The organism is Nocardia sp. NPDC019395, assembly GCF_040632335.1.
Taxonomy (GTDB): Bacteria; Actinomycetota; Actinomycetes; order Mycobacteriales; family Mycobacteriaceae; genus Nocardia.
Window position 1 is genome coordinate 339,837 of the sequence record NZ_JBEYBT010000004.1, and the last position, 115,343, is coordinate 455,179.

Below are 115,343 nucleotides of genomic sequence, written 5' to 3' on the forward strand. Positions count from 1 at the left end.
GTTGACGGTGAGAGCCAGCGGCTGCGTTTCGATTCCTGCCAGCCATTGCGCTGCCGAGCGAGCCTGAATCGTGCGCAGAAGACTGGTCTTACCCCCACCCGGTCCAGCGGTCAGCATGCACAGCGCGTCCTGCCCGAGGCAGGTGTCGGGAAGCGTGTCACTGCTCGCGGCGATCGAGAAGGGGTCGGGGGATATGGGTGGGTACTCAGGTGGAAATTCGATCGCCAACCGAGTCGTTCGGCGTCACGCTCTACGTCATGGAAGAACCACAACACAGGATCCGCGCGTTACACACGGCATCCACGGTCACCGTCTACCAGGCATACTCCTCGGCTATCGGCAGGGCTGCTGTCCGCGACGGTCGCTTTCCCGCAGCGTGGAAGCGGGATCGGATGACGTGGATCAAGCCGTCGTTCCTGTGGATGATGTATCGATGCGGCTGGGGTATGAAGCCGGATCAGGAGACCGTCCTCGCCGTCGAGATCTCGCGCAGCGGCTTCGAGTGGGCGTTGCGCCATGCGTGCCTGTCGAGCTACAAGTCCGGGCTGCATCCTGACCGCAACACCTGGCAACGTCAGCTGAAGCGCTCTCCCGCCCGCGTCCAGTGGGATCCTGAGCGTGATCTGTACCTGCGGCCCCTTCCGTATCGCTCGCTGCAACTCGGGCTCTGCGGTGAAGCCGTACGACGCTACGCGGACGAATGGACGGTCGCTATCAGCGACATGACTCCGCTCACCCGCGAGATCCACGCGCTGGTCAGCGACGGCGCCCTCGACTCTGCTGTCCGCCTGCTGCCTCAGGAGCGCCCATACCCTGCTGCGGATGAACTGCTGACGCACCTTCGTCCATGACCGCTGACTCGCACGTGCGGGTAGTCCCACATCCCGGGCACGAGCGTTCATTTTGGGCGAATGCCGCTGTCCGGCAATTGGATTGCGCGGCCTGTCACGCATTGGTGGCGGCGAGGGCGTTGTAGATCGCAGTTGTGAGCAACGAAATCAACAGCCTCGCCACTGCACCCTATGTCAAGACCGACGACCTGGGGGCTGCTGCACGGATAGGTGTCATGCCACACCAACCAGGCGCCGGCGATCTCGGCTTCCGCGGCGAGGGCGAACAGCAGGATCGACCGGACAACACTCATGGTCGGCGGGCCTACGCGACGCCGGCGCGATCGTTCGACGGGTGCAGTCTAAGGAATCCGGCGCATTCCTTAGACAAAATAGTGATTGTGTCTTACCGTTACGACATGACGGGTCAGACGTATCAGGATGAGGCGCACTTCGAGTTGTGCTCGGGGGAGACGTGGCGGTCGCCGTGGGCGATGTACGCCGGGCTGCGGGAACACGACCCGGTGCACCGGGTCGTGCCGGCCGCGCATCCGGAGAACGACTTCTGGGTCCTCACCCGGCACGAAAACGTGTACGCGGCCGCCCGGGACGTCGGGATCTTCTCCTCCGGCCAGGGCCTGACCGTCGAGTACGGCGAGCTCGAGCAGATCGGGCTCACTGCCAATCCGCCGATGGTGATGCAGGATCCGCCGCAGCACACCGACTTCCGCAAGCTCGTCGCGCGCGGATTCACCCCGCGCCAGGTGGAGGAGGTGGAACCGGTGGTCCGTCGCTTCGTGCGGGAACGGCTGGACCGGCTGGCGGAGCAGGGCGGCGGCGATATCGTGACCGACCTGTTCAAACCCCTGCCGACGATGGTGGTGGCCTATTACCTGGGCGTCCCGGAGGAGGACCGGCCGCTGTTCGACGGATGGACCGATGCCGTGGTCGCGGCCAGTACCCAGCGCACGGAGGACGCGCAGGTGGCGTCGATGCAGATGCTGGGGTACTTTGCCGAACTGATCAAGCGGCGGCGCACGGACCCCGGCGACGATACGGTGTCGCTGCTGGTGCAAGCGGGGATGGCGGCCGACGACTCCGATGTGGACGGGCTGGTGCAGATCCTGGCCTACACCTGGACCATGGTGGCCGGTGGTAACGACACCACCACCGGGCTGCTGGGTGGTGCCGTGCAGTTGCTCCAGCAGAACCCCGAGCAGCGGGCCGCGCTCGCCGCCGATCCCGAACGGATCCGGGTCGCGATCGAGGAACTCGCTCGCCTCACCTCGCCGGTCCAAGGACTCGCCCGCACCACGACCCGCGACGTGGAGCTGAACGGCCGGACGATTCCGGCGGGCCGTAAAGTGCTCCTGGTGTACGGCTCGGCGAATCGCGACGAACAGGCCTTCGGCGCCGACGCGGCGGACCTGAACATCGACCGCAATCCGCAGCGCATCATGACTTTCGGTCACGGCCCCCACCACTGTCTCGGGGCGGCCGCCGCGCGGATGCAGGCGCGGGTGGCGCTGGAGGAACTGCTCGACCGGTTCCCCGACTATCGGGTCGATATCGACGCCGTCACCTATGCCCCTGGTCCTTATGTCCGCCGGCCCACCAGTGTTCCGTTCCGGTGCACGGCGTGAGCGAGTCGGGCCCGGAGACGGCATGGTGTGGCCGTGAGTGGTGACTGGCTGGCCGCCGGGCGCACCGAATTGGCCGCGGAGCGCATTCTGGACGCGGTGCGGGCGCTGGTCATCGATAAAGGCGCCGGCTCGGTCGGGATGGCCGAGATCGCCGAGGCGGCGGGATGTTCGCGGGCGACGCTGTACCGGTATTTCGACAGCCGGCAGTCGTTGTACGTGGCCTTCGCCGGACGCGAGGCGACCCAGTTGATCGAACGGGTCTGGCGCGAGCAGCGACTGGACGGCCCGGACCCGGCCGAGAGTCTGCTGGACGGGATCACCGCCACCCTGGCCGAAACGCGCAAGACACCGCATCTGGCTGTGTGGTTCGAACCGGCCAACGCGGGGATCGTGGCGCGACTGTCGGATTCCTCGGCGGTGATCGACGCACTCGTCACCGCCTTCGTCACCCGGTTCCGGCCCGAACTGTCGCCCGCGGCGGCACAGCGGCTGGGCCGGTGGGCGGTGCGGATCATCGTCTCGTTGCTGACCCTCCCGCCCGCGGACGAGGCCGAGGAACAGGCCCTGCTGCGGGATTTCCTGCTGCCGTTCCTATTGGACTCGCGGCTGCCGATCGGCTGAAGCCGCCGCGTCAGACGAGTTCGACCTCACCGGCCAGCCAGCGGTCACCGACCCGGTCCATGGTCATGATGATGCGGTTGCGGTCGAGCCGGGGCTCCGGTGTGGTGGTGTTGGTGATCTGGGCGTCGACGAACAGCAGAACCACCACCCGGTCCCGGGACGCCGATTGGACACTCGACGCGACCACTCGGCCGCTGCTCACCGATTGTGCTTCTGCCAGAAGATGTTTGAGCTGTTCGGCGGATCGGGTGTACATATCCTTGAACTTCCCCGTCGCGCCGTCGGCGAGGGTGGCGAAGTCCGCGTCCATCCGTTTCGCGTCGATGCTGGTCAGCGCTACCGCGTACTGCTGGGCGGCGGTCAGTGCCGCGGTGGCCGCGCGGTCGACATCGCGGCTGTCCTTCCATTGCCAGCCCAGAACGGCGGCGAGACTCGTTGTGGCGATCAGCAGGAGGACCAGGACTCCGACGAGTGCGCGCACGGATCTGCTGCGCATCGGTGATTCGGCGGGGGAGTGGCCGGGATCCGCGCCGGGTTCGGCGGCGCCGGCCGGGTCTTCGGTTGTGCCTGCGGGTTCGGCCGTGCTTTTCGTATCCTTTCCGGATTCCGGGTCCGAGGTGAGTTCATCCGTTGCGGTCACTGCGGGCTCCTCAGTTGGGCGGCACATAAGTCGGCGCGTGCGGTCCGCCGTAGGGGGTCGGGATGGTGAGCGGGCCGATCGGGGTCGGATCGGCGGTGGCCGCCGGGTCCGCTCCCGGTGGCACCCCCGGCGGGCCGACACCCGGCGGTCGCGGGGCGTTGCGGGCGCCGCGCGGCAGCAGCGCGGGATCCGGGTCGGTGCAGTCGGTGTACAGGTACGGTTCCGGATAATCCGGTACCGTCCCGGGACGGCGGGGGACGTTGTAATCGCATTGTTTGCGCGGGTAGATACTCGCCATCGCCCAGACCGAGCCGTCGTGGAAGGCCGAGGCGACGGCGTCGAGCGACGAGCCGGCGCGTTGTTGCGGGAAGAAGAACTCCTCGAACGCCGGTACTCGTGAATTCGCCATATGCGCGACGGTGGTGAGATCGCCCAGTAGCCGCACCATGGTCGGTGAGTTCTGGGCCATGATGGCGTCGATCGCGGCCAGGGTTTCGGGGGTGCGTCCGACGAGTTGTTCGAAGCCTCCGCCCATGGCGGCGATACCGCCCATGGTCGCGGACAGGTCGGCGGCGGTATCGCGGAGCCCGGCACCGGAGTCGGCGAGCGTGGTGAGCAGGACCCGGCTGTTGCGCAGCAGGCTCACCGTCTGCGGCAGGACCCCGTCGAGGGTGGAGATCATGAAGAATCCACCGTCGATGATGGCCGCGAGCTTGTCCGGGCCCGCCTCGCCGACACCCAATTCATCGGAGATGGCACGTAATTGTCCGGGGTCGACCTGCGCCAGAATGCCCGACAGACCTTCGAGCATGGTGGACAGCGGAACCGGGCTGGAGGTCCGGTCGGCGGTCACCACGGCGCCGGGGGCGAGGAAGGGCCCGCTGTCGGTATCCGGCAGGAAATCCAGGTACTGTTCACCGGCCGCCGAGAGCGCCGCGGTACGCACCCGGCCGCCCATCGGGATCCTCGTCCGCTCGTCGATGGACGCGACCGCCACGACTTTGTCACCGGCCACCTCGACCGAGGCGACCCGCCCGATCCGCACACCGCGCAATGTGACGTCCTGGCCCGGTAGCAGCCCGCCGGATTCCCGCAGTTCCACCCGGACCTGGTATTTCGCGGCGAGGGGATTGATATCGAGCGCGCCGAACAGGAGATAGCCGGTGCCGATCAGGAGGACGAGCAGCAGCCCGATCAGCGATGTCGTCGCGCGATAGCGCCGGACCCGGCCGACCGTCCCGACCACGATCCGGGCCGGCCGTTCCACCAGGGCGCCACGGGTACTCATCGCGGTGGTCCGTTCAGTCGTCCGCCGAGACGCTGCAGCATGTATTGCAGCGATCCGGCGAAAGCGGTCCAGTCGGTGGCGTCCGGCAGCCGGGCGCCCGGATCGCCCGGGAAGTTGGGATCGGGTACGGCGCCGAGCGCGAGCTGTGCGACATCGATTTCGGCATGCGCCGACGACGCGTTGGTCACCTTCAACACGATGGACAGGACGCTGTTGAGGGCGTTCAGGTCGGCCTGCGGGTTCTTTGCCGCGGTATCGAGCCCCGCGGCCAGTCCGTTGATATCGACCGCCATACTGCCCTGGTTCGTGCCCTGGATCGACGGGAACCGGGCCAGCTGCTGGGTGACGGTGTGCATCCGGTCGACGAGTTCGATGATCGAATCGGTTTCGGCGCCGACCACCTGCGCCGCGGGCGCGGCCGCGGCCACCGCGTCGCCCAGGGCGGTGTGCTGTTCGGCCAGCGTCGCGCTCAGGTCGGCGGAACTCGCGAGTATCGCCTCGATCCGGCCGGAGCGGGAGGTGAGGGTTTCCAGGAGCTGCCGCGTCTGCTCGAGGATATCGGCGAGCCGTTCACCGCGCCCGTCGAGATGTTCGCCCGCCGCGGTGGCGAGTTCGGTCAGGCTCTTGATCGCTCCGCCGTTCACCAGCAGCGATGATCTGCTGAGGACTTCCTCGATCGTCGCGGCCGCGGAGGTGGATTCGATCGGGATGGTGGCGCCGTCCCGGAGGAGTCCGCCGCCCGGGGGCGGGGCCTCGGGAGCGGTGAGCGCGACGAAGACATCACCCATCGGTGTGGCTGAGCGGAGTTCGGCCGTTGTGCCCGCCGGAAGTTCCACTTCGGGCCGGATCCGCATCGTGACCACCGCGTGGTAATCGCGGGCCGACATCGACTCGACCAGGCCGATATCGACACCGTTGAACCGGACTTTCGCCTTCGTCGGCAGATTGAGCGCATTGGCGAAGGTCGCCGTGAGCGACCAGGACTCGCGCGGCATACCGGGAGCGGGTAGCGGCAGTTGGTCCAAGCTCAGCGAGCAGCCGGTGGCGGCGGTCGTACATACGACGATCGCCCCCGCCGCGAGGAATCTGGTGAATCTGCGCGCTGTCATCGTGGCTGTCCCTCCGCCAAAGCCTGCAGAATCGCGGTGAGACCGAAATCGGGTCCCATATCCCGCATGGTTCCGGTATCGCATCCGAGTTCGGTGAGGTGCAGCAGATTGCATACTTCCTTCACCATCTGCCCGTCGAGCAGGAACCGGTTCAGATCGAAGGTCACCCGCAGGGCGCCGATGTCCTGGTCGATGGCGTTGTAGACGTTGTCGACCAGCAGCGGGAAGACATCGAGGAATTCGCCGACGTTCCCCTGATAGTCGGCCAGCGCGCGGAAGATCGTATTCGAGTTGCCCGCCAGGCCGCTGAGTGTTCCCTGGTTCTGCTGGAGCAGTTCGGTGACCGTGGTGACGATCCGGTTCAGCCGGGCGCCCGTATCGCCGGTGCCCAGGCCCTGGGTGGCCAGGAAATCGCTCAGCTGATGTATCCCGGATCCGAATTCACGCAATGTCGTATCGTTGCGGGCCGCTACGGCGACCAGCGCGTCGAGGTTGTTCACCACCGCGGTGATCGCGTCGCGCGTCGCGGCGCCCTGATCGCTGCCGAGTTGCATCGCCCGGGAGAGTTCGCCGAGCGCGACGCGCATCTGTTCTCCCTGACCGGCGGTGACACCGGTGCCGAGATCCAGCAGATCGCCGACCGGCCCGTTTCCGGCGCCGTCGCCGCCGAGGGACCCCGCGAGCTTCTGCACCATGGCCAGCAGGCTGTCGAATTCCACGGGGGTCCGGGTGCGTTCGGCGCCGAGCACCGCGTCGCGCGGCAGTTCGGGGCCACCGCGGTAGACCGGGCTCAGTTCGATCCGGCGGTCGGTCAGCAGCGAATCCGAGACCGCCACCGCCAGCACATCGGCCGGGAGCCGGATCGAACCGTCGACCGTCAGTTCGATATCCACACCGGTGCCCCGCGGCCGGATCTCGCTGATCTCGCCGACCCGCATACCCAGGACCGAAACCGCGTTACCGGTGTAGAGACCGTTGGCGTTGGCGAATCGGGCGGTGATGGTGGTGTCGGAATCGCGCAGGCCGGGTGCGCTCGAGCAGCCGGTGAACGCCATACCGAACACGATGAGGGCGAGCGCGATCCGGCGGGTGAGTCGTCTCATTTGCAGTCCTCGTAGTACGGAGCCTTGCCTACCTGCGCGGCCCGCCCGCTCAGCGCGCACAGGAAGGAATCGATGAACGCACCGTCGGGAGCATTGGCGGACAGCTCCATCCCGGTGCCGGTGGCATTGGCGAACAGACGCCAGGGCACCGGCAGGATCTGCAGAATATTGCGGAGCAGAGCGTCGTTGTTCGCGATGAGCGTGGTCATCTCCCGCAGATCGTCGAGCAGGCCCTGGATCTTGCCGCGGTCACCGACGACGATCGGTTCCAGTTCCCGCACCAGCGTGGTGGTGGCGTCCATGAGCCGGCGCAGCGCCGCCTGCCGGGCGGTGATCTCCTGGAGCACGGTGCGGCCCTGGCCTACCAGCGAGGACAGATCCGCCTGCTGGTCCCGCAAGACGGTGGTGACCTGTTCGGTGCTCTGCAGCAGCGCACCGATCTGGTCGCGGCGCTGCGCGATGACCCCGGCCACCGTCTCGATATTCCGCAGGGCCTGCGGAACCAGCGGGGGCAACCCGCGTAACTGCTGTGCCAGGGTGGTCATCGACCCGGCGATCTGGTCGGCGTCGACACCGGCGAAGGTGGCCGTCGCGTCCTGCAACGCGGTTTCCAGGTCGTAGGGCACGGCGGTCCGTCCCAGCGGGATCAGCCGATCGGGCAGAGAACCGGTTCCGTCGGATTGCAATTCGACATACCGCGTACCCAGCAGCGTGGTGAGTTTGATGGCGGCCCGGGTATCGGCACCGAGCCGGATCGACCCGTCGATTTTCATCGTGACGGATACGTGGTCACCGTCGAGGCGGGTACCGCTGACCGTGCCCACCGGGACCCCGGCGTAGGTGACCGAATCGCCGGCGGCGATACCCGCGGCCTGCTGGAAATGCGCGCGATACGTCGTCTTTCCCAGGTCGAGGGAGTTGATGAAAACCGTGACGACGAGAAGCGCCGCGACCACAACGACCGCGATGATCCCGCGCCGCAGCGGCCCGGCCGTCTTGCCAGGTCCGTCGCGGCGCCGCCACCGGGTCCGTGCCCGATCCCATAGTGCCGCCGAATGTTCGGCCGCTGTGCGCAGTACCGGTTTCATCCCCATCACCTGCAGATCGCCGAATGTTCCACTTGCCCGCTGGGCGACGCGAGCGCGAGTATCTGGGCCATCAGCGGGTCGAACCCGGGCACCATGCTGAATCCGAGATCGCAGATATAGGCATCGAGATACGCTCCCTCATCGGTGATGCGCGAGAGCGATTTCAGCATCGGTGGCAGGTTCGCCCCCAGATAACCGAACTTCTGTTTGTTGTCGAGGAAGTGCCGGGCGAACCCCGGTTCGCGGGTGACGAACTGCGCCAGCGACGGCGCCGCGCCCTGTACCACCTGCGCGGCCCGGTCCAGGACCGTGGCGATCTCGGTGGTCTGGGTGAGCAAGGTATCGCGCCGGGCATGGAGCCCGTCGAAGATCTTGCGTGTCTGCGCGATCGTGGTCTGCAGTTCGCCGCTGTGCTGCGCCAGATCGGCCAGCACCCGGCCGAGGTTGTCGATGATCGAACCGAGAACCTGATCGGGGCCCGCGAACGATTCCACGAGTGAGCTGGTTTGGGTGATCAGGGCCAGCACCGCCCCGTCCTCGCCCTGCAGCGCCCGGACCAGCGCGGCGGTGATGTTGTCGACGTCCTGCGGGTCCAGCATGCTGAACAGGGGCTGGAAACCGTTGAGCAGACCGGAGATATCGAAGGAAGGTTCGGTGTGCTCGACCGGTATCACCGAACCCGGTTCGAGACGTTCGGGGCTACCGGAATCATCGGGCGCCAAGCCGAGATAGCGCTGGCCGATCAGGTTCTGGTAGGTCACCGTGGCGAGAGTGTTGCCGTACAGCGTCTGGTCCCGGGTGACCTCGAAGGTGACCCGGGCATGTGTACCGTCGACGGCGATCGTATCGACGCGCCCCACCTTCACCCCCGCCATCCGCACATCGTCACCGGAACGCAGGCCCGAGACATCGGTGAAGACCGCCGCGTAGGAATCGGTTTCGCCGGACACTCCGCGCTGCAGGGTCAGGTGGACCATCCAGGTCAGCACGAGAGCGATGACCAGGAATATCGACAGTCCGATCAGGGGTTTGCGGTAACTCATCGCGGACCCTCCGCTGCGGTAGCCGGTGTGACTGTCACGTTGTTGCCGCGTACCAGCGGTCCGAGGACAAGCGCGGACAGGTTGTCCGGTTCGTTTCCCAGGACGGCGGTGACCTGCTGACGCTCATCCGGTCCGCCGACGGCTCCGGTGCCGGAGTCCGCGCTCGCGGGGGTGAACCCACCGGGGATCACCGGCGCGGAACCGGCCGGGCCGGTGGCGCAGCTGGGACCCGCCAGATTGCCGTAGCGGGGACAATCGGCGCGGGTGTACTGCTTGTGCGGGGTGAGTTCGACAATGACCGAACCGGTGGCGCTCTGCGTATCGGCGCGCCAGAACTGGGTCCTGAATTTCGTCGCCAGGCGGGCCTGCGAGGTGGTCATCTGCACGAAGTTCCGGCTGCCCCGGGCCAGCACGTCGAGGACGGGCGCCATCGAACCGGTGATATCGGTGAGTGTTCCGGTGTGGTTGGTGAGCGCGGTTCCGATACTCGTGGTGGTGACCAGGCCCCCGGACAGCAGCGCGGCGAGCTGCCCCCGCTGCTGGGCCACGATCTGCATCGGCGCGACCGACTGGTTCACCGCCTGCAGTAGATCCGGCGCCGAGGCCTGCAGACCCGCCAGCGCCTGGGCGAGGGCATCCATCGTCGAGGGTCCGCCGTCGGGTGCGGTGACCTCGTTGAGTGCCTGCGCGATCCGTCCGAGTTGCGCCCCGGCCCGCAACATTTCCGGGCCGCGTCCGCTGGTGGCGCGCGCAACCGTGGCCAGGATGCCGACCGTCGGGTCTGTGGCGGAGCGGCCGGCGGCCTCCGCGATCCGGCTCAGGGCCGTCAGCGAGGTCTGTAGCTGGACGGTGGCCAGACTGTGGTCCTGTGCTATCTCGGCCTCGGCGCGCAGTGCGGGGGCCGGGCCGTTGTCGACCAGTTGTACGGACGGCACCGCGAAAACGTTGCTGGGTACGACGCGGGCCGTCACCGTGGCCGGGATACCCTGCGCCTGCTGCGGCCATAATTCGATCCCGACCCGGTTCGGGCCGTCACCGGTCGCGGGTGCGACCTCGGTGACCATGCCGACGATGACCCCGCGGTACTTGACATCCGATTTCACCGGAAGACCGTCGCCAACATCCGCCATCAGCGCGGTGATCCGGACCGTGGATTCGAAAGCGCCCTGTGATCGGGCGATTCCGGCAGCGACCAGCGCGGCCGCCACCAGGGCGAACGCGATACCCCGCACCAGCAGTTTCCAGTCGGCCAGATTCCGGTCGTCCGCTTCGAAAGCACTCGGCATCGCTACCCCCTATCCGCTCAGCCGCGATCCGGCGTCGAAACCCCACAGCGCCAGGGTCATCAGCAGATTCACCGAGATCATCACGGTGATACTCGCCCGCATCGCGCGCCCGGCCGCGACCCCGACGCCCTGCGGCCCGCCCGCGGCGTAATAGCCGTAGTAGCACTGCACCGTCGTGGTGATCATGACGAAGATCAGTGCTTTGAGCAGCGAGTACAGTACATCGGTGCCGCCGAGTACCAGGTCGAAATAGTGCTCGTAGGTGCCGAACGATTCTCCGCCGGCGATCCACACGAAGAACTCCACCGCCAGATAGTCGGCGGCGAGCGCGGCCAGATAGAGCGGGACCACTGCGATCATCGCCGCCAGCAGCCGGGTGGACACCAGATACGGGATCGGCCGGATCGCGACGGCGTGCAGTGCGTCGATCTCCTCGCCGATCCGCATCGCACCGAGCTGGGCGGTGAACCGGCAGCCGGCCTGGGCGGCGAAGGCGATGGAGGCCATGATGGGCGCCAGTTCGCGGGTGGCCGCGGTCGCGGCGATCATCCCTGTCGCGGGTTCCATTCCGAGCAGCTTCAACGCGCTGTAGCCCTCGATACCGACGATCGCGCCCGCGGCGGCACCCAGCACGATGATGACCCCGGCGGTTCCGCCGCCCACGACCAATGATCCGTTGCCCCAGGTGACATCCGAGAGGATTCGCATCGATTCGCGGTTGTAGTGGCGCAGCGCCGCCGGTATCGAGAGGACCGCCCGGACGAAGAAGGTGATCATATGGCCGAGCTCGAGGAACGTGCGGCCGCACGCCCGGATCGCCGCGAGCGGTAGCGCGGTTCCCGGAAACTGGTAGGTCGCGGCCATTACAGCGTCGTCCTGGGGAACAGGATCGTGTACATCTCGGTGAACCCGACGTTCACGACCATCAGGAACATGATGGAGGCGACCACCGTGGCGTTCACGGCGTCGGCCACGCCGCCCGGACCGCCTTTACTGCTCAAACCCTTCTCGCAGGCGATCACCGTCACGATCACCCCGAACACGACGGCCTTGACCATGGCCAGGTACAGATCGCTCGCGGTGGCGAACGAGGAGAAGGTCGCCATGAAACTGCCCGGAGTTCCGTCCTGTACATAGACGTTGAACAGGTAGCCGGCCAGGAATCCGATGAAACAGCTCAAACCGGTCAATGCCGTGGCGACGACGATCCCGGCGGCGAGCCGTGGCACCACCAGCCGGCGCAGCGCCGAGACGCCCATGACTTCCATGGCGTCGATCTCGTCGCGGATGGTGCGCGCGCCGAGATCCGCGCAGATCGCCGAACCGACAGCCGCGGCGAGCAGGATCGCGGTGACCATGGGCGCCGATTGCCGGATCACCGCCAGACCGCTCGCGGCGCCGGCCAGCGAGGTCGCCCCGACTTGACCGGCCAGCAGCCCGAATTGGATCGATAGCGTCGCGCTGATGGGAAGTGCGACCGCGACGGTGGGTAGCCAGGAGGTGCGAACCATGAAGGCCGCTTGGTGGACGAACTCGCCCACGGGAAACCGGCCGGTGACCAGATCGGCGAACAGGTAGCGCAATGCGAGCCGGCCCATGAGAACTTGGCGTCCGAGGGTTTCCAGCGCGGCTACCGGATGGCGTTGCAGGTAGCCGCGGAACCAAGCGGATATCTGGTCGGCTGCCGGCGTCTTGTTGTTATCGAGGATTGGTCCGATGCTCACGAAACCTCCGCCCGTCCGCTGGGTGAATCAGCCTGTGCTCAGCGGCGCTGGAGGCAGGCTAACGGATTCGGATACCCCGTGCTAGCCGATCGGCTAGAAAAAGTTGATCTGTGCGAAAGCGGGGTACAGAACGGCGTGCTGTGTGGTAGCGGCCTGTCTCGCAGCGGAAGTCGGCAAACGGGCATCGACAATTTCTGATGATCGGTTTACAGTCGACCTAGCCGATCGGCTAGGTCGACGGGGTGATGCCCGGAGCGACGCATTCGGGAGTACGCCCGGGGCCGATCCGGAGTGAATCGAGGTGCGATGCAGATTCCTGCCGAGGCGGAGGAAACCGGTTCCGCCGCAGATCTGGAGATCCAGTCGATCAGTGTATGGACCGGGCCGGCAGCGGGTGTGATCCTGCTGATCGCCTTCGTGGCATTTCCGGGATTCTTTCCACCGATGTCCCCCGAAATGCCGGCGGAACAAGTCGCTGCCTTCTATGCCGATAATCAGGCGCTGATCCGATTCAGCATGATCACGTTCAATCTCTGTGGAATCATGCTGATCCCGTTCTTCATGGTGATCGTCGCGCAGTTGAAACGGATGGCCACGCAGAGCCATGTCTTCGCGTACTGCTATCTGACCGCGACGGTGAGCGGTGCGACGATTTTCGCCCTCGCCGATATCTTCTATCTGGTCGCGGCCTTCCGGCCCGGACGCGACCCCGAACTGATCCTGCTGCTCAACGATATGGCCTGGATCGTATTCATCGCGCCGGTGGGCATTCTGGTCGCCCAGAACCTGCTGCTGGCCGCGGCCGTCTACTTCGACCGCGGGCCGCGTCCGGTGGTCCCACGCTGGGTAGCCCATTTCGCCGTCTGTACAGCGCTGGCGATGGCCCCCGCCACCGCCGCCGCGGTGGTCACCAGCGGGCCTCTGGCCTGGGACGGCATCATCTCGTTCTGGCTGCGAAACGGCGCGTTCGCCGTATTCACCGTGGTGATGTTCTTCGTCCTGCGAAACACCCTGCGGCGCCAGGCCGGAGAATCGGGCGCGGCGCGATGAGAGTTCTGCAACCCGTATTCGACAGGGCGGCAGGCCAGGACGCGCAGCGGCCCGCGAAACCTGCTGGGAAAAAGGATGTCTGGCTCTGCTTCGCGATTGTGCCGGCCTTCTACACTGCTTTCGGGCTCATCTTCGTGCTGCTCGCCCGGGTGATGCCGCCACCCCGGCCCGATACCGGCCCCGAACAGATCGCGAATTTCTTCGATGCCCACACCGTCACCATTCAGATCGGTTTCGCGATACTCCTGTTGATCGTCGGCGGCGCGGGCGTATCCAACGGCATAGTCGTCTATCACATGAAGCGGATGTCGGTGGGTTCGGTAGGTGCCTACATATATATGGGCGGTATGGCCGTCGGTGCGCTACCCGGCTGCCTGCTCGTAGCGTTCTGCTTCTTGGTCGCGGTGTACCGCCCCGGCCGAGACCCCGAAATATTGGCCCTGCTCTACGATCTCGGCCTGCTCTCGTATGTGGGCTCACTCGGCTGTTTCACGACCGCGTACTTCGGATTCGCGCTGTCGATTTTCTACGACCGCAACGAGATATTCCCGAAATGGCTCGGCTACGTGACGATCTGGCAGATCGTCACCGAAATCCTCGCCACACCCGTATTCATTTCCACGGCCGGGCCCTTCGCCTGGAACGGGTCGATATCTTTCTGGATGGGCACGGTCGTTTTCGGATTCTGGCTGATGTGTGTCATCACCTTCCTACGGAAAGCCGGGCAGCTGCAGCCCGCCGACGAACCACCACTGCCATGACCCGGCCGGGCGAACCGAGATCACATCCCTGCGAGAGGGGTTCGCGATGACCGACACCGACCGGTCCCTCACCACCACCTCCGAGGAAACGGGCGAACCGCGTCCGCCGGTCGCCGCCCGCCTTCCGCTGCCCGGCGACGGTCATATGTGGGTGATGGTGCTCGGTGATCTGCTGATCTTCGGCGCGTATTTCGTGATCTTCATGGTGCATCGCGCGATGGCGCCGCGGGAATTCCTGGCCGCGCAACAGCATCTGAACCTGGACCTCGGAACGGCGAATACCCTGATCCTGCTGACCAGCTCGTGGTTCGTCGCGCGCGGCGTGCACGCGATGCGGGCGGGCTCATACGACCGAGCGCTGCGTCTCATATATTCCGGTGCCGCGCTGGGTGTGCTGTTCATCGGCGTCAAAGCCTACGAATGGTCGGCCGGGGCGGGCGCGGGCCACACCCTGAATTCCGGCGAGTTCTTCACCTTCTACTACATGCTGACCGGTATTCACCTGTCCCACGTCGCCCTGGGGCTGCTGATTCTGGGGATAGTGGTCCGGGAGCTGCGTGATCCCCGCCGGCGGCGTATCGCGGTTGCCGAATCCGGTGCGATTTATTGGCATATGGTCGATTTGCTCTGGATCGTCATCTTCGCCCTTCTCTATGTTCTGAGGTGAACGCAGTGATCCGAACCGCTCCCGTGCAGGCGACCACCGCGGTATGGCTCCTGCTGTCCGCGATAACCCTGCTGTCCTGGGCGCTGGCGCCGGGGCACGGCGAAGCGCCGGTATCCCCGAGCACATCGATCACGGTGCTGGTCGTCGCGCTGGGTGCCGTCAAAGGGCGGCTGATCATCCGGTACTTCATGGAAGCGCGCACCGCGCCGCACTGGCTGCGGATCGCTACCGACGCGTGGCTCGTCGTGCTGTGGGGCGCGGTGCTGGGCATCTATCTCTGGTGAGCCCGCGGCGCGTTCAGTCCGGCAGGTCGAGCATTCGCTGGGTCAGCTGGATCAGGGTCGCGCGCAGGGTTTCGTCATCGAGATCGGTGACCAGGGGGTTGACCACGGCGCCGCCGATCGCCGCCGACAGCACGGCCGCCGAGACTCGAGTCAGCGTATCGTCGTTGTGCCGTTCGTCGAGCAGAACCGAGTACAGCCGGTTCATGAACAGCCGGAACGGCTCGTGCTCGGCCAGGATACGGACGATCACCGGATCGCCGGTCAAGGTGCTCACCCAGCGCCGCCGGGTCACGGCGAGATCGATAACGCTGTCCAGCAGCACCTTGCGGGCCCGGGGCAGATCCGGTTCCGCCTCGGCGGCGATCAGCGCGTCCTCCAGGATGGCCAGTTCGTGGGCGGTGACCGCGATGACGATCTCCTCCTTTGTCTTGAACTGGTAGTACACCGCCGCCTTGGTGACCCCCACCGCGTCGGCGATCATCTGCAGGGATGTCCCGCTCACCCCGTGCACCCCGATGAGGTCGAGGGCGGCCGTCATGGTCCGCCGCTGTGCCGCTGTCCAGCGGATACTGCTGAATGGCCGCTGCGGCGGACTGTCGGCGAGCATGTATGCAGGCTATCGGACCGCGCCGGAGGCGTATCGGGGCGTACAGGCGGGCGACCCGAGACAGGTGTTCCGCGCCGGAGCCGGTGCGACGGTGCGGGGGAGAGGTATGCCACCCGGCGCCGATCGATGGGTGCCGCGGGTGACGATCGGCGGTAGTTTTGCGTCATGAGCGCGCACACCGGCCTGGACTTTCCGCTTCTCCTCGCCGAGTACCAGGGGGAGTTCCTCGCCTCCATTCCCGACGCCGACCCGGCGGCCACCATCCCGGGCTGCGGCGTATGGACTGTCCGCGAGCTCGTCGAGCATCTCGCATTCACGCACCACTGGGCCGCCGCCAACGCGCGTGCGGAGAAGGCGACGCGTCTCGGGAAGGGCCCGTTCGACCTCGCCGATCACTACGCCACCTACGCGACCGAATTACGGGAAACCCTGGCCGAACTGGATCCCACGGCGACCGCACGAATTCTGGCGCACCCGGAACCGATGGGCCCCGGGACGGTCTCGTTCTGGCATCGCCGGCAGGTGCACGAAACCCTCGTCCACGGACACGACCTGCGCGCGGCGATCGCGGGCAAGGCGGCCTTCGGCCTCATGCGGGCGGTACCGGAAGTATGGGCCGATACGGTGGACGAGGTGGTGACCGTCTTCTATCCGCGCCAGGTGGGCACCGGGAGAATGGAGCCGCTGCGCACCCCGCTCGCGCTGGTGGTAACGGATCTCGAAACCGCTCCCGGATGGGTGCTCGGTGGGGTGGGAAGCGAAATCGACGACGTGCCGCTGCGTGTCTCGGGTTCCGCCGAGGGACTGGCACTGCTGCTGTGGGGCCGGATGACCCCGGACGAGGCCGGGCTGACAGTCGACGGCGACCGTGCCGAACTCGATGCGATCCTGCGACAGCCGATCGTTCCCTGAACGCCGCGGCTCGGTCGCCGGTTACGCCAGTTCCGCGAGGCTGCGGGACCATCCGGCGAGTTGGGCGGGGTCGGCCGGGGCATCCGCCGACACGTGGGTGGCGAGCACACGGTGACCCAGCCGGCGGATACGCCGATGCCGGGTCCAGTGCGCCTGGGCCCAGCCGGGTTCGTTGTGTGCGGCGTCGATCGCGCTGAGGGTCGAACCCATCAGTTCGAATTCCAGTTCCCGCCGCGCACCGGGTAACGCCGCACGCTCGTGCGGGAGCAGTGCCATCGACGGCAGTATCCGATCGATCGCTTCGACAACTCGCTGGTCGTTGCGCAACAGCACCCGCCGGTGCGCTCGGCGGTCGATCGACCACAGTGCCGCCAGACCGATCAGCACACCGATCACGCTCTCGATCAGCCGGTCCCGGACGACGGGCAGTACATTGCCGTACTGTCCGCCGCCACCCATCAGCAGCGCCAGCGGCGTGATGAACACGACCGCCAGCCCGTAGTTGCGCGCGACGAATATCTCGATCGCGAACTGCAACGCCATCAGCACCAGCACCAGGGCCCAGCCCCGCGGCTCCAGGGCGTAGAGACCGGTGAACAACACCAATCCCAGCGCGGTACCGCCGATCCGGTGCACGCCCCGATAGGTACCGCGTATCCGGTCCGGGCCCTGGTGCAGCAGCACCGTCACGGTCAGCACCGCCCAGTCGGGGCGTCCCAGCTCCAGCGCGACGGTGACGCCACCGGCCAGCAGCCCGGCGATCCCGATCCGGACCGCCGAGACCGCGGCGTGGCTGTCCGGCGACAGCGACCGCAGCATCCGGTACCGCAGCGACGGGCGCGGTGTCGGGGCGGGACGGCCGGTGTCGAACAGCAGATCCGATTCGTCGTCGTCGCTACCGGTCCGGTTCAGCGCCTCGGCGAAGTCTCGCTGGGCACCGGCAAGGGTGTCCACCAGCTCGTCCGCGCCGGACCCCGGTCGCCGGGCATCGTCGAGCAGCGCCCACGCCGTCTGTACTTTCATCGCGGTCGCGTAGCGGGCGTCGGTGCGATCGCCCGCGCCGCGGTCGAGGCCGGCGAAATCGCGGACCGCGGCGACCGCCGCGGCCACCGCCCGCTGTTCGGGTGCGTGGGCGCGGGTGAGTGCCGCCGACATTCCGACGATCAGTGCACTGACCCCGCCGATGAGTGTCCACAGGCCTACTTGAACTGGTGGCACCCCGTGGCCCGTGATCAGCGCGCCGACCCCGGCGGCGAGAACGAAGAAGAACCCGCCCGGCGGCCCCAGGCGCAATGCCGAATTGACGAAGGTGCCGGCCACCGCGACCGCCGACATCAGCACGACCAGTATCAATTGCCACCAGTGCGATCCGCCCGCGGCGAGCCGCGCTTGGATCAGCTCACCGGTGAAACCACCGGCGAACGCCGCGGCGGCCAGCGACAGCGCGGCCGCGCTGATCACCCGCCAGCGGCGCCGGTAGACCTGGCCTTCGCCGAAGATCACCGCCAGTGCGCCGGTCGCGGCCATTAGGCCCTGTTGTTCGTGCCCGAGTGCAACCGCGAGCAGCGCGGGCGCGCCGAAGGCGACGGCGGCCCGGGTCGCGCCGGGAAGCCGGCGGCCCGCGGGCGGTAATCCGAACAACACCGATCTGGCCGGTGCGGGAGACGGGATCTTCGGGCCGTCCGGGTCAACCAATCCGCCGCCTCCTCGTCCCGTTGTTCACTCCGCGGTGACGAACCCGTTCGCGACCATCCAGTCCCGCGCGACGTCCGCGGGTTCGCGGCCCTCGACATCCACCTGCCGGTTCAGTTCCGTGATCGACTCGTTGGTCAGCAGCCGGGAGATGGGCGCCATGGTCGCCACGATCTCCGGGTGCTCGTCGGCGAACGCCGCATTCATCACCAGCGCAGCATTGTACTTCGGGAAGAAAGTGCGATCGTCGTCCAGCAGCACCAGGTCGAGTGCCGGGATCCGGCCGTCGGTGGCCGCCACCGAACCGAACGAGCACTGATCGGCGTCTGCCGTCGCCTGGAAGACCACGGCGTCCTGCACGATGCGTTTGGGAACCCGGCTCTCGTCGATACCGTAGGCGCGTGCCATTCCGGGATATCCGTCCTGGCGCACATTGAACTCGGTGCCGACGCAGGTCGCCGCCGCGGCCGGATCCTTTGCGACCAGCTCGGCATAATCCGACAGCGACCGGACACCGGTCCGTTCGGCGGTGCGCCGGGCCACGGCGATGGCATAGGTGTTGTTCATCGGGGCCATCGCCTCCCACGTCATACCGTGGTCGGCGCGGTCGGCATCGCGGACCGCCTCGAACTGGCCCTGTTCGTCCGGCACCGGTTTCTCGTTGCCGAGGTAGTTGACCCAGCCGGTACCGGTGTAGTCGTAGGCGATATCGATCTGACCGTTGAGCTGGGCGTCACGCAGACTGTTCGAGCCCTGGATATTGGTCAGATCCCGCACTTCGGCACCGGCGGCGACCATCGCGAATTCGATGATGAAGCCGAGTATCTGCTGTTCGGTGAAATCCTTGGACCCGACCGTGATGGGTACGCCCTGCAACGCCGGCACCGGGCGGATACTGCCGGGACCCACCCGCAGCGGTACCGCACCACCGGATTGCAGACCGCAGCCCGCCAGCAGCAGTACACCCGCGAGCAGCAGCGGGCCGAGCACCCGTATTCGACGCAAGCCGACTCCCCGGACGGGACGCCGCATACTCATACCAGCCCCCGGGGTCCGAGCAGGCGTTCGGCGACCGCGCCCAGCCAATCCACCAGCAGTGCCAGTGCCACCGCCAGAACCGCGCCGACGACCAGGGTGACGTTATCGCGCAACTTGTATCCCGTATCGATGAGAATTCCGAGACCACCCGCGCTGACCAGGAACGACAGGGTGGCGGTGCCCACGGCCAGGACGAGCGAGGTGCGCAGCCCGGCCAGGATGTAGGGCACGGCCAACGGGAATTCGATCCGCCGCAGCACCGTCGCCGTGGACATTCCCTGGCCGCGACCGGCGTCGATGAGCAGCGGATCCACCTGCTGGTAACCGAGAATGGTGTTGCGCAGCACCGGCAGCAGCGAATAGAACGCGATCGGCGCCACGCCGATCCAGAACCCCGTGGTCCGGGTGACGAGATAGAACAGCACGATGAGGCCGATCGCGGGCGCGGCAGCACCGATATTCGCGATTCCGACGAAGAACGGCGCCAGCCTGCGGTACCCGGGCCGGGTGAGCAGAGTGCCCAGCGGGACCGCGACCACGACCACGATCAGCACCACCGCGGCGGTGATGAGCACGTGCTGCCAGGTGACGGTGGCGATATTGCTCGCGTTCAGGCTGGCCTGCTGGGTGGTGGTGAGGTCGCGTCGCAGCGCCCAGACCAGGACGCCGACGGTGAGCAGCAGGACGAGAACGGGTTGGACGAACAGCCGCAGGCCGTCGCCGCGGCGTACCGCCGCCGGTGTGCCCGTTTCGGTGGCGGGCTGCGTGGTCGCGGCCGTCATGCCGGTGCGTCCGTCGGAACCGGTTCGCCGCCGTGTTCGGCGCGCAGTGCGGACAGGTGGGCGACCAGGGTGTCGATTGTGATCAGTCCGGCGTATTCGCCGCGGGATCCGGTGACCACGCCCGTGGCGTTGCGGTCGGTGAGCAGCGCTTCCAGCCCGTCCTGCAGCGTCGATGCCATGGACAGGGTTTCGCCCAGCGGGGTCCCCGCTGTCCGCACCGACGTCGCGTGCGCCAGGTGCTCGGGGGAGATCCAGCGCAGCGGACGGCGGCGGGCGTCGAGTACCAGTGCCCACGGACCGTCTCCGACCGCCGCGCGGGCGGTTTCGAGCGAATCGTCGTCGGAGACGGTGGGGCAGCCGGCGAGTTCGACATCCCGGATACGGGTCAGCGTCAGCTGTTTGAGGGAGGCGTCGGCTCCGACGAAGCCGGCCACTGTCTCGTCGGCCGGGTCGGCCAGGATGGCGGCGGGAGTGTCGTACTGCAGGATGCGCGAGTGATCACCGAGTACCGCGATCCGGTCGCCGAGTTTCACCGCCTCGTTGAAGTCGTGGGTGACGAACACGATCGTTTTGCCGAGGTCGGCCTGCAGCCGCAGCAGTTCGTCCTGGAGCAGGCCGCGGGTGATCGGATCGACGGCGCCGAACGGCTCGTCCATCAGCAGCACCGGCGGGTCGGCGGCGAGCGCGCGCGCCACCCCGACTCGCTGCTGTTGCCCGCCGGACAGTTGCCGCGGGTAGCGCCCCCGGTAGGTACCGGGATCCAGACCCACCAGTTCCAGCATTTCGTCGGTGCGGGCGGCGATCCGCTTCCGGTCCCAGCCGATGAGCCCGGGAACGGTGGCGATATTCCGCGCGACCGTCATATGCGGGAACAACCCGGCCTGCTGGATCGAGTACCCGATCCCGCGGCGCAACCGGTCCGGGTCCATCCCGGCGGCATCGCGTCCGTCGATCGTGACCGTGCCGGAGGTGGGCTCGATGAGCCGGTTGATCATCCGCATCGTGGTGGTCTTCCCACAGCCGGACGGCCCCACCAGGACCACGATCTCACCGGCCGGAATCGTCATCGACACCGAATCGACGGCCGGCTGCTCCTGTCCCGGGTAGCGCTTGGTGACAGTGTCGAGCACGATCTCGACACCGGAGACCGCCGAGTTCCCGGTGGCGGTATCGGATTCAGTCACGGATCCCCCTCGGGATGGTGAAACGGCCGACGAGCAGGAAGATCCCGTCGAGCAGCAGAGCGAGTACGACGATGAGCACCGTGCCGGTGAGCGCCTGCGGTACGGCGTTCGGGCTGCCGAGCCGGGCCAGGCCGGAGAAGATCAGGTTGCCCAGTCCGGGGCCCTTGGCGTAGGCGGCGAGCGCGAGGATGCCCATGATCAGCTGGGTGCTGACGCGCATTCCGGTGAGGATCGCCGGCCAGGCCAGCGGTAACTCCACCGACGCGAGCACCCGCAGCCGGTTCATCCCGACCCCGCGCGCGGCGTCGACGACCGCGCTGTCCACGGCGGACAGGCCGACCAGGGTATTGCGCAGTATCGGCAGCAGCGCGTAGAGCACCAGCGCGGTCACCGTCGGCACGACACCCAGCCCGAAGATCGGGATGAGCAGGCCGAGCAGGGCGAACGACGGCACGGTGAGGATGGTGCCGGCCGCGGCCGTCGCGGCCGCGGAGCCGATCGGGCTGCGATAGACGAGGACACCGATCAGCACCGCCACCACCGTGGCGATCAGCAGGGATTGCACCACGGCCGATACATGCAGATACGAATCCACGAAAAGCTGATGCCGCCGCTCGACGACGAAGGTCCACAGCGTATCCAGGGTCAGACCTCCATTTGTCCGGTGCGGCGGGACTGTCGCGGCCTCACCGCGTCCGGACCGGGTGCCGGCGCGGCGCATCGCCGGCGAGAGCATAGGGCGGGTGCCGGCGACAGCGCGCCGCGCCCACCAGTCCCGGTGAGTAGGGTACCTCGCCGTGACCTGATCGAAACCTGACGGCGTCAGGCCGCGACGACTCGGACCGAACGCAGGCGGCGATCCGACGCGTCGGGCACATTCATTCCGTGCTCGTGACCGGTGCGCAAATACTCGAGCACGCCCGGGTCCAGGAGCTCGCCGGGAACAACGACGGGTATTCCGGGGGGATAGGGCGTGAGCTGTTCGGCCGCGATCCGGCCCGCGGCCTCGCCGATCGGCACCATCTCGGTGGGGCCGAAGAACGCGTCGCGCGGCAGCATCGCTGTATCCAGTTGCAACTCGCCCGGCTCGGGTAACCGGATCTCCCGCGGCGCCGCCGTGGGATGTGCCTGTGCCCGCCAGTCGCGCACGGCCGCGATCAAGGTGCCGGCCGTCTCGGCGTCGTCCGCGAGCGAGAGGGTCGCGAGCATTCGGCGATGATCGCTCATCCCCAGGTCGATCCGGCGATGTTCGCGCAGCCACGCCTCCGCGTCGTACCCCGTGACTCCGGTCGCCGAGATATCCATCAGTACTTGCAGCCGGTCGAGGTCGTGCGAGGCCTCCACCCCGAGCAGTTCCTCCTCCATCACCCGGATCCCGTGGATACGGTTCAGTTCGGCCCGGGCGTGCGCGGCGGTGTGTAGCGCGGAATCGAACATATCGTGCCCCCGCTGCACCATCTGCCGGCGCCAACCGTCGAGCGCGGCGTACATGAGCACGCTGGGGCTGGTCGTCATCAGCAGGTCCGCGCAGTGCCGTAGCCGCACCGGGTCGACGAGATCGCCCTGCAGATGAAAGACCGATCCCTGTTCGAAACCGGCGCCCATCTTGTGCACGCTGACCACACAGACATCCGCGCCGACATCCATCGCCCAGGTCGGCAGGCCCGGGTGGAACGGTAGATGTGCCCCCCACGCCTCATCCACGATGAGCGGTTTTCCCCGCTCATGGCATACCCGGGCGATACCTTCGATATCGGCGCAGGTTCCGTAGGGGCTGGGGCTCACGATCAGGGCACCGGCGGCGTCGGGATACTGCTCCCAGGCCCGCCGCACCTGCTCGGGTGACGGGGGATGGGAGATATGGCGTCCGGTATCCCAGCGTGGTGTTATCCAGCGCGGCAGCACCCCCGAGAAGATCAATCCCGCCACGATCGATTTATGACTGTCGCGGGCCACGAGCAGCCCCTGCCCGCTCCCGCCGGCCACGGCCATCATCGCGGCTTTGACCGACAGGGAACTCCCGCAGGTGGAGAAGAACGCATGATCCGCGCCGACCGCATCCGCCATGAGTTCTTCCGCTCGTGCCAGATACCCGCCCTGCGAGAGGCGGTCGTCGAGTCCCGGGGCAGCGAGTACATCGGCACCGAACGCGTCCCGGCCGATCACCTCCAGAACGCGTTCATCGACACCGCGCCCCTGCCGATGCCCGGGCGGGGTGAATCCGTAGCGGCCCAGCTGCCCGTAATCGCGCAGGGCCTCGAGTACGGGCGCCCGCGAATGGTCGAGATCACCCCGGTCGTCAGTGACCACGCGGCTCCCGCAGGGTCGCGCCTTCTCCCGTCTTGATCCGGCGGTGCTCGAACACCACGATCGCCACACCGGCCACCAGACATATGCCGCCGCAGATACCGGCCACGATCGCCCAGCCCTCGAAACCGTAACCGGCGGCGGTCAGGGTGAGCGCCACCAGCACTATTCCGAGCGCCGTCAGGATGATCCCCGGCCAGTTCCGGGCGTCTTCGATCGATTCCCCGGCGTGCGAACGGGTCGTCCGCGTGTCGTCGGGGAAGCTGTGCTCGTACGGTTCGTCACTGCGTTGCGGCTCGTGTCCGGCCACCATGGTCGTATCCTTCCTGTCGAGCTCGGGACCAGGGGTTTCGGCCCGAATACCCGCTGCGCGGAGGTTGAACCAGCGGGCCGGATCGGGTCCGGCGGCATGCCCCCGGGCCGCACGAAGTCAGCTCAGTCGCTGAGCGAGCAGGGCCTTGGCCTGCTCGGCGCCCTTCTGGCTCTCGTGTTGTGCGCGCCGGAAGAATTCGGCGATCTCGGAATCGCCGGCGCGTTCGGCGTCTCGGCTGTAGACCTCCATGCGCAGCGCGTTGCTCAGGCATGCCTCGGTGAACCAGATGAGGTTGTAGTCCTTGTCCTTGGTTCCGGTGAACTGGCCGGTTTCCTGCTGAATGCTCATAACGGCCTCCTTCTGCCCGTTCACGCCCGGTGTGCGGGCGTTCCTTCGTTCGACGATGTTCGATACCGTCACGGGCGCCCTACCCGGCCGCACCGGCGGTAAACCGCGGGGCAGCCCGTTGCTGGCTATGCTGCGGTCGCAGTTCTTCGCAGCACACGGACCGAAAGGCCTTCATGCCACGAATCGCCAGTGCCACCGCCGTCGACCGCGCAGCCCTGCTGGAGTTCCTGCGGACGCGCCACCGCGGCGTGCTCGTCACCACCCGATCCGACGGGTCACCGCAGATGTCCCCGGTGACCTGCGGCCTCGATCCGCAGGGCCGTATCGTCGTCTCGACCTATCCCGGCCGCGCCAAGACCCGCAATATCCGACGTGCCGCCCAGGCCTCGATCTGCGTGCTCTCCGACGATTTCAACGAGGCCTACGTGCAGGTCGACGGGCGGGCCGAGGTGCTCGATATGCCCGAAGCGCTCGACGGCCTGGTGGACTACTACCGGGGTATCGCCGGGGAACATCCGGACTGGGACGAATACCGGGCCGCGATGGCCCGGCAGAACAAATCGCTGATCCGGATCACGATCGAGCGCTGGGGTCCAGTCGCCACCGGCGGTTTCCCACCGGAGCACGATCCGGACAACTGAGTTCGCCGGCGCCTCGCCGGTATCCAGCCGGAACGGTGAGGCGCGGTTCTGCCCGGTGGCGGTAGCGGCTACCGCCGGCCGTCAGCGATACCGTTCCCCGATATACCGGCCGGCCGCATGCATGGCGGCGGCGTCGGAGGCCACGATCACCTCGGCGAACCGGGAACGATAGTCGCCGAGGTCCGCGCCGACCGAGCCCACGACCGCGTACACCGGGGTATCGCCCGAGCGAGCGAGAATCGCCGAGATGATCTTCCCGGCCCGGGTCTGATCGTCGAGACGGCCCTCGCCGACCACGACCGCGTCCGCTCGCGCGGCCGCCGCATCGAATCCGGCGGTATCCAGCACATACTCCGCGCCCGACCGCAATTCGGCGCCGTACTGTGCCCACATGCCGCCGGAGAATCCGCCGGCCGCACCGGTGGCATCGACACCGGAAGGATCCCGCGGCAGGCGGCGCGCCGTCTCGGCGAGGCGGCGCGTGAGCAGCTCCACGGTGGCCGGATCGGCACCCTTCTGCGGTCCGAAAACCCGGGCGGCGTCGAGATATCGGGTGGTGACGTCGGTGAGCACGGTGATCGCGGCCCCACGCAGTCCGCCACCGTCCGCGATGGCGGAGATGGCCCCGACGCCACCGTCGGTGGTTGCCGAACCCCCGGCCGCGACCACGATTCGCCGGGCGCCGCGCCGCACCGCCGCCGCGATCACCATGCCGGTGCCGTAGGTATCGGCCGCGACCGGGTCCCGTGGGCCGTCGTGCGGTGTGGTGATCCCACCGGCCGCGGCGATCTCGACTACGGCGATACCGTTGTCCGCGATACCGAAGTTCGCGGAACAGGCTGTGCCCCAAGGGTTGCGCGCCTCGACGGTCACCAGGCGCAGACCGAGCGGTACCATGAGTACATCCAGGGTCCCCTCGCCACCGTCGGCGACGGGAAGCCGGTTCGCCCGGCCTCCGGCCTCTTCCACGCCCTTCCCGACGGTCTCGGCGACCTCCGCCGCGGTGAAAGTGCCCTTGAAACTGTCCGGGGCGATGAGCACTGTCACAGCGGCATTCCCACGTCGAGCCGGTTGTCATCGGGAGCACGTCCCCCTGAGAAGCCCATGGCCGCGATTCTATCGATGCCGAGGTAGCGCTCGGCCCGGGTTGGAAGTACGGCCGACTTATAAAAGCTTGACCGATCGGTATAGACCGCAACTTCGCCGTAAATTGGTAGAGACCAAAATGGATTCATCGGTTACTGTCATTGACGACTCGGAGTCCGAAGATTTCGATGTTCGACGAGAAATCGTCCGCATTCCGGGGATTGGAGCCGGTGGCGAGATTGCGCCCGAGAGGGCCTTGCCGGTAAGTGGCCTAGACCATTGGTGGGTCCAGGTTATTCGTATTCGACCGACCGCCCTGACCGAACTACCCGTGTGTGGCACAATGCAATTCGTGTCTCGGTCGGTCCATGGCAACCCTGCGGTTACGGCGCCGCAAATGCAGGCGACTGCTGAGTTCGCGTGCTGCAGAATCCAGCGAGTACCCGCGCCCACCGAGGAAGCGGAGCCAGGCTGCCATACTGGCACGGACTGTGGGCGCGACCGGCAGTACCGCCCGGTGGCAGGCGCCATGCGCCACCCCCTGCCTCTCTGGAGGCGCCCACCGAGTGCTCGAAACGCTGCCGGCGACCTCCTCGGCCGACCCCCATCGAATATGCAGTAAGTCAGATCCAAAGGAGATCTTCGGTTGCAATCTCAGCAGGCCCCGCCCGACCTCGCGATCCATCCGGCCAGCACCTCCGACGGCCCCCGCGAGCCACTCTGGAGCGAGCAGTTCGCGGCGGATCCCCAAGGGGCGTACAAGCGCATGCGTCAGCGTTACGGGACGCTAGCGCCTGTCGAGATCGCGCCGGGCATCCCCGCGACACTCGTTCTCGGCTACCACACGGCGGTCAAGATCCTCAACGAGCCCGAACGATTCCCGGCCGATCCCAGGGTATGGCAGGCCACCGCCCCCGCGGACTCGCCGATCATGCCCATGGTGGAGTGGCGCCCGAACGCCGTGCGTTCCAGCGGAGCGGCCCATACCCGGTATCGCTCGGCGACCGTCTCCGCGCTCGACGGGGTCGATCTGCATGCGCTGCGCGTGATCGTCGAGAAAACCGCACGTCCGATCATCAACTCGTTCTGCGAGGACGGGATGGTCGATGTAATCGGCCAGTACGCACTGCCGTTGATGTTCGGCGTGCTCAACGGCATGCTGGGGTGTTCCCCCGACCTCGGTGCGCGAATGGTGCAGGCGATGGCCGCGATATTCGAATCGTCGGATGCCGATGCCGAAAAGGCCAATGCGATGGTCGCCGAGACAATGCTCGAGCTCATCGCGACGAAGCGCGCCGAACCCGGCGATGACGTCACCACCCGGCTGCTGCAGCATGAGACCGGGCTCACCGATGAGGAATTGATCCACCAGCTGGTCACGCTTTACGGCGCCGGCATCGAGCCGCCACAGAACCTCATTTGTAACGCGCTGCTGCTGATGCTGACCGACCCTCGATACAGCATATCGGAATCAGGTTTCCCGCCGTCTGCCCGGGCGGCTCTGGACGAAATCCTGGTGAAGGACCCGCCATTCGCGAATTACTGCATGAGCTATCCTCGGCAGCCTGTATTGATCGACGATGTCTGGCTGCCGCCGGATCAGCCGGTGCTCATCAGCATTTCCGCCTGTAATAATGATCCGGCGGTCAACAACGGTGACTATCTCAACAACCGCTGGAATCTCGCCTGGGGCGCGGGTCCACACTCCTGTCCGATGCATGCGCAGTCGTCGGCGATGCTGATCGCGGCCGATGCGATCGACCAGTTGCTGGACGCCCTGCCGGAACTCCAGCTGGCGGTCCCGGCGGAGCGGCTTACCTGGCGTCCGGGTCCGTTCCATCGCGCGCTGGCGTCGCTGCCGGTCGTCTTCCCGCCCGCCCCGAAGCTCTAGTAGCAGGTATGGCCGCCGCGAGCCCGAAACATACTGTTATCAAACATTATTGGACAAATAATGGTACAATCGTACCAATCAATCCGAATCCAGCCGCGGCGACGGGGCTGGCTCGGCTTGCTCGAGGTGGTCGTCATGGGGCAGTTCAGTAGATCAACAGCGAAGTGGCCAGACGTTGTCCCGTCCGTTGCCGGTCGGCGGACGGGACAACGGAATTGGTGCGGGCGAGGATGAGATGACGTTATCAGCAGTTTGGTCCGCACCGACCCTTGGCGAGGCCCTGGATTCCCTCGCCGCGAGTGCTGCCTCGGGCGACCGGGTTATCCGCTTCCCCGACCGAGCGGGCGGTGATGAACGGATCAGCCCAGCCGAGCTGGCAGAGGCCTCGAAGCGTTTTGCTCATGGGTTGCTTTGCGGTTCCGAACCCGGTGGTGTGGTGGGGATTCTGCTTCCGCCGAGTCCCGAGTTCCTCATCGCGTGGTTCGGCGTCATACGCGCCGGGAGCGCGGCGACCGTCCTTCCGGTGACTCCGGCCCACCCGGCAAAGCAAGCCGTACACCTCAAACAGCTCGTCGACGTGGCCGGACTGCAGACCGTGGTGACCGGGCCGGAGTACGAGTCCCTGGCGAGCGAGCTGCGGAAGGTCTGTCCGGGGCTGCGGCTCATCACTGTCGCGGAGAGCACGCCCGGCGCCGGAGCGCTGCCGGCCCTGCGGCCGGACAGTGCCGCGTTCGTGCAGTTCACATCGGGCAGCACCCGGGCGCCGCGCGGCGTCCTGCTGACTCACGCGAACATCATGGCCGGCCTGACGGGGATCGTGCGCTCAGGAGAGATGACGGCCGCTGATGTCTGGGCGCAGTGGACTCCGCTCTATCACGATATGGGCCTCTTCGGCATGATGTCCGGGCTGCTCTCCGGGATGCAGGTCAATCTCGTCGCTCCGCAGACTTTCATCCGGCGGCCGGAGCGGTTTCTGCAGGTCCTCGCCGATACCGGTGCCACTATCACCACCGGCCCGAATTTCAGCTATGACCTGATCGCCCGCGTGGCCCGTGCCAACCCCGATCTGATCGCGGGACTCGACCTTTCCCGATGGCGACTGGCCATCAACGGCGGGGAGGTGCTCTCACCGCAAACGCTCGACGACTTCGCCGCCGCGCTCGCGCCGGCGGGTGTCGGTCCGTCGGTGATGTTTCCGGCCTACGGAATGGCCGAGGCCACCCTGGCCATCACCTTCCCGCAGCCGGGCAGCCGACCGGCCACCCTGTGGGCCGACCGCAATACTCTGGCGGAAAGCGGTGTGGTGCGTACGCTTTCCGCTGGGGATCCCGCCGCTACCGGTCTCGTCTCCACCGGGCGCCCCGTGGTCGGACTGGAAGTGCGCATCACCGCGGGTGACGGCTCGCAGTGTGCTGAGGATCAACTGGGCGAGATCCAGGTTCGCGGCGCGGCAGTGACTGCCGGCTACTACCGAGATCCCGGATCCACCGCCGAACTATTCGACGGTGGCTGGCTGCGTACCGGCGATCTCGGGTTCTGGCACGAGGGGCAGCTCTACGTCGGCGGCCGGCGTAAGGAAATGGTGATCGTGAACGGCCGCAATTATTTTCCGTCCGACGCCGAACATGTTGCTCGCACGGTGCCGGGTGTTTACCGGGGCCGGGCGATAGCTTTCGCCGATACCGAACACGCCGCGGATGGCCGGGTCGGGGAATATATCGGCTTGATAGTCGAATCCGACTATCCGGAAACCGATTACCCGGTATTGATCGATCGGGTTCGCAAGCAGGTGACCGCGGAGCTCGATCTTTCCGCAGTCCGGGTGCATCCGGTTTCGCCCGGCTTTCTCACCCGCTCCACCAGCGGAAAATGGCAGCGCCTTGCGGCTGCGGCACGACTTGCCGACGGGGGGCACACCTACTCGCCGACAGGGTAATTCGCGAATTGTGCGGATGTAGACGCTCGACCAGGTTTTGCAGGAGTAGCCATAATGACAAGCACGACGGAAAAGCATGACCTCGGCATAATGACCTATTTGGCGCCGGTTGTCGCCGAGAACCTGGACCGGCATCTCAGCCTCACCAAGGAATGGTTCCCCCATCAATTCGTCCCGTGGAGCGAGGGCTCGAACTTCGACGGGCCGCTCGATGGCGACCCCTGGGAGCCGGGTCAGAGCAGGCTGTCCGAATCCGCACGAGCGGCACTGATCGTGGGGCTGCTCGGGGAAGACAACCTGCCGAGCTATTTCTTCACCCTCCTGTCCGCGTACGGAAACCACGGCGCCTGGGCTGAGTGGATACGTCAATGGAGCGCCGAGGAAGCCCGGCATTCCGTGGTGTTACGGGATTATCTGCATACCACCCGGGCGGTGGACCCTATCGCGCTGGAGCGGGCGCGGATGGCGCATATGGCGAACGGGTACGTCAACGCACACGAGGGCGATGGGGTGCTGCGCACCATCATGATGCTCAGCATGTCGGAATTACAGGCCCGTGTGATTCACCGCAATACCGGAATGCTCAGCGGCGACCCGATCTGTGACCGCATCATGGCCAGGCTGGCAGCCGACGAGAATCTGCACATGATCTTCTACCGGAATCTGGTGGAGGCCGCACTCGAAATCGATCCAGAGGACGCGATGGTCGCGCTCTGCGATGTGATCACCGTCTTCGGCGGACCGGCCCAGCAGATACCGGACTTCACCGCGCTGTCGCGTCAATTCATGAAGGCCGGCGTCTACACCAGCCGCATGCATATCGACTCGGTTATCAACCCATACGTGCGTCATCTGCGTCTGCTCGACCGGACAGACCTGGGCCCGGCCGGACGGCGAGCGCAGGACCGGATCGGTCGCTATGTCAACCGGATCGAGTTGGCGTGCCGCCGCTTCGAGGCCATGCGCCAGGACCCACAGCGCCAATCGAACTGATCGAGGGATCGACTATGCCAAACCCCACCGAAACAGCCGCCGTCGCCGTATGCGATCTGTTCGCCCAGGAACTGAAGACACCGGTGCAGCTCGATGACGTTATCGAGCAGCTGCCCAATATCGAATCGGTACGGTTCATGCGGATCCTCACCCGCATCGAAGACCACTTCGGGATCGTATTGGACGACGAAGCGGTTTTCGCGGCGGCGACCGTCGGCGAGCTGGCGCAGATCGTCGCGCAACCATCGTCGGGCACGCACGTCTGATGGGATTACTCGCTGCGATAACCGGATCCAGGCAGGCCGAACCCGCCACGCAGCCTCTTGCGAGAGTGCCGCTTTCGGTTGGGATCGCCGGGGCGACCACCTGCCTGCCGGACCGGCGCGAGACCGCGCGGGGCAGCGGTATCGACGAAGACGATGCCGAAATATGCGACCTGGAAGGCTACCGGCGGATTCCCGTCTGCGACGGGAATCCGGTGACGGATCTCGCCGTACCCGCCGCGTTGGACGCCCTTCGGCGCAGTGGTCATCAACCCTCCGATATCGATCTCGTGATCTACGCGTGGCTCGACGACCAGGGTGACGCCATGCCCATTCCGCATACCCGGCTGGCGCGGCTGATAGGTTGCCAGGACGCGGTGACGATCGGTATCCAGCAGAAATCCGGCGGCGGTGCCATCGCGCTCGAACTGGCCGCCGAATTGCTGAACAGCGGCCGGTACCGGACGGCGCTGGTGGCGACCGGCGACGTGTTCGACCACGACCCGCACACGAGGTGGGTTCGTCACGGCAGTCAGGGCATTATGCTCGGCGACGGCGCGACAGCCGCGGTACTGGACCGGCGCCCGCGCCCGTTGACGGTCCACGCCGTGGCCTCGGCGGGGCGGCCGGACACCGAATTGCAGTTCTCCCAGCCATCGGCAACATCTGGTTCGGAACCCGTGGAACGGGTCCTGAACCCTGCCGCGGTTCCCGCTATGCGGAGTGCGATATCAACCGCTGTCGCCGAGGTCCTGAGCGCCACCGGGCTCGAACCGGATGATCCCGGGATCCGTTTGGTCGCGTTCAGCAGATTGGGGCGCACCCTGCTACGCCGGGTCTACTATCCCGCACTCCCCAAGGGGCTGCCACGGCCACTCGAATTGACCAGTGAGACAGGGCATCTCGGTGCCGGCGACCTGCTCGCCAACCTGGCGCACATCCAGGACAATCGGCTGATGTCGCCCGGTGAGTACGCGTTGCTGGTCAACGTCGGCATGGGTTTCAATGTGACCGCCGTCATCGTACGGGCCGACGCCGCGGACGCGTGACCGCCGCGGCGCTGCCTTTCGACAATTGTTCGCGTACCTTGCCGGGAGTTGTCTTGTAGTAATTCACGAAGGCCTGGTGGAAGGTTGCGACGTGATTGAATCCGGACGCAGTGGCGACTTCGTGCATGTTGCGGTAGGTGTCGTCCTGTAGCCGATCCCACGCCTTTTCCAACCTGAACCTACGCAATAGTTCCGCCGGTGTTTCCTCATCGCCTTCGAGGGATTTGTACAGCTGGCTGACCGAGCACTTACAAGCGGCAGCCAGGGAGTTCAGCGAAAAATCCGCGTCATCAGAATTTTCCCATGCGACCTCGCGGATTCTTTTCGCAAGGGGGGATCTCGTATCGAATTCGAATTCCCGCTCGTCGAGCGCATATGCGAAGAGCTGGAACATGATTTCGGTGCCGCGCTTGAACTGGCGAGCTGTCATTGTGTCTGCGAAGGAGTTCATTTGCTCGATATGGGACGCGAGCATCGCCACCATGGGCTGATCGCGTTGCAGTATCGGCGGTACCTCGGCTACGAGACGACGCGCCAGCGCACCGTCCGGGACCGTCGCCATGAGGGCGACGATTCCGCTGCGGTGTTCGAGGGACATGGGGTAGTCCATACGGAAGACCCCGACCGAACCGGGAGCGAGATCCACCGTCTCATTGCGTCCGGCGGTCAGGCCCAGATGTCCCCGAATCGGGACGATCAACCTCTGGCCGGCATCTCCGTCGGAAGCTGCTTGCCGCGCAGTTCGGTCGTATTTCATGTCTGTGGAGCTGAACTGGGCGACCACCCGGTTCTGCCAGCGTTGGACCCCGCTCGATGCAGTGAAGTTATCGGTGTCTCCGAAGTGGAAGGTGAACGCGCCCTGCATCTCTGTGACATGGTCGGCCCACATACCAGGGAGGTCTTCCTGGCCGGAATCGTCGGGCTCGAACCCGGTGACCTCCAACTGCTCGTCCACAACACCCCTCGGCCGTACAAGATTTCACGGTCGATATTACAAAGTTCCATAGCTCCTGTTCCGCGATGCGGCATAGCGTCGCTTCTGCCGCAACACAGATACGACGCCGCTGGACATCCATAACCGGGAGGGGAGTGATGGATGTCGGCTCCTGTGCCCGACTGATCAGAAGCCTCTATGCCGCGGAGGCAGAAGAACCGCTCGGGGACCGCGGCCCTGAGCCGCGTGAAGCGCGCTTCACGCGGGGGCTGCAGTTCGGAGCAAGACCACGGGAAGGGGACCGCTCCGGACCGCGCCCAGCGGTTCTTCTGGTATTCGAGCCGGAGTGTGGCCGCCGGTATACCCCGGCGACCACACCGGACAACCGTCGATCAGGACTGTGCGCGGACTCCGTTCTCGATCCGGTCGCCCAGCTCCTTGTCGACATTGCGCCAGTACTCGAAGGCACGCTGGAGGACCGGCTCGCTCACACCGTCCAGGAGGTGGCCGACGATATTGTTCACCAGGCGTTCCCGCGCCGCGTCGTCGAGGACCGTGCGGACCATCGTGCCCGCCTGGCCCCAGTCGTCGTCCTCGGCGTGCAGTGTGTACGCGGACCGGACGATCTCACCGTCGGTATGCCAGCCGGCCGGTTCGCCGTAGCGGTCGGTGTCCGGCCGGACTCCGCCTTTGGAGTTCGGGGTGTACACCGGGTCCGCGACGGGGTGGATGCGCATCGCGCCGTCCTTGCTGTAACTGCGGACCGGCACATGCGGTGTGTTGACCGGTATCTGCTGGTAGTTCGCGCCCAGCCGGGCCCGGTGGGCGTCGGCGTAGGAGAAGATACGGGCCAGCAGCATCTTGTCGGGGCTCGGACCGATACCCGGCACCAGGTTGTTGGGCTGGAATGCCGCCTGTTCGATCTCGGTGTGGTTATCGGTGGGGTTGCGGTCCAGCGTCATCCGCCCGACCTCGATCAGCGGGTAGTCGCTGTGCGGCCACACCTTGGTGAGGTCGAACGGGTTGAACCGGTAGGTTTCGGCGTCGCGGAACGGCATGATCTGCATGTACAGCGTCCAGCTGGGATATTCGCCCCGGTCGATGGCCTGATACAGATCCCGCATGTGGTAGTCGCTGTCGATACCGGCGGTCCGGTCGGCCTCGTCCTGGGTGAGGAACTCGATGCCCTGGTCGGTTTTGAAATGGTATTTGACCCAGAACTTCTCACCCGCGGCGTTCACCCACATATAGGTGTGGCTGGAGTAGCCGTTCATATGACGCCAGGTTTTCGGGATACCGCGATCACCCATCAACCAGGTCACCTGATGGGCCGACTCCGGGGACAGCGTCCAGAAATCCCACTGCATATCGTGGTCGCGCAGGTTGTTGTCGGCGCGCCGCTTCTGGGAGCGGATGAAGTTCTGGAACTTCATCGGATCGCGCATGAAGAAGACCGGCGTGTTGTTGCCGACCATGTCGTAATTGCCCTCGGACGTGTAGAACTTCAGGGCGAATCCGCGGGGATCGCGCCAGGTGTCGGGGCTACCCCGTTCGCCCGCGACGGTCGAGAACCGGGCGACCATCTCTGTCTTGGTGCCGGGCTGGAATACCGCCGCCTTGGTGTAGGCGCTGACATCGCCGGTGACCTCGAAATGGCCGAACGCACCGCTGCCCTTGGCGTGCGGCTGGCGCTCCGGGATACGTTCCCGGTTGAACTGCGCCATCTGTTCGATGAGGTAGTGGTCCTGCAGCAGGATCGGTCCGTCGGGTCCGACGGTCAGTGAATGCTCGTCACTTTCGACCGGAATGCCGGCGTCGGTGGTCAGGATTTCGGGCTTTTCGCTGGTCATGCTCGCGGCCTCTCCTTCCGAGCGAATGGGCCGGCTCCGGGACTGCGGAGCCGGTGGCCTGATCGCGTGGCCGGATCGAGCGCGAGGAAGGAATCCTGCCCGGGACCGTCCACACACTAGCTCTTCCCAGAATGTCACCGGGCAATCAGGAGGGCCACATATAGGTGGATGCGTGACGTAGCCGCGACCGGCTGACGACCGCCATGAGCGTTCTGATCGCCGGCGTGAAAATGTTCGCCGAAGCGATCGCCTGGCGCCGCATTCGGGTCGCCCCTACTGTACCGGCACCTTCCCGGCGGCACTCACCTGCTGGGGCCATCCGGAAACGTTTACGTCAGGATCCACTTCGCTACCTGATTCTCCCTGGCGCCCCGGATCTCGCCGGACCATTTCTCGCCGGTGATCCGGCCGTGGGTGCTTATCTCCCTCAGCCGGTCGAGTGCTCCTTCGATGGCGTCGTCGCCCAAGCCGGTATCCCGCAGAGCAGTCCGCAGCTGGTGCGGGTCGATAGCGCGGACGCTGTCGAGGACCTCCTTGCTGAGTTCTTTGTTGTGGAATTCCCTGACGAAATCGGATCGGATCCCGTAACGGGAATCGGGTGTTGTGGGAAATGTCAGTGAGTGGTCGATCGCGACGAGTTCCCCGTCGCGGCCGGTGCGGTAGTTGCCCCAATGGCGGTCGGTGTTGCCGATGACGTAGTCGAGCACGGCCATCCGCTCGCGCTGCACCTCAGGGTATTTCTTGTTCGGACGCAGCCACTCCTCATAGATGGCGGCTCGCTCTTCTTCTGACTTCGACTCTTGCCATCTCGTAAACGAGGCTTCTCGCTCTTTACTCGGTCGCCGTAGCCACGCCACCTTCGCATGACCAGGGGACGACAAGACCCATTGCTGGTTCGACCCCGGGCCGTAGGGCCCCTTCTCGACGAGCGTGGTGGGTGGCACGAGGCCGAAACCCAAGGCCTCGTCCACCCGGTAGGTGGCATTTTCCCGAGCCGCGTGCTGCCCGTAACCACGAGGGATCCCGTAGCGCAGTGGATAGCACGCGGGATAAGCCGTCGCGGGCATCATCAAACTCTCCAGATAGGAGGGCTTGTATACGGTGCGCGCACCGCCGAGGGAGCGGCCGATGAAGCTGGCACCGAGGCCCTCGCTGATCGGGATCGGTTTTTCGGGACTCAATGTCCGCAGCGCCCGCTCCATCGTGCTCGGCCGGTAGGTGCGCTGCGCCATCTCCAACGTGCCGGGCCGGTACCCCTCCTCGATCGTGTGCGCACCGAACCGGTCGGACCTGGACAAAAGTGCCGTACTGCGGGTCGTGTGCACGAAATCGCGGTAGTTCGTCACCACAGCCCCCGCTACCCGATCGGCCAAGCCGTCGGTGATCCGGCAGAGTGCGGCGGCAATCCCGATGCTCAGACAGGCCTCCCCATGAACTGGTCGCACGATCTGCCCGAAGTATCTCACGTGCTCGCCGTACCGGTAACTCCCCAGTCGTGGCGGCGTCGGGTGGGGGACAGGCCGGAATCATGTCCGGGACCGGCAGTGGACAGTGCCGGTCCCGGACCTGTGGTCAGGCGGGCATCAGGGCCGACGCGCGGTCGGCGATCTCGGTACCGGCCTCGGCGGTGGTGGCGGTGCCGCCGAGATCGGGGGTGCGGGGTCCGCCGCTGCCGAGGACCTCGGTGACCGCCCGGTCGACCGCGGCGGCGGCGACGTGTTCACCGAGATGGTCGAGCAGCATGGCGCCGGCGAGGATCTGCGCCACCGGGTTGGCGATGCCCTGGCCGGCGATATCGGGTGCGCTGCCGTGCACGGCCTCGAACATCGACGGTGCGTCCCGTGCGGGATTGATATTGCCGGAGGGGGCCAGCCCGAGTCCGCCGGTAACCGCGGCGGCCAGGTCGGAGAGGATGTCACCGAACAGGTTCGAACCGACGATCACGTCCAGCCGGTCGGGGTGCAGCACGATCTCGGCCGCGAGCGCGTCCACGTGCATCTGCCGGGTCTGCACCGCCGGGTATTCGGCGGCGATACCGTCGAAGATCTCGTCCCAGTACGGCATGGAATGGATCAGGCCGTTCGATTTGGTCGCCGAACACAGCAGGCCCTTGCGTTCGCTCGCTCGTTCGAAGGCATAGCGGATGATCCGTTCGCAGCCGACCCGGGTGAACACCGATTCCTGCAGGACGAATTCGTCGGGGCGGCCCGGGTTGTGCCGGCCGCCGATCTCGGAATATTCGCCCTCCGAGTTCTCCCGCACGATGAGCAGGTCGAGATCGTCGGCGCCGCGGTCGCGCAGGGCCGAGGTGGTTCCGGGCAGCAGCCGGACCGGGCGGAGGTTGACGAACTGCCCGAAGGCCCGGCGCAACGGGATCAGCAGACCCCACAGCGAAATATGGTCGGGTACCCCGGGAAACCCCACGGCGCCCAGCAGGATCGCATCGAATCCGGCGAGCCGCTCCGGGCCGTCCGCGGGCATCATCGACCCGGTCCGCAGATAGTTCTCGCAGGACCAGTCGAATTCGGTCCATTCGATACCGGGCAGCACCCGGTCGAGGACCTTCACCGCTTCCACGGTCACGTCGACGCCGATGCCGTCGCCGGGGATGGTCGCGATCCGATATGAGCTCACAGGGCCACTCCGATGTATTTGATCTCGAGGAATTCGTCGATACCGACCAGGCCGCCTTCACGGCCGAGGCCCGATTCTTTCACCCCGCCGAACGGTGCGGCGGGATTGGACACCACACCCTGGTTCAAGCCGACCATGCCGGTGTCGAGGGCTTCACTCACCCGCAGCCCGCGCCGCAGATTCTCGGTGTAGATGTAGCCGACCAGGCCGTACGGCGTGTCGTTGGCCCGGTCGAGCGCTTCGTCTTCGGTATCGAAGGTGCTCAGGCAGGCGACCGGACCGAAGACTTCGGTATGGCAGATCAGTGCGTCGTCGGGTACGTCGGTGAGCACCGTGGCCGGATAGAAGTTGCCGGGGCCGTCGACGGGGTCGCCGCCCAGCAGGACTCGGGCACCGCGGGCGCGGGCGTCGGCGACCAGTTCGGTGACCTTCGCGACCGCGTCGGTGTCGATCAGCGGGCCGACGACGACGCCGGGTTCCGTGCCGGGCCCCAGCGGCAGTTGGGCCATTCGAGCGGTGAGCCGCTCGGCGAAATCGGTGGCCACGTCACGGTGGACGAAGAACCGGTTCGCCGCCGTGCACGCCTGCCCGATATTGCGCATTTTCGCGGCCAGCGCGCCGTCGACCGCCGCGTCCAGGTCGGCATCCTCGAAGACGAGGAAGGGGGCGTTGCCACCCAATTCCATAGAGGTGCGCATCACGGTGCGCGCGCACTGCTCCAGCAGCACTTTGCCGACCGCCGTCGACCCGGTGAAGGACAGTTTCCGGGAGCGGGGATCGAGAATCAGCGGGGTCATCAGACCTCCGGGATCCGAGGTCGTCACGATGTTCACCACTCCGGAAGGCGCCCCGGCCCGCTCCAGGATCTCGGCGAGCGCCAGCGTGCACAGCGGTGTCTGCTCGGCGGGTTTCACGACACAGGTGCAGCCGGCCGCGAGCGCCGGTCCGATCTTGCGGGCCCCCATGGCCATCGGGAAATTCCAGGGCGTGATGAGCAAGCTCGGACCCACGGGCTGTTTGGTGACCAGGAACCGGGAGCCGCCGCCGGGAGCGGGCATATATCCACCGTCGAGCCGTACGGCTTCCTCGGCGAACCAGCGGAAGAACTCGGCGGCATAAGTGACTTCGCCGCGGGCCTCCGCGAGGGGTTTGCCCATTTCGAGGGTGGCGATCAGCGCGAGGCGATCGGCCTCGTCGAGCATCAGGCGATGGGCGCGCATCAGGATATCGCTGCGCTCGCGTGCGGGGGTCCGTGCCCACGCCGACTGAGCTGCCGCGGCCGCATCGAGTGCGGTCAGGCCCTCCTCGGGTGTGGCGTCGGCGACGGTGCGCAGCTGTCGCCCGGAGGCCGGATCGACCACCGGCATGGTGGCCGCGGCCGGGCGCCATCGGCCCCCGATGAAGAGGCCGTCGGGTACGGACTCGACGGCAGCGCGTTCGGCGTCGGTGAGTGTCTCTTCGGTGAGCACGGCGACGGCTCCTCCCTATCGGCGCCCGGTAATACCCTGGGCTGAATTGTCGACAATCCTACAATAGAGGTTGTCTTGGCGGGGCGGGGCCGGGGGAGTGAATCGGGAATCGAACACCTGACCTTTCCGCTGAGAGGGCCGGCCGTCCGCCTCGAGCAGCGAGACGCCGCTCGGAGTCGTACTTCGTTCGCGGCGGCGACGACTTCCACGTCGTCTCGTCGCCATACCGGGGCTTGGCACGCACGGCCCTGGCCTACGGGTTCTGCCTCGAATCCGGAACCTTCTGGTGGCTGCCTGCGCGTGTCCCTCATGCTCGACGGCGGGAGTTGAGTCGTGTACGGCCGGTCGTCGCGCCGGGCGGAGCGGTACGAGCAAGGTCGCCGCGTGCCGAAGTGCGGCGGCGCGCAGCGTATGCCGGAGGTGGCGCCAAGCATATTCCCGTTCATGGGAATGAGTTGCCGATACCTTTTGTACTGTTAACTAGTCCGTTGCCGGGAGGTGACCCGGCGCTCGCGCCCGGGGCACAGAATCTCCTGGTAACGGGAACGAGAGAGTGCGGGTGTTGGATGGTCATCGGTCACGGGCTGGGTCAGAGTTCGAATCCCCACCGGGATCTGCCCGATGACAGAGGCCGCTTCGGAAGATTCGGCGGCAGATACGTTCCCGAGGGTCTCATGGCCGCACTGATCGAACTGGACTACGCCTACGAACGGGCACGTGCGGACGAGGGATTCGTCGGTGAACTGGCCGAGCTGCTGCGCGCCCGGGTCGGGCGGCCGACGCTGCTGCATCAGGTGCCGGGTTTCGCGGCGCGGCTCGGGGTGCCGGGCGTGAAGGTCTATCTCAAACGCGAGGATACGGCGCATACCGGGTCGCACAAGATCAACAATGCGCTCGGGCAGGGACTGCTGGCCAAGCGTATGGGTAAACGCCGGATCGTCGCCGAAACCGGTGCGGGGCAGCACGGGGTCGCGGTGGCTACTGTCTGCGCGATGCTCGAAATGGCCTGCACCATCTATATGGGCGCCGACGATATGGAACGGCAGCGGCACAATGTGGTGCGGATGCGGATACTGGGCGCCGAGGTCCGGGCGGTGGAAACGGGTAACCGCCGGCTCAAGGAGGCGATCAGCGAATCCGTTCGCGACTGGGTCGCGCATGTGGACAGCACCCACTATCTGTTCGGTACGGCAGCCGGGCCGGCTCCCTACCCCCGGATCGTGCGCGATTTCCAGACGATCATCGGCGTGGAAGCCCGCGCGCAGATATTGGCCGCGGAGAGTCGGCTGCCCGATTACGTACTGGCCTGTGTGGGCGGGGGAAGTAACGCTGTCGGCACATTCCACCCCTTCGCGGGAGACGCCCACGTGCGGTTGGTGGGTGTGGAAGCAGCGGGCAGCGGTATCGGAACCGGTGCGCACGCGGCCTCGCTCAGTGCGGGTTCGCCGGGCGAGATGGACGGCAGTTTCAGCTATCTCCTGCAGGACGACGACGGACAGATAGCGGTGACGCACAGTGTGGCCGCCGGTTTGGACTATCCGGGAGTCGGACCAGAGCTCAGCCACCTCAAGGAGATCGGGCGGGTGCACTACTCGGCCGCGACCGATGCACTCGCCCTGCGCGGCCTCCGGATGCTCAGTCACAGCGAAGGGATCATCCCCGCCCTCGAATCCGCCCATGCCGTGGGCTATCTCCTGGACCTGGCCGAACGCGGTGACCTCCCGGACGATTCGGTCGTCCTGCTGTGCCTCTCCGGCCGGGGAGACAAAGATCTGGAGGTGGCCGCACAGCGGCTGGGCCTCGGCTGAGAACTGTGCCGGGCACTACTCGCCCGTAGCGTCGCGATTCCTTATCCTCCCAGGCGACAACGGAGTCGGAACCGCTTTTCCCCAGACGAACAGATCGGCAGACTGTGAACGCCACGACCTCTGACTCCCTCCCCAGCCCGGCCGTTTCCGGTAGACGGTCCGAGGCGATACACCGTTTCCTGGTGAAACCCGCCGACGCCGGGATCGCGGGCACGGTCGACGGCGGCAGGCTCCTCGAATGGATCGATAAGGTCGCCTATGCCGCGGCGGCACAGTGGAGTGGGCACTACTGCGTGACGGCCTATGTCGGCAATATCCACCTGGACCGTCCGATCGCCGTCGGGGAACTCGTCGAGCTGCACGCGAATGTGGTCCATACCGGGCGCACCAGCATGCATATCCTCGTCAGCGTTTATTCGAGCGACCCCACACGGCAGAAGCCGGTGCAGTCGGCACAGTGCCTGACGATTTTCGTCGCGGTGGACGACCAGCGGGAGACGGTGGCGGTTCCGCAGTGGGAGCCGACCACAGCTCTCTCGTTGCAGTGGCATCGGCAGGCGCAATCCAGGGTTCTGGTGCGGAAGCAGATCGAGGACGCCATGGCCGCCCAGAGCTACACCGCCGCGGGCACCGCGCCGAGCGCGACCTTGCGATTCCTGGCGGCTCCGTCGGATATCAACTGGGGTGGCAAGGTCCACGGCGGACGGACGATGGGCTGGATCGACGATGCCGCCTACGTCTGCGGAGCCGATTGGGCCGGGGACCGGGTGATCACGTCCTACTTCGGGGGGATCCGGTTCTATCGGCCCATCGTAATCGGCCATATCGTCGAGGTCACCGCACGATTGATCCACACCGGGCCGCGCAGCATGCATGTCAGTGTCCACGTGACCTCGACGGATACGGTCTCCGACGAACCCGCTATGGCGGCGCACGGTCTCGCGGTGGTGGTCGCGGTGGACGAGAGCGGGAAGCCTCGTCCGGTCCCGCAGTGGACACCGGTCTCCGAGGAAGACCGGACGCTGGCGGCTCACGCCCAGCATCTCATCGAGCTGCGCTCCCGGGTGGAGCCGTTCACCGCTGCCGATGAAGTACCGGCCGACGTCGAGCCGAGTTACTTCCGCGCACCGAGCCCGCGCTGACCGGTCGCCACCCGTTTTCCCGGGTCGGCATCCGACAGTTGTCGGAACTGTCCTGCGAACGCAGGAAGGCTACCGACCTCCGGAACGCGCCGAGGTGCGGGCGATGCCTTCCTGATCGTCGGCATGACTTCGCTCACAGCCGGGAGTCGGCTCGTCAGGCGCGGACGCCGCTGAGCCGCCGTTTCCACGGCGGGCGGGGAATAGAGCGGCCGAAAATCGATTTACCTCACAGGTAGTTATAAGAAACACTGGCGCCTCACCGATGAGCCGGGTGGATCGTATCCGTCTGCTCTCGTATACGGCCCGGCCCGGTCGACGACGACCGCCCGGTGCCCGCAAGTTCGTTCACGACACCCGGAGGTAACCGATGCCCGTACTGAACTCTGTGCGCCGGGACGGTGGGGGTACCCCCGCGGTGATCCGGCTGCTGGTGTTCGCGACCTTCGTGGTGATCCTGAACGAGACCATCATGATCAACGCGATTCCGCGGCTGATGGGCGATCTCGAGGTCACCGAACGGGCCGCGCAGTGGGTGTCCACCTCCTTTATGCTCACCATGGCCGCCGTTATCCCGGTGACCGGCTGGTTCCTGCAGCGGGTCACGACCCGGCGGGCCTATGCGCTCGCGATGGGGATCTTCCTCGCCGGAACGGCACTGTCCGCGGTCGCCCCGTCGTTCGCGGTGCTGCTCATCGGGCGGATCATCCAGGCGGGCGGTACAGCGGTGATGATGCCGCTGCTGATGACCACCCTGATGACGGTGGTGCCCGAACACGATCGTGGCAGGGTCATGGGTAATGTCACGCTCGCCATCTCGGTTGCTCCCGCCATGGGTCCGGTCATCTCCGGCCTGGTATTGCAAGTGGCGTCTTGGCGGTGGCTGTTCGTGCTGGTGCTGCCGATCGCGGGGATTGTCACGTGGTTCGGTCTGCGCAGCCTGGAGAATGTCGGTGAACCTGAGGCCGGTGCGATCGACTGGTTCAGCGTGGTGTTCGCGGCACTCGGCTTCGGCAGCCTGGTCTACGGACTCAGCCGGTTCGAGGCCGGCAGTGTCACGACCCCGGCGCTGATCACCGTGGCCGGTATCGTTCTCATCGGCTTGTTCGTGGCCCGGCAGTTGTGGTTGCAGCGCAACGGGACCCCGCTGCTGGACCTGCGGGTCCTGCGGTCGGCCACCTACGCCAAGGGCCTGGTCCTCATGGCGGTCGCATTCCTCGCGATGCTCGGTTCGATGATGCTGCTGCCGCTGTACCTGCAGAATCTGCGGGAACTTTCGCCGCTGCTCACCGGCCTGCTGGTGATGCCCGGCGGGCTCGCCATGGGTCTGCTCGGCCCGGTGATCGGCCGGCTGTTCGACCGTTTCGGCGGCCGGGTCCTGGTTATCCCGGGTTCGGTCGCGATCACGGCCGCGCTGGCGGGCTTCACCCAGATCTCGATCAGCACACCGTACTGGCTGTTGCTCGCGCTGCATGTATTGCTCATGGTCGGTTTGGCCGCGGCCTTCACCCCGGTGTTCACCCTCGCGCTGGGTGCGTTGCCGGAGGATCTCTACTCGCACGGCAGTTCGATGCTGGGCACGCTGCAGCAGGTGGCCGCCGCCCTCGGTACGGCTCTGGTGGTGACCGTGATGGCGACCCGGGCCGGCACGCTGGAAGACGGCGGTGCCGATCCGGTATCGGCGCAGCTGGGCGGGATGCAGTGGGCGTTCGCGGTATCGGCCGCCCTGGCGGTGGTTGTGATCGTCACGGCTGTCCTGTTGCCGAACCGGTCGAGCGCGCCGGACGACGCCGACTCCGGCGAGAAGGCCGAGGGCGAATTGATCGAGGCCTGATCGTCCCGGTTCCCACACATTTTCGGCACCGCGTGTCATATTCTTACGGCGGTAGCCGGATCGAGTGACGGAGATGGCAATGGGGACACTGGACGGCAAAGTCGCGTTCATCACCGGGGCCGGCCGCGGCCAGGGGAGAAGTCACGCGGTGCGATTCGCCCGGGAGGGTGCCGACATCATCGCCGTCGACACCACAGCGCCCGCCAAGAGTGTGTCCTACCCCCTGGCCACCGCCGGCGATCTGGCCGAGACGGCGCGCCTGGTCGAGGCCGAGGGACGGCGGATCATCGCCCGCGACGCCGATGTCAGGAACTACGCCGCGCTGGCGGCGGCCGTCGACGAAGGTGTGAAAGCCCTCGGCCGGCTCGATATCGTGGTCGCCAATGCCGGGATCTCCGCTCCGGCGCCGACGCTGGCCATGAGCGAGGACACCTGGCAGGAGATGATCGATATCAACCTGACCGGAGTCTGGAAATCGTTGAAGGCCTCTGTGCCTCATATCGTCGAATCCGGGCACGGTGGTTCGGTGGTCATCACGAGTTCGGTGGCCGCCCTGGTCGTCAACGAGAACATCGCGCACTATTCCGCCGCCAAAGCGGGATTGGTGAGCCTGATGAAGGTGCTGGCCAAGGAACTGGCGCCGCACAGTATCCGCGTCAATACTGTTCACCCGGGCTCAGTGGGCACGGATATGGTCTACAACGAGTCCACCTACCGGCTGTTCCGGCCCGATCTGGAGAATCCGGGCCGAGCCGATTTCGAAGAGGTCGTCGGAAAGATGAACCGATTGCCGGTGAACACTCTCGAAGCCGAGGACATCACCGATACGGTGCATTTCTTGGTCTCCGATGCCGCGAAATACATCACCGGCACCACCCATGTCATCGATGCCGGAATCGCGCTGTAGGTACAGGCGGAACTACCGCTCCGGTGACGGACCCTCTTCCGGGATCAGAGGAAGCCTCCGTTCCGGTCGCCGGGCATCACCGCTGATGCGAGGATGAACGCGGCGAATTCGCTCGACCGATAATGGAGAGGCGGAAAGTTCATGATGGCAAAGGCTTTTCGGAGGTTTGCGGTGACCGCGGCATCCGGTGCGGTCGCGCTGCTCGCGGTACCGCTGCTGTCCGCGCCCGCGGCTAACGCGGCGGTGGCGCCGATCATCGAACTCGGGGTGAGCGGTAAACCGACCACAGCGTCGGCGAATACGGTGCCCACCGGATGCGGTGTCCGGCTGGAGGCGACCGTAACCCTGCCCGACGGTAAGCCGGTGGAGTACGGCACCGTGCAGTTCTTCAACCGTGTACCGGGTAACGGCGATGTGTTCCTCGGGAAAGTACCCGTGTCCTATGGCATGGCCAGTCTGACCTGGACGGCGAGCGCGGTCGGTACGAACGGGCTGAGCGCGTCCTATTCCGATGGTCTGCCCGATATCCTGCCGGTGTCGACCGGTACGGAGGTGACGGCACGACCGGGGCTCCAACTCGGCGGGCTGTGCCTGTAACCGCAGGTAATTCGGTTCGCCGGGCGCCGGGACGCCGGCTCGCGGTGGCGGCCCGGCGTCGACGGGCATCGGGCGCGGCGTAGATTCGGCGTATGTCCAGGGATGACAGTGCGGCGGCCGCGAACCATCAGCCGCTGCTGGTGCTGGTGAAGATCACCGAGATACTCGACGCTTTCTCCTTGGCGCGGCCGTCACTGACGCTGGGGGAGATCCAGCAGGCCACCGGTTTCCCGACCTCCACCGTGCAGCGGCTGGTAACGAATATGGTCGCGCAGGGTCTGCTGGACCGGGCGGGCGACCAGATCCGGATCGGGCTGCGGATGAGTTATTGGGCGGCGACGGCCGTGAAAGGCCTGGACCTGCTGTCGATCGTCGACCCGGTACTGCGCGAAATCCGCGACGAAACGGGTGAGACGGCCTGTGTGTTCCGGGCCGACCACGGTTTCCGTGTCTGTGTGGCCATCGCGGAGACGCGGCACGCGCTGCGCCGGGATATGTACGTGGGAAAGATCATTCCGCTGTATGCCGGATCGGCGGGCCGGATTCTGCTGGCCTGGAATCCGGACCTCGCCGAGCGGGTGCTGGCGGCACCGCTGGAACCGCTCACCGAGATAACGGTAACCAGTCCGGCGGAGTTGCGTGCGCTCATCGCGCAGGCGAAGGCCGACGGTTACGCGATCAGCGCCGGTGAGCGGGAGGATTCGGCGTCCGGACTGTCGGCGCCGATCTTCGATGCGGCCGGCACTGTGGCGGCCGCGCTGACGATCAGCGGCCCGACCATCCGGATGCCGCGGGAGCGGTGTGAGGAATGGGTGGACCTGCTCGTCGGTTACGCCGAACAGCTCACCCGCACGCTCGGCGGCCGGATCCCGGTCTGAGCCCCGGCGGTTCCGTTCGCCGCGCGCGTCAGCGGGCCAGCGCCTCCGGGTTGACCGGGTACGGCGGTCGTTCGCCGCGCGCCATGGCGACCGCGTTCTCCGCGCAGCGGCGGGCCATCTCGGCGCGCACCGGGACCGTCGCGCTGCCGACATGCGGCAGCAGCACGGTATTCGGCAGTTCGGCCAGCCCGGGGGCCAGCCGCGGCTCCTCCTCGTAGACATCGAGTCCGGCGCCCGCGATCGTGCCCTCCCGCAACGCCGCCACCAGAGCCTGCTCATCGACGATCGGCCCGCGCGCGGTGTTGATCAGGATCGCCGAACGTTTCATCGCGCTCAGCACGGAGGCATCGACGAGATGGCGAGTGTGGGCGTTGAGCGGGACGTGTACGGAGAGATAGTCGCTGTTCGCGACCAATTCCGGCCAGGGCACCTGGCGTACGCGGCCGGCGAATTCGCCCAGCTCCTCATCGCTCACGACGCGGTCACCGGGTGGGCGCGGGCAGAACTCGACCGTCATCCCGAACGCAAGGGCCCGCCGGGCGGTGGCCCGCGCGATCCGGCCGAATCCGGCCAGGCCGAGGGTTTTTCCGCTGACGTCGTGCCCCAGCAGTAATTCCGGTTCCCAGCCGTGGAATTTCCCGGCGCGTACGAACGTATCGGCTTCGACGGCGCGCCGCGCGACCGCCAGTATCAGCAGCAGGGCGATATCGGCGGTGGCATCGGTGAGCACACCGGGGGTGTTGCCGATGACGATGGAATTCGCGGTGGCCGCCGTAACGTCGATGTTGTTGTAGCCGACCGCGAAATTACTGATCCCGCTGATCCGGGCCTTGTCGAGCAGGGGCGCGTCGAACTCGTCCCGTAACTGCGCGACCACCACCCGGTAGTCGCCGGAGGCGCAGGCCTGCGCCAATTCGTCGCGGGACATCCGGGTTCCGGCCACCGTGACGCTTCCGGCTGACTCGAGCAGCCGCATTCCGGGGTCGGGCAGGGGCGTGGTGACGAGGAAGTCGGTGGCCGTCACGCCTGTCCGCCGATCACCCATTCGAAAGCGTGGGCTTCCGACCGCGCGCCCTGGGCGGCCTTCGAACGGTTGGGTTCGCCGAGTTCGCCGAGCATCCGCTCACTCATATCGATCATCCGTGCGAGGGTGGCCGGGGTGAGCCAGTCCGGGCGGGTGGCGAACAGAATGTCCTCGCTGGCGGTGTTACCGCTCGCACCGGGTGCGAAGGGGCAGCCGCCCAGGCCGCCCAGGCAACCGTCGACCATTCCCGCGCCCGCATCGATCGCGGCCAGGGTGTTGGCGACGCCGAGCCCCCAGGTGTCATGGCCGTGGTAGACGATGCGCCGGTCCGGGGTCGTGGTATCGACGGCCTGGATCAGCTGCCGGACCTGCGCCGGAACCGCTTGGCCGAGGGTATCGCAGATGACGATATCGGCGGCGCCGTCGGTACGCGGGTCCGTGGCGATTCCCAGCACCCGTCCGGGATCGATAACTCCCTCGAAGGGACAGGTGAACGAGGTCGCGATACAGAGCTGGATGGATCCGCCGCAGTCCCGGGTCAGCTCCACGGCCTTCGGCATGGCGGCCACACTGTCCTCGGTGGTGCGTCCGATATTGGCCTTGTTGTGCGAATCCGAGGCGGAGAAGCAGTACTGGAAATTGCGTGCGCCCGCGGCGGCCGCTTTCTCGATATGCCTGGGCGTGGCGACCCACACCCAGCATTTGGCGAGTTCCTCGGGAGTCAGCTCGGCGATCACCTCGAGGGTGTTCGCCAGCGGCGGCACCAGGTCCGGCCGGGCCATGGAACCGATCTCGAGTTCCGGTACGCCCAGTGCGAGCAGTTCGCGCGCGATCTCCACCTTGCGCTCGGTGGACAGCAGTTTCCCGGTGAGCTGCAACCCGTCGCGCAGTGTGACATCCCGCAGTTGCGCGGCCGGCGTGTACGTGAAGGTCATACCGTCACCTCGGTCTCGGAAGTGCCTGCGATGGAATCGATTTCGTCGTCGGTGAGGTGGAGCACCGACGCGAGCACCTCGCGTGTGTGTTCACCCAGATCGGGTCCGATTGTACGGATCGGCAACGAGGCCCCGCCGATCACCGGGACGATGCCCGGGAAACCGACGGTACTGGGTTCGGCCGCGCCGGTATCCACCGTGAACTGCTGGATCATGTTCCGGGCGGCGTACTGGTCGTCGTCGCAGATATCGGCGGCGGTATAGATCGGGCCCGAGGGCACGCCGGCGGCGTCGAGGATTTCCAGGGCCTCGTCCCGCGTGTGCCAGCTCGTCCAATCGGAGATCGCCGCGTCGAGTTCCTCGCGGCGGCGCCAGCGCGCGGAATTCTCGCGCAGATCGGGATCGGCCGCCAGGTCGGGGCGGCCGATGATCTCCATATAGCGCTGGAAGATCCCGTCACCGTTGCCGGCGATGATGATGCTGTAACCGTCGCTGCACGGGTAGGCGTTGGACGGCGCGATACCTTCCATCCGGCCGCCCACCCGCTTCCGCTCCACTCCGTAGGCCTGGTAGTCGGGGACCAGCGATTCCATCACCGACAGGATCGACTCGTTGAGCGCGACATCGATGATGCGCTGTTCCAGTGGGATCGCGGAGGTGCTGCGGGCCCGCTGGAACAGCGCCATCACGGTGCCGAACGCGGCATAGATCCCCGCGATGGAATCGCCGATGGAGACACCGGTGCGTACCGGCGCGCGGTCGGGATCGCCGACCAGTTCGCGCAGGCCGCCCACCGCTTCGGCCACGGCGGCGAATCCGGGTCGCGCGGATTGCGGACCGGTCTGGCCGTACGCCGAGATACGGGTGATCACCAGGTCCGGGTTGACCTGCTGTAGTTCCTCCGGTCCGAGGCCCCATTTCTCCAGCGTTCCGGGGCGGAAGTTCTCCAGCAGCACATCGCATTCGCGGACGAGATCGAGTACGAGCGCGCGCCCGGCCTCGGTTTTCAGGTCCAGCACTATGGACTTCTTATTGCGATTGATCGTGCGGTACAGCATGGAGGTGTCGCCGCCGTACAGTCGCCACCGGCGCAGTTCGTCACCGGTGACCGGGCGCTCGACCTTGATCACCTCGGCGCCGAAATCGGCGAGCATCCGGCCCGCGGTGGGCGCGGCGATGTAGTTGCCGAGTTCCAGGACGCGGATATCGGCCAGCGGACGAATTGCCTGGTTGCGCATAGCTTCCTTTTCGTTGCGGGGGTCAGAGGACCAGGCTCAGCGGCATGATGAGCAGGATCGCCACCACCGAGGCGACCGAGACACCGACCGAGCAGGATTTCAGGGTGCCGCGGGTGGTCTGTCCCATCAGCGACTGCAGGAGCCAGAAGGTGTTGCTGGTGACGTGGACGGCGAACAGCGAACCGGCGCCCGCGGCGAGGGCGATGAGCACGGGATCGATCCCGAGGGCGGGCGCGACCGGGGCGAGGATGCCCGCGGCGGTGATCGCCGAGATCGTCACCGAACCGACCGCGACGTGCAGGACGGCGGCGATCACCCACACCATCAGCAGTGGGGCTGCGCTGCTCGCGGTGAAGTATTCGCCGAGGATGTCACCGAGACCGATCGCCGAGATGGTGGCCGCGAGCGAACCGCCGACACCGGTGAGGATCAGGATCTGACCGCTCTCGCTGAAACCGGTGGCGATGGATCGCTGGATCCGTTCGATACCGACCGCGTGACGGCCGACGAAGCTGGTTCCGACGAGTCCGATCAGCAGGGCGATAACCGGGGTCGAGAGGAATTCGACGATCGGATTGTGGATCTCGGCGACGTCCAGGATCGCGCCGACGGCGATGAGCACCAGGGCGGTGCACAGCGGCGCGAACAGCAGGGGCAGCGGAGTCTCGGTGCGGGTCTCGGCCGCGGTCTTGGTGGCCACGCCGCCGGTCCCGGCATCGAGGTCGCCGTCGTCCCCGGCGGTCTCCTCGGGCGGAGCCTGCTGTTCGTCACGCTCCTCGTTCCACCAGCCGCGGTCGAACAGGAAACACATCACCGCCACCGCTATCGCCACGGTCGGGATCACCAGAACGAGCCCGAAGAGCAGCATTTTGCCCAGCGGTACGCCCAGCAGGCCGGCCAGCGCCAGTGCCCCGACACCCGGCACGGTGAGCACGATGCCACATTCCCCGCCGATCGCCAGGGCGGTCGCCATCTTGGCGGTGCCCTTCTTCCCGATCTTCGCGGCGGTGCTGCGGGCCAGCGGCGCCGAGATCACCATGAGCACGTCGAGGTAGATCGACTGCAGGAAGGTGGCGAGAGTCAGCGACATCGCATAGGGCATCCGGTTGGCGCCCAGTAACCGGATCAGTGTCCCGACCAGGCGCTGGATCGCGCCTGTTTCCTGCAGCATCGCGCCCATGAGGACACCGAATGCGACCAGCAGGCCGACCTCGGCCATGATGTCGCCGAAACCGGTGGTGATCGTGTCGACGGTTTTCTCGACTCCCAGCCCGGAGGTGAGCCCCAGGTAGGCCGCGCCGATCACCAGCGATACCGCGGGATTGAATTTGAACCGGGTGATCAGCACGACGACGGCGAGGATCGCCGCGGCCGTATTGATCATCGTTGCAAGGTCTGACATGTGCTTGTTCCCATCGAGTCGCACTCGGGTGAGTGCTGTCCCCGCAGTCGAGCGGGCAGTACGCCGTGACTCAGGCCACAGCAGGCTCATATTATGAGCAGTGACTCACAATATAAGCAATACCGTCTGCTCAGTCGGGAGTGGGTCGATAGCTGGGGCCGCGCTGCCGGACCGCCCGGAGCAGCCCGCTCTCGGCGTACTCCGGCTGAGGTTCCCCGTCCTGGGGTTCACCGATCTGACCTCGGTAGTTCAGCCGGGTACGGACCCGTGGACTCATCAGATACGCGCCGGCGAGGACGAACGTCAGCAACTGGAACCGGGCGGGTTCGGCGGCCATGAGGTGATCGCAGAACGCCCGCGGATCGTGGTCGCGGGAGCGCTGTAGCAGTTCCCGGAAGGGGGACACCAGATCCGGGCGCAGCGTGAGCACGCGGTCGAGGAACTCGGCCGAGACACCGGCCTGGTCGGCGGACAGATCGTCGCCCTGCGGCGGGATGAGTTCCTCACCGAGCAGGTAGGCCGCCTCGCGTTCGTCATCGGTCAGTTCCGGCGCGGTCATCGGTTCCGGCCCTTCGTCTCGATCAGATGTTTGCTGCTCCACAGCGCCAGCGCGGCCTGGGTGGCGGCCGGGTTCACGCCACCGCTGGTCACCCAGGTGCTCGAATCGAATACGAACAGGTTGTCGATATCGTGGGTGCGGCCGTAGCGGTCGGTGACCGAGGTACGCGGATCCGTACCCATCCGCGCGGTCCCCATCAGATGCCAGCCGCTCTCCTTGACCATCGGCCCGACGATGGTCTCCACGGCACCCGCGGCCTCGAACGATTCGGCCGCTTTGCGGGTATGCCAGTCGAGCATCGCCCGGGAGTTCTCGTCGGTGCGGTAGGTGATCTTCGGTGCGGGCAGTCCACTGGGATCGGTGAGGGTATCGGACAGGGTCACGCGGTTGTCCGCGACCGGGAGATCCTCGGCGACGATGCTCCACATCGGTGTGTGCCCGAGCCGGCTGCGCAGGGTCCGGTGGAAATCCTCGAACCACATCGGGGCATCGGACTGCGCCCACGGATAGGACCGGGTGATTCCCAGCGGACCGCCGGTCGGCTGCAGGCCCCATTTGGCGCCGCGCACGAAACCGCGTGACTCGTCGGTCTCGTAGAACTGCATGCTGTGGATCTGCTGTCCCCAGGATCCGGCGGTGGTGCCGAGGTCCTGGTCGAAGACCCCGGCCACCGCGCCGAACGGGTGCATCATCAGGTGGGTGCCCAGGAGGCCGGAGGAATTGGCCAGCCCGTCCGGATGCTCGGGGGTGGCGGACATCAGCAGCAGCCGGGGCGTGCCGAGGCCGTTTGCGCACAGCACCACCGCGTGACCGTAGACAGCATCCACGCGGCCGTCGCGATCGACGTATTCCACGCCCGCCGCCCGGCCGTTCTCCATGAGAACGCGGGTCGCGCGCGCCCCGGTGCGCAACTGCGCGCCGCGGCTGCGGGCCGCCGGCCAATGGGTGATATCGGTGGAGGCTTTGGCGCCCTCCGGGCAGCCTGACATACAGGTGCCGTGCTGGCGGCACGGTTTGAGATCGCGGTACACCCGGGTGGAGATCGCGTTCGAACCGGGCCACCAGTGCCAGCCGAGATCGTTGAGCGTATTCGCCATCAGACGTCCGGCGGCGCGGATCGGGACCGGTGGGTTGGGCGGACCCTCACCGGCCGGATAGGCCGGGTTACCGGCGAGCCCGGAGACACCCATCTGGCGTTCGGCCTCGACATAGAAGGGTTCGAGGTCCTCGTAGGTCAGCGGCCAGTCGTCGGCGACACCGTCGAGGGAGCGGACCCGGAAATCGCTGGGCGTCATCCGATGCCATTTCGCGGAGTACAGCACCGTGCCGCCGCCGACCCCGTTCCACATCAGCGGGCTGATATCGGAATCGCTGTCGTCCACGGGATAGTCCGCCGCGCTCCGGCGCTGATTGGGATTGCGACCCCAGTGCAGATCGGCGGTTACCTCGTAATCGTCGAAATCGGCGCGGGCGTTCGCGTAGTCGGGCCAGTCACCCTGTTCGAGACAGACAACGGACATCCCCGCCGCGGTGAGTTCGGCGGCCGTGATACCACCGGCCAGACCGGCACCGACAATGACCACGTCGACCGGATCGGATCGTTTCATTTGACCTGATTCACTTTCGATTCCTTCTCTCCGGCGCGGTCAGCGCGGCCAGGTGACAACCTTCTCGACCGACATTTCGCGTATCGCCGAGGCGGGTCCTTCTTTGCCGTATCCACTGCCTTTCACCCCGCCGTACGGCATGTTGTCGGCGCGGAAGTTGGAGCACTCGTTGATATGCACACCGCCGGCTTCGAGTGCGTCCGCCACGGCGGTGGCCGTCTCGATGGAGGTAGTGAAAACGCCTGCCATGAGACCGAATTCGAGCCGGTTGGCGGCGTCGATCGCCTCGTCGAGCGAATCGAACGGGTAGACGGCGACTACAGGCCCGAACGCTTCGTCACGACTGATCTCGGCGTCCTCCGAGGGGGCGAAGAGCACCGTCGGCAGCACCGCCCGGTCGCGGACGCCGCCGGTGAGCAGCGTGGCACCCCGGGCGACCGCATCGTCGATCATCGACCCGAGCCGGGCGGCGGACTCCGGTGAGATCACGTTCCCGAGTTCGGTTTCCGGGTCGTACGGATCACCGACCCGCAACTGCGCCGCATATCCGGCCATCGCCTCGGCCAGGTCCGCGGCGATCGAACGATCGGCGAAAACCCGCTGGACGGAGATGCACGACTGTCCGGAGGACACCATCGCGCCGAGCGCGCAGCGCCGGGCGGCGAGGTCGAGATCGGCGTCGGCGGTCACGATGGTCGGGGCGTTGGATCCCAGCTCCATGACGGTGCGTTTGAGCCGGGCGCCGGCCGCGGCGGCGATCGCGCCGCCGACCGCGGTGCTCCCGGTGAACGATACGAGCCTGACCACGGGGTGCTCGACCAGTGCCTTGCCGACCGCGGCGTCACCGTTGAGCACACTGATCGCGGCCGGTGGCCACCCCGCGCCGACGGCGTATCCGGCCAGGGCGATGGTCGCCAGCGGTGTCCGGTCACTGGGTTTGAGCAGGACGGGGCAGCCGGCTCCGATCGCCGCGGACAGTTTGTGTACAGCCAGCAGCAGCGGGAAATTGAATCCGCAGATGGCGGTGACCACTCCCACAGGTTCCCAGACCGTGTAGGCGTGCCGGCCACGCCCGGACGGTACGGCGTCGACCGGGATCTCCCGTCCGGTCAGGCCCGCGGCGGCATGGGCGGCGGCGCGCAGTGTCGCGACCGCGCGGTCGACTTCACCGAGTGAATCGCGTAGTGCCTTGCCGACTTCCCGGGTGATCACCCTGGCGAGAACATCACGGTCTCGGGCGATCGCGGTCGCCATGTTCTCCAGGATCAGCGCGCGCTCGCCGCGATCCAGCTCCGCGCACCGGGCACGGGCGGCGTACGCGGCGGCCGCGGCCTCCGCGACCAGGCCGGGATCGGCCACCGCGCACCGGAAGATATCCCGATCGTCGGCCGGTGAGCTGATCTCGATCTGCTCGTCCGTGCGGCGCGGTAGTCCGGCGATGACCAGCGGTGCCGGCGCGTTCGCGCCGCCGGGCGCGAAAAGTTCTGGGGAAAGCGCGTTTTCGGTGCCGGAATCGGACCGCACCTGATCGAGTTCGACGCCGGTGGTCACAGTAGCTCCTCGTTCGTGGTGGCGCGGAAGGACGGCCCGGTGGCCGGTGTGCGCTGGTCCTGGCCGGCCAGGCGATTGAGCAGGACGGACCGGGCCGCGAGAATATGGGCCTGCTGGACGCCGGCGGCCCAATCCGGGTCGCCGGCGTTGAGCGCGTCCACCAGCAGATGGTGTTCCTGCAGAGTCTTTTCCATCTCGGTGCGCGTGTAGACGAAGAAGATCCGGTGCACGAGCGGGACGTGGGTGACACTCGTCAGTGCCGCCACCAGCCGCGGACTCCCGGCGGCTTCGAAGACGAGATTGTGGAACCGCAGATTCAGTTCGCCGAGCAGATGGCGGTCGGGTTCCTCGGTCTCGCCGATCCGGGTCATTTCCGTGGCGAGATCGGCCAATACGGCGATCGGTACCTGTTCGCAGCGCTTGGCCGCACGGCGGGCGGCGAACGATTCCAGCACCGCGCGCAGCTGGTAGATCTCGTCGATCTCCTCCCACGACCACTGCGGAACCTCGAAACCGCCGGCCGGGCGGGCATCGAGGATGCCTTCGCCGCTGAGCAGCTGGAAGGCCTGCCGCACCGGGGTCCGGCTCATCCCGAGCCGCGCGGCGACATCGACCTCGCGCAGGCGTTCGCCCGGTTCGATCGCACCGTCGAGTACCCAGCGGCGGATCTCCTCGGCCGCGTTGCGGGTCAGTTCACTTGCTCGGGATGTGGGCATCTGTGGTCCTTGCTCTGAGGGAAGGCGGCGCGGCCGGTCAGTGGATCGGGTCGGGTGCCCGGGCCGGTTCCTCCGCTGTCGTGGGCGTGGCGGCCTTCTCGTCGTCGACGAGATCGTCGCCGTGTAGATCGTCGCCGGTGAGCAGGAAGGACGCGACCGCACCGCAGATCGCGGTCAGCAGCAGGTAGATCGAGGGGGAAGGGGTCCAGTCGGTCTGCTGGATCAGGAAGGTCGCCACGAACGGTGCGCTGCCGCCGAACACGGCCGCCGGAATATTGAATCCGATCGACACACCCGACGAGCGGATCGATGCGGGGAACAGTTCGGGCATGGTGGCGGCCGACGCGGACAGATAGATCGCGGTGAACACGCCCAGCAGCAGCTGGCTCAGCAGGGCGAGAGCCGGGTTGCCCAGGGTGATCGCGGAGAACACCGGGAAGACGATCACGGCGAAGCCGATCGAGCCGAACAGCAGCACCGGTCGCCGGCCGATCCGGTCGGACACGGTGGCCACCAGCGGCAGCGTCACCATTGTGGCCGCACCGGCGCACATGGTGGAGATCAGGGAGAAGGTCGAGCCGTAGTCGTTGACCGTGCCGATGTAGGTCGGCATATAGGTGAACACCGCATAGAAGCAGGTCGCGTGCATCGCGCCGATTCCGATGATCAGGGCCAGCCGGCGGCCGCGGCTGAGTACCTCCCGTGCGGGGGAGCGGCTGAGCGAGCCGGTCTCGCTCATCTCCTGGAAGTCGGGGGTTTCCTCGAGCTTCGAGCGGATGTAGAGGGCGATGGCGGCCAGCGGCGCGGCGAGCAGGAACGGGATCCGCCAGCCCCATTCGGCCATCGTGTCCTCGCCCAGGGCAGCGGTGAGCACGGTGACGACCGTGATACCCAGCATCAGCCCGGCGGTCGTGCCGAAGGTGAGCCAGCTGATCCCGAAGGCGCGGCGGTTGCGTCCCGCGTATTCGAGCAGGAAGGCGCTGCCGCTGCCGTACTCGCCGCCGGCGGAGAAGCCCTGCAGGGTTCGCAGTGCGACGAGAACGAGCGGGGCCGCGATACCCCACGAGTCGTAGCCGGGGAGCACCCCGATGCCGACCGAACAGGCCGCCATCACGGTCAGGACCAGGACGAGCACCCGTTTACGGCCGATCCGGTCGGCCAGTGGGCCGAGTACGAATCCGCCCAGCGGCCGGGCGAGAAACGCCAGCCCGAATACGGCGAAGCTGCTGAGTAGTTCGGCCGTCGGGTCGTCGGACGGAAAGAATGTCGCCCCGATATGGACGGCGAGGAAGCCGTACACCGTGAAGTCGAAGAACTCGATGGTATGGCCGACGGTGGCTCCGACGATGGCGCGTGCGCGCTTCGGCGGGCGAGCAGGTGCCCGAGTACTCATTGGTCACTCCTGACTGGCGACGGAAACCACCCGGTGGTCCGCCGGTGATGTGCCGTGATCGGCACGGTGCTGCTGATGCGGATGCGACTGGTGGGCTGCTTGTGACTGGCCGCACATCCGTCGGCATACTGTATTCATAATGTGCCGGAGATCGCAAGAATTTGGATAAAAGGCCAGGTGGATATGGATAGAGACGGAGAGATGTATACATTTTTGCGATGGCTGGCGGCGATCGCGGGGGCAGACAATCGCCCGCCCGCACACGCTTGCCCGCCCCGGCGGGCCTGGCTAGGGTTACCCGCGCACTCGCTGTGATTCCGAACGCGTCGGGCGTCCCATCTCGTGCTGGGCCGTTATCGCCGGTCAGGCCGGCTCCTGCTCTCCACTCGTGTGAACCGATGAACGGAGGACACGATATGCCGATACGTGAAACCCCCTGGCCCGCCGGCACGCCGTGCTGGGTCGATTGCCAGGTCGACGACACCGACCGCGCCCGCGTTTTCTACAGTGCGCTGCTCGGGTGGGAGATCGCCGATACCGCGCCCGAAGCCGGCGGCTACCTCATGGCGACGGTGCGGGGCCGCCCGGCCGCCGGTATCGGGCCGAAACCCACCGGACAGATCATGCAGTCGACGTGGACGACCTATCTCGCGACCGACGACGCCGACGCGACCGCGGCGGCCGTCACCGGGGCGGGCGGAACGGTACTGGCGCCACCGTTCGATGTGATGGATATCGGCCGGATGTTCGTTGCCGCGGACCCCACCGGGGCGGTGTTCGGCGTCTGGCAGGCGCGGCTGCATTCCGGCGCGGGGATCTACAACGAGCCCGGGGCCTACTGCTGGAACGAGGTGCACACCGACGGCTACGAACGCGCACAGAGTTTCTACTCGCAGGTGTTCGGCTGGAACTTCACCGAAGTGGGCGCGGGCACGGAGATGACCTACGCGACGTTCGCCCTGGAGCCGGGCGGGCCGCCGGTCGGTGGCATCGCCGATGCGACCGGTATCCCGGATTCCGGCCCGTCGCACTGGCTGGCCTGGTTCCAGGTCGCCGGCACCGACGCGACCCTCGCTTCTGCGGCCGAACTCGGCGGCGCGGTGTTGATGGGCGCCCAGGACAGCCCGTTCGGACGAATGGGTGTGCTCAGCGCCCCGCAGGGCGAAGCCTTCGGCGTGATCGAGATTTCCGAATCGGCCGAGTCGACGTCCTGACAGATATCCGGCACGGCCCGGTGCGGGACCGGACACGCGGCAGGACCGGCGGCCGCTGGTGCCGGACTCGGCCACGCCACGGCAGCCGGCCGGCCCCGAACCGAATGGGGTTCGGGGCCGGTAATCGGCTGGTCAGACTCCTACGTCCGGCGGGCGCTCGGTTCGATCCACCCGTTCGTTGATCAATTCGTCGTCGTCCGCGGGCGGTTCGGGATCGTGCCATTCCTCCGCCCGGCTGGACCGGTTGCCGCGCAGCGTGCCCTCCAGCTCATGGGCGAGCTCGTCGTCGCGGATGGGGCTGTGCTTACTGCTTCCTCGTTCCATCTCGTCCCTCCTACCTCCGGCGGCGGGGTCAGGTATAGCGCAGCAGGGCGCCGACGCCCTCGCTCGGTGCGACCCCCTCGTCGATCGGGGTGATGGTGCCGCCGCGCACGAGAACGCCCACCGGTAACGCTTCGTCGGCGCGGCAGCTCTGGGCCGACGTATCGGACAGTGCGCCGAGCGCGGCCGGATCGCGGAGCGGTTGCGGATCCAGCCGGACCGTACGGTCGCCGAGTGCTGCGGCGTTGATCAGCAGATTCTCGGTGTTCGCTGCCAGCAGCGCCGATACCGTCGCGGACAATCCGGCCACCGCCGGCCCGTCGTCACGGCCGCGGGCCTTGTCGAACCGTGCGACCGTTTCCGCGCGCAGCTCCTCGGCTTCCCCGGCGACGAGATCGCGGACCTCGGCGTCGAATTCGCCGGTATCGGCACCAGCGGCTCGGCCGCCGGATTCGAGCTCGACAACCCGGGCCCGGGTGGACCCCAGCGCCCGGCGGACCTCCGCGCGGGCGGTGACATCACCGGCCAGCACCACGATCCGCGCGCGGACCCGTTCGGTCAGGCGCTTCAGCTCGGCGGCGATATCGTCGGCATTGCGGCGGACGGTCTCCTCGACTCGCCGTTGCATCGACCGGTGCGACCAGCCGCCACCGTGCCGCACCTTGTGGATCGGATGGCCGCTGCCTTCGATCGTTTCCCCGACCACCTCGCCGTTATCGTCGACCCCGTACATTTCCGAGCCGACCTTGTCCACCACCGCCACCACGTGCGGAACTTCGGCGGTTTCGTATTCGATGAGCGGGAGCAGATACGGCAGGGGCGATACGCGGACGATCTCCGGCTGTATCGGATGCGGCAGCCGGCGGTCGATCAGCACCGCGTCGGAGTCGGCGATCAGTACGCGTCCCGCGCGTCCCGGCTCGGGCTCGCTGCCGGTGACCGCCGCGCCGAGTAGCTCGACCATATGGTCGGAAGCCCCGGCGTCGGTGAGGCGTTCGGCGAGCGTGCGCCAGCGCAGCGCACGCTGCTGTTCGGCGTCCTCCGTGTCGTGTTCGGCGTCGATATACAGCGAGGCGAACGGACCGGGTCGTTGCGCTAGTTCTCTGATATTCATGCCAGTCACGTGGGCCGCGTACCCGGCGCCGCCGGATCGAATCCGGTCATCCGGGGTCGATCTCGCCGGCGCCGGCGCCGGGTACGGAAGAACCCGGAATTCGCTCGCGGTCTCTCACGTCACGCCGGTTGCGCCATCAGCTTGCGCAGCGGTTCGTCCAGTTCGGCGCGGTAGAAGTCCATGAAACCATCGGGGTCGGGTCCGGCGTTCTGCATCACCAGGTGGTCGAACCCGGCGTCCACGAAGGGCTGCGCCACGTCGAGGTAGCGCTGCGGGTCCGGGCCGCAGGCGAACTTCTTCAGGATGTCCTCCTCGCGGACCGTGGCGGCCGCCGCCGCGAAATTCACCGGATTGGGCAGTTCACTCATCACTTTCCAGCCGGTCAGCGCCCAGCGTGAGGTGTCGTGGGCGGCCCGGGCCGCGGTGTGCTCGTCGGGCGCCCAGGCCATCGGCACTTCCGCGTAGCGGGGTCCGCTGCCCCCGGCTTCCCGGTAGTGGGTGACGAGTTCCGGTTCGGGCTGGGTGGCGAACAGGCCGTCGCCCAGTTCGCCGGCGATCCCGGCCGCCTGCGCTCCACCGGCGGCCACGGCGATCAGCGGCGGTTCGTCGGGCAGGTCGAACACGCGTGCGTCCGACAGCTTCAGGTACCGGCCGTCGTAGGACTGGTATCCGCCCTGCCACAGCAGCCGGATGATCTCCAGGGCTTCGCGCAACAACCGGTGCCGGCCGTCCACATCGACCGGGAAGCCCTCGCCGACGACGTGTTCGTTGAGGCGTTCGCCGGAGCCCACACCGAGAGTGAACCGGCCCTCGGACAGTAGTGCCAGGGTGGCGGCGGCCTGCGCGATGATCGCCGGGTGATACCGCACGGTCGGGCAGGTGACGCCGGTGGCGAGCCCGATCCGCTCGGTCTGTGCGGCGATACTGCCGAGAACGGTCCAGGCGAACGGGGAATGGCCCTGATTGTCCAGCCAGGGGTGATAGTGGTCGCTGATCTCGACGAAATCGAACCCGGCCGCTTCGGCGCGCACGGCTTGCCGGACCAGTTCGGCGGGTCCGAAGGCTTCGGCGGCCAGCTTGTACCCGATCTGCATAATTCCTCCGAAAGCTGTGGTGGCTGAATTCGCACGAAAGGTTTCGTGCCGGTCCCGGACCTGTGCGCGGTACCCGTGGGCGGGTGGGTGAAACCCGGGCGCGGGGCGTCAGGTGCCCAGGAGCGCGCGGTCCGGCGTGCGGGTCACCGTGGCGCCGGAGGCGGCGGCGATACGAGCGAAGGCGATGGCGTCGTGGACGGCCGCGCCACCGGGGTCGTTGTTGAAGTAGACGTAGATATCGTCGTCGCCGGACCAGGTCGTGGTCAGCCGCTCGACCCAGGTGTGCAGTGCTCGCCGGCCGTACCGGGGCCACGGATCGGCGCGGCCGCGGTGCAGGCGCAGATACCCCCAGCCGGTGGTCCGCCACAGCGGCGTCACCGGACGCGACCCGGCATCGGCCCAGCACAGTGCGGCATTGTTCTGTTCGAGAACAGTCCGTACCGCCGGGGTCCACCACGATTCGTGCCGGGGTTCGACCGCGACGCGGATCCGGTCCGGGAAGCAGCGCAGGCAGCCATCGAGGAGTTCGGGGTCGGCACGCAGGGTGCCCGGTAGTTGCAGCAGAACGGGGCCGAGCCGGGAGCCGAGTCCCTCGGCGTGACGCAGCAGGCGTTCCACGGGTTCGGCCGGATCCCGCAACCGTTTCATATGGGTCAGGAACCGGCTGGCCTTGACCGCGCAGACGAAATCGCCGGGCGTACGCTCCCGCCAGGACGCGAAGGTGTCCCGGCTGGGCAACCGGTAGAACGCATTGTTGTTCTCGACGGTCGCGAAGCCGGCGGCGTACCGCTCGAGCCACAGCCGCTGCGGGCAGTTGTCCGGGTACAGGATGCCGCGCCAATCCCGGTACTGCCAGCCCGAAGTTCCTACGTGCCAAGGCATCTCGATCACCTCATGCCGGGACGGCCGGGCCCGCTTCGCCGAGCGGGCGCCTGGTTCCGCTCCCCGCTGCCGGTTGGTGTCATACGCGCCGACTACCCCGGACGGCCCTGGTCATGCCATGAGGCACAGGACCCGGATAGTGACCGTCGGCCCGCTACGGTCCGGCCGGCGCAGCAGGGCTGCGCCGGTTGCCGAGGTCGTATTTCCTCCGGACCTTCGCCGGCGGGACCGGGACGAGCGTGCGCCGGTATATCCAGTGGGAGCGGATGCCCGGCGGCCGTGGGGCGTAGCGGGAAATGCCGATTCACGTCTCCGCAACCAAGCGCTTGTTAGAATTCGGCGATGATCTCGACGGTTGTCTGGGGGACCGGCAACGTGGGCCGGGCAGCGATACGCGCGGTCGACGCCCACCCCGAACTGACGTTGACGGCCGTGCTCGTACACGACCCCGCAAAAGTAGGCCGCGACGCGGGCGAACTGGCCGGCCTCGACCGGGTGCTCGGCGTACCGGCTACCTCCGACATAGACGCTGTCCTGGGGGCTACGCCCGGTGCGGTCGTGTACGCCGCCTCCGGCGAGATCCGCCCTGACGCGGCGCTGGCCGATATCGTCCGCGCCGTCGGCGCCGGTGCCGTGGTGGTGACCCCCGCGCTGTACGCGCTCTACGACCAGCGCGGCGCGCCCGCCGAGTTCCGTGAGCCCGTGCTGGCCGCTGTCGAGTCCGGCGGCGGTTCGCTGTTCGTCTCCGGTATCGACCCCGGCTGGGGCAACGATGTGCTGCCGTTGCTGATCAGCGGTTTGGGCAGTGTGGTCGATATGGTGCGCTGCCAGGAGATATTCGACTACTCGACCTACGATCAGCCCGATTCGGTGCGCTACCTGGTGGGTATGGGACAGCCGATGGATCAACTGCCCCCGATGGTGGCGCCCACGGTACCGACCATGGTGTGGGGCGGACAGGTGCGGCTCATGGCGCGAGCACTCGGGGTCGAACTGGACGAAATCCAGGAGACGGTGCAGCGGCTACCGCTGGAGACCACGATCGAGACGGCGACCATGGGGAAATTCGAGGCCGGCACCCAGGGGGCGATGCGATTCGAGGTGCAGGGCATCGTCGACGGGGTACCGCGGATCGTCATCGAACACATCACCCGCATCCACCCGTCGTGTGCACCGGAATGGCCGGCCCCGCCCAACGGTCAGGGCGCACACCGGGTGATCATCGAAGGCCGCCCGCGTATCGAGGTCACCGTCGAGGCGACCGACGAGGGCGGCAATTACGCCGCCGGTGGTAACGCCACCGCCGTCGGACGTCTCGTCGGCGCGATCAGCTGGCTGGCCGAGGCCGCGCCCGGCCTCTACGACGCACTCGACGTACCGCTACGGCCCGCGGCCGGGAAGCTGGGAAGGAACAGCCATGCGAGTTGATATCCCCGAAGGCAAGGACCCCATCGGATACGTCTGGGGTGAGATGGTGCCCGGTATCGGGATCGCCGCCTCGAAGTTCTCGCTCGCGGTCTACGAGCACACCACCCTCGGGTTGCGCGAATTCGAGGCCGCGCGGTTGCGTATCGCCCAGATCAACGGCTGTATCTTCTGCCAGGACTGGCGCACCGAACGCGACGGCCGGAAGGTGGAAGACGGCTTCGCCGACGCCGTGACCGACTGGCGCGGTAGCGAGGCGCTCGACGACCGGGCCCGGCTGGCCGCCGAGTACGCCGAACGGTACGCCCTCGACCACCACAACCTGGACGAAGACTTCTGGTCCCGGATGACAGCCCACTACAGCCAAGCCGAAATCGTGGAACTCAGCATGTGCCTGGGCTCCTGGCTCGCCTTCGGCCGGCTCAACCACGTCCTCGGCCTCGACGCGGTCTGTGTCCTGCCGGGGCACGCCGGTAGCACGCCGGCCGGCTCCTGATCCGCACCCTTTGAACTCACCCGCGCTGGGTACGCGCGGGGTATGGAGACATGCGACCGTATCGCCGAACCCTGGGGCGACCGGACCCCCTACGCCCCGGGAGACACCTGGCCGGCCCGGGTGGACACGTACCTTGCCGACGGTGTGGACCCCGACACCGTGCGCTGGGTGCCGTCGGCGTCCGTGCTGCATTCGAACGGGGACGCCCTCGATATCGCCGTGCGGGACGGCCGCATCGTCGGTGTCCGCGGCCGCGGCACCGACCGGGTGAACCGCGGCCGGCTCGGCCCCAAGGATCTGTTCGGCTGGCAGGCCAACGCCGCGCCCGACCGGCTCACCCGGCCGCTGATCCGGGTGAACGGCACCCTCGTCGAAACCGATTGGAATACCGCGATGCGGCGCGTGGTCCGGCGTAGTACCGATCTGCTCGCCGAGCACGGTCCGTCCGCGATCGGGTTCTACACTTCCGGGCAGTTGTTCCTCGAGGAGTACTACACGCTGGGCGTGATCGCGCACGGAGCCCTCGGCACCAACCATGTCGACGGCAACACTCGCCTGTGCACGGCGACGGCCGCCGCCGCGCTGAAGGAATCCTTCGGATGCGACGGCCAGCCCGGTTCCTACACCGATATCGACCACGCCGATACGATCGCTCTGTTCGGGCACAATGTCGCCGAAACCCAGACCGTGCTGTGGTCGCGCATACTCGATCGGCTCGCCGGCGACGATCCCCCCGCGCTGCTGTGCGTGGATCCGCGGCGCACCCCGGTCGCCGAACGGGCCACGGTGCACCTCGCCCCGTTGCCCGGCACCAATCTCGCGCTCATGAACGCGCTGCTGCACGAAATCATCGCCGGCGAACGGCTGGATCGGGAGTACATCGACGCGCACACGGTCGGTTTCGACGGGCTGCGCGAACAGGTCGCCGATTACCCACCGGAGGTGGCGGAACGGATATGCGAGGTCCCGGCCGCGGATATCCGGGCGGCGGCACGGTTGCTCGGTTCCGCGCGGCGCCTGCTGTCCACGGTGCTGCAGGGTTTCTACCAGTCCCATCAGGCGACGGCCGCCGCGGTGCAGGTCAACAATATTCATCTGCTGCGCGGCATGCTCGGCGAACCCGGCTGCGGAGTGTTGCAGATGAACGGCCAGCCGACCGCCCAGAACACCCGCGAATGCGGCGCCGACGGTGATATCGCCGGATTCCGGAACTGGGCCAACGAAGACCACATCGCCGACCTGGCCCGGATCTGGAACCTGGATCCCGGGCAGATCCCGCACGACGGTCCGCCGACCCATGTGATGCAGATGCTGGAGCTCGCCGAAAAGGGCAGTCTGCGGATGTTGTGGGTGAGCGCGACGAATCCGGCGGTGTCGCTGCCCGAACTCGCCCGGATCCGCGACATCCTGTCCCGGGACGGGCTGTTCCTGGTGGTGCAGGACATCTTCCGCACCGAAACCGCCGAACTGGCCGATGTCGTGCTGCCCGCTGCGGCGTGGGGTGAGAAGACCGGCACGTTCACCAATGCCGACCGCACCGTGCACCTGTCCGAGCGCGCGGTGGATCCGCCCGGCGAGGCGCGCGCCGATCTGGACATCCTGCTGGACTACGCCCGCCGGATGGATTTCCGCGACCGCGACGGCGCACCGTTACCACCGTGGCAGGACGCCGAATCCGCGTTCGATGCCTGGAAACAATGCTCGGCCGGTCGCCCGTGTGACTACTCCGGCCTGACCTACGAGAAGTTGCGCGGCGATTCGGGGATCCAGTGGCCGTGCACCGAGCCGGCCCCGGCGGGCACCGAGCGGTTGTACGCGGACGGGAAGTTCTGGAGTGCCCCGGACTACTGCGAGTCCTACGGTAAGGACTTGATCACCGGTACGCCGATGAAAGCCGAGGAATACCGGGCGCTGAACCCCGGCGGAAAGGCGATGATCAAGGCGGCTGGATACCTGCCGCCTGCCGAGCAGCCCGATGACCAGAGGCCGTTCGCGCTGATTACCGGCCGCACGCTCTACCACTTCCACACCCGGACCAAAACCGGGCGCGCACCCCAGTTACAGGCCGCGGCACCCGAGGTATGGGTGGAGATATCCGGTGCGGACGCCGAGCGCGCGGGAATCGCCGAAGGCGATGGGGTCGAGGTCGCGACCGCCCGTGGCGTGCTCCGCGGCCGAGCCCGGGTGAGTGGGGTCCGGCCCGGTGTGCTGTTCGTGCCGTTCCACTACGGGTACTGGGATATCGACGGTCAGGGGCACGAACGCGCCGCCAACGAACTCACGGTGACCGACTGGGATCCGGTATCCAAGCAGCCGCTGTTCAAGACCGCCGCGGCATCCCTGCGTCGCGTCGACCGAGCTCCCGGACCGGCCCCGGCGCCCACCACTGCGGCCTCGGCGCCGTTGGACGATACGGTGCGACGGACGACCGGGGGAGTGGACGCGCAGGTCCGCAGCGATACCCCTGCGCCGGTTCGGGACGGCCGCTGAAGTCCGGTTTCCCCGGTGAACTGTCGCCGCGGGTGCGTCCCGGTGCCGGGCGTGCCGCGGATGCTGCCGCTCTACGGTGTCCCTCAGTCCGGCCCTCGTCTACGCCTCGTCCATCGGCGCGTACTCGCCGGGTACCGGTGATACCCGGGTCGACGAGACCTGGCTCGCGGAAGGCCGGCCCGGAGCTTCCTACATGGCGTCTGCCGATGCTGGATACGGTGCGAGTCCGGACTCGGTGGCCGCGATCCGGTGGACGTATAGCTGTGTTACTCGGGCAGGACCGGGTAGCCGCAGGCCATGGCTACTATCGCTCCCTTACCGAAAGAACGTATCGGCGCGCCGCTGCGTGCCGTGGTGACCGGCTCCGATTCGGGTATCGGCCGGGCTGTCGCGGTGGCCCTGGCCGGTGGCGGCGTCGATGTGGGAATCACGTACCACACGGACGAGGCCGGGGCCGCGCATACCGCGGAGCTGGCCCGTGACCGGGGCGCCCGGGCCGCGGTGCGGCAGCTCGACCTGGACGATCTACCGACCAGCACGTCAGCCATCGATGAACTCGCCGACGAGCTGGGCGGGGTGGATGTCCTGGTGAACAGCGCCGGCACCGGTTCGTCGCAGAAGGCTATGGAGATGGACTTCGACACCTGGCGTCATGTGCTGTCGGTCGATCTCGACGGGGCGTTCCTGTGCGCCCAGCGCGCCGCCCAGCATATGATCGGCGCCGGTCACGGCGGCCGCATCATCAATATCACCAGCGTCCACGAGCATGCGCCGAAGGTCGGGGCCGCGCCGTACTGCGCTGCCAAGGCCGGCCTCGGCGCGCTGACGAAGGTGCTGGCGCTGGAACTGGCCGAGCACCACATCACGGTGAACTCCGTTGCGCCGGGAGAGATCTCGACGCCGATGACGGGCCAGGAGGATGCCGATCCCCGGGAGCATCCGAGGCCGGGTCTACCGCTGGGCCGGCCGGGCCACGCCGACGAGGTCGCCTCGGTGGTCGCGTTCCTGGCGACCCCGGCGGCCGGATATGTTACCGGCGCTTCCTACGTCGTCGACGGCGGGATGTTGCTCATGGGCCCACAGACCAGTCAGCTCGTCGCCGACGAGAGCTGGCGCCGGACGAGTCAGGAGAGCGCGAATGAATGATCCGATCACACCGGTCGTGCGGACCGCCTTCGATACCGGGGCCCGGTTCCGGCACGCCCGGCTCTTCCATCCGCGGGGCGTGCGCCTCGCCGGCCGGTTCCGCGCCGAACCCGAATTCGCCCCGCTGTTCGGCACCGGCGACCGCGCGGTGATCGCGCGACTGTCCAAGGGCACGGGAACACCCGGCGGCGTGCCGGATATCCTCGGCCTCGCCTTCCGCGTTCTCGACCGGGATGAACACCCGTGGGATTTCGCGCTGGCCACCACCGGCCGCGGGATTGCCGGCCGGTTCGTCGTCACCCCGGCACGGGGATGGTCGCACGCCCGCTACGGTTCCCTGCTGCCGTACCGCTTTCCCGATTCCGGTGTGCGCTGGGTTTTCGCCGACCCGGCCGGATCGCATCCGGAGGGCGCCTCGCTCGCGGAACTCGACGGGCACTTACGCGACCATCAGGTCGATTTCGATATCCGGGTGGCGGGGTTGCGGACGAGCGGGCAACTCGCCGGTGAGCTGGTTCTGCGCGCGGCGGATCCCGAGGAACATCGCACGGATTTCTTCGATCCGATGCTCAACCACCCCGATGATGTGGACCCGGTACCGCAGGTGGTGCAGCGGATCCGCGAGGCCGCCTACACCGGGAGCCGCCGGGGCCGGGGTGCCGAGGACCGCGACACCGGCCGTGCGATCGACCCGCAGCCCTGATCCGGTGCCGAATTCCGGGCCACCTGTTTCGACCGGGCACACGGGGCAATCCGGCGACCATGAACGGAACCGAAGATATCGGTCAGGAAACCGCCGAGGTATCCGAACGGGCGAGCGTTCCGCCGACCGAGGAACAGCTGGACGAAGACGAACTGGCCGCCGACCCCCTGGAAGAGGGGATGGATCCGCCCGACGACTGGTCCGCGGCCGACCGCTACGCGACCCCGCAGGGTGAACAGCGGGCGGGGGAGTCGCTCGACGAGCGGCTCGCCGAGGAACGACCGGATATTGTGCCGGAGGGACAGCGTTCGGGCGCGGCCCCCGACGCGGAGCGGCGCGGGGACTGATCCGCGCACACCGTCAGTGATGGGTCCAATCGGGCTGGAGGAAATCCGCGACCCTGGCCTGCGCGGGTGGTCGCCCGAGGAGCACGATCTCACGGAACTGCCAGAGCATGGCACCCGTCGGCGCGTGGATGGTCATATCCGGTGTCAGGCGCATCTGCAGTAGGCCGCCGCCCGGTACGGTCTCGGCGCCGGTTTCCCGGTGTACCCAGTGCGGGGTGTCGTCGGCGGCGAGCCGGTGCAGGTCGACGAGATGTACCGAATGCACTTCGTCCTCGCTCGGACGCAGTGCGGACATATCGCCCAGGATCGCGACGACCGGAGTGATGGCGAAGCCGGAGGCCGCGGGGAAATCGTCGAGGGCGCCGAGGATATCGGCGGGCCGCGCGGTCAGGCCGAGTTCCTCGTGCAATTCCCGGGCCGCCGCCTCCGGCACCGTCTCATCGGCCTCGACCCGTCCACCGGGCAGACCCCACTGTCCGGCATTGCGGCCCCGATAGGCCCGCTTGATGACGATCACCGCCAGGGCGCCACCGGTATCGACCACTCCCAGAACCACCGCGGCCCGGCGGATACCCGGATCGTCGGCCACCGCGATCCGCGGAAACGATGCCAACCGGGAATGAGCGAGAGCGCGGAAGTCCGCGATACTGTCCGGGACCCGCGGTCCTGCTGCGTCGGCCATGAGTTCGATCATGCCGCATCGGCGCGGCCCGCCGTCCGGCCGGTGACCGGTCAGTGGACCGGAATCGGTGCCGGTCACATCCGGCGCATCACCGAGACCACCTTGCCCATGATCACCGCGCCGTCGCCGTCGATGACGTCGTAAGCGTCATTTCGGGGTTCCAGGTACACGTGCCCGCCGCGGCGGCGGTACACCTTCACCGTCGCCTCCTCGTCCAGCAACGCGGCCACGATCTCGCCGTTCTGCGCGTCGGGTTGCTGCCGGACCACGACGATATCCCCGTCGCAGATGGCGGCGTCCACCATCGAATCACCGCGGATCCGCAGCCCGAACACCGTGCCCCGGCCTACCAGTTCCCGCGGCAGCGACAGCACATCGCCGGCGTGCTGTTCGGCGATGATCGGGCTGCCCGCGGCGATATCGCCGACAACCGGCACCGGAACAGCATCGCGCTCGGCGGTGGTCCCGGCCGCTGTGCTCAGGAACAAGCGCACATCCATCGGCCGCGATACGCCCTCGCCGCGTCGCAGAAAACCCTTCTCCTCCAGGCTTTTCAGATGTCTGGACACCGATGAGGCAGACCGCAGCCCGACAGCCTCGCCGAGCCGGCGGGTGCTCGGCGGGTACCCGTGCCGGAGGACCCACTCCTGGATCGCCGCGAGAATGCGGCGCTGTCGGACGGGCAGTGTGGCGGTGTCGAGGTGGTCGTATTCGGTCACCGGAGCATCGTATGGCCAGGTGTCTGCGGCGATTCCGTGGCGTCGTGGTGGTTTCCGCCGGTCGCTGCCCGTGGCTGCGCGGTTGCCCCGGTTCCCTGTGGTGGGAGATGTACGTTTTGTCGGCTATCTTCGGCTCGATGGTTCGTAGACTCCCTCGGGCCACGGCGGCACGGCCGGTGGGGCATTCTGCGGTTCGGCGGGAAGGACGATCACCGGGAGAGCACTGTGGGCCGGTCGCTGGAAATCGACAATGCCGGGCTCCGGGCAGCAGCAGCGGAACTTGCCCGGATGGCCGAGGACGCGTCGCTTCTCGTCGCGGAACTGAAGGCCGCGATGGACCGCAACGAATCGTGCTGGGGCCGGGACAGGCCGGGCGAGATTTTCGCCGATACCTATGTTCCCGCTGCGCGCCGAGGCTTCGACGGCCTCGAGAACCTTGCCACCGATGTCCGAAACATGCAGGGGCTCTTGGCCGATTCCGCCGACTATTTCGCCGAGCAGGACCAACTCGGTGCACGCAATCTGCGGGGAATCGATGGAACGGGTGACAGCGCACCGGTCGGCGACGGCCGCTCCGTCCATGACTGGCAGCCTGTTCGGTCACTCGCCGAACCCGGAAGCGAAGTGGCACTTCCCGCAGCGGGATCGGGCACGCGGGACATCGGTTCGCCGGCAACTACATCCGGTGGCACACCGAATATGCCCCCCGAATCGCCCCCGGCGGTACCGAACGCGCCGACCCCCGAACGGTATGCGCCCCCGCAGGGCGGACCGGCGGCGAAGCCGTACAACGCGGCGGATCCGGGGCGTTCCGCGAAGCCCCTCGGAACGGGGGCCAGCGCGGATACGGGGGCGAGGCCGGGCCCGGCGGTGGCGCCGTCGGTGGTGGACTCCGCTGCCCCGAAAACCGGCAGCCCGGCCCAGGGGCCCGTGCCCCGATCCGCGAGTACACCATGGGCGCGGCCCGGATCCGCATCCCCATGGGTGCGCGGCGCGGAATCGCGTGCCGCGCCGCGTCATCCGGACGTGGCGGCGCGTCAGCCGGAACCTGCGCCGCGCCGGCCGGCCGTCGAGGCGCGGCCCGGCGGCAACCCGCCCGCTCCAGCCACGCCGCCCCGACGATCGCCGGGCCGCCGGGAGAACGCCCCTGAGCCCGTCGCCGCCCGTGGCGAGTCGTCGGCGGCACGAATCATCCGGCAGCTGGCGCAACGGCATGATCTGGCGCTGACCGGGGTCGAAACCGTGGAGTTCGGCGTCGCGGTCGCGCGGGAGATCGCCGGGGCCGTGGACCATATCCTGGCCCGCTACCCGCTGTGCCTGCGGGGGATCGAGGTCACCGGCGGACACGCTGGGCACGTCGCGGTGTCCGGTCCCGCCGCCGGTGAGGTCGCCGACCTGACTCTGGTGCTGGGCCGAACCGGCCCCGGTACCGCCATCGGCAGTCCCGACGCCGACGCCAGCGCGTTCACGGCCGTTCTCGGTGCTTACGCCCGCGCGCTGGGCGATGTCAGCGGGCACCGGGCAAATCGGGTCGCGCACCGGGCACTCATCGCGCAGTTCCTGCCGCGATACACCGGCGACCGGCTGATTCTCGCGCGGGTGGTGGGCGCGTATCGAAGCTGGTGCGGCGAGCTGGGAGAGGATTGCTTCGAGCACGGTGCGCTGAGCCCGGACCGTGCTCTCGTCCGCGGATTCATCGATACCGAACTGCGCGGTGCGCACGCCGCGGCCCCGGCACGGGTGCTGCACGCGCTGCTCCTGGCCACCTGTTCACACTCGACCGCCCGGAACTCGGACAGGTCGCGGTGAGCTTGACCCTGCCGGCCGGGTTGCCGCCGGAAGTGCTTTCCGTGTGCGCGGGCCACTTCCCGGAGGGGGATGAGGATGATATGAGGGAGTTCGCGAGCTGCTGGACCCGGACGGGCGACGAATGTCATCGGATGGCCGACCGGCACGACGCCGAGAAGGCCGCGATACCCGCGGTGGCGACCGGCGACGCGGCCGACCGGATCGCGGAGGCCCACGCTTCGTACGCCGGCCACTGGCGCGAGCAGGGGACGTATTGCCGCAGTATGGCCGCGCAGCTGGACGAGGGCGCCACCGCTATCGAATTCGAGAAGCTTGTGGTTATCGGTACGGCGGTGATTCTCGCTGGTCAGCTACTTTTCGATGCCGTCACGTTCGCGGCCGGCGGCGGTGCCAAAATGGTCGCCGACCGGATGGTCGCTCAAACCGTGGTGCAGGGCGCGTGGCGGGTACTGCTGCAGCGGATGACCCTGATCGGCGCAGCGCAGGGCGGTTTGGTGAATGCGGCGGCGCAGGGGTTCCAAATCGCGAACGGTGACCGTGAATCGTTCGACCGGGAATCGTTCGGCATCGCGGTGTTGTCGAGCGCCGCCGGTGCTGTGGCCGGTGGGGCGGTCGGCCGCCGGCTGGCTCCGCTGGTCGGCGGGGCGGGAACGGCGGTGTCGCGGCCGGCCGCGCGGGTCGCGGCCTACATGGGTGGCACCCTGTTCCTCGGCGGTGCCGGTGGTGTGGCGGGTGGCGTCGCGGGCGCGGCGGTGTCGATAGTGGCGGCCGGTGGGGAGTTCACCCGGGAAGCGTTGGCCGAAGCGGTCATCCCCGGATTGGGCGGTGGGTTCCTGGGGGCGTTGGGCGCGGGCGCCCGTGGGGCGGCGGCAGGGTCGGTGAGCAACGGCCCGGCACCCGGCGGTGCCCCGCCCGCCGCGCGGCACCTCATCGCCTCGCCGGCACCGCATTCCGTACGGGCGGCGGCGGAACGTCCGGTCGATTCCGCACTGCCGGCAGCCGCGGCGGCCGGGTATGGAGACGACGCACCGGGAGTTCAGCCGCATATGGTGCCGTTGACTGTGCGCGACACCGACGCTCCCTACCACGCGGCATTCCGGGACCAGCAGGACGCCGCCCTGGCCGCGGTGCTGCGGAATCAGCCGCAGACCCCGAACCTCACCGGGGTGCCTGGGCGCGCAGGGCGTGACGCCCCGCCTGCGGGCGGAGATCCCGCGCCGCCGCGTGCCGCTCGGGGTGAGCAGGTCACTACAGCCGCTCGGGGTGAGCAGGTTCCGGCCGGAGCCCGGTCCGATCAGCCGGGTCCCCGGGGATCGGTTCGTGCCGGTGAGGAGAGGATGCCACCGCCGGTGGTATCCGCGGGCGCTGGTGACAGAGCTCCGGTTCCGGCGGTCGCCCGGTCGGTTGCCGAGCCACCGACGGCGGCCGGTTCGGGCCCGTTGGAACCGAGTCACCCGGTCGCACAGGCCGAACGCCCCGGGTCTCCGGCGTCCGAAGCAGGCTCGGCGCCGCCGGCCGATTCGGCATCGGGCCCGCCGCCTGTTGCCGAGGGTGCGCGTGCTCCGGGCGACGGCGCGGGGCTGCCGGGCGATTCGGCACCGAGAGCATCGGCCACTGGCGAAGGCCAGGGCGGAGCGGGCGACGGGCCGGGGCCCCCGCCCGCGCCGGGGCAGGCCGGCTACGGTGACGACGGACCGTTCGTGCGCTTCGATATCGGTGGCCCGGGAGATCGTGCGCTACCAGCGGACGCGCACACCGCGGCACTGGCCCGCGACTCCCTCGGCGCGATGTTGCACGACTGGTCGTCGCCGGACTATGTCTCCGAGGTGTCCGCCGCGGTCGGCGACGCGGTCGAGCACGGCCGGGGCACGGTGCGGATCACCGCCGAGATCACCGGCCCACCGGGTGGCGAGCGTGGCCTCACTGTCGAGGTGACCCATACCGATGCGAGTACCGTGCGCACCATCTGGCAGCTGGATCAGACACCACGCACTGTGGAGCGAGTGCCCAGGGGTCCGGAATCAACGCAACAACAGCCGCATCTCAGTGCTCGGGTCGACGGAGACGACCGCCGCACCGCGATGTGGGGCGAGGACGGGGAGCTGACGGAGCAGTCGTATCAGCAGGAGGCCGGCCGGGCGCGTCGCTTCGTCGGCGAACAATTCGGCGAGCTGTACGAGCAGTACCCGTGGCTGGCCGACCGGACCTACGACGGGAAGGTGATCGTCTCGGAGATTGCCACGAACGCTGTCACCTACTCGCCCGACCACCGGATGACACTCGACGTCACCGCATCGGAAGACGGCCGAGTGCGGGTGACTGTCGGTAACGCCCTGACGCCCGGAGATGCCGCCGAGATGGCCAGGTGGACCCCGGATCAGGTGGACAACCAGCGCGAGGGTGGACGTGGCACGCAGCTCGCGCACGCGCTCAGCGATCGCTGCGGACGGGTGCTACGGTTCGGGCCCGATCAACTGACGGCCGAGCACTGGTTCGAATTCCACCAGAACCGATCCCCGGAATCCGAAACCGGCAGTGAACCCGCAGACTCCGAATCTGCGAGTAATACCGCGAAACCCGAACTCGCCGGCGATACAGCGGAATCCGAGCCTTTCATCTATATGAGTGCTTTCGCCGACGATCTCCGGGAACTGGGATTCGACCCGGACGCCCTCACAGCGGATACGACGGTGAGCGGCCAGGGTGACTCGGCGGACACCGGTACGCCCGCGGACTCCGCCGAGTCGGGCGAAGATGGGAATCGTCCAGGGAGCACCCCGTGGTCCCGGGGCGGCGGTGAGGGGTCGAGCGGACCGGACAACGCCCGCGGGGCCGAACCGGATTCGCCCGGAAGCGACCGCGAGGGCGGCGAATAGTCCTCGGCGGCCGGCGCCCCTGCCCCGGTCCGCAGTTCGAAGTAACGTGATCGACCCGATGTGGCGCGTGGCGCCCGGCAGGAGGAGGAACGGATGGACAGCCGGCAGCGTGCGGACTTCCGCTCGGCCACCGACGAATTGCGTGATCGCGTCCACGGCATGCTGGAGGCCTTCGACCGGCAGCGGACGCAGCTGGCCGATATCCAGGCCCAGCTCGATCAGCTGTCCGTGCGAGCGGAATCGGCCGATCACGGCGTACAGGTCACCGTCGACTCGGCCGGCCGAGTCGTGGAGGTCGTCGTGACACCGGCGGCTATGCGGGTCGCGGCCGAGCAATTGAGCCGAATGCTGACCGAAACCATCCGGGCGGCAGCGGATTCGGTGCACGAGCGGCGGCAGGAGTTGCTCGCCGCGTCGCCGATGGACGCGGCCGGTATCCCCGACCTCCCCGATCTGCTGCCGGGCGCACCCAGCCTGCGCGATACCTTCGGACCGGGCCGCCACGACACATGATCACCAGGGAGCGCCGTTCACCACGGGTCCCCGGGGAGATCCCGAAGAAACGGACCGGCCTGAGCTGCCGCCCGGGCGGTGCGTAATGCGTCCGCCGTCCGCCCACCGTACGAGCTGACCGAGGAGGATGGCCGCCACGGTGCCGGTGTCGGCGACCAGTCCGCCCGCCGTGTCGGCGGCCTCGCACGCCACTCTGTTTCCTCGCGTGTGGTCGAGGTCAAGGGCCGATTCCGGACCGGTTGTGTCGATCGCGCTGCGCCGGGTATGCCGGACACGGAGGAGCCTGCCGCATCACAGAACGATTGCACGACCTCTACACTGACGCGGTTGGTGAGTTCACGTTCTAGGCTGGAATCGGACGGCTTATGCCCTGGCATTAGGGAGCACATGGATATCGCGGAGGCGCCGCAGCCGGAATACCGGCAGGCCCGGTTTGCCGACCTCGAGGACATCGCGGCTGTCGAAGCCGAAGTCTTCGCGGAACCGTACCTGTATCTGATGCTACGTCAGCTCTTCGACCTACACGGCCGCGAATGGCTCGTCGCCGAGGTCGACCGCGCCGTTATCGGATATGCGCTGACACTCGAAAAGGATAGGCGCGCATTACTTTTCACCTTCGCTGTGGCCAAGCGGTATCAGGGTGCGGGCTACGGGCGGGCGCTGTTGGACCAGATGCTGCATATGTGCCGCGAACGGGGCACGCATACGGTCCATCTCACGGTCCGGCCGGACAACCATCCGGCGAGCGGCCTGTTCAAACAGGCGGGTTTCGATTTCCGTGAACACGATGAGACCTATTTCGGCCCGGGTGAACCACGCGATCTCTACGAATATCGGTTGGCCTGAGCGTTAAAGTGGTGCCATGGAAGAGATCCCGGCGTTCGTTAAATCGACGTCGACCCGGATCGGAAGGCACGCAACGGCTTACACGGAGAAGCTCGATCAGCAGCAGCATCCCGGCCGGATGGCGCTGGGCGAGCTGGGCACCCGGGTCGAAGCCGTGCTCGACGAATACGATCCACCGATCGCACGGCGTAAACACTCCGGCGCGCTGGTGTTCCCGCACCTCTACGCCGCTGCCCGGAACCCGGCGGACGACGAGGAGGAATGGCGGGTGCCCACTGCCGTGGTCGCGGCGCTGATCGCCGCGGAGGTGGAATTCCGCGGGCCGCTGCGGCTCAGCAGCCGCCAGAACACGCTGCTGGCAGAGGAATACGAGCTGATCGGAGCCCAGCTGTCGCAGGCCCGGCTGGATACGCATGCGGCGTTGGCATACCGGCGGGCGATGGCGCTCTACCGGATCAATGAGGACGACGAGTCCCAGGATCGCTGCGGACTGCTGCTCGCCCGGGCCGAGACGCGGGCTCTTCCGCCGGGGTTGCGCCGATGGGCGGGTTTCGGGTCGGATGTGTTGTGCGGGCACGGATACCGGCCCTCCTGGCTACTGGGCTGGGTGGTCGCGCAGATCACGATTTTCACGGGGATAGCGCTGGCCTTGCCGCACGGCCGAGACCAGGACATCGGTGACATGATCCATCTGGGGGTGACGAGTTTCCTGAGCCCGCCGGGGCAGGAGGATACCGATCCGTTGGGCTCGGCCGTCGCGGAGACACTGTTCGTGGCGGAAGGGTGGATCGGCGCCGTTTCGATGTCGGTGTTCTTCGCGCTGCTGGTGCGCAAGTGGTTCCGGATGTGAAGCCGCTCGATTACCACTCGGAGACGGCGACGTTGTGCCGCAACATGTAGAGCGTCGCCACCGCGATATTGTCGCGTAACCGCCCGACCAGGGTGGTCCACTGCTTGTTGAACCCGGGCTCGTTCTGGAACTCTTTCCACAGGGCGCGCAGCGCGGGCGGGGTATGGGCGCCCGGCATCCACAAACCGGCGAGATGTTCGAGAGCCGGAGCGAGAATATCCATCCGTTCGCGGGTGTGCAGTGGGAAGCGGTCGGCTTCGTCCAGGGCGTCGGCGAGTACGGTCAGTAGCCAGTCGTGTGCCGCGAGATCCTCGCAGAACCGTTGTGCCGCAGCGATATCGGATTCGTCACGCAGGATGAGCCGGACCGATCGGACCGTATCGTCGTCCATATGCAACGAGGCCGCGGGACCGGCACTGCCGCCGATCCGCGCGGCCCAGCGCAGCCGGGTCGTACCGGCCTGCACCGGCGGATTCTGATCCAGCTGCGGGTCGGCGCGTACCCGGGTCAGCAGGCGTTCGCTGATGGAGGCCAGATCGAGATGCTCCGCGCGCGGCGGACCCGCCAGATAGCCCTCGGCGAAACCGTTTCCGGCCGTCTCGCGTTCCGGTATGCGGGTGATGACCTCCGCGACGCCCTTCCGGCTGATGTAGTGCGACCATGTCTGCCGCCGCCGTTCCTGGGCCCGGAGTATCCGGGTGTGCGCCGAGGATTGCAGCACCCGGCCGCCGGTCAGCGAAGCATTGGTGGCGACGGTGCCCACGATCCGTGCGGACCGGTCACCCAGCGGGAGGTCGCAATCGACACCCACCGCGGTGACCGGGGACACCCCGAGCGTGCCCGGGCGTTCCCGCCAGCGGACCGCCCGGCCGGGCATAAGCGCCAGCAGTTCACCGGCCTCGGCGCGAGTGAGCGCGGCGGCCGAGGGCAGCAGGCAGGTGCGCACCTCGCCGAGAACGACGAGGGGAGTGGCCGAAACCATCTCAGGACCCGTCGAGTAGTAGGTGCGACAGCCGCTCGCTGATCTTGCGCGGCACGGTCACCGGAACCGGGTCGGCGGCCCCGGTGGCGATGATCTGCTCGACCACGTCGTCGTCGAGATCCAGGTGATCGAGTACCAGCCGCACCGCGTGCTCGATACCGATATAGCGTTTCGGCAGCATCGACAGCGTCTGATAGGCCGCGAACGGCGCCGCGCCGGGTTCGAGCTGCACCACCGGTGGAACCTCGTGCCAGCGGTGCGGCCACGGTTCCCCGCGCCACGGCTGCGGAACCACCACCGGGGCGCCGTGGTAGCGCAGCATTCCCAGGCGCAGCAGATGCCACACCGCGGCCAGGAACGGACACGACCACCGGATCTCCGTGCGACCGTCCACCACCTGTTTGTTCCACAGTTGCACATCGAGAAAGATCGAATGCTCGCGCCGGCCGAATTCCTCCGGCGGCTGATAGGTGCGGTTGCGCATGGCCATCACCTGTTCGTGCTCGGACGATCGGCGGCCGTTGCACAACCAGCCCGATTCCGCGGTGGGCGGCCGTCTGCCGGTATCGGGGGGCGCGGGTTCGGCGACGATGCGGGCGGCCACCATCTCGGCGATCGGGATCTGTTCACCGGACGGCACACCGTCGGCGAACGCCGAGGTCTGCCAGCATCCGGATTCGCGGGCGAGATAGTCGATGGTCAAACCGGATTCGCCGGCCGCCTCGAGCAGTTTGCCCAGAATCTCGGCAGGGTCGGTATCGGGCTGGAAATAGTCGTCGATCAGATAACAGGTGCTGACCCGGACCTCGGGTCCGAACCGGACCCGGGCCGATTCCACGAACGCGGCCACCAGCGGGACGATGCGGCGGAATTCGGCCTTCACCCGTTCCAGCTCGCCGGTGATGTCGTTGAGATAGAAATGGCCGACCTCGATCGACAGGTGCGATAAGGGAACCGGTGCGATCCAGGGCTGTTCGGTGGCCTCACTGTAAACCTGCCTGTCCGCCATCTAGAGCCTCTCCCAGGTAGCGATATCGACGAGCCGGCGGGCCAGCTCGGTGTAGGCCAGCGCGGTCTCGGGGTTCGCGATATGAGCGTTGACATCGGTGTCGAGGATCAACTGCTCGCGCCACTGCAGGACCGGTTCCATGGGGGTGGCGCCCAGGACGGCTGTCTGGCCGAGCCCGTTCGCGGTGGCGAGACGGCGCAGGGCGACATCCTGTTCCTGTAACCAGGCTGCCTGCGCCGCCCGCTGCGCTGTGAGATGCGAATTGGCGACGGGGACGGCGGTGCGTACATAGCGGGTCGAACCGAGCAACTCCTCGGGATCGTGCCCGCATACGGCGCCGGTCTGCAGCAGTCCGTGCGGGCCGTGGACGAGCCCGGCCGCGGCCAGGATGTGCTGGCGGGTCCAGCGATGGAAGATCAGCCAGCGTGCGGTGCGGCCGCGCAGTTGCGGTAGCGCGGTGGCCTGCAGGGCGAGCTCCAGGGCGACCGATCGGCCCGCGCTGAGATCGACGAACACCACGCGGAACTCCTGCTCCAACGCGACCAGCAACTCCGCGCACCGGGTGACCACGGCGTCGTTGGAGGTGAGGAACTCGGCGCCGCCCTCGTCGCCCGGGAACAGCATCAGCCGCCCGGAGCGCGGACCGATGCGCTTGAGTTCGGCGCGGTCGGTGGCGGTGCCGACGTCGACCCGCGCGGCGGTACCGTTCTCGCCGAGCAGGTAGGAATGCACGCCGCCGTCGGCGATACCGCGTTCGACCGCGCTGATCTCGAAAAGCGCGCCGGCGGTGGGTGAACCGAAGTCGAAGTCGACGTAGGCGACGTTGCGGCCGGTCATGCACAGCCGGTACGCGAGATTACAACTGGTCACCGACCGTCCGGTGCCACCCTTGTCGGACGTGGAGAAAATCAGCACCTACGCCGTCCTCACCGCGTCGCGTCCTGGCGCGCGTACGCCAGTTCGTCGAGCTGGATCAGCGCCTGCGTCGCCAGGCTGTAGGCGGTGCCGGGGCGCTCGCGAAGCACGCTGCGGGCCCGGTCCAGGGCTTGCCGGATACGGTTGACCGCGGCTTGTTTCGGGGTCAGATCGTCGCCCTCGATCTCGAGTTCTTCCTGGTTGAGCAGGTGTTCGGCCTCGCTCATCAGGTCGATGGCGCGGTCGACCATGCTGGGCGGTGCCAGCGGCGGCTCGCGGAACGTATCGAAGGCGATCACGAGACATTCCATGATCCGTTCGGTGACGAACCACGAGGGGCCCGGAGCAGGGGCGGCCGATGGGCCGAGCAGAGCGGCCGGGTCGTCCCACAGCCCGGCGGCCGGGCCTTCGCGAAGCACCCGGCGGTCGAGATGATCCATGGCCGCTTCGGCGAGCGCCGTCAGCCGGTCGCGGGTGTCGACGTCGGTACGCAACCGGGCGGCCTGCAAACAGCGTTTGAGCATCAGCGTCACGAAATCGGGTACGTACCAGCGCAACGGGGAGCCACCGCTGACGTCCTCGCTACCGGACAGGCCCAACCGGACACCGGGGTAGTGCAGGACGGCGGCCGCGTCATCGGTGGTGAGCCGGCTGGTGATCCGGCCACGGCGGGCCAGCTGGTCGAAGACGGCGACCGTGCGGGCGAGATCCTCGGTACTGTCCCGGTAGACGAGGTCCTGGATGAGTATCGCGGTGACGGTGAGACTGAAGTAGTCCGATTCCTCACCGTCCGAGGTGCGCCACGGGATGTCCTCCAGCGGCCACCGGCCGCCGCCGAATCGGGCCACCGTGGACCAGTAGTTGCGGGCGAGTTCGAATCGCAGCTGTAGCGCGTCGGCGAGTTTGCGCTGTTCGTCGGTGAGCAGATCGAGTTCCCGGATGCGCTGCGAGGACAGGTCGATGATGCCGTCCAGCGCTACGGCCGTGAAGTACAGATAGGGGCGGGGCTCGGCGTGACCGGCCGCCCGGCCGACCCGGCCCGGGACGAATTCGATGGGTTCGGCGGTGCGGACGATACCCCAGCCCCAGCCGCATTCGAACAGCCGTTCGTCATCGGCGACATCGACCTCGGTGGTCTGACTGAGCCGGACCTCGTTCGCCGCCTGGACGCGTAACCGTTCCAGCCGGGCGGACAGCCGCTGGATCACTTCGTCCGCCGGGGCGTGGCCCTGATTGAGCACATGCAGAATTGCCTGCCCGGCATCGGATTTCGGCTCGGGCGTATGGATTACGAAGCTGCGGACCAGCCCCGCCATCGCCGCGGTGAGCCGATTACCCACGGCGTCGATCACCAGCGGTATCCGCTCGCTGAGCTGGCGCGCCTCGCGCCGGACCTCGCCGCCCACGAAGCGCTGGAAACCGCGCAGGAACCGCAGTGCCGCGATACACAGACTCAATGACATCGAATAGGAGTCGACGACCTCGAGTTCGAGCTGCTCCGCGGTGAGGGGGCGGTCATCGTCGGTGTGCAGATAGCTACCGGCCGCGAACAGCGGATCGCCCTCCGGGCCGGTATACCGGCTCAGATAGTCCTCGAGGAGGCCGACCAGGACACCACCGATCCGGGTCTCCTCGCCGAACGGCTCGAGTGCGGCCCGGGCGTCGGCGGCGATATCGTTGGGCTGGTCCAGCGCGAACGCGTCGAGTTCGGTGGCCGGATACAGCAGGCACAGCAGCTGTTCGGCGTCGCTGATGGAATTGGCGCCGTCCCGGCCGCCCCAAACCCATTTTCCGTCCCGATAGCAACTGGCCAGAACGGCCTGCCAGAGGTCCAACAGCTGTTGCCGCGGCCTGATTCTCATAGTCTGCCCTCGCCCCCGCGTCCGATCGGGCGCGTCGACCTTCAGTTACTTAAAGTGTGCCCCGGATCCGTTCGCAGAGCCAAGTAAATCGACAGTTCGTCGATTGCCACGAAATAACCTGCGGGACATGTGCTTCCGGTCTCCGAAGCGGCGCACCGAGCTATCGCCGGAGGTGTGCGCGGTGGATGCCGTGGCGGCAGTGCGGCTCGCGAGGTACCTCCCGGTGGAGGCCGCGCAGAAGCGGACAGGTTGCCGGAGTCGCGGTTCGCGGGGTATCCGCCGGCCGGATTCGGCACCGAGTGCCTCTCTCGCGTGTCCCGATTTCGATCCGCTCCGGCATTGCGCACGCCCGAAGGCGGGCACTCGCCGCAGACTGGACGGTCATGGACCAGTTGGTGCTGATGTTCGCGATCTTGTTCGCCGCGGTCCTCGCCGAGGCCGTGGGCCGCCGGATCGGCGTGGCATCCGCGGTACTGATGACACTGTTCGGTTGTGCGCTGGCCCTGCTCCCGTTCGTCCCCCAGATCCGGGTGCCACCCGATCTGATCCTCCCGCTGGTCCTGCCGCCGCTGCTGTACGCCGCCGCGCGCCGGACCTCCTGGCGGCAGTTCGCGGAGAACTGGGAACCGATCGTGTTGCGCGCGGTGGGTTTGGTGACGGTCACCGCCGCGGCGGTCGCCGCCGTATTCCACGCCTGGTATCCCGGTCTGCCGGTGGCCGCGGCGGTGGTACTCGGGGCGATCGTCGCACCACCGGATCCGGTGGCGGCGACGGCCCTGGCCGGCCGGCTCGGCCTGCCGCGGCGGCTCGTCGTCGTGCTCGGCGGAGAAGGACTGTTCAACGATGTCACCGCGATCGTGATCTACTCCGTTGCGATCGAGGCGGTGCTCACCGGGCATTTCTCCGCCGCGGGCGCGGGTCTCGAATTCGTCGTGTCCGCCGTGATGGCAGTGGGCGTCGGCCTGCTGCTCGGCATGATGGGCAGCAAACTGACCAGGCACCTCGCCGAAGCGAGCTGGCAGGTGGCGCTGAGTCTGCTGCTGCCCTTCGCGGCGTACGGACTCGCGGAAGCTTGGGGTGGGTCCGGCGTTCTGGCGGTGCTCGTATGCGCGCTCTACCTCACCGACGCCGCGACCGAATTCGGCGACCCCGAGTACCGGGTCGTGGGTGATTCCTTCTGGGATATCACCGAGCTGCTGATCAGCGGTTTCGCCTTCGGCCTGATCGGATTGGAGTTGAGTGCCGTGCTCGCGGCCACCGGGGACGAATGGCCGCAACTGGTCGCCGGCGCCGGCGCCGTACTGGCCGTGGTCGTGGGGCTGCGACTTGCCTGGCTGATGCTGACCTGGTGGCTGCGGGGTAAATGGTGGAGCGATCCGGACGCCGACGAACCGTACACCTGGCGGGAAACCGTGGTGACCTGGTGGACGGGTATGCGCGGGGTGGCGACCGTCGCGCTCGCGCTGGCCATCCCGTTGCTCACCGAGGAGGGTGCCGATTTCCCCGGCCGCACGCAGATCCTGTTCACCGCGTTCGCCGTGGTGTTGTTCACCCTGCTGGTGCAGGGGCCCACACTGCCGCTGATCGTGCGGCTCACCAGCGTGCACGCCGATACCCGGGCCGAACGCCGGTTGGAGCGGCAGTTGTGGGAACGCGTGGTCGACGCGGAGCTGGCGCGGCTGCGGGAAGTGGCCGAATCCGAGGATATTCCCGACGAGCTCTACGAACGGCTGCGGGAAGGTTTCCGCAGGCGGATGGCCCGGGCGGATCCGGAGGCGGCCGGTGAGGAGGCCCGCGCCAACGCCGAACGTGACGCGCGCATGGCCGCCTCGGTGAAACGTATCAGGGACGAAGTCGCCGAGGCCGGGCGCCGGGAGGCGCTGGCAGCACGCCGTGAACCGGGTATGCCGCCCGACCTGGTCGATCGCGTCACCCGCCGCCTCGATCTCGGCCCGGGCCGATGAGCGGCCCCAGTTCGCCGATATTCGCTACGACCGGCCCAGGGCGTCGGCGAGCTGGTCCTTGTTCATCTTGGAGCGGCCCTTGATCCCGCGTTGCCGCGCCTCGTTGTACAGCTGGTCGCGTGTCCGGCCCTTGGGACCGTCGCTGTGCGACCGCTTACCGCCGCGCCGCTGCGGTGAGATATCCCGGACCGAGGTCCGGCTCGCGGTTTTCGACTGACCGGATTGCGCGCGGTTCTTGTTGACTGTGCGGGCGGCGATCTCGGTCGCGCGCTTCGTGCCGGTGCCGCGATCCTGTGCCGAATCCTTGATGTGCTCGTACTGCCGTTCCTGTTTCGCGGTCCATTCCTTCGGCATCACACACCTCCTGTCTGCGGGCCGTATACCCACGTCGACGGGTCGTAACCAGCGGACCTACCCGGTATGAGGTGTCCTACACACGGCACATGCGAATGCCGCCGGGTGCTCGGGCCAGCGGCGGATCTACGCGTCGCCGGCCGGCTGGGTGAGGTCGGTGTGGTGCTCACGCATGGCGGTGACCACCGCGTTCAGTACTCGATGGGCGGCGAGGAGGTCGGCTGTCGGCAGCGCGGACATGGCGGAGCGGGTTCGCTGCCCGACCGGGTGGAAGAACTCACCGGCCACCGCCATCCCGTGGTCGGAATAGTGCAGGAGTACTCGCCGGCGGTCGGCGGGGTCGGTTTCGCGCTGGATATGACCCGAAGCGATCATGCGCTCGACCAGGTAGGTGATCGCGGCGGAGGACAGCCCCATGAGTTCGCGCAGCTGTCCCGCAGTGAGCGGGTCACCTTCGGCGTCGGCCGTAGCGATATGCATCAGAGCGCGAAAATCGTTGCTGCGCAGAGAGTGGGAATGGGCGAAGAGCTGGGCGATCTGTTCGGAGATCGCGGTGAGCGCGCGGATATCGGTGGCGATCTCGGTTTCGGCACGCGTACGCGCCGCGATATCGGCCGCCTCGTCTGATGGTGTCACGCTCGGTTTCCTTCCCTGTCTCCGGCGCACCGAGTGTAGAGCCCGATTGCCAGATATTTAAGTTTCTGAAATAGTTGCGGCGTGAATGCGTGGGAGCGATATGCCGCACTGGTCACCGGTCGCCGTTCCTGGTGGCTACTCATCGCCGTCGTTGCCGCCGCCTGCGGTGCGATCCTCGGCGTAGGGAGCAACGACGACGCGGGCCGGGCGCCGACCTCGCTGCCGGAATCCGCGGAATCCGCACGCGTCAAAGCCGCGGTGGCCGAATTCCCCGGCGGTGCGGAGGCGCCGGTGATCATCGTGTTCAGCCGGGCCGACGGCTCCGCGCTGACCGAGGACGACAAGGCGGCGGCCGGTGCGGTCGCCGGTCGCGTCGCGGGTGCGGGGGAGAGCGGACCGGGACTCGTCGTCGCGCCCGACGGTAAGGCGGCACTGGGGCAGGCGAGCGTTTCGGCCGACCTCAGCGGTGAAGCCCTCACCGAGGAGATCAGCCGGCTCCGCGATACCGCGGCTCAGCAGGCGCCGCCGGGGCTGACTGTCCAGATCACCGGAGGTCCCGCGTTCGGCGCCGATATCGCCGACTCCTTCGCCGGCGCGGACGTGACACTGCTGGCGGTTACCGCGCTGGTTGTCGCTCTGCTGTTGATCGTCACCTATCGTTCCCCGGTGCTGTGGCTGGTCCCGCTGCTGGTGATCGGCCTCGCCGATCGGACAGCGACGAGCACCGGAACGGCGCTCGCCCGCCTGACCGACCTGAGCTTCGACGGTTCCACCTCGGGAATCACCAGCGTCCTGGTGTTCGGTGCGGGAACCAATTACGCGCTGCTGCTGGTATCGCGCTACCGCGACGAACTGCACAGCCACAGCGACCACCGGCAGGCGCTGCGTGAGGCGGTGCGCCGTGCCGGTCCTGCGATCCTGGCCAGCAACGTCACCGTGGTTCTCGCGCTGTGCACCCTGCTGCTGGCGACCCTGCCGAACACGCGATCGCTCGGTCTGATGGCCGCCGCCGGGCTCTTGGTGGCCGTGGTGTTCGTGCTGGTGGCGCTCCCGCCGGCGCTGGCGCTGTGCGGCCGGAACGTATTCTGGCCCTTCGTTCCCCGGCTGCGCGACGACGACATCACCGAACAGGGTGTGTGGCACCGGATCGCGACCTGGGTCGTCGCGCGGCCCGTCGCTGTTTCGGCCGCGGCCATCGTGGTCCTGCTCGGATTCTCCGCGGGGCTGTCCGGTGTCACCATCGGTCTGTCGCAGACGGAGCAATTCCGGGTGGAGGCGGAATCGGTCGACGGCCTCGATACTCTGGCCGCGCATTTCCCGTCCGGTTCGGCCGATCCGACGATCGTCCTCAGCCGGGAGGGCACCGCGGACGATATGCGCCGGGCGCTCGCGACGGTGCCCTCGATCTCGGCCGTGAATCCCGCCGGCAGTCACGCGGGAATGGACCGGTGGGTGGTAACCCTGGACGCGGCGCCGGAATCCGAACAGGCTTACACCACAATCGAACAGATGCGTTCGGCGCTGGCCGGGGTACCCGGGGCGCAGGCCGCGGTGGGCGGTAGCGACGCGCAGGCCCTCGATACCCGTGATGCCGCCCGCCACGACCAACTACTGGTCATCCCGATCATTCTCGTGGTGGTGTGCGCGGTGTTGCTGATCCTGTTGCGCGCGTTACCCGCCGCGTTGCTGCTGATCGGCGTCACCGTGTTGAGTGCCCTGGCGGCCCTGGGGCTCGGCAGCCTGGTCGGCACGCAGCTGTTCGATTTCCCGGCGCTCGACACCACGACACCGCTGTTCGCGTTCCTCTTCCTGGTGGCGCTGGGCATCGACTACACCATCTTCCTCGTGACCAGAGCCCGCGAGGAGACACCGGACCACGGCACTGTCGGCGGTATGGTGCGCGCTGTCTCGGCGACGGGTGCGGTCATCACCAGTGCGGGAATCGTGCTCGCCGCGGTGTTCTGTGTCCTGGGCGTGCTGCCGTTGATAACCCTCACGCAACTCGGCATCATCGTCGGGATCGGGATCGTGCTGGATACCTTCCTGGTCCGCACGGTCGTCATACCCGCCCTGTTCACCGTGGTCGGGCCGAAGGTGTGGTGGCCGGGCCGGCTGGCCGGTAGCGCGCCGGGGGAGGGGCGTGAATCGTTCGCGGAGCAGAGCTCGTAAACGAGTTGCCCGGCCGTGGTCTCGGTGTTCACCGATTCCGCGGACCGGGCGCGGATCCGCGGGAAGTCTGCCCACCGCAGCGGCTCGATAGGCGAGGCTATCGATGATGACCGGCAGGCTGCTCCCCGGGAACCGTCGGCCGGGCCTACGAACAGACCCTGCCGGCGCCGACACACTGACGGCGCCGACGCCCTCAGTGGGCCGGCCGGACTACTGTCGGAGCGGTCCCGGGGCGTGACGCCGCAGATCGATGGATGTGTAGTGGCAACGGTTTTCCGACTCCGGCCCGGGTACGCGTTCACCGTTATCCGGTTCGGAAGGAGGGCGGACGATGGCCGCCGAAGGTGTAGAAGGTTTGCGGACAGTGGTTCTGGACTGTCCGGATCCGTGGAAGCTGTCCGAGTTCTACCTCGGTCTGCTCGGTGGGGAAGTGGTACGGGAGGAAAGCGACGACACCTGGGTGGCCATGGTCGATCCGCAGGGTCGGCGGCTCGCTTTCCAGCTGTCGCCGGAATACCGGCCCCCGCGCTTCCCCGACCCGGCCGGATCACAGCAGCTCCACCTCGATGTGCTGGTCAGTGATGTCGAAGTCGCCGACCCCGCCGTGCTCGCGCTGGGTGCGACGTTCGTCGAGTCCGCGCCGGGTTTCCGGGTGTACACCGACCCGGTCGGGCACACCTTCTGCCTGGTCTGGTTCACGTGACCGCAACCGCGGTCGCCCTGTTCACCAGGGACCTGCGGGTACGGGACAACCCGGTGCTCACCGCCGCGCACCGGGACGGCGCCGTGGTGCCGTTGTTCGTCCTCGACGAGGGGATCCTGGCGGGCGGAGGGTGCCCACCCAACCGCGCCCATTTCCTGGCGGCCGCCCTCCACGAACTCGATACCGAACTGCGCGATATCGGCGGGCGGCTCGTCATCAGGTCCGGTGATATCGCCGAACAGGTGGCTGCGGTGGCGGCGGAGACCGGAGCCGCGGTGGTTCATATCGCTGCCGACGTCAGCGACTACAGCCGGAACCGGGAAAGGCGGCTGCGTGACCGACTGGCCCGCGACCACCGCGAGCTCCGCGTACACACCGGCTCGCTCACAGTGATCGCTCCCGGCGCGGTGGTGCCCGCGAACCGGGATCACTTCGCCGTGTTCACCCCTTACTTCCGCCGCTGGGCGACTGCCGAACGCCGTCCGCCGCTACGCCTCCCACGCCACCTCGACCTCCCTCCGATCGAGCCCGGGACCCTCCCGCGACCCGAAGATCTCGGCTCCGGCGACCGATCACCCGGCCTGTCCACCGGCGGTGAGATCACCGGCCGGAAAATGCTCCGGGCCTGGCTGTCCCACGGAATCCACGATTACGCGCGCGACAGCGACGCCCTGGCCGCCGACGCGACCTCCCGGCTATCGCCCTACCTGCATTTCGGTTGCCTCTCACCCACCGAACTGGTCCGCCGCGCAGACGCCTCCACCGCCGGCGGGGCGGCGTTCGTCCGGCAGCTGGCCTGGCGAGATTTCCACCACCAGGTGCTGGCCGCACGGCCCGCGGCAGCCTGGTCCGATTACCGTGACCGCGCCATCCGCTGGCGGACGGACGAACAGGCGGTGGCGGCGTGGACCGACGGCCGGACCGGGTTCCCGATCGTCGACGCCGGAATGCGCCAACTGCGCGCAGAAGGCTGGATGCCGAACCGCGCGCGACTCATCGCCGCGAGCTTCCTCACCAAAACCCTGCGGGTGGACTGGCGGATCGGCGCCCGCCATTTCCTGTACTGGCTGGTCGACGCCGACCTGGCCGATAATCAGCTCAACTGGCAATGGGTCGCGGGCACCGGGAACGACACCCGCCCGAACCGTGTGTTGAATCCGCTACGCCAAGCCGAGCGCTACGACCCCGACGGCGTATACGTTCGCCGCTGGATTCCCGAACTCGCCGACCTGGACGGGCGGGCGGCCCACTTCCCGTGGCGGGGCGGGGCCGCGGACTATCCCGCCCCGATAGCCGAATGCCCGGGCATGTAGATATGCCCGGGCAGCTCGACTCGGTACTCAGCGCCGCTTCGCCGCGGCGGCCTGCGATTTCCGGTAGGCCTTCGCCAGCTGGGCGCGCTGCTCCTTGGTAGCCGCGCCGAGTTCGCCGCCCCGGTACTTCGAGTAGTCGGCGAGGTCTGCGGCACGGTTCTTCGCGGCCTCGGTCCACACCGGACCCCGTGCCTGGGCGCTTTCGGCGAGTTCGCTGCCGCGGTGTTTCGCGATATCGGCGAGTTCGCCGCCTCGATGCTTGGCGACATCCGCGACCTCGGCGGCCCGGTTCTTGGCCGTCTCGGCCCACACCGGCCCCCGCGCCTGGGCCGTTTCGGCCAGCTCACCGCCCCGGCTCTTGGCGATATCCGTGAGCTCGGCGGCCCGGTTCTTGGCGGTCTCGGTCCAGACAGGGCCCCGTGCTTGGGCGGTTTCGGCGAGTTCGCTGCCGCGGTGTTTCGCGACGTCCGCGAGCTCGCTGCCCCGGTGTTTCGCGACGTCTGCCCATTCGGCCCCGCGATGCTTCGCAGCCTCTGCCCAGCCCGGTCCACGTTCCCGGGTCACCTCGGCGAGCTCGGCTCCCTTACCGGCTACCGTGCCCGCGAGGTCCTGCCCGCGTGCCGCCGCATGCTGCAGCTGATGGCGCACCGTCTCACTCGTACTGCCGTGGCCCCCTGAACCCGGAAGTGCGCCGCCGACCGAATTCGCCGCCCGGCGCGCCGCCCGGCGGCCCCGCCAGCCCAGCGACGGTTTACCCGCGGTATCGGCCGCGGCGATCATCAGCCCGCCCAGCAGGCCCATATCCTTCAGGAACGCGGTCCGCTTGGCGGCTTTGCGTTCGGGGTCGGTCTCGGCCCAGAAGTTCTGCTCGGTGACCGTCGCGGGCACGACCGTCGCCGCCAGCGCCAGCGCCGCGGGGCGCGGTGCCTTCCCCAGCGCCAGCAGCGTCCCGCCCGCGATCTGGACGACCGCGGTGACCCGGACCAGCGTGGCCGGTTCGGAGGGAAGGGAGGATGCGACATTCGACGGCAGCGACTCCTGCCCCTTCGCCATCAGGTTCGACGCCTCCTGAACCCGTGATTCCGGATGCATCAGGGTTTCGACGCCGTTCGCGACGAAAGAACTCGCCAGCAGCGGGCGGGCAAGCCGACGTATCAGCATGGTGTGCATCCCTTTCCTCGGTGTATCGCGTCTGTCACGGCAGGTCACCAGAGTGGTAGCCCAGCGTACTGGCGATCTACCCCGCATTCGGTGCGGGAAACAGCGTGCGGGCTCGCGTGTCGCGACAGTCGGCCGAGCAGGGCGAGCGTCCCGTCCGAGCCGGGGTCCGCATGGCCAACATCACACAGCGGCCGGGATGCCCACGCCGGTCGGCCGAGTGAATGCGAGACCGGCGGGCGCAGTACATGATTCGCCGCCCTCTCGGCGCCGGAACGTCGTGATGCCCGGCTTTTCGGCTCACGATTCTCCATGCCCGCCGCAGCACATGTGTCTACCCTCGTAACCAGCGCATACGCCACCGGCGCGAGGTCCGCGAGTCGACCCGCCGCGGTGGCGGCGTCGTCGGGAAGGCGTGCACTCTACCGCCCGATCCCGACGACGAAATCCGGAACCCGCATGTCATCGGAAGGATGCACCACAATGCTCTCCGCGATCCCGGATCGTGAGACCATCGATATCGCACTCGGCCTCGCCGTCCGCGCGCCGTCGGTCCACAACACCCAACCGTGGCGGTGGCGGCCGACCGCCACCGGGATCCAGCTCTTCGCCGATACCGGCCGTCACCTCACCGCCACCGACCCGTTCCAGCGCTCTCTGATCATCAGCTGCGGCGCCGCACTGCACCACCTGCGCATCGGATTGGCGGCCCTCAATTGGTCCACCAGCGTGGACTACTGCCCGGACCCCACCGACCCCAGCCACCTCGCCACGGTGCACACCACCCGGCAACGGCCCTCCGACACCCAGATCGAGCAGGCCGCCGCCATCCTGCTGCGACGCACCGATCGCCGCCGCTACCTCACCCAACCCGTCCCGGCCGGGCACATCCGCTCCCTCGCCGGTCGGGTCTCCGCCTTCGGAGCCGCCGTCCGCCAGGTTCCCGACCTGCTGTTACCGCATCTCGCCGACCCCATGCGCCGCGCGGCCACACTGCACACCACCGACCGCGACTACCAAGCGGAAATCGCACGCTGGAGCGGGCCGGACCGGGCCACCGACGGCGTGCCCTCCCGGAACGCACCCGCGCCCCGCCGCGTCGGCGAAATCCCGGTGCGGAGCTTCGCCCAGCCCACCCTGATCGACACGATCGATCAACCGGACGGCGCCCAATGGCTGGTGGTGGGCACGCCCCGCGACGACCGGCGCGCACAGGTGCGCGCCGGCGAAGCCATCAGCGCACTCCTGCTGACCGCCACGGGCCTGGGCCTGGCGACCAGCCTGCAAACCGAACCACTCGGCGTCCTCGACGCACGCCAGGAGATCCGGACCCGTCTGCTGCACGATTGCGCGTACCCCCAGGCGATGGTCCGCGTCGGCTGGAGCGCCGGCCACGCGGCGCCCCTCGCCGAGACGCCGCGCCGACCGGTCCAGGAAGTCCTCGAGGTCTGACCCGCGCTGCGCGGGTCGCAAGGTAGGCAGCCACCTACTGGCCGGCGCTCATGCGGACGCGGCCGCCCGCACACCGGCCACCGCGCCACCGTCGACCAGCAGGTCGACACCGGTGACGAAGCTCGTGGCCGGATCCAGCAGAAATGCCGCCGCATGCGCGATATCGTCCGGCGTCCCCAGCCGCCCGGTCGCCGAGCCCGCCACCATGGCCCGGATCCCGGCCCCCGATTCACCGTCCAGTTCCTGCCGCCCCATCGGCGTCGAGATAACACCGGGACTGATCGAGTTGACCCGTGCCCCGCGCCGCCCCCAATACACCGCCGCCGCCTGGACTCGCGCCACATTGCCCCGCTTCGCCACCGCATAGGCGGCGCCCGGATGGACACTCCGGTCGATGAACGGCAGCCCCAGCAGCTCCGCGGCGGGAGTGGTCGCCAACGCGGCCACCTGATCATCCGGCGGCGGCGCCAGATGGCCCGCCATACTCGCGATCACCACACCGGCACCGCCCTCGGCCACGACCTCCCCGAAGGCATCCAGCACCAGCGCGGTCCCCAGCAGATCCACCTCGAACACTGTGCTCGCCGACGCCTGGGCTGGTGACACCCCCGCGGTATGCGCGATATGGGTCACCCGCCCCAACCCGGCGGCAGCTCCGGCCAGCGCCGCCACAGACCCCGCATCGGAAACATCTACCCGCTGCCCGGTCACGTCATGACCCTCACCCGTGAGCACCCCGACCACCGACTCGAGGCTGTCCTTGTCGAAATCGGCGAGCAGCAGCCGCCGCCCACCCCCGATCCGCCGGGCGACAGCCCGCCCCATACCCCCGACCCCGATCACGACGGCGACATCCTTACCCACCGGGCGCTCCTCACTGTCCACTTCTCCGCGCCACCAACCTACCCACGCCCCGGCCTCCCGATACCGGAACCCGACGCGATCACTTCGCTGCCGTGGTTTCCCCAGGTGGGACCCGCGATTTTGCCCCGGTCGCCCGATCCGATACTCTTGCTGAGCACACCGGTCCGGGTGGCGGAATGGCAGACGCGCTAGCTTGAGGTGCTAGTGCCCTTTATCGGGCGTGGGGGTTCAAGTCCCCCTCCGGACACGTACCATAACCCCACGGTTTTTCTGTGGGGTTATTTTTATGCCCGCTTCTCGTACGCGGCCCGTGGTTGCGGGGGTGGGTGTTGATGTTGACTTCGGCCTGCACGTTGCGTGTGTCGGGCTGGTAGGTGAGTTTCAAGCCGAGTCGCTGGTAGACGGCGGATTTGTCGGTGGCGTCGGCTTCGTCCAGTGCGGTGTGGATGTCACCCAGTGTTCCGAGGAATGCCCTGATCTCCTCTTCTGCCATTCGCTCGGTGTGGCTGGGTGTGGCGGGGACCCTGGTGAGTGCTTCTGCCTTTTGCGCCTGGATCTGGGTGGTCCAGGTGGCGATCATTTTCGGGTCGGCACCGGCTTCGAGGGCCGCTCGGTAGCGGGCCAGTTTGGCGTCGCATTCGGCGATGACCCGTGTGGCTTCGGTGGTGGAGGGGTTGGGGGTGATGTCGGATTGGGATTTGTAGAGGGCGCGGACGGTGGTGTCGAGCCTGCCGGGTGTGAACAGAGTCGTGAGCCAGTGGTCCACGATCGGTAGGACGTCGTGTTCGGCCAGGTAGACGTTGCGCGGGTGGTCGACTTTGTTGGCGAGCGCGTATTCGTTGGGGAATCGGCACCGGTAGTAGGGGGCGTCATGGTTCCACTGGCCTTGCATGCGGCGGTTGCAGACGCCGCAGTACATCAGGCTGCGCAGGACGTAGGTGCGGCGGACCCGGTTCCTCTCCCGGGTCTTGCGGGTGCGGCCGCCGCTGGCGAGGGTGGTGCGGGCGCGTTCGAAGGTGTCGGTGTCGATCAGAGGTTCGTGCACGACCGAAGCCGACCAGACCCAGCTGCCGGAGTCGTTCCACCGCATCTTGGTCGCATGCCCGAGCGCGACGTCGTCGACGTCGAGCAGCACCTCGTCTTTGCGCTGTTTGTTCCATACCTGGCGGCCGGTGTAACGGGGATTCGACAGGATTGTTCGCACGGCGCCTTTTGACCAGGCGATGCCGCTGCGATGCTGGTTGCGGGGGCGGTCGTGCGCCGACGGGGATTTGATCCCGTCCTGTGTCAGTGTTTCGGCGATGGCGAACAGCCCGCGGCCGTCGAGGTACTCGGTGAAGATGCGTTGCACGATGGGTGCGGTGTCCGGGTGGGGTTCGAGTGTGTGGAGTCGTTTACCGTCCGCGGCTTTGGCGGGGTTCGGGTGGGGTCCGGCGTCGGCGATTCGGTATCCGTAGGGTGGCCGTCCGCCGAGAAAGCGGCCTTCGACTTTGGCTTGTGCGGCCATCGCGGAGCGGACGCGGATCTTGATGCGGTTGCGTTCACCTTTGGACATGCCGCCGAAGACCGACATGACCAGGTCGTGCGCTTCGGATTCCGGGTCGATCTGCCCGCCGACTTCGGGGACCCAGAGCTGGACGCCGTAGTGGACGAAGACCGGGAAGGTCAGCCCGTACTGGTTGCCGTAGAACGCGCGTTGCGGTTCTCCGATCACGACCGCGTCGAATCCTCGATCGGGGTCCTTCAGTGCGTTCAGAAGGGTGTTCGCCTCTGGGCGGCGCTTCCACGGGATCGATCGGGACTGTCCGATATCGAAATGTTCGGCGACGATGTCCCCGTGGGCCTCGATCAGCGTGTGGGCGCGGGCCTTTTGCCAGTTGCGAGATGCTTCCGGGTCTTGCTGGTCTTCGGTGGATACCCGCCCGTAGAACGCGAATCGCATTGCTAGGCAGCCTTTCTGTCTTCGTCTGTGTCGTTATCGTCCGCGGCTCGTGCGTGGTGAACGTTTCGCAGCAGCTGTAGGAGCGCTCTGGCGGCGGGTGGGGTAATGATCGGTGGATCGTCGGGCAGTTCGACACTGACGGGGTCGTTGCTACGGGCCGATTCAGTGCGTTTGCTCTTCATGAAGTGCTCCAACTTCCCAGTGAAGTGACATCCCGCAGGGCTACGTCGAATGCGCCGACCGAATCGTGTGGCGGCGTCGTCGAGAGTGAAGACCATGCGGACGCGACAGCACGGGCGGTTTCGCTGCTGACCCGTTACGCCGGTCAATCAACGCTCTGGACGTATCGAGATGTCAAGCATCCGAAATGTGGTCGGCCGCCAAGTTGTGCCGGCTGCGGTAGATCGCCGGGCGGCGGTACGGGCGGTGGCACCGGCTATGGGCGTCGGTTCGGCGAATCACCTCCTCCCGGGTCAGAGGACGACCGATATCTATTACTCCGCGATTCATCCGGAAGTTTGGACACACGGCCACCGGTCCTGGAACTCGTGATCTCGACCGGGCGGTTCTACGAGTCGAGCACCTCGCAATCGGATCAACAGGCTTCTCTGAGATTCCCAGCCATACCCGGTTGCTCCGGTCGCCCGTCATCGAAGTCCGCCGCAGTATCCCGAACGTCCGCCTCACACGCGGAAGGTCGCTGGTTCGATCCCAGCTGGGACCACTGAAATGCCCCCTTATCCTCGCAGGTCAGGGGGCATTTTTGTATTTCATCGAGGATGGACGGCTGTGCGGTTTATGTCCGATTTTTACCCGTATTGACCGCTGCGTACCGGTGTTAGGGGCACGCGGGGGGCACGAAACTAGCCGGAATCGGGGGCCGGCCCAGTGGTCCTGGCCGGGTGGTTTCAGGGAGCCGAAGTATCGTTCGCACTAGGATTGCGTCTTCCGTTACTGGTGTCCCGTGCGCTCACTAGAGCGCCAGCTCTGTGGCGCCTCAGGTGATCGGTGCCCTGCGACTTCGCCCCGCATCGGTGGGAAGCAGGTGGCACCCTCACTGCCCGCAAACAGTGGTGGAAGTCCCTGATCGGGCAGACTGTTACCGCCCGCGACGATGTGAAGCACAGCCGTCGGCCGTCGCCACGTGGTCGACGATCGAGTCTCTTCGGCTTCGTCGGCGGGTCACCGGTTCTCCTGGTGCGGGCTGCTGCTGGGCCGCGGTCTTGTGCCGTCTTCGGCGGTCGGCCGTGGGTCGTCGGCCGAATGCGGCGGCGAATGCTTCGAACATATTGGGTACATCCTGCGGACGGGCACGCCGCAATGCTGTCGTGGTCACGATGATGACCACGACGGCGAGGACGAGCACAGGCAACTGAACCCAGAACACCGCCCACCCACCGGCGATAGCGCTAACCGACATGAGATTCCTTCCGAAACGACAGAGGGCACGATGAGACGAAAACAGCCCCAACAGGATGGTTCGGGGCGTGGGGCGCAGGTGTGCCCCAAGCAGGGCGGGATAAGTCCGGGCGCCGACCGTGTCAAAAGCGGTGTATCCCCGCGGGTAGATAACTATTTCCCTGTCGTGACCACGCGACGCAGAGCGGGGCGATCTCGTAACAGAGTGGATCAGTAAAGGACCGTTTGGTCCTCCTGAGAGCTGTCACTCCTATTTTCGACGGCAACGACGATCTCTCGCTGGCGACGTGACCCGCGCCAAGAACCGCATCCGCAGCCTGCTCATCGGCAAACAACCTACCCCTCGAACGAGTCATCGGACCAGGGTGGGGCACGCGTAGAGGTGCCCCCGAGTGCTTACCTGCTTGAGGTAGCCGGTGTTGGAGACATCATGGTCTTCGTCCAGTGATGGCGGAACTGGCCGACAAAAGCTCTTCCGTGCGGTTAAGCTGTTGTTGCACTGGTTATTTCGGATGGTTTGTCCGGTTCGGGGTGGGAGTTCTGAGAATGGGATCTGAGTCGTGGTTCGGCAAACTGCAGGGAGCGAGAGGCGCACACGCCGAGAGGATGCAGCGGGCCGCCGGGGTGAGCAGTGTTCAGCTGATCTGTCACGAAGACACCTGGGGCGCCATCGATGGGTTCTGGCTCATCGACCTACCGCTTCCCGACGAGCATCGGGCCCGGGTCCCGAAAGACCGCATCAAAAAACGTGGAAACGGCACCGTTGAGGTCACGCTTTCCGGGGCGAGCCTGGTAACCCTGCTCAAAGTCACCCATAGGCCGCGGTTCGGCTCGTACGAGCGGGCGATCGCCCGCCGAACGTATCAACAGCTCGCGAAGGTCATCGACGCTGTCGATCCCGACGCCAAACCCGGCCAGCCCATTCCGCCGATAGTGTTGGACGACCAACTCGGCGATCCGGCCGCGACCTGAGCACCCAGCCATGACCGCCGCGATCCTCGCCGCTGCTACGGGCATACTCGGCATCGCCATCGGTCGACTGTGGGACTCCCGGTCCGAAGCCGCTCGATGGCGTAGAGACCAGATGACGGCCAGCTACCAATCTTTCGCCGACCAGTTCGAATCGATGTATGAAGCGATCCGGGCCATCGCCCTGACCGATCTGACCGCCGAAGAACTTCCCACCGTGATCCAGGATGCTCGCACAAACAACTTCATTCCGTGGGACAGTGCGCTCGCTGCGGTGTGGCTGCATGGGTCGAAGGAGGTGGTTACCGCAGCCACACTGGTAGACCGCGCAATTCTTGATATCTTCCACGCGGCGCCGGAACGGCAGTTCACCATCGACGACTGGAACCAGGTTCGCGGTCCAGCCCGAGAAGCCTTCGAACGCTTCATTCGCGCCGCCCGCACCGAACTTCACCTGCCTGCAGTGGAAGTGACTCTCTTCCCGGAATCGCCCCCGCGCCTTGAGTTCGAAGCATCCGGGTGGGGTTTGCCCTGGCGCGGAGATAGCCGCAGACAGAACACCCCGTTGCCGCCGACGTGAGTATCCCGACTATCCCAGTCTTTGCCATGTCCAACATGGCCGGCAGCTGGGAGATCGTGAACGCCCTCGGCGCCGCTATCGGAGCTGTCGGAACTGTCAGTGCCGTCGCGGTGGCACTGGGTATCGCGATCCGAGACGGTCGCGCGATCCGCGCGGAACGCAACGACCAGTTGGCCGCACAGGCGCGCAGCGTCGTCTCCAGCGTCCCGACACCGGAAGTGGTCACGATCAGCAACCACAGCAAGGAACCAATCCTCGCCGCCCAAATCACTACGTTGACGGCAATTCTGCAACGCCCAGACGGGGCGACAGACCAGTATGGGGGCGGAGCCGATCCCGACCTCAACGGTGTCATTGCTCCTGGCAATACCTGGGAGACTTCCATCTGGCTTGTCAGTATCGACGGAAACAATCTGATGCGGCCCACACCCACCGACAGTTGGCACGTGTCTGTTACTTTCAGGGTTCTCGACTCCGACGGCTGGTGGTGGCAGCGAGTCGACAACAATGCACCCCCCGAATCCTCCACTGAGGTTCCCAGATGGCCGGTTCTATGGGCTGTGTCGGTGCCGCTGGCGACAATGCGGCGCTGGAGACCATCTTGAGCCTCCTGCAACGCAACGTGCTGGACCCGCAACGGTGGGACACCCACGAAGAACTCCGGATCGCAGATCGTGACCTGCATCGAACGGACCTAGCTCCGTCGACGCCGGCGACCTCGGCTCGGCCGGTTGACCTCGATCGGACACGAGACCATCATGACCCCAGCGGGCTCTCAAGCTGCATAATCACCCCACCTGCCGGACCCCTGGCGAATTGCCTGCTGCCACCGTCTGTAGCGATGTAGACCACAAGAGCGATGGGCCAATCATGGAAATTGAGTTGTCGGATGCGGTTGCTGCCCTGCGCAACGAATTACTTCGAGCTGCCGCGCAGGGCGCGGGATCGGGCATCGGGTTCCTCGTCGGGCCGATCGAGATGTCGTTCGAGGTCGAGCTCCGGGCCGATGCGAAAGTCAAGGGCGGGTTCAAAGCGTGGGTGGTGACCGGTGATGCAGAAGCCGGGGGATCGCGTGCCCGCAAGCACCGAGTGTCACTAACACTGACACCGCAACTGGGTAGCGGAACCGACCTCATTGTTGGCGCGGAGACCAGCGCCGAGCCCGGACCCGGTGACGTCTCAGGCTATCTCGGCCGCTGACAGAATAACCGCCCGGCGCCGGCCGCTCGACCGACAGAGAGGATGATCATCGCGTGGAGCGCGAGCAGGTTTTCGGCGTCGAAGGAACCGGGCGAGGAACGGGATATCTGCTCGCACCTCGGCTGGTCCTGACCTCGGCCCACCTCGTCGATGCCGTCGGAGACAGAGCGACCCTGTACCGGCCAGGCCGTCACGGCACCTTCACCGGGATCGTGGCATGGCGCGGCACGCCCGGCGGACGCGACGACGCCGCCCTGATCCACCTCGATGACGTCGCCTGGACACCACCCGAGCTCACTGTGACGGTGTGGGGTCGCACCGTCACCAGCATGACCGGCATCGTGTGTCGTTCCTGGGGATTGCCGGCGTTCGTGCAACGCGAGCAGCGACCCCCAGAGCTCGAACAACCTAGCGGCACCATCAACCCCGGTGACCGTGACGTTGCCGACCGGTATGTCTTCCACCTCGACACCGCGCCACCGACCTCCATCGACGGGGCCCTGTCCCCTTGGGCAGGAATGTCGGGGGCGGCAGTGTTTTCTGGGCAGTTGCTGATCGGGGTGATCGCCGTTGACGCCGCCTACCGTCAGCATGCCGGCCTTGAAGTCGTACCGGCCTATGCTCTATTGCGCGACAGCGATTTCCGGGCCACTGTTGAACAGATTGCTGGCAGCGAGTACCTACGCTGCGAGGCGGTCGAGCTACAAGACCTCATGGACCGTCAATCACCGTTGCACATTTCGCGGTCCGTACGTACCCCGGCGTCGCTGCTGACCGCCCGTCGCGCGGTTGTCGCCTTCCGCGGCCGAGCTGAACTGCTCGAACAGCTCGGCACTTGGGCACAAGAGCCTGGCCTGGGGATGTGGCTCCTACACGGTCGAGGCGGGCAGGGCAAAACCCGGGTGGCACATCACTTCGGCGAACTGTGCACCGCACAGGGATGGACGGTGCTCTGGCTCAACCCGAACGTCACCGCCAATGAGCTGACGACACTCTCAGCAGTCCGCCAGCGGTTGCTGGTCATCATTGACTATGCCGAGATCCGCTCAGGCCAGGTGAGTGAGCTGCTCACTTGCCTGGCTCCCGTATCAGCGCGAGGTCAGGTGAAGGTCATGCTGCTTGCTCGCACCGCCGGAGCATGGTGGTCGCAACTGGCCATCCAGGCCACCGACACTGTGGCTGAGATCATCGACCACACCATCGTGCACTCACTGTCGCCCCTCGACGAGACCGCTGAACAACGGCAACAGACCTATCGCGCCGCGGTACGTCAGTTCCGAAAGGCGCTGCCTTCACTGCAGAGGCGCTATCACCTCGATCCACCACTTGAGGTCCCGCTACCGGACCCATCGGTCACACTCGATGGGGGCCTCTCGGTGCTCGGTGTGCTGATGCAGGCGCTGGTCGATCTCCTCGATGCCACGACCGCCGCGCATGTCACCGGCCCCACCGGTCGAAGCCTCGAGGAGCGGGTCCTCGATCACGAGCGCCGCTATTGGACCATGTCGGCCCAGGCACGAGGACTGATACCCCAATTCCCCGACGACACGCTCGCCGACATCGTCGCCGCTACCGTCGTGCTCGCCCCGACCGACTCACTTCACGTCGCCTCCGCCATCACACGAGTACCCGACCTCGGTGACCAACCCCAACTGACGATCTCGAAGGTTCGGGACTGGCTGATGAGCCTCTACCCCGGCGAAGGTCTCGTAACCTTCGGCGGTCTAGCACCCGATCGGCTCGCCGAACACCTCGTCGGACGCCTGCTTATCGACACCGAACGTCCCTGTGTCATCGATTCTGTAGCCCCCGAAGTAGATGCCGACGAAGCCGAACACCTGCTCACCGTCTGCGTGCGTGCCGCCGCGCACCCTGCACTGGCACCCACAGCCGGAGAGCACCTCACCCAGCTGTGCGTGGGCACCGCCGCGACCCTCATGCCCGCCGCGTTGCGCGTAGCACCCACCGTTGAACACCCGGCACCGTTGGTGCGCGCGCTCGAGCTTCTCGCCACCGACTCCGACACCAGCCTCGCGCTACTGATTCAACTGAGTACTCTCCTGCCCAGAGAAACCCAGGTCCTTGCGCGTCCAGCTGCCGTCCTGTGCAGGGCCGTCCGCGACCGGCTGCGCGCTGCCGAGGACACCACCGTCGAAGGCCAGCGCACCCTCGCCGAAGCTGCCCGCGACCTGGCCACCCGGCTCATCAGCATCGGAGAACTCCTTGATGCATCGGATGCCGCGTCCGAGGCCGTCGACATCCTTCGCCGCCTCTGCGCACAACACCCAGACAGCGTTTCGCTTGTACTGGTCGACTCCCTCGTCGTGCAAGCCTCGGTACTTAATGACCTCAGACACCGTGAACAAGCTCTCAGCGCAGTGATGGAGGCTGAAGCGATCCTTCGGCAGATCCACGATACCGACGTCGATGCCCACCGGGCCCGACTCGCCTCCTGCCGCTACAACCGGGCCCGTGCAGAATACGAGCTCGGGAATCTGCCCGCAGCGTTACACGCGGCGACCGACGCGGAACAAATGTTTCGCACGATGGCTGAGCAGCAACACCCAGCTGCCTCACCCGCCTCTCTGGCAAACTGCCTGACGATCCGTTCGGCCATGCTCAGCGCCGCAGGCCACACCGAGGACGCTGTCGCTGTCGGCGCCGAGGCGGTCGCACGTTACCGCGTCCTCGCCGAACACGACCCCGACTCCTCCCGGGCCAATCTCGCGTCGTGTCTGAACAACTTCGCGTTCTGCTTGGCTAAGACGGAATTATTCGAGGATGCAGTGGCCGCGAGCGCAGAAGCAGTTGAGATTCAACGCAGCATTGCCGCCGAGAACCCCGCCGCACTGCCTCATTTGGCTTCGAGCCTCAACAACCTCGCCCGCCACCTGGACGCTGCTGGCCGGCCCGAAGAAGCACATGCCGCTGCACACGAGGTCGTGGCTACGTATCGTCGACTCGTACAACAACATCCCCAGGTCCATCTGCCCGTTCTCGCCGGGGCCCTGTACGAACTGTCGATGCGGCACGCCACCGCCGAACAGCCACGACAAGCCCTGACCACCGGTATCGAATCAGCCCAGATCGGCCTCCAAGTGACCACCGAAGACCCCGGACAGTATCTGTCTTTTCTGCCGATGCTCCTGGACAATCTGAATAGTCAACTCCACGAACTGGGCCACGAATCCGATCTGTACGCCTCGGCGGACTTGGAGCTAACCGCTATAAAACAGCGCCTGTCCGACGACACAGACGCTGCTCTCACCGATCTCGAGATCTTTCTGCACGACCTGCCATCACACGACACCGACCGCCGACCCGAGTGCAGGACTACCTGATGACTCGAGATCCGAATGCTGCACTACCCGCGGCAATCGGCGGCGAAGTCTGGCGGTCACTCCCGGGACCTTGAGGGCATCCAGGGCCTCCGCGAGGCGAAGGCCGTAATGACCTGAGCCGGAGCCCTGGTGCCTGGTGGCGACCGCTCTATCCTGTCCGCGCCGCTTGGCATACCTTGATGCGATGGCGGATGGCACGGGGATCGAATGGACAGAGGCGACGTGGAACCCGACGACCGGGTGTGACCGCATCAGCCCTGGGTGCGATAACTGCTACGCCCTAACACTGGCCAAACGCCTCAAAGCGATGGGCAACCCGAAGTACCAAGTCGACGGCGACCCACGCACCAGCGGGCCGGGCTTCGCGATCACAGAGCATCCATCCGCACTTGATATCCCGCGCCGGTGGTCTGCTCCGCGGATCATCTTCGTGAACAGCATGTCCGACTTGTTCCACGCCCGAGTTTCGTCCCCGTTCATTCGCGACGTATTCCAGGTGATGGAGGAAACCCCGCGCCACACATACCAGCTGCTGACCAAGCGGCCGAAGCGAGCGGCCCGCATGGCGGACGAGCTGCCATGGCCGGGAAATGTGTGGCTCGGGGTCAGTGTGGAGACCTCCGAGCAGTTGTGGCGTCTCGACGATCTGCGCCGTGTCCCGGCCGCCATCAGGTTCGTGTCGGCCGAACCGCTCCTGGGCTCTCTTGAAGGGCTCGACTTGAGTGGGATGCATTGGCTCATCGCCGGCGGCGAGAGCGGCCCGAAGTATCGCGAGCTCGACCCGATGTGGGTTCGGGAGCTGCGTGATGCGTGTAGCGAGCAGGACGTCGCGTTCTTCTTCAAACAGTGGGGCGGCCGTACTCCGAAGCGGAACGGCCGCGAACTCGACGGACAGCTGTGGGATCAGATGCCTGCATCTATGCGGGCCTGATCGACAGGTTCCACAGGTCTTCGGCGCCCTTCGGATCAGTCGTGGTTTTTCCGGCGAGCAGCACTTTCTTGATTGCCGCGCGGAAGTGAAGGGTGCGGGCCACGCCGCCCAGGCCGCCGAGCACGCTGGGGCGCTCGATGAGCCGGAACGGCTCGCCCTTCGCCAGTTCCTCGGTGATCCCGTTGGCGATGGTTTCGATCCATTGCGCCTTCAGGACGTTTTCCTGCTTCTTCCACTCGTCCTTCCACTCCGCTGCCGAGCCGAAGAGCGTGTCCTGCGCGGAGACCTCGGCGAGGTACTCCCGCCACCTCTGCAGCCCGAGCGAGGCGGATTCACCGAAGGTGACCATGCCGTCCATGTGCCGCGTCGCGAAAACGAGGTAGTAGACCGGCTTCAGGTCAGCACGGGGTCGCACGTCGATAATCCAGCTACCTGCAACGCCGGCGCACTTGCACAGTTCGCGGGCGTAGCCCTCCACCACCGCCTGCTCGGCCGCCATCTTGTCGTCCTCCGAGGCATCCTTGGTCGGGCATTTCTCCAGCCACGTTTCGCGCCACCAGTCCCCGCCGCACACCCCGTCCATACGCTGCAACGACCCCTCCATCGGCGTGGCGCTGTAGAGCATTCCGGCGAAACGGCGCACGTGCGCGGTCAGATTGATTAGGACTTCGGTCGCGGGTGAACCGTAGCCGCCGGGGCGCTGGAAGATGCTGGCGACCTCATCAAGCGGGATGACGAGTCCGCACGGGTCCAGATACGTGAAAAGTGGGATGCCTTCTGCGGATTGCAACAGCTCAGGGAGGTGCGTTGAGATGTCATCGTCGTAGATCGTGTAATCGACGTCCGCGCCCTCGGCAGTGGCCACCGCCTTGAGCCGGTCCACGGTCTCTGGGTCCGATTCCACGAAGTGGCACTCGATCCGGCGGGGAAAGTGGGCCATCTCTCGCGCCTTGCGCAGCAGCATCGCGCCGGACCCTTCCTCGCCGTCCTCGTAACGGCCTGGGCCGGCGTAGCCGTCGATGAACACCACACGGTTACCCGTGGACCACCGGCCGGTCTTGCTCGCGAAGGGAGTGGCATACTGGTCGAGGATCGCGTGCTTTAGCACCGCTGCTGACTTCTTGGTCTTGTGGAAGTTGTTCACGTCCTGCCCCCGGATATAGCGATCCGCTGTTGACTCTCAGGCTAACTTCTTCAAGTCTCCGCCACAGCGAGATACCGCAGGCCGGATGTTCATGATCAGATGGAACAGCTATCGGAAGCCTGTTGGTCAGTTCGAGTCCCGGGGAGCCAAGAGCGCCATAGGTACCGCGCAGCCGTCGCAACGAAACGCAACGGTCTCGTTGAAACGGGTCCTGCGGGTTCGGACCTGTGTGCAGGATGTGGGCATGGATCTGAGCAGCAGGATCGACTGGCAGTTCTTCACCGTAGACATCGAGTTGAGCGGATCGATCGTCGCTGACGCCGAACCGGATCCAGGGATCCTCATGTGTTCGGGCTCGGCCTGGTACCACGTGAGCGCCGAGGACTATGACGAAGAGGACTACCCGGAACCCGAGCAAGCCCCCCAGTGGGACGCTGCAGTTGCGAAGGGATATGCGTTCTCCTTGCGAAACCAGGATGACGACTTTGCGCAATGGCAAGTACTGACCATGTGCGGGGTGATCGTTGATCCTTACTTGGCATCGGGGTCGATCCCAGACGAACTGGACGGGATGTCTGCCGACTACGGCTCTCTTGCACGACTATTCAGTGGCAACGAGCTACATCCCGACCTACTCGACATGATCGAGGGTGCGGGCACCCGAGCTATTCTGATTGACCGTGCGAACCTGGCGGTGGCGTGGCGGGGCTTTGGAGGTGTCGGTCGACTGCTGATCAGCCGGATTTTGCGAATGGTCAGCACATTCGATACCGCTGTGGTGGCTACGATCCCTTTTCCGATCGATCTCTACAAGGAGTGCGAGAGTCCAGGCGACATCGACCAGCATCCACACTTCGACGAAGAACTCCGACGCGTACGAAGGACATGGGAATCTATCGGATTCCGCCAATACAAGGGCGAGATCTGGGTGATGGATCCCGCAAAGGTCCACCACGACGACGCTGTCCGACAGATCGAAGCTCGCCTCCCTGGGCGCCTGTGAACCGGTCCGGGCGTGAATATACAGCTCTTCAATCTAAGCGTGACGCAAACGATATCGGTGATTCGGGCGTTATCGGGGCTGCCCGCTCGGATGGCCTCATCACGGTTACTGAGGTCGTTCACGTGCTCACCACTGGGAGCGGTCTTTGGTGCGTCTTCGGCACCGACGCAGGGATCCTGCGGCTTCTCATCATCGGGGACTGTGCGCGCCGCGAGGCTGCGACCGAACTCGTGTCCAGGCATGTACCGCCCGTCGTAGCGAGACTAACGGCACCATCGTCGGAAGCTTGGGCTACATGTTGAACGTCATGGCCCACATGGTGGGTCTCTCGCCCGTTGGCAGTGCGAAGGATTCAGTGACAGTGAAGCCGAATCGGTTGTAATAGGAGACGTTGTCCGTGTGGGTACAGACGAGGTAGGCGCGGGTGGGGGTCTCGACTGTCAGGCGTTCGGTAATCAGTCGGGCTGCGTAGCCTTGCCCGCGGGACTTTCGGGTGGTGCCGATATTGACGAGGTACCAGTGCTTGGGCTTATGGGGGTGGCGCTGGTCGAGTGTGCGGCGGATAGTGATCGCCGCCGTGGCGCGGGTCCGTAGGGCGGGTAGTAGATCGGGGAGAGCGCGGATGGTGGTCGTGAGGTTGGTCTCCCACTGTCCGGGCGGATCCCAGACGGCTACCGCAGCGATCGTGTCGTCGATGCCGGTGGCAACGCGGACTCCGCCCCGGGGAATGTGAAAGTGTCGCAGGGATGCGGTGAAGTATCGGGGCAGCGCGTTGCGACGCTGTCGTTGGTCGGGCCAGATGGCTGTCATGAGTGGGTCGTCAGCAAATGCTTCGGCGAGGACGGCGGCGGCTTCGGGGACGTCGCTGCTGGTGGCGACACGGGTAGTGATCGGCACGGCGGGTCCTTCCGGTGGTTGGCACACTGGGGGGTATGAACTTGGGGCGGTGCCCGTTCACGGCGGGGATTCATGCGGTCGATGCTCTTCATGAGGATCTCCGGGTGCGTGAGCCGGGGGTGCATCAGGCGGAGCTACCGGACGGTTCGCCGGTGTGGGTGGTGACCGGGTGGCAGGCAGTGACCAGTTTATTGGCGGATCCGCGGATGTCGGCGTCGAAGTCGGACTCGACCACGGGCTTCCGGGGGCAGAACCTTCCGGCGGCGTTGGATCAGAATTTGCTCAATATCGATGGCGACCAGCATCGGCGGGTGCGGAGGCTGGCGGCGGAAGCCTTCGCGCCCGCCCATCACGCCTGGCATGAGCAAGTGGTGGTGGCTGCGGTCACGGAGCTGGTCGATGCGTTGCCGGCGACGGGGGAGATCGATGCGATGGGTGGGTTGTGCGAGCCTCTGCCTCCGCAGGTGATCGGCACATTGCTGGGCCTGCCCAACGAACAGCTGGGCGAGTTCCGGTCTGCGGCGCGGCCGATGTTTCTGATCGACACGTCCAGTGAGGGCGAGGCGATACAGAGTGCGATGGCGACGATGCTGACTTTGGTGGCAGGGGTGATCGAGGACAAGCGGCAGGAGCCGGGTGATGACCTGATCTCGGGTTGGCTCAGGGCTCGGGATGGGCAGGATCGGCTCAGTGAAGAGGAGTTGATCAGTCTTGCGTTCGCGGTGATCATCGGCGGGTTCGAGAACGTCACCTCGTTGACCTCGGCGGTTCTAGACGAATTAGTCCGCAACCACGATGAGCGTGCCCGACGGCTGCTGGGTGCGCCGCGGGAGTTCGCTGCTCTGGTGCGGGAGGTGATGGGGTTGGTGGCGCCGGTGAATTATGCGTTGCGGCGGTTTCCGGTGGTCGATATCGAGGTAAATGGGGTGCATATTCCGCGAGGTCACACGGTGTTCTTGTCGTTGCGGTCGGCGCATCTGGATCCAGCTCGTCGTGAGGGCCGGGATCTGGTGTTCGGGCATGGGCGGCATTTCTGTATCGGTGCGGCGCTGGCCGAGATGCAGGCAGCGCAGGTTGCGCGTGCTGTGCTGGAGAAGTATCCGAGGCTGGAGCCGGTCAAGCCGCGCCAGGAGTACCGGTTGCGGCCGTCCTGGCTGACCTACGCATTCGCGGAACTTCCGCTGCGAGCGGGGTGATCTGCGAGAGGCTGGACACCATTCCAGCAGGGTGTTTTATGATCGTTTAAAGGCTCGACCACGGGATAGCTGCTACCTCGGGGACTGACGCGATGCCGAAACTTGGATGGACGCTGGTCGAAACCCTGGAACCGGACCGGCTCGGTGTGGTCGCGCGTGACCACCATGCCCGGGACCGGACCTCGTTCGAGCGGGTCGTGCAGGACCATATCGGAGCCGGGAAAGCCCCGGCACGGGAAGCGGCCGACTGGCTCCAAGGGCTGATCGCCGATATGCGGCACCGCAGGGAGACCCTTGTCGCGAAGCGTGTCCTGCGCGACGGGCGTGTCATCGACGTCCGGGCTGTGCCGGTCCTCGCTCCTGACGACACCCTGCACGGCGTGCATCTGTGGCTCGGGTCCGACGATGCGACGCCCGCGCATCCGCCGGTGCCGGCGTTCGCGTTCACCTGGGATTCGCATGAACGGCTCGCGGAGATACCTGCCTCGCTGTCGGTCGGCAATCCGAGGTCGCGCCTGACGGCTCCGGAGATCTTTCGGTTCATCGATCCGGTGGACGGGCTCTCGCTGATCCGGGCGCTGTTATCGTCGCAGTCCGGTGACAGCTGGAGTGGCGCGGTAACCGTCACGGTTGGTGAGCAGGCTCGGCCGGGACATCTGGTCATGGTCGCCAGCGCATCACCCCGTGCGCCGCAGGTGTGGCGGGGGCTGCTGTTCCAGACCTCGGCGACGCCGGCCGGGATGAGCCTGGAGGCTGCCGCGCTGGCCGCGATACCTCGTGTCTCGCAGGTGCATATGGTGCTGGTCGATATTGCCAAGATGCGGCTGATCCGCTGGATCACCGACCCCATACCCGAAGTGCAGTGGAAAGGGCAGGTCGACCAGCGCGACACGCCGCATCCCGACGATGTGAAACGGGTGTTTACCGCCGCAGCCGATGTCTTCACCGGCAAGTCCGATTCGGCGGCCGTGCAGGGTGTTCGATTGCGGCGCCAGGGCGGCGGCTGGGTAATGGTCGACGGGACCGGCGCGATCGTCACGACACCGATGGGTGGCCCGGCGCTGGCGGTGCTTCAAATGCGTGTGGTGGGTTACTCCGATGAACCCGACCCGGTCGCGCCTTCAGATAACGGTCATCCAGGGCTCGATGATCCTGAATACCCGGACCCGTTGCCGTCCTGAGCATCGGTCGAGCGCCTTTCGGCGGCAAAAGCCTATTGCTAGAATGGCGGCATTCCGATTCCCGGTACCAGTCTCTGACGGACGCCGGATGACCGCTCGAGGTCGTATGCCCGAGCGTGTTCTCATCCAGGCGATAGGGGAGGTACCGATGAAAGACACGCCACCCGCCATCCGTGAAGGCTCCGGGGCGTGCGTGCCCGTCAGCACGAAAGTGAACCAGTTGTTCGCCGCGTTTCACCTGCGTGGCTGCGACGAGGAGGCCGACGCCGATGTTGCAGCCGCCGTGGGGCGTACGCTCGGCCGGCCGGTCCTCGATCGCGAGATCACGGAACTGCGCACAGGTCGGCCCGAACAGAGCCCTGCCCCAGATCTCCTTGCTGCACTGTCTGAACACTTCTGCGTGCGCGACACTCACCTGACCGGCGGGGAGGATGTCGATAATCGGCCTGTCGGTCAGACACTGCGGCTGATGGTTTCGATTCGGGATCTCGGTCCTGCCGCATATCGCCTCTGAAGACCACTGGGCAGCGCTCGCGCACTTGGTGATGGGGAAAGCGGGTGCTGATCATAAGTTGCGCTTCCGGCGACCGAAATCGGGTGCTGGTTTGGGTGTTCAGTCGTTCGCTGTCCGGTCTCTTGTCTGATATCGCTGCTCGAATGCTCGCTGCGTGGCGTTATCGAGGTCGTCGGCGCGGCCGACGAGCCACCGGCGGTAGAGCTTTTCGGTGGCGTCCGGATCGTTGGGAGACACCGGTGCAGCCAGGGCTTCGCCGAAGGCGATCTCGATGAGGGGATGGACCTGGGTGCCGCGGTTGGCTTCCAGGATGCTGGTGACGAATGGGCCGAGGATGCCGCTGATCGCCTCGTCGAGTTGTGTGATTGCTTTCGGTAGCTCGGAGATCGGTGCGGTGTGCAGGGACCGTTGCGCATCCAGTAGCGGGAGCAGCTGTTCGAGACTCATGTCGATGCTTGGCGCCCCGGGCTCCAAGGATTGGGCGCCGGTGTCGGCGGGCACTGGGGGGCGGCGCTGGTAGTAGGCGGCGCGGGCGGAGCCGGGGACCCAACCGAGCCCGGTGTCGAACTTCTGGAAAGTACTGGGTCGCACGTTGGCCGATAGCTCACCGCGCTCGGCGCGCGCCTGGGCTGGGACCGCGGGGCCACCGCGGTCGTGGACCTCGGCCATCGTGAGGTTGCCCAGCTGCTGACGCCGCTCGCGCACCACCTGGGCGAAGAACTCGTCGTGCGCTCCCATGCGCAGAACAGTACCCGGAAAGTTCACAAAAATCGTCATTACCGCCTATATCCGACACATTAGTAGATTTCTTAAAGTTTTCTTCTTGAAAAGTTGCCTACATCTACTTAGCGTGAGTGTTGTATCTCACGACTGGGTGGGAGTAGGGGCCGCCTCGGTCGTATCCGAAGCCGGAAGCGAGGGAGAGTGCCATGACGAGTTCTGTGAACAAGCGTTCGACCGCGAGGACGGTCGGTGCCGCGGTAGCGGCGGCGTCCCGGGCTGCGGCCGGGGGCCGGTGCGCGGCCGCGGGTATCTGGGTTGTCTGGATGCGGGAAACGCGCGTGGTGAGTTGTGAGTCGGTTCCCCGGCTCGACAATGCGGTGCCGGTGAACCGGCCTAACTGGGTGGATACCGCCGTGGTGGTTGCGGTCGCCCCGCCTCGCTTGTCCGAACCGGTGATCGGGCGAGCCCGAGTGATCGTCGACTACCTCGACGGGCAGGGACTCAATGTTCGCACCGCGCACGCGCGGGCGCTGCACCAGGGAGCATTGTGGACCTCGCTGCGCGGGCCGGCAGAGGCCGGCGTTGTACGACCTACGTCCTCAGCGCCAATGTCCATGCGGCGGCACCGATGGCTGCCAGGGCTCGGAGCCTGCGCTCATCCTCGGCTGGTGACCGCCGCGCTCGCGCCATTGGCCGCAGTCGTTCTCGCAGCACCGGCCGCGCAGGCTGCCCCACTCGGCCAGCCCGGGGTGATTTCCGAGCCGCAACCCGGACAAGCCGGCGTCACCGGTCGCACGGCGCCGCAAGCACCGGACTCACCCGAGCCTGTTGTTCCCGGGAACATCGAACAGGAAGAGGGGGCGGTCATTCCGGCACCAGCCCAGAATCCGGCACCCATCTCGCCTGCGCCGCAGCTGGTTCCTGAATCTGAACCCCAGGCCGTACCCGAGCAGGGAGCCGCACCAGAGCCCGAGGTAATTGCCGAGAGCCAAGTGATCCCCGAAGCCGAGATAGCCGAATCGGACATGCTGCCGGAACCACAAGCACCGGCGGTAGCGCCGCAGCCCGACATGGTGAGTGAGCCGCAGAGTGGCTTCACACCGCAACCAGCCCCGGTGGACTCGGGCGCTCCCGCGCTGATCGAGACTGCCCCGCAACCGGTGATTGCTGACAATGAGCCTGGAGTCAGCGAGGAGACAGTGCCGCTGCCGGTTGACGGGACGACCGCGAGTGAGGATCGGCTGTATTTCGGTGGAGTGAGCGTGCCGCAGCCGGAATGGATGACACCGCAAGCTGCGCAGTGGGAACGCGACTGGAACGCGGCCGTGGTCACGGAAGCTGCGGAGGCTCTGGCGCAGACGGGGAGCACCGATCCAGCCGTGGAGGCAGTGCTGGGAGTCGATACCGAGCCGATGTCGCTACCCGAAGCGGTAGCCCCTGTAGTGGAGGCGATCCCTGAACCGATGGTGGATGACGTCGAGTCGATGGTCGATCAACCGGCCGCCGAGTTGGCCGCAGTCGTCGAGCCTCCTCTCGCGCAGGTGGTCAACGAGGTCCTGCCGCAATGGCCCCCGGCCTTCGGCTGACCGATGGGAGTGCATCGACGATGGCGAACGACCCGAACGAAGAACCGGACGAGGACCGCCAGATCGTGCTCGACGAGCCGGCCCCCGCGGGGCTGGCACAGTGGCTGGCCTCGGCCGGTGCGCCGGGCTCGGTGGGTGACGGTGGGTGGTTGAGACCGCCACGGCCCTGTACATCCCGAACGGTCCGAGCGCTCTTGGGTGGTGTTGTGATGGCGGCATTGACCGCAATCACGATGGTGGTGGCCACGGTCCTCGCCGGGGCCGATCAGGCGGACTCCGTAGTTGATCCGCCTATCAGCATCACCCAGGCGCCCCCTCCCTGGCCGGGGGACGGCCGCGACCGATCACCCATTCTCACCGGGACCACCACCGCTGCCTGCGGTTCCGGCACGCTCGAAACCGCGATCGTGTTGGCCGGTACGCGCCCCTTGCGTGCGGCGACCGGAGCGCAGGCCATCGCGGTGTTCGAAGCTGCCTACTATCACGCCCGCGATGGTGTGATGGCCCGCGACGTCGTCGCGACCGAAGCCGCGGTCTCTGATGCCGCCACCATCCAAGCAGGCATCGACTCGGCGCCACCGGTCACGGCCTACTGCACCCGCATCGAACCGTTGACCCCTGGCCTGTACGCGGTCGAGATCACCGAAACCCGACCCGCCAATGCGCCGACGGTGTGGCGGCAACGAATCTCCACCACCCACCACGACGGGCACTCGGTGATCACCGCGATCGCAGCCGAATAGCTGGGCCCAACCATCCACCTTCCGTACCGAACCATCGCTCGATGATGGTTCCCGATTCTCTCCAATAAAGGAGGCGGTGACCGTGCTGATCGCACTCACCGGACTTACTTCGCAGACCGGGGTGACCACCACCGCGGTCGCCCTCACCGCCGTATGGCCCGGACCGCAACCCGCGGTCGTGGTGGAGGCCGATCCCACCGGCGGCAGCCTCGCCCAACTCGCCTGCGGCGACGCACAGCGCGGCCTGGTCAGCCTCGCCAAGGCCGCTGCCTCACCTAGCGCCAGGGTTGCTGGGCAGGTGTGGGAGCACACTCAGGTACTGGGTTCCGGGGTGCGCTTCCTCGCCGCGCCTACCGACCCCGGCGCTGTGGGGGCGGTGCTGTCGGCTCCGGTTACCGCAGCGCCCCGCCCTGCCGGGCTCGGAGCGAACGATCCGGTGGTGATCGCCGACTGCGGCGTCAGCGATCAGGCTTCGCCTGCGGCGCCGATCGTCGCCGGCGCCAACGCTACCCTCTTTGTCGTCCGTGGCGGTCTTACCGACCCCGTTCGCGCCGGTTGCCGGATCCGCGAGGTTGCTGCCGCTTGCCGGCGTTGCGCGGTCCTCCTGATCGGCTCGGATGACGGCCGCGAATTCGCCGAACATCTCGGGGTCCCGGTTCTCGGCCGCCTGCCGGTGGACCGGCGTGGCGCCGCAGCGTTGCTGACAGGTGGTCCACACGCCGCGCGAGAGACCAGCAGTCTTATGGCTGCCGCTCGCGGCGTCGTTGCCGCCATCCACGCACAACTTCAGCCGTCTCCGTCTCGAGCATGCAATCCGAGGCGCGCGTTCACACCCTGCCTTCGCCTTCCGTCCCTGCGGCGCCACCCAGGCCTCGACGTCTGCAACACGCGACGTGCTCTGCACGTGTACCGGATGCCTGCACCGTCGAGAGACGGCGATGCAGCATCGATGTCGAGGCCGAGATCAAGTGGCGCTCTCGGCCTCGAGGTTGCTGCCACCGACGAATCTACAACCGCGGCGGCCGGCGATGCGTCAGAGGGCGCGCCGGTCGCCGCCGCGGCAAACGAACCGGCTTGCAATGCACCTGTGTTGACAGTCGAGGTGTTCGGGCCGCTGCGGGTGCGCTGGCGCACCGACACGGACGATGTCGATATCACCGCACGTCTGCAACCACGTGGCCGGGAACTATTGGCTCTGCTGGCCCTGCACCCGGAAGGCATAACCCGTGAGACGCTGATCGCGGACCTGTGGGGCGAACGCTGCCCACGCAGACCGGTCAACGCTCTCAACACTGCGATCAGCAGACTCGTCGCCGTCATCAGCACAGCCACCGACGGTGCGGCCGGGAAGATTGTGACCACAGACCATTTCCGTTACCGGCTCGACCCGAGGATCACCACCGACTACCAGAGCTTCGCTCGAGCCGTACGCCGCCGCCGTCACGCCAACTGCGATACGGAACGTAGCGGTGCCTGCCGCGAGATCGTCGAGACCGCTGGCCGCGGAGTGCTTGCTGCGGACCTGAGCGCAGCCTGGGCCACAACGATCCGGGAAGCGGCCCGCCGCGACACCATCACCGCGGTCGGATCACTGGCTGCCACTGTGGTTGAGCACGACCCCCGCCGAACGCTCGATCTCCTCGAGACTGCCCTCGACCACGACCCATTCAACGAATTGTTGTGGCGCGATATTTTGCGTCTGCATGCACGCCTCGGCGAGCACAGCGCCATCGACCGAAGCATGAGCCTGCTTGCCCACAAGCTTGCCGGCATCGGAGAAAAACCCACGCAGGAAACGCAGGAACTCGCCGAAAGGCTCCGGCAGAAAGCTCCGAACTGACTTTATATTCGAGTGCATCCACATTCCAGAATGTATCCCAGAGATCCCCCGAGGGGATAGCTCAACTCGACCTTCTGGCGATGTGCCACTGTGTGGAGTGAAGAACCTAAACGAGAAGAATGTAATGGGCGGAAAAGGCTTTCCGCTGGGATTGGCGCATGAAGGACAGGTGTAGCAAATGCCGATCCAGTCGGTTGCTTGCTGTAGTTTGGGTCGGGCCTGGCCATTGCTCGATATGCAGCATAAGATGTTTCACGGCTTAAATTTCAATTATTAATCATCTAGTCAGTGGTTCGATTACCATACTTTCCGGTGCTGGTTTATTTGTTTGAGTGGATTTCATTGAATAATGGGTTCGGTGCGCGTGTATGTGCGCTGCGTCTCGTCGTGTCGGGGTGGTCGTTGCGATCGCGTGAGGGGATTTCTGCGGGATCGCTAGGTGTTTCATTAGGTGGCGCGTTGGGTGGTTCGCTGGGGGGGTCGGTCAAAACGGCATACCCACGCGCGACAAACTACCAGGTAGATGCCTATATTTTCCGCAGTGGCGCCCCCGGGATTACCCGCAGGGAACGATGAAAACACATGAGGGGCGGGCGCGCCTGCGGCAATCCGGCCGTATGGCCCGACATCTCGCCACGTGCGGTGGCCCGTCGTTCGGTAGCAGCATTCACCTCATCTGACGAATTGCATTCTAATAAGCCTGGATCTGCCGGCTCTGGTCGATTTTAATAACTAGGCTTAGGGTCGGCCGGGGTCATTTCATTCGCCTCTTGTTGTGCAATTGTTGCCGTGGTCTGCGGAAATTCGGTGAAAAACGGCAGAATCGTATTGAATTCCCGCGACGAGTCGAGATAACGTCGACCCGCACCCGGGGAAATCGAAACCCCAAACAATCCGAAATGACCACCCTGCCATCGCTGTGTCAGGATCCGCTGTAGGCGGCGTAACCCGCAATGTGCAGCGCGAAGGAGAAAACGATGACAACCACCACCGGACCCGCCAACCGGCTCGGTAACGGCGAATTGCGCCGCATGGTCGCCAAAGTCCTCGCCGACAATCCCACCGCCGAATATACGCCTCGGGAGGTCGCGAAACTCACCGGCCATTCTTCCGGGGCAATCGGTAATGCCATGAAAACCATGGCCGCCGCCGGACAGGCCGACCGGACCAGCACCAAACCACTGCGCTATCAGGCCAACACCAACACAGCGCAGGCAGCGGCCGGGGCGCCCACTCCCGCCCCGAGACCGGCCACCACCCCGGCGTCGCCTGCCGGAAAACCGGCCGCCAGCCGGGCGCGTAAAGCCCCGGCCGCGCCGACCGGCATACCAGCGGCACCGGCGCGGTCGGGGTCGGTGGTGACCCGGCCGAACGGGCAGCTGTATCACGTGCGGCAGTTGGCCGGGCGCTCGGATGTGGATGTGCTGCGCACCATGCGTCATTACGAGGTCCCGGTCCTGCTGTACGGCCCGCCCGGCACCGGCAAAACCTCGTTGATCGAGGCCGCCTACGGCGACCTGCTGACCGTGCAGGGCGACGGGGACACCACGGTCGCCGATTTCGTGGGCGAGTACACCCAGAACCCAGACGGCACCTTTGTTTTCGTGCACGGCCCGCTGGTCCGGGCCATGCGCGAGGGCTGGGTGCTGTTCATCGACGATGCGACCCTCATCCCGCCGACGGTGCTCTCGGCGGTGTACCCGGCGATGGACGGCCGCCGCGAGATCGTGATCAAAGCCCACGGCGGCGAGGTCGTGACCGCCGAGCCCGGGTTCTTCGTGGTGGCCGGACACAACCCCGGGGTCCACGGGGCGATCCTGTCCGATGCCCTCGCGTCGCGGTTCGCGTTCCAGGTGCAGGTCGGCAGCGACTACGACCTCGCCGGACAGCTCGGGGTCGACAAACGGGCGGTGAAAGTGGCGCGCAACCTGGCCGCCCGCCAGGGCAAGGGCGAGGTCGGGTGGGCACCGCAACTGCGCGAGCTGCTGGCGTTCCAGAAAATCGCCACTGCCACCGACACGAACACCGCCGCCGCGAACCTGATCGGCGCCGCCCCCGAGGACGACCGCCCCTTCGTTGCCGGTGTGGTCCGCGCGGTGTTCGGCACCCCGCTGGAACCCCTGGCCCTCGGCGCACGCCTCTGACCCACCACCCGCGACCCGCCCCATACGGAAGGACCGCCTGCGATGACCGGTCACCTGATCACTGACCCCACCACCAAACCTGCCCCGGCCCCGACCTCGGACGGTTGGGATGCCCTGTCCGCCGCGCTGACCGAGGAAGCTCCATCGATCGCCGACCGCGACGACCTCGTCGTCACCATCGCCCCCGGCGCCGCGCACGGGCACCCGGCGGTGTTCATGCCGCACCGGGCCGCGATCGAACTCGACGGCACCGGCCTCGGTATCGACCCGGCCACCGCGCGACCGGACCGCACCAGCGACCGTGCCCGGTACGCCGCCACCTGGGGTGCGTTCGTACACGAATGCGCCCACGCCCAACACTCCCGCTGGGAACCCCCGGCGCTGGCGAACCCCGCCGTAGTCGAGGTCGCCATGCTGTTGGAGGAATC

Annotated in this window: 105 protein-coding genes, 2 tRNA genes and 2 pseudogenes (2 of these 109 cut by a window edge); 55 read left to right on the forward strand and 54 right to left on the reverse strand. The window is 66.9% G+C overall.

Going from position 1 to position 115,343, the window contains the following annotated elements; all coding sequences use genetic code 11:
- On the reverse strand, positions 1-228 hold the 5' portion of the coding sequence (locus ABZ827_RS15005) for a hypothetical protein (protein ID WP_357237220.1). The gene continues 1,803 nt to the left of window position 1, outside the view; 228 of the gene's 2,031 nt are visible here — the first part of the coding sequence; the start codon lies at positions 226-228; its stop codon lies off the left edge, out of view.
- Between ABZ827_RS15005 and ABZ827_RS15010 the strand changes: the two genes are divergently transcribed.
- Positions 198-851: a DUF4291 domain-containing protein gene (locus ABZ827_RS15010; protein WP_357237222.1), complete on the forward strand. Its 654-nt coding sequence runs from the start codon at positions 198-200 to the stop codon at positions 849-851. The two genes, ABZ827_RS15005 and ABZ827_RS15010, sit on opposite strands and share 31 nt — an antisense overlap.
- Positions 852-1,069: 218 nt before the next feature.
- Here the strand turns inward: ABZ827_RS15010 and ABZ827_RS15015 are convergent.
- Positions 1,070-1,144: pseudogene (locus ABZ827_RS15015) on the reverse strand (hypothetical protein); the annotation flags it as partial.
- A 105-nt stretch (positions 1,145-1,249) separates the two neighbouring features.
- Here ABZ827_RS15015 and ABZ827_RS15020 point away from each other — a divergent pair.
- Positions 1,250-2,473: a cytochrome P450 gene (locus ABZ827_RS15020; RefSeq protein ID WP_357237224.1), complete on the forward strand. Its 1,224-nt coding sequence runs from the start codon at positions 1,250-1,252 to the stop codon at positions 2,471-2,473.
- 33 nt (positions 2,474-2,506) lie between these two features.
- Positions 2,507-3,094, forward strand: a complete 588-nt coding sequence (locus ABZ827_RS15025; RefSeq protein ID WP_357237226.1) for a TetR/AcrR family transcriptional regulator — start codon at positions 2,507-2,509, stop codon at positions 3,092-3,094.
- A 10-nt stretch (positions 3,095-3,104) separates the two neighbouring features.
- Here the strand turns inward: ABZ827_RS15025 and ABZ827_RS15030 are convergent, their stop codons facing one another.
- From ABZ827_RS15030 to ABZ827_RS15070, 9 genes are read right to left on the reverse strand one after another with little or no spacing between them, the layout of a single operon-like run.
- On the reverse strand, positions 3,105-3,734 hold the full coding sequence (locus tag ABZ827_RS15030; RefSeq protein WP_357237228.1) for a hypothetical protein: 630 nt from the start codon (positions 3,732-3,734) through the stop codon (positions 3,105-3,107).
- A 10-nt stretch (positions 3,735-3,744) separates the two neighbouring features.
- Positions 3,745-5,022, reverse strand: coding sequence for an MlaD family protein (locus ABZ827_RS15035; RefSeq protein WP_357237230.1), 1,278 nt, complete (start codon positions 5,020-5,022; stop codon positions 3,745-3,747).
- Entirely contained in the window at positions 5,019-6,131 is a 1,113-nt protein-coding gene (locus tag ABZ827_RS15040; protein WP_357237232.1) for an MCE family protein, read from the reverse strand. The genes ABZ827_RS15035 and ABZ827_RS15040 overlap by 4 nt, the downstream gene beginning before the upstream one ends.
- Positions 6,128-7,234, reverse strand: coding sequence for an MCE family protein (locus ABZ827_RS15045; protein ID WP_357237234.1), 1,107 nt, complete (start codon positions 7,232-7,234; stop codon positions 6,128-6,130). Before ABZ827_RS15045 ends, ABZ827_RS15040 begins: the two co-directional genes overlap by 4 nt.
- Entirely contained in the window at positions 7,231-8,322 is a 1,092-nt protein-coding gene (locus ABZ827_RS15050) for an MCE family protein (RefSeq protein ID WP_357237236.1), read from the reverse strand. Before ABZ827_RS15050 ends, ABZ827_RS15045 begins: the two co-directional genes overlap by 4 nt.
- 5 nt (positions 8,323-8,327) lie before the next feature.
- Positions 8,328-9,365: an MlaD family protein gene (locus ABZ827_RS15055; protein ID WP_357237238.1), complete on the reverse strand. Its 1,038-nt coding sequence runs from the start codon at positions 9,363-9,365 to the stop codon at positions 8,328-8,330.
- Complete coding sequence (locus ABZ827_RS15060; protein ID WP_357237240.1) at positions 9,362-10,651, reverse strand: MCE family protein; 1,290 nt, start codon at positions 10,649-10,651, stop codon at positions 9,362-9,364. Before ABZ827_RS15060 ends, ABZ827_RS15055 begins: the two co-directional genes overlap by 4 nt.
- Positions 10,652-10,660: 9 nt before the next feature.
- Entirely contained in the window at positions 10,661-11,515 is an 855-nt protein-coding gene (locus tag ABZ827_RS15065) for an ABC transporter permease (RefSeq protein WP_357237242.1), read from the reverse strand.
- Positions 11,515-12,375 carry an ABC transporter permease gene (locus ABZ827_RS15070; protein ID WP_357237244.1) on the reverse strand — a complete coding sequence of 287 codons (861 nt, stop codon included), beginning with the start codon at positions 12,373-12,375 and terminating at the stop codon, positions 11,515-11,517. Before ABZ827_RS15070 ends, ABZ827_RS15065 begins: the two co-directional genes overlap by 1 nt.
- 306 nt (positions 12,376-12,681) lie before the next feature.
- Between ABZ827_RS15070 and ABZ827_RS15075 the strand changes: the two genes are divergently transcribed.
- Genes ABZ827_RS15075 through ABZ827_RS15090 form a run of 4 tightly spaced genes read left to right on the forward strand, consistent with a single transcriptional unit; the run spans position 12,682 to position 15,137 of the window.
- Positions 12,682-13,425, forward strand: coding sequence for a hypothetical protein (locus ABZ827_RS15075; protein WP_357237246.1), 744 nt, complete (start codon positions 12,682-12,684; stop codon positions 13,423-13,425).
- Positions 13,422-14,186 (forward strand): hypothetical protein, encoded by a 765-nt coding sequence (locus ABZ827_RS15080; protein WP_357237247.1) that lies wholly within the window; start codon positions 13,422-13,424, stop codon positions 14,184-14,186. Before ABZ827_RS15075 ends, ABZ827_RS15080 begins: the two co-directional genes overlap by 4 nt.
- A 46-nt stretch (positions 14,187-14,232) precedes the next feature.
- Positions 14,233-14,853 (forward strand): cytochrome c oxidase subunit 3, encoded by a 621-nt coding sequence (locus tag ABZ827_RS15085; protein ID WP_357237249.1) that lies wholly within the window; start codon positions 14,233-14,235, stop codon positions 14,851-14,853.
- A 5-nt stretch (positions 14,854-14,858) separates the two neighbouring features.
- Complete coding sequence (locus tag ABZ827_RS15090; RefSeq protein WP_357237251.1) at positions 14,859-15,137, forward strand: cytochrome C oxidase subunit IV family protein; 279 nt, start codon at positions 14,859-14,861, stop codon at positions 15,135-15,137.
- Positions 15,138-15,150: 13 nt separating this feature from the next.
- Here ABZ827_RS15090 and ABZ827_RS15095 read toward each other — a convergent pair whose 3' ends face one another.
- Positions 15,151-15,744, reverse strand: coding sequence for a TetR/AcrR family transcriptional regulator (locus ABZ827_RS15095; RefSeq protein WP_357237253.1), 594 nt, complete (start codon positions 15,742-15,744; stop codon positions 15,151-15,153).
- 165 nt (positions 15,745-15,909) lie between these two features.
- On the opposite strand from ABZ827_RS15095, the gene ABZ827_RS15100 reads away from it, so the two are divergent.
- Positions 15,910-16,656: a maleylpyruvate isomerase family mycothiol-dependent enzyme gene (locus ABZ827_RS15100; RefSeq protein ID WP_357237255.1), complete on the forward strand. Its 747-nt coding sequence runs from the start codon at positions 15,910-15,912 to the stop codon at positions 16,654-16,656.
- Between the two features lie 21 nt (positions 16,657-16,677).
- Here ABZ827_RS15100 and ABZ827_RS15105 read toward each other — a convergent pair whose 3' ends face one another.
- The 8 genes from ABZ827_RS15105 to ABZ827_RS15140 form a co-directional block, all read right to left on the reverse strand.
- Complete coding sequence (locus ABZ827_RS15105; RefSeq protein WP_357237257.1) at positions 16,678-18,351, reverse strand: FUSC family protein; 1,674 nt, start codon at positions 18,349-18,351, stop codon at positions 16,678-16,680.
- A gap of 24 nt (positions 18,352-18,375) precedes the next feature.
- The gene (locus ABZ827_RS15110; RefSeq protein WP_357237259.1) at positions 18,376-19,353 is read right to left on the reverse strand and encodes a glycine betaine ABC transporter substrate-binding protein; all 978 of its coding nucleotides are present in this window, start codon (positions 19,351-19,353) and stop codon (positions 18,376-18,378) included.
- Positions 19,354-19,382: 29 nt separating this feature from the next.
- A complete protein-coding gene (locus ABZ827_RS15115) occupies positions 19,383-20,168 on the reverse strand; it encodes an ABC transporter permease (protein WP_357237261.1) in 786 nt (261 codons plus the stop codon).
- On the reverse strand, positions 20,165-21,352 hold the full coding sequence (locus ABZ827_RS15120) for an ATP-binding cassette domain-containing protein (protein WP_357237263.1): 1,188 nt from the start codon (positions 21,350-21,352) through the stop codon (positions 20,165-20,167). The genes ABZ827_RS15115 and ABZ827_RS15120 overlap by 4 nt, the downstream gene beginning before the upstream one ends.
- On the reverse strand, positions 21,345-21,995 hold the full coding sequence (locus ABZ827_RS15125; protein ID WP_357237438.1) for an ABC transporter permease: 651 nt from the start codon (positions 21,993-21,995) through the stop codon (positions 21,345-21,347). Before ABZ827_RS15125 ends, ABZ827_RS15120 begins: the two co-directional genes overlap by 8 nt.
- A gap of 179 nt (positions 21,996-22,174) precedes the next feature.
- Positions 22,175-23,662 carry an ornithine decarboxylase gene (locus ABZ827_RS15130; protein WP_357237265.1) on the reverse strand — a complete coding sequence of 496 codons (1,488 nt, stop codon included), beginning with the start codon at positions 23,660-23,662 and terminating at the stop codon, positions 22,175-22,177.
- Positions 23,652-23,972, reverse strand: coding sequence for a hypothetical protein (locus ABZ827_RS15135; RefSeq protein ID WP_357237267.1), 321 nt, complete (start codon positions 23,970-23,972; stop codon positions 23,652-23,654). The genes ABZ827_RS15130 and ABZ827_RS15135 overlap by 11 nt, the downstream gene beginning before the upstream one ends.
- Positions 23,973-24,089: 117 nt before the next feature.
- A complete protein-coding gene (locus tag ABZ827_RS15140) occupies positions 24,090-24,320 on the reverse strand; it encodes a hypothetical protein (protein ID WP_357237268.1) in 231 nt (76 codons plus the stop codon).
- A gap of 173 nt (positions 24,321-24,493) precedes the next feature.
- Between ABZ827_RS15140 and ABZ827_RS15145 the strand changes: the two genes are divergently transcribed.
- The gene (locus ABZ827_RS15145) at positions 24,494-24,961 is read left to right on the forward strand and encodes a PPOX class F420-dependent oxidoreductase (protein WP_357237270.1); all 468 of its coding nucleotides are present in this window, start codon (positions 24,494-24,496) and stop codon (positions 24,959-24,961) included.
- An 81-nt stretch (positions 24,962-25,042) separates the two neighbouring features.
- Here ABZ827_RS15145 and ABZ827_RS15150 read toward each other — a convergent pair whose 3' ends face one another.
- Positions 25,043-26,008 (reverse strand): glycerate kinase, encoded by a 966-nt coding sequence (locus ABZ827_RS15150; RefSeq protein ID WP_357237272.1) that lies wholly within the window; start codon positions 26,006-26,008, stop codon positions 25,043-25,045.
- Positions 26,009-26,693: 685 nt separating this feature from the next.
- Here ABZ827_RS15150 and ABZ827_RS15155 point away from each other — a divergent pair.
- From ABZ827_RS15155 to ABZ827_RS15175, 5 genes are all read left to right on the forward strand, one after another.
- Positions 26,694-27,938, forward strand: a complete 1,245-nt coding sequence (locus ABZ827_RS15155; protein WP_357237274.1) for a cytochrome P450 — start codon at positions 26,694-26,696, stop codon at positions 27,936-27,938.
- Between the two features lie 235 nt (positions 27,939-28,173).
- Positions 28,174-29,874 carry an AMP-binding protein gene (locus ABZ827_RS15160; protein ID WP_357237276.1) on the forward strand — a complete coding sequence of 567 codons (1,701 nt, stop codon included), beginning with the start codon at positions 28,174-28,176 and terminating at the stop codon, positions 29,872-29,874.
- A gap of 54 nt (positions 29,875-29,928) precedes the next feature.
- Complete coding sequence (locus ABZ827_RS15165; protein ID WP_357237277.1) at positions 29,929-30,867, forward strand: acyl-ACP desaturase; 939 nt, start codon at positions 29,929-29,931, stop codon at positions 30,865-30,867.
- 14 nt (positions 30,868-30,881) lie between these two features.
- Positions 30,882-31,133 (forward strand): acyl carrier protein, encoded by a 252-nt coding sequence (locus tag ABZ827_RS15170; protein WP_357237279.1) that lies wholly within the window; start codon positions 30,882-30,884, stop codon positions 31,131-31,133.
- Between the two features lie 65 nt (positions 31,134-31,198).
- Entirely contained in the window at positions 31,199-32,179 is a 981-nt protein-coding gene (locus tag ABZ827_RS15175) for a ketoacyl-ACP synthase III family protein (protein WP_357237281.1), read from the forward strand.
- Here the strand turns inward: ABZ827_RS15175 and ABZ827_RS15180 are convergent.
- The 5 genes from ABZ827_RS15180 to ABZ827_RS15200 form a co-directional block, all read right to left on the reverse strand.
- The gene (locus ABZ827_RS15180) at positions 32,148-33,134 is read right to left on the reverse strand and encodes a helix-turn-helix domain-containing protein (protein ID WP_357237283.1); all 987 of its coding nucleotides are present in this window, start codon (positions 33,132-33,134) and stop codon (positions 32,148-32,150) included. The genes ABZ827_RS15175 and ABZ827_RS15180 overlap by 32 nt on opposite strands.
- Positions 33,135-33,505: 371 nt before the next feature.
- Complete coding sequence (locus ABZ827_RS15185) at positions 33,506-34,963, reverse strand: catalase (protein WP_357237285.1); 1,458 nt, start codon at positions 34,961-34,963, stop codon at positions 33,506-33,508.
- A 329-nt stretch (positions 34,964-35,292) separates the two neighbouring features.
- The gene (locus tag ABZ827_RS15190; RefSeq protein WP_357237287.1) at positions 35,293-36,429 is read right to left on the reverse strand and encodes a hypothetical protein; all 1,137 of its coding nucleotides are present in this window, start codon (positions 36,427-36,429) and stop codon (positions 35,293-35,295) included.
- Between the two features lie 106 nt (positions 36,430-36,535).
- Positions 36,536-37,597, reverse strand: a complete 1,062-nt coding sequence (locus ABZ827_RS15195; protein ID WP_357237289.1) for a tartrate dehydrogenase — start codon at positions 37,595-37,597, stop codon at positions 36,536-36,538.
- Positions 37,594-38,964: an NAD-dependent succinate-semialdehyde dehydrogenase gene (locus ABZ827_RS15200; protein WP_357237439.1), complete on the reverse strand. Its 1,371-nt coding sequence runs from the start codon at positions 38,962-38,964 to the stop codon at positions 37,594-37,596. Before ABZ827_RS15200 ends, ABZ827_RS15195 begins: the two co-directional genes overlap by 4 nt.
- Positions 38,965-39,632: 668 nt before the next feature.
- Here ABZ827_RS15200 and trpB point away from each other — a divergent pair.
- From trpB to ABZ827_RS15230, 6 genes are all read left to right on the forward strand, one after another.
- Complete coding sequence (gene trpB, locus ABZ827_RS15205) at positions 39,633-40,874, forward strand: tryptophan synthase subunit beta (RefSeq protein ID WP_357237290.1); 1,242 nt, start codon at positions 39,633-39,635, stop codon at positions 40,872-40,874.
- Positions 40,875-41,056: 182 nt separating this feature from the next.
- A complete protein-coding gene (locus ABZ827_RS15210; RefSeq protein ID WP_357237292.1) occupies positions 41,057-42,016 on the forward strand; it encodes an acyl-CoA thioesterase in 960 nt (319 codons plus the stop codon).
- A gap of 367 nt (positions 42,017-42,383) precedes the next feature.
- Entirely contained in the window at positions 42,384-43,847 is a 1,464-nt protein-coding gene (locus ABZ827_RS15215) for an MDR family MFS transporter (RefSeq protein ID WP_357237294.1), read from the forward strand.
- Between the two features lie 79 nt (positions 43,848-43,926).
- Positions 43,927-44,754: a mycofactocin-coupled SDR family oxidoreductase gene (locus ABZ827_RS15220; RefSeq protein WP_357237440.1), complete on the forward strand. Its 828-nt coding sequence runs from the start codon at positions 43,927-43,929 to the stop codon at positions 44,752-44,754.
- A gap of 171 nt (positions 44,755-44,925) precedes the next feature.
- Positions 44,926-45,351 (forward strand): Ig-like domain repeat protein, encoded by a 426-nt coding sequence (locus tag ABZ827_RS15225; protein WP_357237295.1) that lies wholly within the window; start codon positions 44,926-44,928, stop codon positions 45,349-45,351.
- A gap of 92 nt (positions 45,352-45,443) precedes the next feature.
- Entirely contained in the window at positions 45,444-46,229 is a 786-nt protein-coding gene (locus tag ABZ827_RS15230) for an IclR family transcriptional regulator (RefSeq protein WP_357237297.1), read from the forward strand.
- 28 nt (positions 46,230-46,257) lie between these two features.
- Here the strand turns inward: ABZ827_RS15230 and ABZ827_RS15235 are convergent, their stop codons facing one another.
- From ABZ827_RS15235 to ABZ827_RS15275, 9 genes are all read right to left on the reverse strand, one after another.
- Entirely contained in the window at positions 46,258-47,253 is a 996-nt protein-coding gene (locus tag ABZ827_RS15235; RefSeq protein WP_357237299.1) for a D-glycerate dehydrogenase, read from the reverse strand.
- Positions 47,250-48,188: a hydroxymethylglutaryl-CoA lyase gene (locus ABZ827_RS15240; RefSeq protein WP_357237301.1), complete on the reverse strand. Its 939-nt coding sequence runs from the start codon at positions 48,186-48,188 to the stop codon at positions 47,250-47,252. Before ABZ827_RS15240 ends, ABZ827_RS15235 begins: the two co-directional genes overlap by 4 nt.
- Entirely contained in the window at positions 48,185-49,426 is a 1,242-nt protein-coding gene (locus ABZ827_RS15245) for a CoA transferase (protein ID WP_357237302.1), read from the reverse strand. Before ABZ827_RS15245 ends, ABZ827_RS15240 begins: the two co-directional genes overlap by 4 nt.
- A gap of 22 nt (positions 49,427-49,448) precedes the next feature.
- Positions 49,449-50,828 carry an SLC13 family permease gene (locus tag ABZ827_RS15250; protein WP_357237304.1) on the reverse strand — a complete coding sequence of 460 codons (1,380 nt, stop codon included), beginning with the start codon at positions 50,826-50,828 and terminating at the stop codon, positions 49,449-49,451.
- Positions 50,829-50,958: 130 nt separating this feature from the next.
- Positions 50,959-51,387 carry a hypothetical protein gene (locus ABZ827_RS15255; protein ID WP_357237306.1) on the reverse strand — a complete coding sequence of 143 codons (429 nt, stop codon included), beginning with the start codon at positions 51,385-51,387 and terminating at the stop codon, positions 50,959-50,961.
- Positions 51,384-52,994 (reverse strand): GMC family oxidoreductase, encoded by a 1,611-nt coding sequence (locus ABZ827_RS15260; RefSeq protein ID WP_357237307.1) that lies wholly within the window; start codon positions 52,992-52,994, stop codon positions 51,384-51,386. Before ABZ827_RS15260 ends, ABZ827_RS15255 begins: the two co-directional genes overlap by 4 nt.
- A 39-nt stretch (positions 52,995-53,033) precedes the next feature.
- A complete protein-coding gene (locus ABZ827_RS15265) occupies positions 53,034-54,545 on the reverse strand; it encodes an aldehyde dehydrogenase family protein (protein WP_357237309.1) in 1,512 nt (503 codons plus the stop codon).
- Positions 54,542-55,261, reverse strand: a complete 720-nt coding sequence (locus ABZ827_RS15270; protein ID WP_357237311.1) for a GntR family transcriptional regulator — start codon at positions 55,259-55,261, stop codon at positions 54,542-54,544. The genes ABZ827_RS15265 and ABZ827_RS15270 overlap by 4 nt, the downstream gene beginning before the upstream one ends.
- 37 nt (positions 55,262-55,298) lie before the next feature.
- Positions 55,299-56,654, reverse strand: a complete 1,356-nt coding sequence (locus ABZ827_RS15275; RefSeq protein WP_357237313.1) for an MFS transporter — start codon at positions 56,652-56,654, stop codon at positions 55,299-55,301.
- 416 nt (positions 56,655-57,070) lie between these two features.
- Between ABZ827_RS15275 and ABZ827_RS15280 the strand changes: the two genes are divergently transcribed.
- On the forward strand, positions 57,071-57,868 hold the full coding sequence (locus ABZ827_RS15280) for a VOC family protein (RefSeq protein WP_357237315.1): 798 nt from the start codon (positions 57,071-57,073) through the stop codon (positions 57,866-57,868).
- 132 nt (positions 57,869-58,000) lie between these two features.
- Here the strand turns inward: ABZ827_RS15280 and ABZ827_RS15285 are convergent, their stop codons facing one another.
- The 4 genes from ABZ827_RS15285 to ABZ827_RS15300 form a co-directional block, all read right to left on the reverse strand.
- Entirely contained in the window at positions 58,001-58,192 is a 192-nt protein-coding gene (locus ABZ827_RS15285) for a hypothetical protein (RefSeq protein ID WP_357237316.1), read from the reverse strand.
- Between the two features lie 28 nt (positions 58,193-58,220).
- Positions 58,221-59,303: a Vms1/Ankzf1 family peptidyl-tRNA hydrolase gene (locus tag ABZ827_RS15290; RefSeq protein ID WP_357237318.1), complete on the reverse strand. Its 1,083-nt coding sequence runs from the start codon at positions 59,301-59,303 to the stop codon at positions 58,221-58,223.
- 119 nt (positions 59,304-59,422) lie between these two features.
- Positions 59,423-60,397, reverse strand: coding sequence for a TIGR03557 family F420-dependent LLM class oxidoreductase (locus tag ABZ827_RS15295; RefSeq protein ID WP_357237320.1), 975 nt, complete (start codon positions 60,395-60,397; stop codon positions 59,423-59,425).
- 108 nt (positions 60,398-60,505) lie between these two features.
- Positions 60,506-61,279: a DUF72 domain-containing protein gene (locus ABZ827_RS15300; RefSeq protein ID WP_357237322.1), complete on the reverse strand. Its 774-nt coding sequence runs from the start codon at positions 61,277-61,279 to the stop codon at positions 60,506-60,508.
- A gap of 342 nt (positions 61,280-61,621) precedes the next feature.
- Here ABZ827_RS15300 and ABZ827_RS15305 point away from each other — a divergent pair, with 342 nt between their 5' ends.
- The 6 genes from ABZ827_RS15305 to ABZ827_RS15330 all read left to right on the forward strand — a co-directional run bounded on the left by ABZ827_RS15305 (position 61,622) and on the right by ABZ827_RS15330 (position 67,886).
- Positions 61,622-62,707 (forward strand): dihydrodipicolinate reductase, encoded by a 1,086-nt coding sequence (locus ABZ827_RS15305; protein ID WP_357237324.1) that lies wholly within the window; start codon positions 61,622-61,624, stop codon positions 62,705-62,707.
- Positions 62,697-63,200 (forward strand): carboxymuconolactone decarboxylase family protein, encoded by a 504-nt coding sequence (locus ABZ827_RS15310; RefSeq protein ID WP_357237326.1) that lies wholly within the window; start codon positions 62,697-62,699, stop codon positions 63,198-63,200. The genes ABZ827_RS15305 and ABZ827_RS15310 overlap by 11 nt, the downstream gene beginning before the upstream one ends.
- Before the next feature lie 42 nt (positions 63,201-63,242).
- Complete coding sequence (locus ABZ827_RS15315; RefSeq protein WP_357237327.1) at positions 63,243-65,690, forward strand: nitrate reductase; 2,448 nt, start codon at positions 63,243-63,245, stop codon at positions 65,688-65,690.
- 297 nt (positions 65,691-65,987) lie between these two features.
- On the forward strand, positions 65,988-66,836 hold the full coding sequence (locus ABZ827_RS15320) for an SDR family oxidoreductase (RefSeq protein ID WP_357237329.1): 849 nt from the start codon (positions 65,988-65,990) through the stop codon (positions 66,834-66,836).
- Entirely contained in the window at positions 66,829-67,539 is a 711-nt protein-coding gene (locus ABZ827_RS15325; RefSeq protein WP_357237331.1) for a phosphodiesterase, read from the forward strand. Before ABZ827_RS15320 ends, ABZ827_RS15325 begins: the two co-directional genes overlap by 8 nt.
- A gap of 59 nt (positions 67,540-67,598) precedes the next feature.
- Positions 67,599-67,886, forward strand: a complete 288-nt coding sequence (locus ABZ827_RS15330) for a hypothetical protein (RefSeq protein WP_357237332.1) — start codon at positions 67,599-67,601, stop codon at positions 67,884-67,886.
- A 13-nt stretch (positions 67,887-67,899) separates the two neighbouring features.
- Here ABZ827_RS15330 and ABZ827_RS15335 read toward each other — a convergent pair whose 3' ends face one another.
- Positions 67,900-68,568, reverse strand: a complete 669-nt coding sequence (locus ABZ827_RS15335; protein WP_357237334.1) for a CoA pyrophosphatase — start codon at positions 68,566-68,568, stop codon at positions 67,900-67,902.
- A 74-nt stretch (positions 68,569-68,642) separates the two neighbouring features.
- A complete protein-coding gene (gene lexA, locus ABZ827_RS15340) occupies positions 68,643-69,287 on the reverse strand; it encodes a transcriptional repressor LexA (protein ID WP_357237335.1) in 645 nt (214 codons plus the stop codon).
- Between the two features lie 225 nt (positions 69,288-69,512).
- Between lexA and ABZ827_RS15345 the strand changes: the two genes are divergently transcribed.
- From ABZ827_RS15345 to ABZ827_RS15365, 5 genes are all read left to right on the forward strand, one after another.
- On the forward strand, positions 69,513-71,096 hold the full coding sequence (locus ABZ827_RS15345; RefSeq protein ID WP_357237337.1) for a hypothetical protein: 1,584 nt from the start codon (positions 69,513-69,515) through the stop codon (positions 71,094-71,096).
- 80 nt (positions 71,097-71,176) lie between these two features.
- Positions 71,177-73,972 (forward strand): ATP-binding protein, encoded by a 2,796-nt coding sequence (locus ABZ827_RS15350; protein ID WP_357237339.1) that lies wholly within the window; start codon positions 71,177-71,179, stop codon positions 73,970-73,972.
- A 93-nt stretch (positions 73,973-74,065) separates the two neighbouring features.
- Positions 74,066-74,485 (forward strand): YbaB/EbfC family nucleoid-associated protein, encoded by a 420-nt coding sequence (locus ABZ827_RS15355; RefSeq protein WP_357237341.1) that lies wholly within the window; start codon positions 74,066-74,068, stop codon positions 74,483-74,485.
- A 387-nt stretch (positions 74,486-74,872) separates the two neighbouring features.
- The gene (locus ABZ827_RS15360; RefSeq protein ID WP_357237343.1) at positions 74,873-75,331 is read left to right on the forward strand and encodes a GNAT family N-acetyltransferase; all 459 of its coding nucleotides are present in this window, start codon (positions 74,873-74,875) and stop codon (positions 75,329-75,331) included.
- 16 nt (positions 75,332-75,347) lie between these two features.
- Positions 75,348-76,181, forward strand: a complete 834-nt coding sequence (locus ABZ827_RS15365) for a hypothetical protein (RefSeq protein WP_357237345.1) — start codon at positions 75,348-75,350, stop codon at positions 76,179-76,181.
- Between the two features lie 10 nt (positions 76,182-76,191).
- On the opposite strand, the gene ABZ827_RS15370 is transcribed toward ABZ827_RS15365, so the two are convergent.
- From ABZ827_RS15370 to ABZ827_RS15385, 4 genes are read right to left on the reverse strand one after another with little or no spacing between them, the layout of a single operon-like run.
- Positions 76,192-77,163: an SCO2521 family protein gene (locus tag ABZ827_RS15370; protein ID WP_357237347.1), complete on the reverse strand. Its 972-nt coding sequence runs from the start codon at positions 77,161-77,163 to the stop codon at positions 76,192-76,194.
- 1 nt (position 77,164) lies between these two features.
- Positions 77,165-78,172, reverse strand: coding sequence for an SCO2522 family protein (locus tag ABZ827_RS15375; RefSeq protein ID WP_357237349.1), 1,008 nt, complete (start codon positions 78,170-78,172; stop codon positions 77,165-77,167).
- Entirely contained in the window at positions 78,173-79,087 is a 915-nt protein-coding gene (locus ABZ827_RS15380) for an SCO2523 family variant P-loop protein (RefSeq protein ID WP_357237351.1), read from the reverse strand.
- Between the two features lie 11 nt (positions 79,088-79,098).
- Positions 79,099-80,949, reverse strand: a complete 1,851-nt coding sequence (locus ABZ827_RS15385) for an SCO2524 family protein (protein WP_357237352.1) — start codon at positions 80,947-80,949, stop codon at positions 79,099-79,101.
- Positions 80,950-81,332: 383 nt separating this feature from the next.
- Here ABZ827_RS15385 and ABZ827_RS15390 point away from each other — a divergent pair, with 383 nt between their 5' ends.
- On the forward strand, positions 81,333-82,913 hold the full coding sequence (locus tag ABZ827_RS15390; protein WP_357237354.1) for a Na+/H+ antiporter: 1,581 nt from the start codon (positions 81,333-81,335) through the stop codon (positions 82,911-82,913).
- 24 nt (positions 82,914-82,937) lie between these two features.
- Here the strand turns inward: ABZ827_RS15390 and ABZ827_RS15395 are convergent, their stop codons facing one another.
- Both ABZ827_RS15395 and ABZ827_RS15400 read right to left on the reverse strand, forming a co-directional pair.
- The gene (locus tag ABZ827_RS15395) at positions 82,938-83,267 is read right to left on the reverse strand and encodes a plasmid stabilization protein (RefSeq protein WP_357237355.1); all 330 of its coding nucleotides are present in this window, start codon (positions 83,265-83,267) and stop codon (positions 82,938-82,940) included.
- Positions 83,268-83,393: 126 nt separating this feature from the next.
- A complete protein-coding gene (locus ABZ827_RS15400; RefSeq protein ID WP_357237357.1) occupies positions 83,394-83,903 on the reverse strand; it encodes a MarR family winged helix-turn-helix transcriptional regulator in 510 nt (169 codons plus the stop codon).
- 81 nt (positions 83,904-83,984) lie between these two features.
- On the opposite strand from ABZ827_RS15400, the gene ABZ827_RS15405 reads away from it, so the two are divergent.
- The 3 genes from ABZ827_RS15405 (at position 83,985) to ABZ827_RS15415 (ending at position 88,088) form a co-directional block, all read left to right on the forward strand.
- Complete coding sequence (locus tag ABZ827_RS15405; protein WP_357237359.1) at positions 83,985-86,072, forward strand: MMPL family transporter; 2,088 nt, start codon at positions 83,985-83,987, stop codon at positions 86,070-86,072.
- A gap of 331 nt (positions 86,073-86,403) precedes the next feature.
- Positions 86,404-86,775, forward strand: coding sequence for a VOC family protein (locus ABZ827_RS15410; protein ID WP_357237361.1), 372 nt, complete (start codon positions 86,404-86,406; stop codon positions 86,773-86,775).
- On the forward strand, positions 86,772-88,088 hold the full coding sequence (locus ABZ827_RS15415) for a deoxyribodipyrimidine photo-lyase (RefSeq protein ID WP_357237362.1): 1,317 nt from the start codon (positions 86,772-86,774) through the stop codon (positions 88,086-88,088). The genes ABZ827_RS15410 and ABZ827_RS15415 overlap by 4 nt, the downstream gene beginning before the upstream one ends.
- 27 nt (positions 88,089-88,115) lie before the next feature.
- On the opposite strand, the gene ABZ827_RS15420 is transcribed toward ABZ827_RS15415, so the two are convergent.
- The gene (locus ABZ827_RS15420) at positions 88,116-89,249 is read right to left on the reverse strand and encodes a DoxX family membrane protein (protein WP_357237363.1); all 1,134 of its coding nucleotides are present in this window, start codon (positions 89,247-89,249) and stop codon (positions 88,116-88,118) included.
- Between the two features lie 480 nt (positions 89,250-89,729).
- Between ABZ827_RS15420 and ABZ827_RS15425 the strand changes: the two genes are divergently transcribed.
- Complete coding sequence (locus ABZ827_RS15425) at positions 89,730-90,698, forward strand: hypothetical protein (protein ID WP_357237365.1); 969 nt, start codon at positions 89,730-89,732, stop codon at positions 90,696-90,698.
- 48 nt (positions 90,699-90,746) lie between these two features.
- On the opposite strand, the gene ABZ827_RS15430 is transcribed toward ABZ827_RS15425, so the two are convergent.
- Complete coding sequence (locus ABZ827_RS15430; RefSeq protein ID WP_357237367.1) at positions 90,747-91,562, reverse strand: SDR family oxidoreductase; 816 nt, start codon at positions 91,560-91,562, stop codon at positions 90,747-90,749.
- 162 nt (positions 91,563-91,724) lie between these two features.
- Here ABZ827_RS15430 and ABZ827_RS15435 point away from each other — a divergent pair.
- Positions 91,725-91,809 (forward strand) — tRNA-Leu (locus ABZ827_RS15435).
- Here ABZ827_RS15435 and ABZ827_RS15440 read toward each other — a convergent pair.
- Positions 91,774-93,504, reverse strand: a complete 1,731-nt coding sequence (locus tag ABZ827_RS15440) for a recombinase family protein (RefSeq protein ID WP_357237369.1) — start codon at positions 93,502-93,504, stop codon at positions 91,774-91,776. The two genes, ABZ827_RS15435 and ABZ827_RS15440, sit on opposite strands and share 36 nt — an antisense overlap.
- Before the next feature lie 638 nt (positions 93,505-94,142).
- Between ABZ827_RS15440 and ABZ827_RS15445 the strand changes: the two genes are divergently transcribed.
- Positions 94,143-94,228, forward strand: a tRNA-OTHER gene (locus ABZ827_RS15445).
- Between the two features lie 375 nt (positions 94,229-94,603).
- Here ABZ827_RS15445 and ABZ827_RS15450 read toward each other — a convergent pair.
- Positions 94,604-94,924, reverse strand: a complete 321-nt coding sequence (locus ABZ827_RS15450; RefSeq protein ID WP_357237370.1) for a hypothetical protein — start codon at positions 94,922-94,924, stop codon at positions 94,604-94,606.
- A gap of 545 nt (positions 94,925-95,469) precedes the next feature.
- Here ABZ827_RS15450 and ABZ827_RS15455 point away from each other — a divergent pair.
- The 7 genes and pseudogenes from ABZ827_RS15455 to ABZ827_RS15485 all read left to right on the forward strand — a co-directional run bounded on the left by ABZ827_RS15455 (position 95,470) and on the right by ABZ827_RS15485 (position 101,944).
- Complete coding sequence (locus tag ABZ827_RS15455; protein ID WP_357237372.1) at positions 95,470-95,895, forward strand: hypothetical protein; 426 nt, start codon at positions 95,470-95,472, stop codon at positions 95,893-95,895.
- A 10-nt stretch (positions 95,896-95,905) separates the two neighbouring features.
- The gene (locus ABZ827_RS15460; RefSeq protein WP_357237374.1) at positions 95,906-96,472 is read left to right on the forward strand and encodes a hypothetical protein; all 567 of its coding nucleotides are present in this window, start codon (positions 95,906-95,908) and stop codon (positions 96,470-96,472) included.
- A 26-nt stretch (positions 96,473-96,498) separates the two neighbouring features.
- Positions 96,499-97,077: a hypothetical protein gene (locus ABZ827_RS15465; protein ID WP_357237441.1), complete on the forward strand. Its 579-nt coding sequence runs from the start codon at positions 96,499-96,501 to the stop codon at positions 97,075-97,077.
- Positions 97,020-97,260: pseudogene (locus ABZ827_RS15470) on the forward strand (IS3 family transposase); the annotation flags it as partial. The gene ABZ827_RS15465 and the pseudogene ABZ827_RS15470, both read left to right, overlap by 58 nt.
- 82 nt (positions 97,261-97,342) lie before the next feature.
- The gene (locus ABZ827_RS15475) at positions 97,343-97,672 is read left to right on the forward strand and encodes a trypco2 family protein (protein ID WP_357237376.1); all 330 of its coding nucleotides are present in this window, start codon (positions 97,343-97,345) and stop codon (positions 97,670-97,672) included.
- Positions 97,673-97,725: 53 nt separating this feature from the next.
- On the forward strand, positions 97,726-101,013 hold the full coding sequence (locus ABZ827_RS15480; protein WP_357237378.1) for a tetratricopeptide repeat protein: 3,288 nt from the start codon (positions 97,726-97,728) through the stop codon (positions 101,011-101,013).
- Positions 101,014-101,197: 184 nt separating this feature from the next.
- The gene (locus ABZ827_RS15485) at positions 101,198-101,944 is read left to right on the forward strand and encodes a phage Gp37/Gp68 family protein (RefSeq protein WP_357237380.1); all 747 of its coding nucleotides are present in this window, start codon (positions 101,198-101,200) and stop codon (positions 101,942-101,944) included.
- Here ABZ827_RS15485 and tcmP read toward each other — a convergent pair.
- Positions 101,931-103,088, reverse strand: a complete 1,158-nt coding sequence (tcmP, locus tag ABZ827_RS15490; protein ID WP_357237382.1) for a three-Cys-motif partner protein TcmP — start codon at positions 103,086-103,088, stop codon at positions 101,931-101,933. The two genes, ABZ827_RS15485 and tcmP, sit on opposite strands and share 14 nt — an antisense overlap.
- 244 nt (positions 103,089-103,332) lie before the next feature.
- Here tcmP and ABZ827_RS15495 point away from each other — a divergent pair, with 244 nt between their 5' ends.
- Positions 103,333-104,091 carry a hypothetical protein gene (locus ABZ827_RS15495; RefSeq protein ID WP_357237384.1) on the forward strand — a complete coding sequence of 253 codons (759 nt, stop codon included), beginning with the start codon at positions 103,333-103,335 and terminating at the stop codon, positions 104,089-104,091.
- Between the two features lie 291 nt (positions 104,092-104,382).
- On the opposite strand, the gene ABZ827_RS15500 is transcribed toward ABZ827_RS15495, so the two are convergent.
- Entirely contained in the window at positions 104,383-104,988 is a 606-nt protein-coding gene (locus ABZ827_RS15500; RefSeq protein ID WP_357237386.1) for an N-acetyltransferase, read from the reverse strand.
- Positions 104,989-105,023: 35 nt separating this feature from the next.
- Here ABZ827_RS15500 and ABZ827_RS15505 point away from each other — a divergent pair, with 35 nt between their 5' ends.
- The 3 genes from ABZ827_RS15505 (at position 105,024) to ABZ827_RS15515 (ending at position 107,879) form a co-directional block, all read left to right on the forward strand.
- The gene (locus ABZ827_RS15505; protein ID WP_357237388.1) at positions 105,024-106,184 is read left to right on the forward strand and encodes a hypothetical protein; all 1,161 of its coding nucleotides are present in this window, start codon (positions 105,024-105,026) and stop codon (positions 106,182-106,184) included.
- A 92-nt stretch (positions 106,185-106,276) separates the two neighbouring features.
- Entirely contained in the window at positions 106,277-107,365 is a 1,089-nt protein-coding gene (locus ABZ827_RS15510) for a GAF domain-containing protein (protein ID WP_357237390.1), read from the forward strand.
- Positions 107,366-107,513: 148 nt separating this feature from the next.
- Positions 107,514-107,879 (forward strand): hypothetical protein, encoded by a 366-nt coding sequence (locus ABZ827_RS15515; protein WP_357237391.1) that lies wholly within the window; start codon positions 107,514-107,516, stop codon positions 107,877-107,879.
- Between the two features lie 99 nt (positions 107,880-107,978).
- Here ABZ827_RS15515 and ABZ827_RS15520 read toward each other — a convergent pair whose 3' ends face one another.
- The gene (locus ABZ827_RS15520) at positions 107,979-108,617 is read right to left on the reverse strand and encodes a hypothetical protein (RefSeq protein WP_357237393.1); all 639 of its coding nucleotides are present in this window, start codon (positions 108,615-108,617) and stop codon (positions 107,979-107,981) included.
- A 653-nt stretch (positions 108,618-109,270) separates the two neighbouring features.
- Here ABZ827_RS15520 and ABZ827_RS15525 point away from each other — a divergent pair.
- The 5 genes from ABZ827_RS15525 to ABZ827_RS15545 form a co-directional block, all read left to right on the forward strand.
- Positions 109,271-110,188, forward strand: coding sequence for a hypothetical protein (locus tag ABZ827_RS15525; RefSeq protein WP_357237395.1), 918 nt, complete (start codon positions 109,271-109,273; stop codon positions 110,186-110,188).
- Between the two features lie 20 nt (positions 110,189-110,208).
- Positions 110,209-110,931 (forward strand): hypothetical protein, encoded by a 723-nt coding sequence (locus ABZ827_RS15530; RefSeq protein ID WP_357237397.1) that lies wholly within the window; start codon positions 110,209-110,211, stop codon positions 110,929-110,931.
- Positions 110,932-111,109: 178 nt separating this feature from the next.
- Complete coding sequence (locus ABZ827_RS15535; protein ID WP_357237399.1) at positions 111,110-112,771, forward strand: hypothetical protein; 1,662 nt, start codon at positions 111,110-111,112, stop codon at positions 112,769-112,771.
- A 977-nt stretch (positions 112,772-113,748) separates the two neighbouring features.
- Positions 113,749-114,915 (forward strand): AAA family ATPase, encoded by a 1,167-nt coding sequence (locus ABZ827_RS15540; RefSeq protein WP_357237401.1) that lies wholly within the window; start codon positions 113,749-113,751, stop codon positions 114,913-114,915.
- Positions 114,916-114,957: 42 nt separating this feature from the next.
- Positions 114,958-115,343: the beginning of a VWA domain-containing protein gene (locus ABZ827_RS15545; RefSeq protein ID WP_357237403.1), read on the forward strand. 1,315 nt of this gene lie beyond the right edge of the window; the window shows 386 of its 1,701 coding nt (coding positions 1-386); its start codon is at positions 114,958-114,960; its stop codon lies beyond the right edge, outside the window.

Excerpts from the sequence above, each read along its gene's own strand:
- ABZ827_RS15020 (WP_357237224.1), top strand. The coding sequence starts at position 1,250 with ATGACGGGTCAGACGTATCAGGATGAGGCGCACTTCGAGTTGTGCTCG.
- ABZ827_RS15035 (WP_357237230.1), bottom strand. The coding sequence starts at position 5,022 with ATGAGTACCCGTGGCGCCCTGGTGGAACGGCCGGCCCGGATCGTGGTC.
- ABZ827_RS15040 (WP_357237232.1), bottom strand. The coding sequence starts at position 6,131 with ATGACAGCGCGCAGATTCACCAGATTCCTCGCGGCGGGGGCGATCGTC.
- ABZ827_RS15045 (WP_357237234.1), bottom strand. The coding sequence starts at position 7,234 with ATGAGACGACTCACCCGCCGGATCGCGCTCGCCCTCATCGTGTTCGGT.
- ABZ827_RS15050 (WP_357237236.1), bottom strand. The coding sequence starts at position 8,322 with ATGAAACCGGTACTGCGCACAGCGGCCGAACATTCGGCGGCACTATGG.
- ABZ827_RS15055 (WP_357237238.1), bottom strand. The coding sequence starts at position 9,365 with ATGAGTTACCGCAAACCCCTGATCGGACTGTCGATATTCCTGGTCATC.
- ABZ827_RS15060 (WP_357237240.1), bottom strand. The coding sequence starts at position 10,651 with ATGCCGAGTGCTTTCGAAGCGGACGACCGGAATCTGGCCGACTGGAAA.
- ABZ827_RS15065 (WP_357237242.1), bottom strand. The coding sequence starts at position 11,515 with ATGGCCGCGACCTACCAGTTTCCGGGAACCGCGCTACCGCTCGCGGCG.
- ABZ827_RS15075 (WP_357237246.1), top strand. The coding sequence starts at position 12,682 with ATGCAGATTCCTGCCGAGGCGGAGGAAACCGGTTCCGCCGCAGATCTG.
- ABZ827_RS15080 (WP_357237247.1), top strand. The coding sequence starts at position 13,422 with ATGAGAGTTCTGCAACCCGTATTCGACAGGGCGGCAGGCCAGGACGCG.
- ABZ827_RS15085 (WP_357237249.1), top strand. The coding sequence starts at position 14,233 with ATGACCGACACCGACCGGTCCCTCACCACCACCTCCGAGGAAACGGGC.
- ABZ827_RS15095 (WP_357237253.1), bottom strand. The coding sequence starts at position 15,744 with ATGCTCGCCGACAGTCCGCCGCAGCGGCCATTCAGCAGTATCCGCTGG.
- ABZ827_RS15100 (WP_357237255.1), top strand. The coding sequence starts at position 15,910 with ATGAGCGCGCACACCGGCCTGGACTTTCCGCTTCTCCTCGCCGAGTAC.
- ABZ827_RS15115 (WP_357237261.1), bottom strand. The coding sequence starts at position 20,168 with ATGACGGCCGCGACCACGCAGCCCGCCACCGAAACGGGCACACCGGCG.
- ABZ827_RS15135 (WP_357237267.1), bottom strand. The coding sequence starts at position 23,972 with ATGGTGGCCGGACACGAGCCGCAACGCAGTGACGAACCGTACGAGCAC.
- ABZ827_RS15140 (WP_357237268.1), bottom strand. The coding sequence starts at position 24,320 with ATGAGCATTCAGCAGGAAACCGGCCAGTTCACCGGAACCAAGGACAAG.
- ABZ827_RS15145 (WP_357237270.1), top strand. The coding sequence starts at position 24,494 with ATGCCACGAATCGCCAGTGCCACCGCCGTCGACCGCGCAGCCCTGCTG.
- ABZ827_RS15160 (WP_357237276.1), top strand. The coding sequence starts at position 28,174 with ATGACGTTATCAGCAGTTTGGTCCGCACCGACCCTTGGCGAGGCCCTG.
- ABZ827_RS15165 (WP_357237277.1), top strand. The coding sequence starts at position 29,929 with ATGACAAGCACGACGGAAAAGCATGACCTCGGCATAATGACCTATTTG.
- ABZ827_RS15170 (WP_357237279.1), top strand. The coding sequence starts at position 30,882 with ATGCCAAACCCCACCGAAACAGCCGCCGTCGCCGTATGCGATCTGTTC.
- ABZ827_RS15185 (WP_357237285.1), bottom strand. The coding sequence starts at position 34,963 with ATGACCAGCGAAAAGCCCGAAATCCTGACCACCGACGCCGGCATTCCG.
- ABZ827_RS15200 (WP_357237439.1), bottom strand. The coding sequence starts at position 38,964 with ATGCCGGTGGTCGATCCGGCCTCCGGGCGACAGCTGCGCACCGTCGCC.
- trpB (WP_357237290.1), top strand. The coding sequence starts at position 39,633 with ATGGTCATCGGTCACGGGCTGGGTCAGAGTTCGAATCCCCACCGGGAT.
- ABZ827_RS15215 (WP_357237294.1), top strand. The coding sequence starts at position 42,384 with ATGCCCGTACTGAACTCTGTGCGCCGGGACGGTGGGGGTACCCCCGCG.
- ABZ827_RS15220 (WP_357237440.1), top strand. The coding sequence starts at position 43,927 with ATGGGGACACTGGACGGCAAAGTCGCGTTCATCACCGGGGCCGGCCGC.
- ABZ827_RS15230 (WP_357237297.1), top strand. The coding sequence starts at position 45,444 with ATGTCCAGGGATGACAGTGCGGCGGCCGCGAACCATCAGCCGCTGCTG.
- ABZ827_RS15240 (WP_357237301.1), bottom strand. The coding sequence starts at position 48,188 with ATGACCTTCACGTACACGCCGGCCGCGCAACTGCGGGATGTCACACTG.
- ABZ827_RS15245 (WP_357237302.1), bottom strand. The coding sequence starts at position 49,426 with ATGCGCAACCAGGCAATTCGTCCGCTGGCCGATATCCGCGTCCTGGAA.
- ABZ827_RS15250 (WP_357237304.1), bottom strand. The coding sequence starts at position 50,828 with ATGTCAGACCTTGCAACGATGATCAATACGGCCGCGGCGATCCTCGCC.
- ABZ827_RS15255 (WP_357237306.1), bottom strand. The coding sequence starts at position 51,387 with ATGACCGCGCCGGAACTGACCGATGACGAACGCGAGGCGGCCTACCTG.
- ABZ827_RS15260 (WP_357237307.1), bottom strand. The coding sequence starts at position 52,994 with ATGAAACGATCCGATCCGGTCGACGTGGTCATTGTCGGTGCCGGTCTG.
- ABZ827_RS15270 (WP_357237311.1), bottom strand. The coding sequence starts at position 55,261 with ATGCCCACATCCCGAGCAAGTGAACTGACCCGCAACGCGGCCGAGGAG.
- ABZ827_RS15275 (WP_357237313.1), bottom strand. The coding sequence starts at position 56,654 with ATGAGTACTCGGGCACCTGCTCGCCCGCCGAAGCGCGCACGCGCCATC.
- ABZ827_RS15280 (WP_357237315.1), top strand. The coding sequence starts at position 57,071 with ATGCCGATACGTGAAACCCCCTGGCCCGCCGGCACGCCGTGCTGGGTC.
- ABZ827_RS15285 (WP_357237316.1), bottom strand. The coding sequence starts at position 58,192 with ATGGAACGAGGAAGCAGTAAGCACAGCCCCATCCGCGACGACGAGCTC.
- ABZ827_RS15290 (WP_357237318.1), bottom strand. The coding sequence starts at position 59,303 with ATGAATATCAGAGAACTAGCGCAACGACCCGGTCCGTTCGCCTCGCTG.
- ABZ827_RS15295 (WP_357237320.1), bottom strand. The coding sequence starts at position 60,397 with ATGCAGATCGGGTACAAGCTGGCCGCCGAAGCCTTCGGACCCGCCGAA.
- ABZ827_RS15300 (WP_357237322.1), bottom strand. The coding sequence starts at position 61,279 with ATGCCTTGGCACGTAGGAACTTCGGGCTGGCAGTACCGGGATTGGCGC.
- ABZ827_RS15305 (WP_357237324.1), top strand. The coding sequence starts at position 61,622 with ATGATCTCGACGGTTGTCTGGGGGACCGGCAACGTGGGCCGGGCAGCG.
- ABZ827_RS15310 (WP_357237326.1), top strand. The coding sequence starts at position 62,697 with ATGCGAGTTGATATCCCCGAAGGCAAGGACCCCATCGGATACGTCTGG.
- ABZ827_RS15315 (WP_357237327.1), top strand. The coding sequence starts at position 63,243 with ATGGAGACATGCGACCGTATCGCCGAACCCTGGGGCGACCGGACCCCC.
- ABZ827_RS15320 (WP_357237329.1), top strand. The coding sequence starts at position 65,988 with ATGGCTACTATCGCTCCCTTACCGAAAGAACGTATCGGCGCGCCGCTG.
- ABZ827_RS15325 (WP_357237331.1), top strand. The coding sequence starts at position 66,829 with ATGAATGATCCGATCACACCGGTCGTGCGGACCGCCTTCGATACCGGG.
- ABZ827_RS15330 (WP_357237332.1), top strand. The coding sequence starts at position 67,599 with ATGAACGGAACCGAAGATATCGGTCAGGAAACCGCCGAGGTATCCGAA.
- ABZ827_RS15335 (WP_357237334.1), bottom strand. The coding sequence starts at position 68,568 with ATGGCCGACGCAGCAGGACCGCGGGTCCCGGACAGTATCGCGGACTTC.
- ABZ827_RS15350 (WP_357237339.1), top strand. The coding sequence starts at position 71,177 with ATGAGGGAGTTCGCGAGCTGCTGGACCCGGACGGGCGACGAATGTCAT.
- ABZ827_RS15355 (WP_357237341.1), top strand. The coding sequence starts at position 74,066 with ATGGACAGCCGGCAGCGTGCGGACTTCCGCTCGGCCACCGACGAATTG.
- ABZ827_RS15360 (WP_357237343.1), top strand. The coding sequence starts at position 74,873 with ATGGATATCGCGGAGGCGCCGCAGCCGGAATACCGGCAGGCCCGGTTT.
- ABZ827_RS15365 (WP_357237345.1), top strand. The coding sequence starts at position 75,348 with ATGGAAGAGATCCCGGCGTTCGTTAAATCGACGTCGACCCGGATCGGA.
- ABZ827_RS15370 (WP_357237347.1), bottom strand. The coding sequence starts at position 77,163 with ATGGTTTCGGCCACTCCCCTCGTCGTTCTCGGCGAGGTGCGCACCTGC.
- ABZ827_RS15375 (WP_357237349.1), bottom strand. The coding sequence starts at position 78,172 with ATGGCGGACAGGCAGGTTTACAGTGAGGCCACCGAACAGCCCTGGATC.
- ABZ827_RS15385 (WP_357237352.1), bottom strand. The coding sequence starts at position 80,949 with ATGAGAATCAGGCCGCGGCAACAGCTGTTGGACCTCTGGCAGGCCGTT.
- ABZ827_RS15390 (WP_357237354.1), top strand. The coding sequence starts at position 81,333 with ATGGACCAGTTGGTGCTGATGTTCGCGATCTTGTTCGCCGCGGTCCTC.
- ABZ827_RS15395 (WP_357237355.1), bottom strand. The coding sequence starts at position 83,267 with ATGCCGAAGGAATGGACCGCGAAACAGGAACGGCAGTACGAGCACATC.
- ABZ827_RS15410 (WP_357237361.1), top strand. The coding sequence starts at position 86,404 with ATGGCCGCCGAAGGTGTAGAAGGTTTGCGGACAGTGGTTCTGGACTGT.
- ABZ827_RS15420 (WP_357237363.1), bottom strand. The coding sequence starts at position 89,249 with ATGCTGATACGTCGGCTTGCCCGCCCGCTGCTGGCGAGTTCTTTCGTC.
- ABZ827_RS15425 (WP_357237365.1), top strand. The coding sequence starts at position 89,730 with ATGCTCTCCGCGATCCCGGATCGTGAGACCATCGATATCGCACTCGGC.
- ABZ827_RS15440 (WP_357237369.1), bottom strand. The coding sequence starts at position 93,504 with ATGCGATTCGCGTTCTACGGGCGGGTATCCACCGAAGACCAGCAAGAC.
- ABZ827_RS15450 (WP_357237370.1), bottom strand. The coding sequence starts at position 94,924 with ATGTCGGTTAGCGCTATCGCCGGTGGGTGGGCGGTGTTCTGGGTTCAG.
- ABZ827_RS15455 (WP_357237372.1), top strand. The coding sequence starts at position 95,470 with ATGGGATCTGAGTCGTGGTTCGGCAAACTGCAGGGAGCGAGAGGCGCA.
- ABZ827_RS15460 (WP_357237374.1), top strand. The coding sequence starts at position 95,906 with ATGACCGCCGCGATCCTCGCCGCTGCTACGGGCATACTCGGCATCGCC.
- ABZ827_RS15465 (WP_357237441.1), top strand. The coding sequence starts at position 96,499 with ATGTCCAACATGGCCGGCAGCTGGGAGATCGTGAACGCCCTCGGCGCC.
- ABZ827_RS15475 (WP_357237376.1), top strand. The coding sequence starts at position 97,343 with ATGGAAATTGAGTTGTCGGATGCGGTTGCTGCCCTGCGCAACGAATTA.
- ABZ827_RS15485 (WP_357237380.1), top strand. The coding sequence starts at position 101,198 with ATGGCGGATGGCACGGGGATCGAATGGACAGAGGCGACGTGGAACCCG.
- ABZ827_RS15495 (WP_357237384.1), top strand. The coding sequence starts at position 103,333 with ATGGATCTGAGCAGCAGGATCGACTGGCAGTTCTTCACCGTAGACATC.
- ABZ827_RS15505 (WP_357237388.1), top strand. The coding sequence starts at position 105,024 with ATGAACTTGGGGCGGTGCCCGTTCACGGCGGGGATTCATGCGGTCGAT.
- ABZ827_RS15510 (WP_357237390.1), top strand. The coding sequence starts at position 106,277 with ATGCCGAAACTTGGATGGACGCTGGTCGAAACCCTGGAACCGGACCGG.
- ABZ827_RS15515 (WP_357237391.1), top strand. The coding sequence starts at position 107,514 with ATGAAAGACACGCCACCCGCCATCCGTGAAGGCTCCGGGGCGTGCGTG.
- ABZ827_RS15520 (WP_357237393.1), bottom strand. The coding sequence starts at position 108,617 with ATGGGAGCGCACGACGAGTTCTTCGCCCAGGTGGTGCGCGAGCGGCGT.
- ABZ827_RS15530 (WP_357237397.1), top strand. The coding sequence starts at position 110,209 with ATGGCGAACGACCCGAACGAAGAACCGGACGAGGACCGCCAGATCGTG.
- ABZ827_RS15540 (WP_357237401.1), top strand. The coding sequence starts at position 113,749 with ATGACAACCACCACCGGACCCGCCAACCGGCTCGGTAACGGCGAATTG.